The organism is Streptomyces sp. NPDC039423, from assembly GCF_055598725.1.
In genome coordinates, this window is record NZ_JBVKAH010000008.1 from 111,680 (window position 1) to 222,659 (window position 110,980).

General features: G+C 72.9%; 104 protein-coding genes, 1 tRNA gene, 3 pseudogenes and 1 riboswitch (2 of these 109 cut by a window edge). Of the genes and pseudogenes, 60 read left to right on the top strand and 48 right to left on the bottom strand.

The features are described 5' to 3' along the window. A protein-coding gene (locus ACZ7LK_RS24705) for a cobalt-precorrin-5B (C(1))-methyltransferase (RefSeq protein WP_471143381.1) crosses the window boundary here: on the bottom strand, positions 1 to 539 show its 5' end (the start). Its footprint begins 631 nt before the window's first position; only the first 539 of its 1,170 coding nucleotides appear in the window; it begins with the start codon at positions 537 to 539; its stop codon lies off the left edge, out of view. 12 nt (positions 540 to 551) lie between these two features. Between ACZ7LK_RS24705 and ACZ7LK_RS24710 the strand changes: the two genes are divergently transcribed. Further along, positions 552 to 1,364, top strand: coding sequence for a cobalt-precorrin-6A reductase (locus ACZ7LK_RS24710; RefSeq protein ID WP_469463592.1), 813 nt, complete (start codon positions 552 to 554; stop codon positions 1,362 to 1,364). On the opposite strand, the gene ACZ7LK_RS24715 is transcribed toward ACZ7LK_RS24710, so the two are convergent. From ACZ7LK_RS24715 to ACZ7LK_RS24735, 5 genes are all read right to left on the bottom strand, one after another. Continuing rightward, positions 1,321 to 2,700 (bottom strand): D-glucuronyl C5-epimerase family protein, encoded by a 1,380-nt coding sequence (locus ACZ7LK_RS24715; protein ID WP_471143384.1) that lies wholly within the window; start codon positions 2,698 to 2,700, stop codon positions 1,321 to 1,323. The genes ACZ7LK_RS24710 and ACZ7LK_RS24715 overlap by 44 nt on opposite strands. A gap of 170 nt (positions 2,701 to 2,870) precedes the next feature. Continuing rightward, positions 2,871 to 4,898: a TerD family protein gene (locus ACZ7LK_RS24720; protein ID WP_471143386.1), complete on the bottom strand. Its 2,028-nt coding sequence runs from the start codon at positions 4,896 to 4,898 to the stop codon at positions 2,871 to 2,873. 271 nt (positions 4,899 to 5,169) lie between these two features. Further along, a complete protein-coding gene (locus tag ACZ7LK_RS24725) occupies positions 5,170 to 6,657 on the bottom strand; it encodes a precorrin-2 C(20)-methyltransferase (RefSeq protein ID WP_392275583.1) in 1,488 nt (495 codons plus the stop codon). Continuing rightward, the gene (locus tag ACZ7LK_RS24730) at positions 6,654 to 7,301 is read right to left on the bottom strand and encodes a precorrin-8X methylmutase (protein WP_392275582.1); all 648 of its coding nucleotides are present in this window, start codon (positions 7,299 to 7,301) and stop codon (positions 6,654 to 6,656) included. Before ACZ7LK_RS24730 ends, ACZ7LK_RS24725 begins: the two co-directional genes overlap by 4 nt. Next, positions 7,298 to 8,488 carry a cobalamin biosynthesis protein CobG gene (locus ACZ7LK_RS24735; RefSeq protein ID WP_471143390.1) on the bottom strand — a complete coding sequence of 397 codons (1,191 nt, stop codon included), beginning with the start codon at positions 8,486 to 8,488 and terminating at the stop codon, positions 7,298 to 7,300. The genes ACZ7LK_RS24730 and ACZ7LK_RS24735 overlap by 4 nt, the downstream gene beginning before the upstream one ends. 11 nt (positions 8,489 to 8,499) lie before the next feature. Then, positions 8,500 to 8,630, top strand: a riboswitch (cobalamin riboswitch). Positions 8,631 to 8,666: 36 nt separating this feature from the next. Between ACZ7LK_RS24735 and cobN the strand changes: the two genes are divergently transcribed. Genes cobN through ACZ7LK_RS24750 form a run of 3 tightly spaced genes read left to right on the top strand, consistent with a single transcriptional unit; the run spans position 8,667 to position 13,886 of the window. Beyond that, a complete protein-coding gene (gene cobN / locus ACZ7LK_RS24740) occupies positions 8,667 to 12,311 on the top strand; it encodes a cobaltochelatase subunit CobN (RefSeq protein WP_471143393.1) in 3,645 nt (1,214 codons plus the stop codon). Then, complete coding sequence (locus tag ACZ7LK_RS24745) at positions 12,308 to 13,006, top strand: GNAT family N-acetyltransferase (protein ID WP_392275579.1); 699 nt, start codon at positions 12,308 to 12,310, stop codon at positions 13,004 to 13,006. The genes cobN and ACZ7LK_RS24745 overlap by 4 nt, the downstream gene beginning before the upstream one ends. Positions 13,007 to 13,019: 13 nt before the next feature. Continuing rightward, on the top strand, positions 13,020 to 13,886 hold the full coding sequence (locus ACZ7LK_RS24750; protein WP_392275578.1) for an SDR family oxidoreductase: 867 nt from the start codon (positions 13,020 to 13,022) through the stop codon (positions 13,884 to 13,886). A 40-nt stretch (positions 13,887 to 13,926) separates the two neighbouring features. Here ACZ7LK_RS24750 and ACZ7LK_RS24755 read toward each other — a convergent pair whose 3' ends face one another. The 4 genes from ACZ7LK_RS24755 to ACZ7LK_RS24770 form a co-directional block, all read right to left on the bottom strand. Beyond that, a complete protein-coding gene (locus ACZ7LK_RS24755) occupies positions 13,927 to 15,132 on the bottom strand; it encodes a threonine synthase (RefSeq protein WP_392275577.1) in 1,206 nt (401 codons plus the stop codon). 20 nt (positions 15,133 to 15,152) lie between these two features. Continuing rightward, the gene (locus ACZ7LK_RS24760) at positions 15,153 to 15,347 is read right to left on the bottom strand and encodes a hypothetical protein (RefSeq protein WP_471143398.1); all 195 of its coding nucleotides are present in this window, start codon (positions 15,345 to 15,347) and stop codon (positions 15,153 to 15,155) included. A gap of 80 nt (positions 15,348 to 15,427) precedes the next feature. Then, positions 15,428 to 16,411: a nucleoside hydrolase gene (locus tag ACZ7LK_RS24765; protein WP_469464736.1), complete on the bottom strand. Its 984-nt coding sequence runs from the start codon at positions 16,409 to 16,411 to the stop codon at positions 15,428 to 15,430. A gap of 40 nt (positions 16,412 to 16,451) precedes the next feature. Continuing rightward, the gene (locus ACZ7LK_RS24770) at positions 16,452 to 17,666 is read right to left on the bottom strand and encodes a D-alanyl-D-alanine carboxypeptidase family protein (protein ID WP_392275574.1); all 1,215 of its coding nucleotides are present in this window, start codon (positions 17,664 to 17,666) and stop codon (positions 16,452 to 16,454) included. 147 nt (positions 17,667 to 17,813) lie between these two features. Between ACZ7LK_RS24770 and ACZ7LK_RS24775 the strand changes: the two genes are divergently transcribed. Further along, on the top strand, positions 17,814 to 18,215 hold the full coding sequence (locus ACZ7LK_RS24775; RefSeq protein ID WP_471143402.1) for an SsgA family sporulation/cell division regulator: 402 nt from the start codon (positions 17,814 to 17,816) through the stop codon (positions 18,213 to 18,215). 25 nt (positions 18,216 to 18,240) lie between these two features. Here ACZ7LK_RS24775 and ACZ7LK_RS24780 read toward each other — a convergent pair whose 3' ends face one another. The 4 genes from ACZ7LK_RS24780 to ACZ7LK_RS24795 are packed head-to-tail and all read right to left on the bottom strand — an operon-like array spanning position 18,241 to position 21,273. Next, a complete protein-coding gene (locus ACZ7LK_RS24780; RefSeq protein ID WP_471143405.1) occupies positions 18,241 to 18,945 on the bottom strand; it encodes a hypothetical protein in 705 nt (234 codons plus the stop codon). Next, a complete protein-coding gene (locus ACZ7LK_RS24785) occupies positions 18,942 to 20,168 on the bottom strand; it encodes an MAB_1171c family putative transporter (protein ID WP_392275571.1) in 1,227 nt (408 codons plus the stop codon). The genes ACZ7LK_RS24780 and ACZ7LK_RS24785 overlap by 4 nt, the downstream gene beginning before the upstream one ends. 34 nt (positions 20,169 to 20,202) lie before the next feature. After that, positions 20,203 to 20,751 (bottom strand): toxin, encoded by a 549-nt coding sequence (locus ACZ7LK_RS24790; protein ID WP_392275570.1) that lies wholly within the window; start codon positions 20,749 to 20,751, stop codon positions 20,203 to 20,205. 33 nt (positions 20,752 to 20,784) lie between these two features. Further along, positions 20,785 to 21,273: a hypothetical protein gene (locus tag ACZ7LK_RS24795; RefSeq protein WP_392275569.1), complete on the bottom strand. Its 489-nt coding sequence runs from the start codon at positions 21,271 to 21,273 to the stop codon at positions 20,785 to 20,787. A gap of 255 nt (positions 21,274 to 21,528) precedes the next feature. Here ACZ7LK_RS24795 and ACZ7LK_RS24800 point away from each other — a divergent pair, with 255 nt between their 5' ends. Then, the gene (locus ACZ7LK_RS24800) at positions 21,529 to 22,329 is read left to right on the top strand and encodes a VOC family protein (protein ID WP_471143409.1); all 801 of its coding nucleotides are present in this window, start codon (positions 21,529 to 21,531) and stop codon (positions 22,327 to 22,329) included. A gap of 121 nt (positions 22,330 to 22,450) precedes the next feature. On the opposite strand, the gene ACZ7LK_RS24805 is transcribed toward ACZ7LK_RS24800, so the two are convergent. Then, on the bottom strand, positions 22,451 to 23,695 hold the full coding sequence (locus ACZ7LK_RS24805; protein ID WP_469464731.1) for a serine/threonine-protein kinase: 1,245 nt from the start codon (positions 23,693 to 23,695) through the stop codon (positions 22,451 to 22,453). A gap of 202 nt (positions 23,696 to 23,897) precedes the next feature. Between ACZ7LK_RS24805 and ACZ7LK_RS24810 the strand changes: the two genes are divergently transcribed. From ACZ7LK_RS24810 to ACZ7LK_RS24825, 4 genes are all read left to right on the top strand, one after another. Continuing rightward, positions 23,898 to 24,413, top strand: coding sequence for a flavoprotein (locus ACZ7LK_RS24810; RefSeq protein WP_471143413.1), 516 nt, complete (start codon positions 23,898 to 23,900; stop codon positions 24,411 to 24,413). A 45-nt stretch (positions 24,414 to 24,458) separates the two neighbouring features. Further along, the gene (locus ACZ7LK_RS24815; RefSeq protein WP_471143416.1) at positions 24,459 to 25,550 is read left to right on the top strand and encodes an effector-associated domain 2-containing protein; all 1,092 of its coding nucleotides are present in this window, start codon (positions 24,459 to 24,461) and stop codon (positions 25,548 to 25,550) included. Positions 25,551 to 25,688: 138 nt separating this feature from the next. Beyond that, positions 25,689 to 25,871: a hypothetical protein gene (locus ACZ7LK_RS24820; RefSeq protein ID WP_392275565.1), complete on the top strand. Its 183-nt coding sequence runs from the start codon at positions 25,689 to 25,691 to the stop codon at positions 25,869 to 25,871. Positions 25,872 to 25,901: 30 nt separating this feature from the next. Then, entirely contained in the window at positions 25,902 to 27,785 is a 1,884-nt protein-coding gene (locus ACZ7LK_RS24825; RefSeq protein WP_471143420.1) for an HEXXH motif domain-containing protein, read from the top strand. Here ACZ7LK_RS24825 and fxsT read toward each other — a convergent pair. The 9 genes from fxsT to ACZ7LK_RS24870 all read right to left on the bottom strand — a co-directional run bounded on the left by fxsT (position 27,782) and on the right by ACZ7LK_RS24870 (position 41,927). Next, positions 27,782 to 32,224 carry an FxSxx-COOH system tetratricopeptide repeat protein gene (gene fxsT / locus ACZ7LK_RS24830; protein WP_471143423.1) on the bottom strand — a complete coding sequence of 1,481 codons (4,443 nt, stop codon included), beginning with the start codon at positions 32,222 to 32,224 and terminating at the stop codon, positions 27,782 to 27,784. The genes ACZ7LK_RS24825 and fxsT overlap by 4 nt on opposite strands. Beyond that, positions 32,221 to 33,258, bottom strand: coding sequence for an AAA family ATPase (locus ACZ7LK_RS24835; RefSeq protein ID WP_392275562.1), 1,038 nt, complete (start codon positions 33,256 to 33,258; stop codon positions 32,221 to 32,223). The genes fxsT and ACZ7LK_RS24835 overlap by 4 nt, the downstream gene beginning before the upstream one ends. Beyond that, positions 33,255 to 34,886 (bottom strand): VMAP-C domain-containing protein, encoded by a 1,632-nt coding sequence (locus tag ACZ7LK_RS24840; RefSeq protein WP_471143425.1) that lies wholly within the window; start codon positions 34,884 to 34,886, stop codon positions 33,255 to 33,257. Before ACZ7LK_RS24840 ends, ACZ7LK_RS24835 begins: the two co-directional genes overlap by 4 nt. 72 nt (positions 34,887 to 34,958) lie before the next feature. Further along, on the bottom strand, positions 34,959 to 36,227 hold the full coding sequence (locus tag ACZ7LK_RS24845) for a hypothetical protein (RefSeq protein WP_469464724.1): 1,269 nt from the start codon (positions 36,225 to 36,227) through the stop codon (positions 34,959 to 34,961). A gap of 58 nt (positions 36,228 to 36,285) precedes the next feature. Further along, positions 36,286 to 37,050 carry a DUF72 domain-containing protein gene (locus tag ACZ7LK_RS24850; RefSeq protein WP_471143673.1) on the bottom strand — a complete coding sequence of 255 codons (765 nt, stop codon included), beginning with the start codon at positions 37,048 to 37,050 and terminating at the stop codon, positions 36,286 to 36,288. Positions 37,051 to 37,071: 21 nt separating this feature from the next. Further along, positions 37,072 to 39,018, bottom strand: coding sequence for a protein-arginine deiminase domain-containing protein (locus ACZ7LK_RS24855; protein ID WP_471143429.1), 1,947 nt, complete (start codon positions 39,016 to 39,018; stop codon positions 37,072 to 37,074). Positions 39,019 to 39,445: 427 nt separating this feature from the next. Then, positions 39,446 to 39,787 carry a hypothetical protein gene (locus tag ACZ7LK_RS24860; RefSeq protein ID WP_392275558.1) on the bottom strand — a complete coding sequence of 114 codons (342 nt, stop codon included), beginning with the start codon at positions 39,785 to 39,787 and terminating at the stop codon, positions 39,446 to 39,448. Beyond that, on the bottom strand, positions 39,787 to 40,359 hold the full coding sequence (locus ACZ7LK_RS24865; RefSeq protein ID WP_392275703.1) for a GNAT family N-acetyltransferase: 573 nt from the start codon (positions 40,357 to 40,359) through the stop codon (positions 39,787 to 39,789). Before ACZ7LK_RS24865 ends, ACZ7LK_RS24860 begins: the two co-directional genes overlap by 1 nt. Positions 40,360 to 40,415: 56 nt before the next feature. Then, positions 40,416 to 41,927 carry an alpha/beta hydrolase gene (locus ACZ7LK_RS24870; protein WP_471143431.1) on the bottom strand — a complete coding sequence of 504 codons (1,512 nt, stop codon included), beginning with the start codon at positions 41,925 to 41,927 and terminating at the stop codon, positions 40,416 to 40,418. Positions 41,928 to 42,081: 154 nt separating this feature from the next. Here ACZ7LK_RS24870 and ACZ7LK_RS24875 point away from each other — a divergent pair, with 154 nt between their 5' ends. From ACZ7LK_RS24875 to ACZ7LK_RS24920, 10 genes are read left to right on the top strand one after another with little or no spacing between them, the layout of a single operon-like run. Further along, entirely contained in the window at positions 42,082 to 43,338 is a 1,257-nt protein-coding gene (locus ACZ7LK_RS24875; RefSeq protein WP_471143434.1) for an ATP-grasp domain-containing protein, read from the top strand. Continuing rightward, on the top strand, positions 43,335 to 44,216 hold the full coding sequence (locus ACZ7LK_RS24880) for a Rossmann-like domain-containing protein (protein ID WP_471143437.1): 882 nt from the start codon (positions 43,335 to 43,337) through the stop codon (positions 44,214 to 44,216). The genes ACZ7LK_RS24875 and ACZ7LK_RS24880 overlap by 4 nt, the downstream gene beginning before the upstream one ends. Next, entirely contained in the window at positions 44,213 to 45,355 is a 1,143-nt protein-coding gene (locus ACZ7LK_RS24885; RefSeq protein ID WP_392275554.1) for a PLP-dependent cysteine synthase family protein, read from the top strand. Before ACZ7LK_RS24880 ends, ACZ7LK_RS24885 begins: the two co-directional genes overlap by 4 nt. Beyond that, the gene (locus ACZ7LK_RS24890) at positions 45,352 to 46,428 is read left to right on the top strand and encodes a mandelate racemase/muconate lactonizing enzyme family protein (RefSeq protein WP_471143439.1); all 1,077 of its coding nucleotides are present in this window, start codon (positions 45,352 to 45,354) and stop codon (positions 46,426 to 46,428) included. Before ACZ7LK_RS24885 ends, ACZ7LK_RS24890 begins: the two co-directional genes overlap by 4 nt. After that, on the top strand, positions 46,425 to 47,717 hold the full coding sequence (locus ACZ7LK_RS24895) for an MFS transporter (protein ID WP_471143441.1): 1,293 nt from the start codon (positions 46,425 to 46,427) through the stop codon (positions 47,715 to 47,717). The genes ACZ7LK_RS24890 and ACZ7LK_RS24895 overlap by 4 nt, the downstream gene beginning before the upstream one ends. Then, positions 47,714 to 48,502: a class I SAM-dependent DNA methyltransferase gene (locus ACZ7LK_RS24900; protein WP_471143444.1), complete on the top strand. Its 789-nt coding sequence runs from the start codon at positions 47,714 to 47,716 to the stop codon at positions 48,500 to 48,502. The genes ACZ7LK_RS24895 and ACZ7LK_RS24900 overlap by 4 nt, the downstream gene beginning before the upstream one ends. Before the next feature lie 59 nt (positions 48,503 to 48,561). Continuing rightward, on the top strand, positions 48,562 to 50,175 hold the full coding sequence (locus ACZ7LK_RS24905; protein WP_471143447.1) for an ABC transporter substrate-binding protein: 1,614 nt from the start codon (positions 48,562 to 48,564) through the stop codon (positions 50,173 to 50,175). Further along, entirely contained in the window at positions 50,163 to 51,116 is a 954-nt protein-coding gene (locus ACZ7LK_RS24910; protein ID WP_392275549.1) for an ABC transporter permease, read from the top strand. The genes ACZ7LK_RS24905 and ACZ7LK_RS24910 overlap by 13 nt, the downstream gene beginning before the upstream one ends. Continuing rightward, positions 51,113 to 51,898 carry an ABC transporter permease gene (locus ACZ7LK_RS24915; RefSeq protein ID WP_469464715.1) on the top strand — a complete coding sequence of 262 codons (786 nt, stop codon included), beginning with the start codon at positions 51,113 to 51,115 and terminating at the stop codon, positions 51,896 to 51,898. Before ACZ7LK_RS24910 ends, ACZ7LK_RS24915 begins: the two co-directional genes overlap by 4 nt. Continuing rightward, positions 51,895 to 53,664 carry an ABC transporter ATP-binding protein gene (locus tag ACZ7LK_RS24920; RefSeq protein ID WP_471143451.1) on the top strand — a complete coding sequence of 590 codons (1,770 nt, stop codon included), beginning with the start codon at positions 51,895 to 51,897 and terminating at the stop codon, positions 53,662 to 53,664. Before ACZ7LK_RS24915 ends, ACZ7LK_RS24920 begins: the two co-directional genes overlap by 4 nt. Here ACZ7LK_RS24920 and ACZ7LK_RS24925 read toward each other — a convergent pair. Next, the gene (locus tag ACZ7LK_RS24925; RefSeq protein WP_392275546.1) at positions 53,619 to 53,975 is read right to left on the bottom strand and encodes a PRC-barrel domain-containing protein; all 357 of its coding nucleotides are present in this window, start codon (positions 53,973 to 53,975) and stop codon (positions 53,619 to 53,621) included. The genes ACZ7LK_RS24920 and ACZ7LK_RS24925 overlap by 46 nt on opposite strands. 347 nt (positions 53,976 to 54,322) lie before the next feature. Here ACZ7LK_RS24925 and ACZ7LK_RS24930 point away from each other — a divergent pair. Both ACZ7LK_RS24930 and ACZ7LK_RS24935 read left to right on the top strand, forming a co-directional pair. Continuing rightward, positions 54,323 to 54,529: pseudogene (locus ACZ7LK_RS24930) on the top strand (hypothetical protein); the annotation flags it as partial. Positions 54,530 to 54,594: 65 nt separating this feature from the next. Continuing rightward, positions 54,595 to 54,855 (top strand): hypothetical protein, encoded by a 261-nt coding sequence (locus ACZ7LK_RS24935; RefSeq protein ID WP_471143454.1) that lies wholly within the window; start codon positions 54,595 to 54,597, stop codon positions 54,853 to 54,855. 68 nt (positions 54,856 to 54,923) lie between these two features. Here the strand turns inward: ACZ7LK_RS24935 and ACZ7LK_RS24940 are convergent, their stop codons facing one another. Next, positions 54,924 to 55,373: a lamin tail domain-containing protein gene (locus tag ACZ7LK_RS24940; protein ID WP_392275545.1), complete on the bottom strand. Its 450-nt coding sequence runs from the start codon at positions 55,371 to 55,373 to the stop codon at positions 54,924 to 54,926. A 179-nt stretch (positions 55,374 to 55,552) separates the two neighbouring features. Here ACZ7LK_RS24940 and ACZ7LK_RS24945 point away from each other — a divergent pair, with 179 nt between their 5' ends. After that, on the top strand, positions 55,553 to 56,818 hold the full coding sequence (locus tag ACZ7LK_RS24945) for a cytochrome P450 family protein (RefSeq protein WP_392275544.1): 1,266 nt from the start codon (positions 55,553 to 55,555) through the stop codon (positions 56,816 to 56,818). An 85-nt stretch (positions 56,819 to 56,903) separates the two neighbouring features. On the opposite strand, the gene ACZ7LK_RS24950 is transcribed toward ACZ7LK_RS24945, so the two are convergent. Continuing rightward, complete coding sequence (locus tag ACZ7LK_RS24950; protein WP_392275543.1) at positions 56,904 to 57,689, bottom strand: DUF2470 domain-containing protein; 786 nt, start codon at positions 57,687 to 57,689, stop codon at positions 56,904 to 56,906. Positions 57,690 to 57,814: 125 nt separating this feature from the next. On the opposite strand from ACZ7LK_RS24950, the pseudogene ACZ7LK_RS24955 reads away from it, so the two are divergent. Continuing rightward, a pseudogene (locus tag ACZ7LK_RS24955) lies at positions 57,815 to 58,705 on the top strand (DMT family transporter); the annotation flags it as partial. Between the two features lie 134 nt (positions 58,706 to 58,839). On the opposite strand, the gene ACZ7LK_RS24960 reads toward ACZ7LK_RS24955, so the two are convergent. Next, complete coding sequence (locus tag ACZ7LK_RS24960) at positions 58,840 to 59,676, bottom strand: YhjD/YihY/BrkB family envelope integrity protein (RefSeq protein WP_392275541.1); 837 nt, start codon at positions 59,674 to 59,676, stop codon at positions 58,840 to 58,842. A 106-nt stretch (positions 59,677 to 59,782) separates the two neighbouring features. Here ACZ7LK_RS24960 and ACZ7LK_RS24965 point away from each other — a divergent pair, with 106 nt between their 5' ends. Beyond that, positions 59,783 to 60,235, top strand: a complete 453-nt coding sequence (locus ACZ7LK_RS24965; protein ID WP_469464710.1) for an iron chaperone — start codon at positions 59,783 to 59,785, stop codon at positions 60,233 to 60,235. Between the two features lie 162 nt (positions 60,236 to 60,397). Here ACZ7LK_RS24965 and ACZ7LK_RS24970 read toward each other — a convergent pair whose 3' ends face one another. Together ACZ7LK_RS24970 and ACZ7LK_RS24975 are read right to left on the bottom strand one after the other, a co-directional pair. Continuing rightward, entirely contained in the window at positions 60,398 to 60,631 is a 234-nt protein-coding gene (locus ACZ7LK_RS24970; protein ID WP_392275539.1) for a hypothetical protein, read from the bottom strand. 4 nt (positions 60,632 to 60,635) lie between these two features. Then, positions 60,636 to 61,202, bottom strand: a complete 567-nt coding sequence (locus ACZ7LK_RS24975; RefSeq protein ID WP_469464709.1) for a DUF5994 family protein — start codon at positions 61,200 to 61,202, stop codon at positions 60,636 to 60,638. A gap of 347 nt (positions 61,203 to 61,549) precedes the next feature. On the opposite strand from ACZ7LK_RS24975, the gene ACZ7LK_RS24980 reads away from it, so the two are divergent. The 4 genes from ACZ7LK_RS24980 to ACZ7LK_RS24995 all read left to right on the top strand — a co-directional run bounded on the left by ACZ7LK_RS24980 (position 61,550) and on the right by ACZ7LK_RS24995 (position 66,246). Continuing rightward, positions 61,550 to 62,905, top strand: a complete 1,356-nt coding sequence (locus ACZ7LK_RS24980) for an ice-binding family protein (protein WP_471143462.1) — start codon at positions 61,550 to 61,552, stop codon at positions 62,903 to 62,905. 296 nt (positions 62,906 to 63,201) lie between these two features. Next, the gene (locus ACZ7LK_RS24985; protein ID WP_471143465.1) at positions 63,202 to 63,786 is read left to right on the top strand and encodes a DUF5819 family protein; all 585 of its coding nucleotides are present in this window, start codon (positions 63,202 to 63,204) and stop codon (positions 63,784 to 63,786) included. Further along, positions 63,773 to 64,978: an HTTM domain-containing protein gene (locus ACZ7LK_RS24990; RefSeq protein ID WP_471143468.1), complete on the top strand. Its 1,206-nt coding sequence runs from the start codon at positions 63,773 to 63,775 to the stop codon at positions 64,976 to 64,978. The genes ACZ7LK_RS24985 and ACZ7LK_RS24990 overlap by 14 nt, the downstream gene beginning before the upstream one ends. Positions 64,979 to 65,115: 137 nt before the next feature. Further along, positions 65,116 to 66,246, top strand: coding sequence for a PP2C family protein-serine/threonine phosphatase (locus ACZ7LK_RS24995; RefSeq protein ID WP_392275534.1), 1,131 nt, complete (start codon positions 65,116 to 65,118; stop codon positions 66,244 to 66,246). Between the two features lie 96 nt (positions 66,247 to 66,342). Here ACZ7LK_RS24995 and ACZ7LK_RS25000 read toward each other — a convergent pair whose 3' ends face one another. The 4 genes from ACZ7LK_RS25000 to ACZ7LK_RS25015 form a co-directional block, all read right to left on the bottom strand. After that, the gene (locus ACZ7LK_RS25000; protein WP_469465289.1) at positions 66,343 to 68,967 is read right to left on the bottom strand and encodes an RICIN domain-containing protein; all 2,625 of its coding nucleotides are present in this window, start codon (positions 68,965 to 68,967) and stop codon (positions 66,343 to 66,345) included. A 40-nt stretch (positions 68,968 to 69,007) separates the two neighbouring features. Next, the gene (locus ACZ7LK_RS25005) at positions 69,008 to 71,368 is read right to left on the bottom strand and encodes a non-reducing end alpha-L-arabinofuranosidase family hydrolase (protein ID WP_471143471.1); all 2,361 of its coding nucleotides are present in this window, start codon (positions 71,366 to 71,368) and stop codon (positions 69,008 to 69,010) included. Positions 71,369 to 71,687: 319 nt separating this feature from the next. Beyond that, positions 71,688 to 73,250, bottom strand: coding sequence for a sigma-70 family RNA polymerase sigma factor (locus ACZ7LK_RS25010; protein WP_469465288.1), 1,563 nt, complete (start codon positions 73,248 to 73,250; stop codon positions 71,688 to 71,690). A 340-nt stretch (positions 73,251 to 73,590) separates the two neighbouring features. After that, entirely contained in the window at positions 73,591 to 73,992 is a 402-nt protein-coding gene (locus ACZ7LK_RS25015) for a DNA-binding protein (protein WP_471143473.1), read from the bottom strand. A 1,218-nt stretch (positions 73,993 to 75,210) separates the two neighbouring features. Here ACZ7LK_RS25015 and ACZ7LK_RS25020 point away from each other — a divergent pair. The 3 genes and pseudogenes from ACZ7LK_RS25020 to ACZ7LK_RS25030 all read left to right on the top strand — a co-directional run bounded on the left by ACZ7LK_RS25020 (position 75,211) and on the right by ACZ7LK_RS25030 (position 76,953). After that, positions 75,211 to 75,840, top strand: a complete 630-nt coding sequence (locus tag ACZ7LK_RS25020) for a hypothetical protein (protein ID WP_471143475.1) — start codon at positions 75,211 to 75,213, stop codon at positions 75,838 to 75,840. A 24-nt stretch (positions 75,841 to 75,864) separates the two neighbouring features. Further along, positions 75,865 to 76,032: pseudogene (locus ACZ7LK_RS25025) on the top strand (helix-turn-helix domain-containing protein); the annotation flags it as partial. A gap of 123 nt (positions 76,033 to 76,155) precedes the next feature. Next, positions 76,156 to 76,953 carry an ImmA/IrrE family metallo-endopeptidase gene (locus tag ACZ7LK_RS25030; RefSeq protein ID WP_471143674.1) on the top strand — a complete coding sequence of 266 codons (798 nt, stop codon included), beginning with the start codon at positions 76,156 to 76,158 and terminating at the stop codon, positions 76,951 to 76,953. A 350-nt stretch (positions 76,954 to 77,303) separates the two neighbouring features. Here the strand turns inward: ACZ7LK_RS25030 and ACZ7LK_RS25035 are convergent, their stop codons facing one another. Genes ACZ7LK_RS25035 through ACZ7LK_RS25045 form a run of 3 tightly spaced genes read right to left on the bottom strand, consistent with a single transcriptional unit; the run spans position 77,304 to position 79,462 of the window. Next, a complete protein-coding gene (locus ACZ7LK_RS25035) occupies positions 77,304 to 77,759 on the bottom strand; it encodes an NUDIX hydrolase (protein WP_471143477.1) in 456 nt (151 codons plus the stop codon). 40 nt (positions 77,760 to 77,799) lie between these two features. Continuing rightward, entirely contained in the window at positions 77,800 to 78,684 is an 885-nt protein-coding gene (locus tag ACZ7LK_RS25040) for a protein phosphatase 2C domain-containing protein (RefSeq protein ID WP_471143479.1), read from the bottom strand. Continuing rightward, positions 78,608 to 79,462: a sigma-70 family RNA polymerase sigma factor gene (locus tag ACZ7LK_RS25045; protein ID WP_471143481.1), complete on the bottom strand. Its 855-nt coding sequence runs from the start codon at positions 79,460 to 79,462 to the stop codon at positions 78,608 to 78,610. The genes ACZ7LK_RS25040 and ACZ7LK_RS25045 overlap by 77 nt, the downstream gene beginning before the upstream one ends. A 145-nt stretch (positions 79,463 to 79,607) precedes the next feature. Between ACZ7LK_RS25045 and ACZ7LK_RS25050 the strand changes: the two genes are divergently transcribed. From ACZ7LK_RS25050 to ACZ7LK_RS25105, 12 genes are all read left to right on the top strand, one after another. Then, entirely contained in the window at positions 79,608 to 79,928 is a 321-nt protein-coding gene (locus tag ACZ7LK_RS25050) for an SCO3933 family regulatory protein (protein WP_471143483.1), read from the top strand. Positions 79,929 to 79,931: 3 nt separating this feature from the next. Then, positions 79,932 to 81,278 (top strand): FtsK/SpoIIIE domain-containing protein, encoded by a 1,347-nt coding sequence (locus ACZ7LK_RS25055; RefSeq protein ID WP_471143486.1) that lies wholly within the window; start codon positions 79,932 to 79,934, stop codon positions 81,276 to 81,278. A gap of 5 nt (positions 81,279 to 81,283) precedes the next feature. Continuing rightward, positions 81,284 to 81,922: a DUF2637 domain-containing protein gene (locus ACZ7LK_RS25060; protein WP_471143488.1), complete on the top strand. Its 639-nt coding sequence runs from the start codon at positions 81,284 to 81,286 to the stop codon at positions 81,920 to 81,922. Between the two features lie 14 nt (positions 81,923 to 81,936). Next, complete coding sequence (locus ACZ7LK_RS25065) at positions 81,937 to 82,125, top strand: mobile element transfer protein (RefSeq protein ID WP_471143491.1); 189 nt, start codon at positions 81,937 to 81,939, stop codon at positions 82,123 to 82,125. A 20-nt stretch (positions 82,126 to 82,145) separates the two neighbouring features. Then, positions 82,146 to 82,301, top strand: coding sequence for a hypothetical protein (locus ACZ7LK_RS25070; RefSeq protein WP_167536389.1), 156 nt, complete (start codon positions 82,146 to 82,148; stop codon positions 82,299 to 82,301). Between the two features lie 9 nt (positions 82,302 to 82,310). Next, a complete protein-coding gene (locus tag ACZ7LK_RS25075; protein WP_471143494.1) occupies positions 82,311 to 82,583 on the top strand; it encodes a SpdD protein in 273 nt (90 codons plus the stop codon). Between the two features lie 92 nt (positions 82,584 to 82,675). After that, on the top strand, positions 82,676 to 83,233 hold the full coding sequence (locus tag ACZ7LK_RS25080) for a GGDEF domain-containing protein (RefSeq protein WP_471143497.1): 558 nt from the start codon (positions 82,676 to 82,678) through the stop codon (positions 83,231 to 83,233). A gap of 107 nt (positions 83,234 to 83,340) precedes the next feature. Then, a complete protein-coding gene (locus tag ACZ7LK_RS25085) occupies positions 83,341 to 83,523 on the top strand; it encodes a hypothetical protein (protein ID WP_471143499.1) in 183 nt (60 codons plus the stop codon). Then, entirely contained in the window at positions 83,523 to 83,738 is a 216-nt protein-coding gene (locus ACZ7LK_RS25090) for a hypothetical protein (protein WP_471143502.1), read from the top strand. Before ACZ7LK_RS25085 ends, ACZ7LK_RS25090 begins: the two co-directional genes overlap by 1 nt. Positions 83,739 to 83,761: 23 nt before the next feature. Then, positions 83,762 to 85,135, top strand: a complete 1,374-nt coding sequence (gene repSA, locus ACZ7LK_RS25095; protein ID WP_471143675.1) for a replication initiator protein RepSA — start codon at positions 83,762 to 83,764, stop codon at positions 85,133 to 85,135. Further along, the gene (locus ACZ7LK_RS25100) at positions 85,132 to 85,344 is read left to right on the top strand and encodes an excisionase family DNA-binding protein (protein ID WP_471143504.1); all 213 of its coding nucleotides are present in this window, start codon (positions 85,132 to 85,134) and stop codon (positions 85,342 to 85,344) included. The genes repSA and ACZ7LK_RS25100 overlap by 4 nt, the downstream gene beginning before the upstream one ends. After that, entirely contained in the window at positions 85,344 to 86,504 is a 1,161-nt protein-coding gene (locus ACZ7LK_RS25105; RefSeq protein WP_471143507.1) for a tyrosine-type recombinase/integrase, read from the top strand. Before ACZ7LK_RS25100 ends, ACZ7LK_RS25105 begins: the two co-directional genes overlap by 1 nt. Before the next feature lie 51 nt (positions 86,505 to 86,555). On the opposite strand, the gene ACZ7LK_RS25110 is transcribed toward ACZ7LK_RS25105, so the two are convergent. After that, positions 86,556 to 86,629, bottom strand: a tRNA-Gly gene (locus ACZ7LK_RS25110). A 226-nt stretch (positions 86,630 to 86,855) separates the two neighbouring features. Here ACZ7LK_RS25110 and ACZ7LK_RS25115 point away from each other — a divergent pair. The 3 genes from ACZ7LK_RS25115 (at position 86,856) to ACZ7LK_RS25125 (ending at position 88,174) form a co-directional block, all read left to right on the top strand. Continuing rightward, positions 86,856 to 87,029, top strand: coding sequence for a hypothetical protein (locus ACZ7LK_RS25115; RefSeq protein ID WP_392275525.1), 174 nt, complete (start codon positions 86,856 to 86,858; stop codon positions 87,027 to 87,029). Between the two features lie 69 nt (positions 87,030 to 87,098). Continuing rightward, positions 87,099 to 87,674: a dCTP deaminase gene (gene dcd, locus ACZ7LK_RS25120; RefSeq protein ID WP_336323542.1), complete on the top strand. Its 576-nt coding sequence runs from the start codon at positions 87,099 to 87,101 to the stop codon at positions 87,672 to 87,674. Between the two features lie 2 nt (positions 87,675 to 87,676). Beyond that, positions 87,677 to 88,174: a phosphoribosyltransferase gene (locus ACZ7LK_RS25125; RefSeq protein ID WP_392275524.1), complete on the top strand. Its 498-nt coding sequence runs from the start codon at positions 87,677 to 87,679 to the stop codon at positions 88,172 to 88,174. 60 nt (positions 88,175 to 88,234) lie between these two features. Here the strand turns inward: ACZ7LK_RS25125 and ACZ7LK_RS25130 are convergent, their stop codons facing one another. From ACZ7LK_RS25130 to ACZ7LK_RS25140, 3 genes are all read right to left on the bottom strand, one after another. Then, positions 88,235 to 89,131 (bottom strand): Yip1 family protein, encoded by an 897-nt coding sequence (locus ACZ7LK_RS25130; RefSeq protein ID WP_471143511.1) that lies wholly within the window; start codon positions 89,129 to 89,131, stop codon positions 88,235 to 88,237. Positions 89,132 to 89,401: 270 nt separating this feature from the next. Then, positions 89,402 to 91,663: a heterodisulfide reductase-related iron-sulfur binding cluster gene (locus ACZ7LK_RS25135; protein ID WP_469461959.1), complete on the bottom strand. Its 2,262-nt coding sequence runs from the start codon at positions 91,661 to 91,663 to the stop codon at positions 89,402 to 89,404. An 83-nt stretch (positions 91,664 to 91,746) separates the two neighbouring features. Then, positions 91,747 to 92,379 (bottom strand): sugar transferase, encoded by a 633-nt coding sequence (locus tag ACZ7LK_RS25140; RefSeq protein WP_392275521.1) that lies wholly within the window; start codon positions 92,377 to 92,379, stop codon positions 91,747 to 91,749. Between the two features lie 256 nt (positions 92,380 to 92,635). On the opposite strand from ACZ7LK_RS25140, the gene dnaK reads away from it, so the two are divergent. From dnaK to ACZ7LK_RS25165, 5 genes are all read left to right on the top strand, one after another. After that, positions 92,636 to 94,489 (top strand): molecular chaperone DnaK, encoded by a 1,854-nt coding sequence (gene dnaK / locus ACZ7LK_RS25145; protein ID WP_392275520.1) that lies wholly within the window; start codon positions 92,636 to 92,638, stop codon positions 94,487 to 94,489. After that, positions 94,486 to 95,166, top strand: a complete 681-nt coding sequence (gene grpE / locus ACZ7LK_RS25150; protein WP_392275519.1) for a nucleotide exchange factor GrpE — start codon at positions 94,486 to 94,488, stop codon at positions 95,164 to 95,166. The genes dnaK and grpE overlap by 4 nt, the downstream gene beginning before the upstream one ends. A 51-nt stretch (positions 95,167 to 95,217) precedes the next feature. After that, a complete protein-coding gene (gene dnaJ / locus ACZ7LK_RS25155; protein WP_392275518.1) occupies positions 95,218 to 96,408 on the top strand; it encodes a molecular chaperone DnaJ in 1,191 nt (396 codons plus the stop codon). 1 nt (position 96,409) lies between these two features. Then, positions 96,410 to 96,865: a heat shock protein transcriptional repressor HspR gene (locus ACZ7LK_RS25160; protein ID WP_392275517.1), complete on the top strand. Its 456-nt coding sequence runs from the start codon at positions 96,410 to 96,412 to the stop codon at positions 96,863 to 96,865. 73 nt (positions 96,866 to 96,938) lie between these two features. After that, positions 96,939 to 97,592 carry a DUF4232 domain-containing protein gene (locus ACZ7LK_RS25165; RefSeq protein ID WP_471143517.1) on the top strand — a complete coding sequence of 218 codons (654 nt, stop codon included), beginning with the start codon at positions 96,939 to 96,941 and terminating at the stop codon, positions 97,590 to 97,592. On the opposite strand, the gene ACZ7LK_RS25170 is transcribed toward ACZ7LK_RS25165, so the two are convergent. Together ACZ7LK_RS25170 and ACZ7LK_RS25175 are read right to left on the bottom strand one after the other, a co-directional pair. Beyond that, positions 97,585 to 98,076 carry a hypothetical protein gene (locus ACZ7LK_RS25170; protein WP_469461968.1) on the bottom strand — a complete coding sequence of 164 codons (492 nt, stop codon included), beginning with the start codon at positions 98,074 to 98,076 and terminating at the stop codon, positions 97,585 to 97,587. The genes ACZ7LK_RS25165 and ACZ7LK_RS25170 overlap by 8 nt on opposite strands. A gap of 2 nt (positions 98,077 to 98,078) precedes the next feature. Then, on the bottom strand, positions 98,079 to 99,059 hold the full coding sequence (locus ACZ7LK_RS25175) for a helix-turn-helix transcriptional regulator (RefSeq protein WP_392275514.1): 981 nt from the start codon (positions 99,057 to 99,059) through the stop codon (positions 98,079 to 98,081). Positions 99,060 to 99,191: 132 nt separating this feature from the next. Here ACZ7LK_RS25175 and ACZ7LK_RS25180 point away from each other — a divergent pair, with 132 nt between their 5' ends. Next, positions 99,192 to 99,491, top strand: a complete 300-nt coding sequence (locus ACZ7LK_RS25180; RefSeq protein ID WP_392275513.1) for a hypothetical protein — start codon at positions 99,192 to 99,194, stop codon at positions 99,489 to 99,491. Next, positions 99,488 to 99,805: a Rieske (2Fe-2S) protein gene (locus tag ACZ7LK_RS25185; RefSeq protein WP_064067217.1), complete on the top strand. Its 318-nt coding sequence runs from the start codon at positions 99,488 to 99,490 to the stop codon at positions 99,803 to 99,805. Before ACZ7LK_RS25180 ends, ACZ7LK_RS25185 begins: the two co-directional genes overlap by 4 nt. Before the next feature lie 131 nt (positions 99,806 to 99,936). Here ACZ7LK_RS25185 and ACZ7LK_RS25190 read toward each other — a convergent pair whose 3' ends face one another. Continuing rightward, the gene (locus ACZ7LK_RS25190) at positions 99,937 to 100,350 is read right to left on the bottom strand and encodes a pyridoxamine 5'-phosphate oxidase family protein (RefSeq protein ID WP_392275512.1); all 414 of its coding nucleotides are present in this window, start codon (positions 100,348 to 100,350) and stop codon (positions 99,937 to 99,939) included. Positions 100,351 to 100,470: 120 nt separating this feature from the next. On the opposite strand from ACZ7LK_RS25190, the gene clpB reads away from it, so the two are divergent. After that, entirely contained in the window at positions 100,471 to 103,056 is a 2,586-nt protein-coding gene (clpB, locus tag ACZ7LK_RS25195) for an ATP-dependent chaperone ClpB (protein WP_392275511.1), read from the top strand. A 6-nt stretch (positions 103,057 to 103,062) separates the two neighbouring features. Here the strand turns inward: clpB and ACZ7LK_RS25200 are convergent, their stop codons facing one another. Next, positions 103,063 to 103,494 (bottom strand): hypothetical protein, encoded by a 432-nt coding sequence (locus ACZ7LK_RS25200; protein WP_392275510.1) that lies wholly within the window; start codon positions 103,492 to 103,494, stop codon positions 103,063 to 103,065. Positions 103,495 to 103,597: 103 nt separating this feature from the next. Between ACZ7LK_RS25200 and ACZ7LK_RS25205 the strand changes: the two genes are divergently transcribed. Next, the gene (locus tag ACZ7LK_RS25205; RefSeq protein ID WP_471143524.1) at positions 103,598 to 104,143 is read left to right on the top strand and encodes a type III secretion system chaperone family protein; all 546 of its coding nucleotides are present in this window, start codon (positions 103,598 to 103,600) and stop codon (positions 104,141 to 104,143) included. Positions 104,144 to 104,156: 13 nt separating this feature from the next. Here the strand turns inward: ACZ7LK_RS25205 and ACZ7LK_RS25210 are convergent, their stop codons facing one another. The 3 genes from ACZ7LK_RS25210 to ACZ7LK_RS25220 all read right to left on the bottom strand — a co-directional run bounded on the left by ACZ7LK_RS25210 (position 104,157) and on the right by ACZ7LK_RS25220 (position 107,136). After that, positions 104,157 to 105,290 (bottom strand): hypothetical protein, encoded by a 1,134-nt coding sequence (locus ACZ7LK_RS25210; protein ID WP_471143527.1) that lies wholly within the window; start codon positions 105,288 to 105,290, stop codon positions 104,157 to 104,159. Between the two features lie 279 nt (positions 105,291 to 105,569). Next, positions 105,570 to 106,736 (bottom strand): pyridoxal phosphate-dependent aminotransferase, encoded by a 1,167-nt coding sequence (locus ACZ7LK_RS25215; protein WP_471143529.1) that lies wholly within the window; start codon positions 106,734 to 106,736, stop codon positions 105,570 to 105,572. A gap of 91 nt (positions 106,737 to 106,827) precedes the next feature. Continuing rightward, the gene (locus ACZ7LK_RS25220) at positions 106,828 to 107,136 is read right to left on the bottom strand and encodes a hypothetical protein (protein ID WP_469461976.1); all 309 of its coding nucleotides are present in this window, start codon (positions 107,134 to 107,136) and stop codon (positions 106,828 to 106,830) included. Between the two features lie 647 nt (positions 107,137 to 107,783). Here ACZ7LK_RS25220 and ACZ7LK_RS25225 point away from each other — a divergent pair. The 4 genes from ACZ7LK_RS25225 to ACZ7LK_RS25240 all read left to right on the top strand — a co-directional run. Further along, complete coding sequence (locus tag ACZ7LK_RS25225) at positions 107,784 to 108,302, top strand: DUF2617 family protein (protein WP_392275505.1); 519 nt, start codon at positions 107,784 to 107,786, stop codon at positions 108,300 to 108,302. 57 nt (positions 108,303 to 108,359) lie between these two features. Continuing rightward, positions 108,360 to 109,940: a polyamine aminopropyltransferase gene (locus ACZ7LK_RS25230; protein WP_471143676.1), complete on the top strand. Its 1,581-nt coding sequence runs from the start codon at positions 108,360 to 108,362 to the stop codon at positions 109,938 to 109,940. Positions 109,941 to 110,001: 61 nt separating this feature from the next. Beyond that, entirely contained in the window at positions 110,002 to 110,901 is a 900-nt protein-coding gene (locus tag ACZ7LK_RS25235) for an SRPBCC domain-containing protein (RefSeq protein ID WP_469461979.1), read from the top strand. A gap of 10 nt (positions 110,902 to 110,911) precedes the next feature. After that, a protein-coding gene (locus ACZ7LK_RS25240; RefSeq protein ID WP_392275502.1) for an aldose epimerase family protein crosses the window boundary here: on the top strand, positions 110,912 to 110,980 show its 5' portion. It continues 726 nt past the right edge of the window; the window shows 69 of its 795 coding nt (coding positions 1-69); its start codon is at positions 110,912 to 110,914; its stop codon lies off the right edge, out of view.

Genomic DNA, 110,980 nt, shown 5'->3' on the forward strand with positions numbered 1-110,980 from the left:
GCGATCTCCTCCCCGTCGTCGACCGAGACGGTGACCTCGACGTCCCCGGTGCCGCCGTGCGCCGCCGCGACCTCCGCCACGTGCTCGCGCACCAGCCGCCGGGGCACCGGGTTGATCGCGGGCTCGCCCACCTCCAGCGGCAGGCCGGGCCGGGTCACCGTCCCCACCCCCGTACCCGCCCGGAACACCACCCCGGAGCCGGCCGGCAGGAGCCGGACGGTGGCACGGACCAGGGCCCCGTGGGTCACGTCCGGGTCGTCGCCGGCGTCCTTCACGATCCCGGCCATGGCGTACGCGTCCGTCAGCTCCTCCGCCGCCAGCGCGAACGCCGGGGTGTGGCCCTTCGGGAGCGTGATCGTCACCGGGTCGGGGAAGTCCCCCGTCAGCAGGGCGGTGTACGCGGCGGTCGCCGCCGCCGTCGCGCACGCCCCGGTCGTCCATCCGGACCGGAGACCGGTGTGCTTGAGTTGGGCGCTGCGCCCCCCGCTCGCGCCCTCGCTCGCGGCTCCGGCCGCGCCGGCACCCGTACTCGTATTCATGGACGGCTCCCGATGCACGTACTGATCCTCGGCGGAACGACCGAGGCCCGCCGCCTCGCGGAGATGCTCCACGACCGCCCGGCCGTCCGGGTGACCAGCTCGCTGGCCGGCCGCGTCGCCGCGCCCAGGCTGCCCCCCGGCGAGGTCCGCGTCGGGGGGTTCGGCGGGGCCGGGGGCCTGGCGCGGTGGCTGCGCGAGCACCAGGTGGACGCGGTCATCGACGCCACCCATCCTTTCGCGGACACGATGAGTTTCCATGCGGCTGAGGCGGCCGCCGACGCCCATGTTCCCCTGCTCGCCCTGCGCCGGCCCGGGTGGGCCCCCGTCGACGGGGACGACTGGCATCCGGTGGACACCCTGGCGGAGGCCGCGGACACGGCGCGCGCGCTGGGCCGCCGGGTGTTCCTCACCACCGGGCGCATGGGCGTCGCCGCCTTCGCGCACATCACCGACGCCTGGTTCCTGCTCCGCTCGGTGGACGCCCCGGAACCGCCGTACCCGCCGCACATGGAGGTCCTGCTCGACCGGGGACCGTTCAGCCTGGACGGCGAGCGGGAGGTGCTGCGGCGGTACGCCGTCGACGTCCTGGTCACCAAGGACAGCGGCGGCGCGGCGACGGCACCCAAGCTCACCGCGGCCCGCGAGGCGGGCGTCCCCGTCGTCGTGGTCCGCCGCCCACCGGTCCCGGACGGTGTCCCGCTGGCGGCGACCCCGGAGGAGGCCGCGGTGTGGGCGACGAACGGCGCGACGGCACTCCCGCCGAGCCGCCCCCGGAGCCGGGTCAGCCCGCCAGCAGCTGGGAGCCCGGCACCCACCAGCCCTTGACGTCCCCGTCGACCGCGCGCAGCATCATGCGGCCGTCGACGAGGGCGCGGCGGTCGTACCGCACCGGAGTGTCCTTCGGGTACGTCACCGTCCGCTCCTCCGTGCCCCGGCGGCACACGACGCTCACCCCGGCCCGGAACCGCGCCCGCCGTGCCGGCAGGTAGTCGGACGCGCACCACTCGCCCCGCAGGTACGCGGCCGGGTAGCGCTCGGCCACGTACCAGCCGGCGCCGGGACCCTCCGTGAGGAGGTAGTGCACGTCCCGCCCCTCGATCCGGATCCGGTGCGAGGCGGTGGCCTCGGTCGGGCCGGCCGGCTCAAGGGCTCGGGTGCCGGTGACGGTGCCGTCGTCGCCGTACCGGAACAGCGTGTGTGTCCCCTCCGCGAGGTGCACCCGCCCGCCGTCCTTCCCGAGCGACGGCGCCGGGTAGTCGTCCACCAGCAGGTCCGACTGCGCGGCGAGCAGTTCGCTGCCGGACAGCCAGGACAGCCGGCGCAGCAGCGTGACGTGCACGGGGTGGTACGACTTCGTCGGGACGGCGTGTGTACGGCAGTAGTGCGACAGCCAGCGGGGGTTGCGCATGTTCCGGAAGTTCGCGGCGAGGGTGGTCAGCGAGCCGTCGAAGAGGTCGGCGGCCAGTGGGCTGCGGGTCAGCGCGTAGTAGTCCCACAGCCCGAGCGCGGCGAACATGAAGCCGTTGTACGTGTGGTCGGACGTGCCCGGCGCGTCGATCGGGTACTCGTGGATCCACAGGTGGCCCGTCTCGTCCCGGGCCACCACCCACGGCTGTCCGCCGTCCCCGGCCAGCAGTGACCGGAACGCCCCGTCGGCCGCCCGGCGGTACCGCTCCCGCGCCTCCGCCGGAACGGCCGGGAGCCCGGCGAGCTGGGCGAACAGGCTGAGCGCCTCGCCCTGCGCCATGCCGGAGTACCAGGGCGCCTCGTAGGAGACACCGGTGTGCACGTCGTGCGTGAAGTCGAACGGGTACGGGAAGAACCACGCCCCGCGCCGCTCGTGCCGCCGCGCCATCACCCGCTCGGCCTGCGCCCGCGCCCGGTCGAGGAAGAACACGTCCCCGCTGCGCCGGTGGGCGGCCAGGTTCTCCAGTCCGTACTGGATCTGCCCGACCGGGTGGTCGTGCAGCCCCCCTTTCCACCGGAACATCCGCACCCCGTCCCCGTCGTGCGTCCCCTCGTCCTCGCGCGGGGCCACCCGGTCCCGCCACGGCCGCATCCCGTCGGGCAGGTCGAGCACGCACCGGAAACCCCGCACCGCGAACGTGAACGGCAGCCCGCCGGGCACCGCCACCTGCTCGCCGGGAGCCCGCCGTCCCACCAGAAACCCACCTCCGGCCAACGCCACCGCCGCCGCACCGCCCCCTGCGGCCTTCAGCAACCACCTACGGCTCTCCACCACGCATCCCCCCAACAGGCCACACAGTCACCTGCTGTTCCCCGAAGGGAGGATCTTGGTTCGCCCCGGCGCGCCGCCCCGGCCGGCCGACGTCAGCGGTCGGCCGCCGTCTCCTCGGCCTGAGCCCGGTGCGAGCCGCGTCGGTCCAGGTGGGTGATGACCTGGGCATGGAAGCGGTCCACGGCCTCGTCCACGCTGCGGATGAACCCGGTTTCGGCAGAGCCGCGCCCCGTACCCATGCCCTTGAAGAGGGAGAGCCGGAAGCCGACGATCTCGGCGCCGTCCTTCGGCAGGATGTCCGCGGGTTCGGGGCGCAGCCGTTCCAAGGTGCCCCTCGGCCCCACTCCCGGTCCCGCGACCAGGGTCTCGATGTGCAGGTCCGCCGGAGCGGCCGCCAACTGGCGAATCAGGCGTTTGGCCCTGGTGAGCGGGTAGCCCTGCTCTGCCGACGGCAGCTCGATCGATGTGCGCAGCTTGCCCGTGCGCAGATCCGCCGTGATGGCGAGGATCCCCTGCGTGTCCTCCATGCGCAGCTCGGCGTGCAACCGTCCCTCCAGGCAGAGCCGCTCCGCCATCTCGGCACGGCGGGTACGGGGATCCGTACCTCGTCTGGCGCGCTGGACGGGCAGCACCTTCCGCCCCAGTTCACCGCCCAGGCGCAGACACACCTGCCGGATCAGCCGCTCCCAGCTCTCGGTGACCTCCGTGGCCCGCGCGTCGCCCTGGCACAGGGTCTCGTTGTCGATCCCGTTCCGCACCGGCACCCACGCCGCTCCCATGTTCTGGAACCCGTGGCATCCCGAGTTGTCGTGCTGGAGGTAGTGCAGCAGTTCCTGGAGCAGCCAGGCGTGCGCCGCGTTCCCGACGCCCTCGTGCCGGATCAGCATCTGGGCCTGGTGGGCGGCTTCGGCCCAGGACAGGTGCCAGAGGGCCACCTTGTGCTTGCGCCGCCCGTCGATCTTGATGTCGACCAGCGGACTGCCCTCGAGGGCGACATCGTTGGACAGCGTGATCACGGCCTCGTAACCGCGTCGTGCGGCGATGTCGACGTAGGCCTGTACCTGCTCGGACTTGAGCGGGTTGCCGTTCGTCTTGGTCTCGACGAGGGCGGTCCACAGCTTTCCGGCGCGTTCGACGCGGATGACGCCGTCGGGACGCCTGGGGGAGTCGCCGTGCGGCAGCGACACCTCGGTGAACGTCTCCATTCGTCCCGCCGGTGCGCCGAAGCCGGCGGTGAGGCGCCGGCCGAACTCCGGCACCTGGGCCATCACCGACAGCAGGACCGACGTGGCCCGCGTCTCGCGCTCCCGGTCGCTCTTGAGCGCGGTCACGGGGAAGAGCCGGGCGGTCCGCCAGGACTCGTTCTCGGCGAGGGACTTCTTGACGGTCTTCGGGAGGGTCACCTTCTTCTTCGCGGCGCGTGGCCGGGCGGGCTTCCTGGGCGCGGCCGCTCCCGCCGGGGCGGCCTCGCCGGCCCTGGGCGGCGGGACGTGCGCCGCTTCCCGGACCACGGGCGGCACCGGGCCGCTCACCGTCTCCTCCTTCGGCCCGGCTTCGGGGACGTCCTCCTCCGTGTCGTCCTCGATGTCGACACCGAAGTCCGTCGCCAGGCCGACCAGCCCGGAGTGGTATCCCTGACCCACGGCGCGGAACTTCCACTCACCGGCCCGCCGGTACAGCTCCCCGAAGATGAAGGCGCTCACCACACCGGCGTCGTCGACGGGGAAGCGGACCAGTCCCTCTCCCGCACCGTCGACGAGCGACAGGCACAGGTCGTCCAGCTCACCGAAATGCGCTCCGTCGTACCGGCTGGCGGCCACGATGATCCGCTCGACGTCGGGCGGTACGGCCTCCAGGTCGAAGCTGATCCGGTCCACGCTGCCGTCGGGGGTGGGCGTCTTGCCCAGAAGCTGCACGCTTCCGTCGTCGGCGACCGGGTTGTTGTAGAAGTAGAAGTCGGCGTCGCTGCGCACCTTTCCGGTGCCGTTCAGCAGGAGCACGGACACGTCGGCGTCGCCCTCACCGGTGCTGCTGCTCCAACTCAGCCCCACCGTCACGGAACCGGTGTCCGCACTGAGCGCCGACAGACCGATGTTGGCGCCCTTGACCATCGTGTGCATGCGGCCCCCCAGATGCACAGCCGCCTCGGGACGCACCCCGGCAGCCGGTGGAAAACAGTGTGTGGTGCGTCACACATGTACCGTTCCGGAACCCTAGCGTCCAAGGCCCGGGGTCTGTGCGGAACCGCGAAAAAATGGGTGGCCGTGACATGACGCCCGGTAAGGGCGGCAGGTGGGGGCGGAGGGTACCGGCGGCGGCACCGCGCCGGCATGCCGTGGCGGCGGGAAGGGCGCGGGGGCCGGCGTCGCGGTGACGCCGGCCCCGGCGGGGTTACGCCTCCGGGTACCTGCGGGGGGTCCAGGCGATCGTGGTGCCGTCGGCGCGGCGGACCGCCTGGGTCTGGGAGGAGCCGATGAGGAGCAGGGTCCGCATGTCGACCTCCGCCGGGTCCAGGTCCGCGAGCGGGAGGACGCGGACGGACTCCTCCGGGCCGCCCACGTCGCGGGCGACGACCACCGGGGTGTCGGGGGCCCGGAGTTCCAGGAGGAGTTCGCGGGCCTTGGCGACCTGCCAGGTGCGGCTGGCGGAGCCCGGGTTGTAGAGGGCGAGCACCAGGTCGGCGGCGGCCGCCGCGCGGAGGCGCTCGGCGATGACCTCCCAGGGCTTGAGCCGGTCCGACAGGGAGAGGGTGGCGTAGTCGTGGCCCAGCGGGGCGCCCGCCTTCGCGGCGGCGGCGTTCGCGGCGGTCACGCCGGGCAGGACGCGGACCGGGACGTCCAGGTACGGGTCCTGGGAGGCGACCTCCAGGACGGCCGTGGCCATGGCGAACACGCCCGGGTCGCCGCCCGACACCACCGCCACCCGGCGCCCGCGGCGGGCCAGGTCCAGGGCGAACTCGGCGCGCTCCGACTCGACCTTGTTGTCCGAGCCGTGCCGCTCCTGGCCGGGGCGCACGGGGACCCGGTCCAGGTAGGTGGTGTAGCCCACCAGGTCGGTCGCCGAGGCGAGCGCGCCCCGGGTCTCGGGCGTCAGCCACAGGGGGCCCGCCGGGCCGGTGCCGACGACCACGACCTCGCCCGAGGCGGGCACGGCCGGGCCGGAGTCGACGCGCGACGGGAGCACCGCCACGGAGAAGTAGGGGACCGATCCGGGGTCGACGTCCGCCAGGGCGCCGGTCCGTTCGCCGGCCATCGTGGCCCGCTCCACGTAGTGGGCGTCGTCCAGCCGGCCCGCCCGCTCCAGGGCGCGCCGTACCGTCGGGAACGTCCGGCCCAGCTTCATGACGACGGCCGAGTCGGTGGCCGCCAGGCGGGCCGTCAGTTCCTCCTCCGGCAGCGTGCCGGGGATGATCGTCAGGATCTCCTCCGCCTCGCACAGCGGCTTGCCCAGCCGGGCCGCCGACGCGCTCACCGAGGTGACACCGGGGATGACCTCGGTGTCGTACCGGTCCGCCAGCCGCTTGTGCATGTGCTGGTAGGAGCCGTAGAACAGCGGGTCGCCCTCGGCGAGGACGGCGACCGTGCGGCCCGCGTCCAGGTGGGCGGCCAGCCGCGCCGACGCCTCCTCGTAGAAGTCGTTCAGCGCACCCCGGTACCCGCCCGGGTGGTCCGTCGTCTCGACGGTCAGCGGGTACATCAGGCGTTCCTCGACGTGGTCCTCGCGGATGTGCTCGGCCGCGATGGAACGGGCGATGGAACGGCCGTGGCGGGCGCAGTGGTACGCGATCACGTCGGCGGCCGCGATGGCCTTCACCGCCGCGACCGTCATCAGATTCGGGTCGCCGGGGCCGAGCCCCACGCCGTACAGCTTGCCGCTCATGCCTGGATCTCCGCCTCGTGCGCGATCGCGTTGATCGCCGCCGCCGCCATCGCGCTGCCACCCCGCCGGCCGCGCACCACCAGGTGCTCCAGGCCCGGGAAGGCGGCCAGCGCGTCCTTGGACTCGGCCGCCCCGATGAACCCGACCGGTATGCCGATGACGGCCGCCGGGCGGGGCGCGCCCGCCTCGATCATCTCCAGCAGCCGGAACAGCGCGGTCGGGGCGTTGCCCACCGCGACGACGGACCCTTCGAGCCGGTCGCGCCACAGCTCCATGGCGGCCGCGCTGCGGGTGGTGCCGAGTTCGGCGGCGAGCGCCGGGACGGACGGGTCCGAGAGCGTGCAGACCACGTCGTTGCCGGCGGGCAGCCGCTTGCGCGTGACGCCGCTGGCGACCATCTGCGCGTCGCACAGGATCGGCGCGCCGGCGCGCAGCGCCTCGCGGGCGCGGGCCACCACGTCCGGCGTGTAGGCCAGGTCGCGGACGAGGTCGACCATGCCGCACGCGTGGATCATCCGCACGGCGACCTGGCTGACGTCGGCCGGCAGGCCCGCGAGATCCGCCTCGGCACGGATCGTGGCAAAGGACTGGCGGTAGATCTCCGCCCCGTCCTTCTCGTAGTCGAACACTCTGCTCTCGCTCATTTCGTCGGTCCTTGTACGGTCGGCTGGTACGCGCCCTCGCCGGTCGCCACCATGTCGGTCCACGCGCCCTGGGGGTGGCCGCAGCGGCGTGCGCAGCCGGACCAGTGGACGGGCAGGGCGCCCTCGCGGGGCCGGGCGTCCGCCCGTACGTCGGAGAGGGACTTGGCGCAGCCGGGGCGCCCGGTGCACGCGGTGACGCCGATCCAGGGGGAGTCGGTACGGGTGATGAACCCGGCCCCGTCCAGGGCGCGCAGCCGCTCGCGGGCCGCCGCCGGGTCGGTGAAGCCGGGCAGGACGAACCCGCGCCACGGGGTGACCCGCACCTCCCCGGCGGGCAGCAGGGCGCGGAACTGGGCGGTGGTCACCCGGCCGAGGCGGGCCAGGACGGACAGCATGCCGTCGCCGGCCGTTCCGGGCGCGGGCGGGGGGCACGTGGGGAACGCCGCGTCCGGTACGGGCTCCGCCGCGACGCCGGCCCGGCGCAGGTGTCCGTCCACGTCCACGTCCTGCCCAGCCGGCAGCTCCCGCACCCGCCAGGCGCCGGTGCCGGCCGAGCGGGCCGCCGCCAGGAACGCCCCGGCCGCCGCGAGCGCGGCGCGGGGCGCGTCGGCGGAGGACACCCGGTGGGTCGTACGCCCCACCCGGACCAGGCCGGTCCCGGCGGGCTCTGCGAGCAACGTCACATCGGCGGCCAGGCCCGCCACGTCGCCCCGCCCGTCGTCCACGGCGAACAGGAAGCGGCCGGAGAGCTCCGGCGTCCAGTCCTCGGCGCACAACAGCTCGTCCAGGCGCGAGGCCCACGCCTGCACGCCGGCGCCGGCGAGCGGCGAGACCACCATGTTCCGTACCCGCTCGTGCCGTTCGGACGGCAGCAGTCCGGCGTCCCGCAGCAGGTCCGCCAGCCCGAGTCCGCAGCCTTCCCCGAGGCCCCTCAACTCCACGTTGCCGCGCGAGGTGAGGGAGAGGTGCCCGTCGCCCAGGCGGTCCGCCGCGTCGGCCAGCGCCAGGACTTGACGGGGCGTCAGAACGCCGGTGGGGAGGCGGAGCCGGGCCAGCGACCCGTCGTCGGCCCGGTGCAGCCGGAGCGCACCGGGGCACGCGTCACCGCGCTCGCGGACACGGTCCCGTATGTGCGCTTCACCCCGGTCCTGGGGATTTGGTGAGCTGGGCGGCATGGCGGCGAGCATACGCGCAGCCTCTACTATGCAGACGGCACAGGGTCCCAGGGCCCTAGGGAGGAAGCCCGGTGAGAATCCGGCGCGGTCCCGCCACTGTGAGTCCGGCCGGAAACCGGACGAGTCAGGAACTCCCGCCGTCCTACGACCACCCGGGGCGCGGACACCCCGAGGAAGGCCTGCGCACGTCATGACGCACGCGACCACGCCCGAGACGGCGCCCGCCCCGGCGCCCGCCACGACGATCCTGCTGCTGTCGCACTCCGACACCGACCTGCTCAGCGCCCGCGCGGCCGGCGGCCCCGTCGCGTACCGGTTCGCCAACCCCGCCCGGCTCCCGATGGACGACCTCCCGGGCCTCCTCGACGGGGCCGACCTCGTCGTCGTACGCCTCCTCGGCGGCATCCGCGCCTGGGAGGACGGCCTCCAGGCGCTGCGCGCGACCGGCACGCCGCTGGTCGTCCTCACCGGCGAACAGGCCCCCGACGCCCAGCTCATGGAGACCTCCACCGTCCCGATCGGCATCGCGGCCGAGGCGCACGCCTACCTCGCCCACGGCGGTCCGGACAACCTGGAGCAGCTCGCCCGCTTCCTCTCCGACACCGTCCTGCTCACCGGCCACGGCTTCGAGCCCCCGGCCGCCGCCCCCACCTGGGGCCCCCTGGAGCGCACCGCGCGCGCCACCACCGGCCCCGTGGTCGCCGTGCTCTACTACCGCGCCCACCACATGAGCGGCAACACCGCCTTCGTCTCCACCCTCTGCGACGCCATCGAGGACGCCGGCGGCCAGGCCCTCCCGCTGTACGTGGCCTCGCTGCGCGCCCCCGAGCCGGAGCTGCTGGAGAGCCTGCGCACGGCCGACGCGGTCGTCACCACCGTCCTCGCCGCCGGCGGCACCAAGCCCGCCGAGGCCCAGGCGGGCGGCGACGAGGAGGCCTGGGACGCCGGCGCCCTCGCCGCCCTGGACGTGCCGATCCTCCAGGCCCTGTGCCTGACCGGCTCGCGGGCCGCCTGGGAGGAGAACGACGAGGGCCTCTCCCCGCTCGACGCCGCCAGCCAGGTCGCCGTCCCCGAGTTCGACGGCCGCCTCATCACCGTGCCGTTCTCGTTCAAGGAGATCGACGCCGACGGCCTGCCCGCGTACGTCGCCGACGCCGAGCGCGCCGCCCGCGTCGCTGGGATCGCCGTCCGGCACGCCCGGCTGCGGCACATCCCGAACGCCGACAAGCGCCTGGCGCTGGTCCTCTCCGCGTACCCCACCAAGCACTCCCGCATCGGCAACGCCGTCGGCCTCGACACCCCCGCCTCCGCCGTGGCACTGCTGCGCCGGCTCCGCGAGGAGGGCTACGACTTCGGCGCCGAGGACGTCCCGGGCCTCGCGTCCGGCGACGGCGACGAGCTGATCTACGCCCTGATCGAGGCCGGCGGCCACGACCAGGACTGGCTCACCGAGGAGCAGCTCGCCAAGAACCCGGTCCGCATCCCGGCCGCCGACTACAAGCGCTGGTACGCCGCCCTGCCGGCGGAGCTGCGCGAGCAGGTCGAGCGGCACTGGGGCCCGCCGCCCGGCGAGATGTTCCTGGACCGCTCCCGCAACCCGGAGGGCGACATCGTCCTCGCCGCCCTGCGGCGCGGGAACCTCCTCATCCTGATCCAGCCGCCGCGCGGCTTCGGCGAGAACCCGATCGCGATCTACCACGACCCGGACCTGCCGCCGTCGCACCACTACCTGGCCGCCTACCGCTGGATCGCCGCCCGCGCCGAGGACGGCGGCTTCGGCGCCGACGCGATGGTCCACCTCGGCAAGCACGGCAACCTGGAGTGGCTGCCCGGCAAGAACGCCGGCCTGTCCGCCGCCTGCGGCCCCGACGCGGCCCTCGGCGACATCCCGCTGGTCTACCCGTTCCTGGTCAACGACCCGGGCGAGGGCACCCAGGCCAAGCGCCGCGTGCACGCCACGCTCGTCGACCACCTGGTGCCGCCGATGGCCCGCGCCGAGTCGTACGGCGACATCACCCGCCTGGAGCAGTTGCTCGACGAGTACGCGCAGATCTCCTCCATGGACCCGTCCAAGCTGCCGGCCATCCGCGCCCAGATCTGGACGCTCATCCAGGCCGCCAAGCTCGACCACGACCTCGGTCTGGAGGACCGCCCGGACGACGACGGGTTCGACGACTTCCTGCTGCACGTCGACGGCTGGCTGTGCGAGGTCAAGGACGCCCAGATCCGTGACGGGCTGCACGTCCTCGGCGGCGCCCCCACCGGCCCCGAGCGGGTCAACCTGGTCCTGTCCATCCTCCGCGCCCGCCAGATCTGGGGCGGCACCCAGTCCCTGCCCGGCCTCCGCGAGGCCCTCGGCCTGGACGAGTCCGCCGCCACCCGCACCGGCGCCGACGAGGCCGAGGCCAAGGCCCGCGCCCTGGTGGAGGCCATGGAGGCCGCCGACTGGAACCCGGCCGCCGTCGCCACGGTCGCCGAGGGCTACGACGACGCCGTCGCCGCCGTCCTCGACTTCGCCGCCCGCCAGGTCGTCCCGCGCCTCGCCGCCACCACCGACGAGCTGGACCACGCCGTGCACGCCCTGAACGGCGGGTTCGTCCCGGCCGGACCGTCCGGCTCGCCGCTGCGCGGCCTGGTCAACGTCCTGCCGACCGGCCGCAACTTCTACTCCGTCGACCCCAAGGCCGTCCCCTCCCGCCTCGCGTGGGAGACGGGCCAGGCGCTCGCCGAGTCGCTGCTGACCCGCTACCGCGACGACAACGGCGCGTGGCCCGACTCCGTCGGCCTGTCCCTGTGGGGCACCAGCGCCATGCGCACCGCCGGCGACGACGTCGCCGAGGCCCTCGCGCTCCTCGGCGTCCGCCCCGTCTGGGACGACGCCTCCCGCCGCGTCACCGGCCTGGAGGCGATCCCGCTCGCCGAGCTGGGCCGGCCCCGGATCGACGTGACGCTGCGCATCTCGGGCTTCTTCCGGGACGCCTTCCCGCACACCATCGGGCTCCTGGACGACGCCGTCCGCCTCGCCGCCTCCCTCGACGAGCCGGCCGACGACAACTTCGTCCGCGCCCACGCCCAGGCCGACCTCGCCGAGCACGGCGACGAACGCCGCGCCACCACCCGTATCTTCGGCTCCCGGCCCGGCACCTACGGCGCCGGCATCCTCCAGCTCATCGACTCGCGCGACTGGCGCACCGACGCCGACCTCGCCGAGGTGTACACGGTCTGGGGCGGCTACGCGTACGGGCGCGGCCTCGAAGGACGCCCGGCGCGCGACGAGATGGAGACGGCGTACAAGCGCATCGCGGTGGCGGCCAAGAACACCGACACCCGCGAGCACGACATCGCCGACTCCGACGACTACTTCCAGTACCACGGCGGCATGGTCGCGACCGTCCGCGCGCTCAAGGGCACCGCCCCCGAGGCGTACATCGGCGACTCCACCCGCCCCGAGTCGGTCCGCACCCGCACCCTCGTCGAGGAGACCTCCCGCGTCTTCCGCGCCCGGGTGGTCAACCCGCGCTGGATCGAGGCGATGCGCCGCCACGGCTACAAGGGCGCCTTCGAACTGGCAGCGACCGTCGACTACCTCTTCGGGTACGACGCCACGACCGGCGTCGTCGCCGACTGGATGTACGACAAGCTCACCGAGACCTACGTGCTCGACCCGGAGAACAAGGCGTTCCTCCAGGAGGCCAACCCCTGGGCCCTGCACGGCATCGCCGAGCGGCTGCTGGAGGCCGAGTCGCGCGGCATGTGGGAGAAGCCCGACCCGGCGGTCCTGGAGCGGCTGAAGCAGGTCTTCCTGGAGACCGAGGGAGACCTGGAGGACAAGTGACGACGACGCTCACGGCCGGCGGCGAGGACAAGGAACTGGCGGCCCGCCTCGACGCGGAGCTGACGGCCTTCAACCGGGCCGCCACGGGCGCCTCCGACGAGGCCGGGCTGTCGGTGCGCGCCACCGACGACGCGACGGGCGAGATCACCGGCGGGCTCACCGGCTGGACGTGGGGCGGACTCGCCGGCGTCTCCATGGTCTGGGTCCGCGAGGACCGGCGCGGCACCGGGCTCGGGACGCGGCTGCTGCGCGCGGCGGAGGAGGAGGCGCGGCGGCGCGGCTGCGACCGCGTGATCGTGTCGTCGTTCTCCTTCCAGGCGCCCGCCTTCTACCGGCGCCTCGGTTACGTCGAGACCGGCCGCTCCGAGGGCTTCCCCGGCGGGAACGTGGACGTCCACTTCTACAAGCCGCTGGACGGCCCGCCCGCCCCGTCCTTCCAACTGGCCGTGCTCCTGGACTACCCGGCCGACGCGGTGGACGAGGCCACGGCGTACGAGGAGAAGGCGCTCGCCCTCCTCCCGCGCCACGGCGGGCGGCTGGAGCGGCGGCTGCGGACCGCCGACGGGCTGTCGGAGGTCCACCTCGTGCGGTTCCCGACCGAGGACGCCTACCGCGCCTACCTGGCCGACCCGGGGCGTACGCCGGACGGGCGCATCACCGCGCGCGTGCTGGAGGTCACCGAGGTGTACGCCTGACACACTCGCCGGTATGTCATCCGTGATCGCTGTGACCGGGGCGAGTGGCCGTATCGGCGGCCGTGTCGCCCGCCGCCTCGCCGACCAGGGCGTCAAGGCCCGGCTGCTCGGCCGTGATCCCGGCCGGCTGCCGGACCTGCCGGACGCGGTGAAGGCGCCGCCCGCGCCGTACGGGGACGGCGAGGCGATGCGCCGCGCCCTGGACGGCGCCGACACGCTGTTCCTGGTGTCGGCGCACGAGAGCCCCGACCGGATCCAGGAGCACCGCACGGCGGTCGACGCGGCGCTCGCGGCGGGCGTCGGGCGGATCGTGTACGTGTCGTTCCTGGGGGCCGCCCCGCAGGCGACGTTCACCTTCGCCCGCGACCACTGGCACACCGAGCGGTACATCGAGGCGCAGGGCGTGCCGCACACGTTCCTGCGGGACAGCTGGTATCTCGCCGGGTTCGCCGCGATGACCGGCGAGGACGGCGTGCTGCGCGGCCCCGGGGGCGACGGCCGGGTCGCGGCGGTCGCCCACGAGGACATCGCGGACGTGGCGGCGGCCGTCCTGCTCGGCGGCGGCGAGCACGACGGCGCGACGTACGACGTCACCGGCGAGGAGGCGCTCACGCTCGCCGAGGCGGCAGAGGAGCTGTCCCGCGCGGCCGGCCGGCCGGTCGCCTACGTCCCCGAGACCCGCGCCGAGGCGTACGCCTCCCGCGCCGCGTACGGCGCCGAGCACTGGGAGGTCACCGGCTGGGTCACCTCCTACGAGGCGATCGCCACCGGCGAGATGGCGACCGTCGCCGACACGGTCCGCCGTCTCACCGGCCACGCCCCGATGACGCTGCGCGAGTACCTCACCGCCCACCCGCACTCCTGGGCCCACCTCCGGTGACGGCCGCCGGGCGGGTCCGCCCGGAACCGGGGAGGCCGCCCTACCGGCGCAGCCGCCGGGAGACGGCCTCCCACGTGGGCTCGACCGGCTCCATCGGGTCGCCGCCCACCGAGCGGTCCTTGAACCCGCTGGACGTCGACACGCACACCACCGGCCCGTCGAAGCCGCCCTCGCGGGCCGCCCACTGGCGGAAGCCGGCCAGCCCCGCCGCGGCCGACAACTCCGCCCACACGCCCTGCCGGGCCAGCTCGTCCCGGGCGCGGGCCATCTCCCCGTCCGTCACCAGCAGCGCGTCGCCCCCGCTGTCGAGGACCGCCCGCACGGCCCGGTGACCGCCGGCCGAGCAGGAGATGCCGTACGCGTCGGTGGGGCCCACCTCCACCACCGCGGCCGGCACCCCGGTCCGTACGGCCGCCGCGAGGGGACCGCCGGCCGCCGGCTCGCAGCCGAACACCCGGGGCACCCGGTCGGTGACCCCGAGGTCCCGCAGTTCGCGGAAGCCCTTCCAGACGCCGAACAGCAGCTCGCCGTAGCCGGTGGGCACGAACACCGCGGCGGGCACGCCCAGTTCGCCGTGGATTTCGTACGCGACGGTCTTGTAGCCCTCCGGGCCGAAGGGGTGCCCGGTGTGGGTGGGGGTCAGGTTGCTGACCGTGTGGTAGCCGAGGCGCTCCGCGATCTCGGCGAGCAGCGGCCACCGCGCCTCCCTCGGGACGGCCAGGACGTCGGCGCCGTACGCCTGGACGAAGGAGGCCATCGCCGGGGGCGCGCCGGCCGAGGCCAGGACGACGCAGCGCAGCCCGGCCCGGGCGGCGTACGCGGCTGCGGAGGCCCCGTGGTTGCCGGAGGACGCTACCGCGATGCCCTCGGCGCCCATGTGGACGGCGGCGCTGACGGCGACCCGGTTGAGCCGGTCCTTGTGGCTCCAGGTGGGGTTGCGCGACTCGTCCTTGATCCACGTGCCGTCGCCGAACGGGATGAGCGGGGTGCCGCCCTCGCCCAGCCCCGGCGCGTCGAGCGGGGGCAGCAGCGGCGCCCACCGCTCCAGCCCCCCGCCGCGCGGGGACGAGGTGAACAGGTCCGCCGGGGTGTCCTCGTAGGCGTAGTCGACCTCCAAGGGGTGGACCAGGCCGGGCGTGGCGGTACGGGGGCAGCCCCGCAGGAGCGGCGGGTGGAGGGGGTAGCGCAGGCTCGGATCCCCCAGTGAGCGCTGCGAGTTGGCCAGGGAAACGGCGTAGGCGGTCATGCGCCGAGCCTATGCGCGGCTCAGTCCTCGCCCCGCACGATGTTGCCCTCGACCGCCCCGTCCGCGGCGGTGCCGTCGGCGACGGCGGGCCGGTGCGTGCGGATCCGGCCGTGCGGCTCGCGCCGCCTCATGGTGACCGGCGGCTCGAAGGCCGCCGGGGCCGTGGTCTTCCCGTCTCTGTTCCCACCGGTGTCCGTGTGCGTGTCCGTGTCCATGGGGTACGGGTACCCACCCAACAGGGACGAAACGGGCGGGGTTTGCCGCGCGGTGTCCACCGGGGGCCGGGGAAGGCGGGTCACCCCAGGGTACGGACGGCGTCGATGACGAGGTCCCAGAAGGCGGGGGCGTTCACACCGGTGCCGACACGGGCGTTGGCGGGGCGGCCGGTCACGCCGTCGAGGTCGACCACCGTGGCGCCGCGCGTGTGGGTGCCGGTCAGCTCGACGGCGACCGGGGCGCGGACCGTGGTGATCAGGTCCGGGTCGATGAGGTGGGCGACGGTCAGCGGGTCGTGCAGCGGCGGCGCGGCGAGTCCGAACACCTCGCGGTACGTGGTGCCGAAGTACGTCAGCAGGTCGACGCACAGCCGTGACAGGGGCGTGCCGAGCGCCTCCAGCCGGGCGAGGACGTCGGGCGTGGCCGGCGCCTGGTGGCTGACGTTCAGCCCGATCATGGTGACGTCCAGGCCGCTGGAGAACACGATGTCGGCGGCCTCCGGGTCGGCGGCGATGTTGAACTCGGCCGCCGGGGTGCGGTTGCCGCGCCCCGTGGAGCCGCCCATCAGCACGATCCGCCCGATCCGGTCGGCGGCCAGGGCCGGGTGGGCGAGCAGGAACGCGGCGATGTTGCTGAGCGGTCCGGTGGGGACGAGCGTCACGGGGCCTGGGTGGGCGAGGAGCGTCTCGCGGAGGAGCGTGATGGCGTCGCGCGGGTCGAGCGGGACGGTCGGCTCGCCGAACCCGGGCCCGTCGAGGCCGGACTCGCCGTGGATGTTCCCGGCCACGATGCCGGGCCCGTGCAGCGGCCCGGCCAGTCCGGCGGCGATCGGCACGCCCTCGATGCCGGCGACCGTGCACACCCGGCGGGCGTTGAGGGTGGTCCGTTCGACGGTCGCGTTGCCGGCGACGGTGGTGATCGCGAGGAGCTCGACGGCGGGGTGGGCGGCGGCCAGCAGGATGTTGAAGGCGTCGTCGTGGCCGGGGTCGCAGTCCAGGATCACGGGGACGGGCGTCACGGGATCGGGGGTCACGGCGGTGGGCGGCACGGCGGTGGGCGTCATGGGGGCAGTGTGGCAAGGACGGAACCTTCCGGGCGGGCGTTCACCGCTCACTCCGCCGGCGGGCCAGCCACAGGGCGGCCGCGGCCAGACAGGCCGAGCCGATGAACGTGACGGTCAGCAGGAGGCCCGTCCCGCCGTCACCGCGGGCGGTCGCGGCGGCGACGGGCGCCGTGGACGCGGCCGCCGTGGGCGGTGCGGGCGGTGCGGGCGGGGTGGTGCGCGGGGACGCCGGGGCGGCGGCCGCCCGGACCGGGAGCGTGGCGCGCGGGGGCAGCAGGGAGCCCACCGGTCGGACGTGCGGCGCCGCCGCGAAGCCCCAGTCCAGCAGGTCGCGGGCCTCCTCGTACACCGCGTGGGCACCGCCCCGGCGCGGGTTCATCACCGAGACGACCAGCGTGCGCGCCCCCTTGCGGGCGGCCGCGATCAGGGTGTGGCCCGCGTGGGTGGTGTAGCCGTTCTTGATGCCGAGGAGCCCCGGGTACCGCCGCACCCCGTCGGCGCCGGTGAGCAGCCGGTTGGTGTTGCGGATGCCGTACGACCAGCGTCCCGCCGGGAACTTGGCGTACGCGGTGGCGGCGTACCGGGCGAAGTCCGGGTCGCGCAGCCCGGCCCGGCCGAAGACCGCGAGGTCGTACGCCGACGAGACCTGGCCCGGGGCGTCGTACCCGTCGGGGGACACCACCCGGGTGTCCAGGGCGCCCAGGACCCGGGCGGTGGCCTGCATCTTGTGGGTGGTGGCCTCCCAGCCGCCGCCGAGGCCCGCGAGGACGCGGACGGCGTCGTTGCCGGAGCTGAGGAAGACCCCGCGCCACAGGTCGGCCACCCGGTAGGTGACCTCCTCGCGCACGCCCACCAGGCTGCTGCCCTCCCCGATGCCCCGCAGCTCGTGCTCGCTCACCGTGTGCTGCCGCTGGGCCGGCAGGCCGGGCAGGGTCGCCAGCGCGAACAGCGTCTTCAGTGTGGAGGCGGGCGGCAGCCGCCGGTGGGCGTCGTGGGCGGCCAGCACGTCACCGGTGGCGGCGTCGGCCACCAGCCAGGACCGGGCGGACAGCCGGGGCGGCGCCGCGACGCCGGGCGGGACCCGCACCTGGGTGCCGGGGCGGTGCAGGACCGCCGGGTCGACGCGTACGGCCGCGGGCGGCGGCACCGGCTCGACGGGGCGCGGCCCGGCGGCCGGACCACCGGGCACCCCGGGCACCCCGGGCACCGCGGGGACGAACAGCAGGGCGGCGGCCAGAAACGAACTGACGATCATTCAGCCACGGTAGGGACGGGGCGCACCCCCCGCAGGGCGGGAGAGGGCCGACCGGAGTACCGCGGGTCACCCCCTCCTCCGCATTACTCGGGTTTCCCGGGGCACCTGCTAGGGGGCTCCCGTCCCCCATCCCTCAGGAGGAACGACATGAACGCGGTCCTGCGTGACAAGGTCTTCATGCGACTTCTCTCGCCGGACGGCCACGAGCTCCCCGTCCTGGCCCACCTGACCTACGACCCGCGCGACCCGTACGCGGTGACGGTCGGCTTCACCCACGCCGGGTTCGTGTACGCCGAGTGGCGCCTGGACCGCGACATGCTCCGGGACGGCATGGCCCACGCGGTCGGCGAGGGCGACGTACGGATGTGGCCGGTTCTCAACGGCACCCGGGAGGAGCTGCGAATAGAACTGCTGCACACCGCCGTCTTCACCGTGTGGGTGCCCTCGCTGCGCCGCTTCCTGGAACGGACCTACCACGAGATCCCCGAGGGCCAGGAGCGCCTGAAGGAGCTGGACGCGTTCCTCGCGGAGCTCCTGGCCGCCGGCTGACCGCCACCAGGGGTGGCCCGACGGCTCACATGAACCAGGCCGCCGCCGCGGTCGCCGCGCCCAGCGCCGCGCCCGCGACCGTCTGCGCGATCGTGTGGTAACGCAGCGCCACCCGGGACCAGCACACGGCGGTGGTCATGGTGTACGCCGCCAGCCACCAGGGCGAGTGGACCACCGACAGCAGGGCGACCACGGCCGAGGCGACGGCCGAGTCGACGGAGATCTTCCAGACGGTGTTCACCGCGAGCAGCCCCACGGTCATCACCCACAGCGCCAGCATGGCGGCCAGGATCCCCGCCGGGGCGTGCCCCAGGACCATGACGACCGAGCCGGTGCCGATGGAGCCCAGGATCACGAAGAAGATCGGCGCCCGTTTGGTGCGGTCGACGACGTGCCGGTCGCCCCATGTGCCGCGCCCCCGCTCCCACTCGATGTACCCGGCCGGGACGAGCCCCGCGCACAGCGCGCCGAGGAGGCCCCACAGCAGGCCGGACCAGTGGCCGGCCGCCGCCCAGCCGATGCCGAGCATGCCGGCCAGCAGGACGTTGCGGGGCTGGAGGACGTCGGTGACGGTACGCGCGGCCCCACCGCGGTCGTCGCCGGCGGCGGCGCCGGGGCGGACGGTGGTCTCCGGGCCGGTGGCATGCGGGCCGGTGGTGTCCGGGCCGGTGGTCCGCGTGGCGCCGGGGCGGACGGTGGTCTCCGGGCCGGTGCCCGTGGGGCGGCTCATGACGTGCGCTCCAGGGGGGCGAGCAGGGCGCGCGCCCGGTCCGCGCCGACCCTCCGGTAGGCCGCGGCGACCCGTACCAGCCACGCCACCTCGTCGTCCTGGTCGGTGGCGTGCCGCTGGCGCACGGCGGCGGCCTTCCCGGCCGGTGCCCCGTCCGCCTTGGCGGCCAGGGCCGCCTTGATCCAGTACGCGTCGGCGAGGGGTCCCGGACCGCCCGCGGCGGACGCGGCGGCGTCGAGCAGGCCGTCCGGCACGTAGTGCCGCAGCTTCTCCACCGCGTCGGCGATGTCGGCGGCCCACCGGTCGACCCGCAGGTCCGAGGGGGTGCCGAACCGGGTCAGCTCCCGCACCAGCGGGGCCGGCGGCTCGAAGGGCTGGTCGGGGAAGGCGGTCATCAGTTCCCGCCACAGCGGGTGCAGCCGCGCCTGGGCCCGCCAGAGCTTCACCCGCCGCCAGCCCTTGCTGCACGCCGGGATGGACGCGCCCACCGCGAAGAGCGCGAACAGCACGTCCTGGGCCAGCTCGGTGGCCTTGTCGAAGTTCTGGGCGAAGGCGTGACCGGGCCGGTGGAGGACGCTGGCCCACATGAACAGCGTCCGGCTCACCGTGTAGGCGACGCCGATGAACATGGCGGCGGTCATCATGCCGAGCCCGACCCGCAGGTGCCGCAGGCTCGCGTTGCCGGTCGCCAGGGCCCACTGGTACGCGCAGACGGCGGACGCGGCGCCCAGGTAGAGGTAGAACACGCTCATGTAGAGCGTGGCGCCCCACTGCCCGGCGTGGTCGGACACGAACCGGTCGGAGGGGGTGGAACGGTCGACGACCGTGAAGAACAGCACGGTCAGCAGGACGAGCGTCGCGACGGACGCCTTCGCCGCGACCTGCTGGACCGTGCGGGCGAACCGGACGTGCCGCGGGACCGTGCCGTCGGCCGGATAGTGGCCGTAGATGGCGACGATGTAGCTGAGGATGGCGAGGATCGCCACCGTCGACGTGTAGTGCTTGATGAGGACGGCGAGGTCGACGACGGGACTGTTGTTGAGCCCGGTGCGCACGGCCTCCGTCTTGGTCCACAGGGCGGCGGCGAACCCCGCGTAGCAGCCCCACAGTGCCCGTCGGCGCCGGTCCTCCTCGTCGCCCCACAGGGCGGCCGGCATGCGCCACAGGGCGACGGCGGTCATCAGGCCGGCTATGAGGTAGCCGACCAGATCGAGTGCGGTCACGGGAAGGTCCTCGGTCTCAGCGGTCGAGCGGTGTTCAGCGGTTCCGTCGGAAGAACCCCCGTCGCCGGTTCGCGACCGGCCGCGACAGGGAGTTGGCGAGCCGCCCCACCATGTCATCACTCGTCATGTCCCGCGCCATCCGGGGTATCAGCGAGGCACCGAATTCGGCCACCCGTTCGTCGTGCGTGTCGTACTGCGCCCGGGCCTGGACGGTGGCGCCCGAGTCGAGTACCCGGGAGATCAGCGAGGTGTCGAACACCGGCAGCAGCCGCCGCAGTTGGGCGGCGTCCAGGCTCGCCCCGTGGTCGAACCACTCGTGGCACAGCTCGTGCAGGATGACGTGTTGCGTCTGGTACGCGGTGGGGCGCCGGCGGTAGAGGACGAAGCTGGTGGTGCCGGAGCTGAGCCGGAGCCCGCAGGCGGCGTTGACGCGCGCCAGGCGGTCGGGCAGTTCACGCAGGACGATGGTGCGGCCCCGGGCGGCCTCCATGTTGGCCACCAGCCCCTCGATGGTGAAGGGGGCCGGAATGGGTAGGTCCGCGAGTCCGGCTTCGCACTCTTTCCTCAGCTCGCGCATGGACATGGACGCCTCTTGCCCTCGTGATGATCGGCGAGTTTACCGGCCGTCCGGCTCGTCCGGTCCGGCGTTCTGCCGCCCGGGCTGCTTGGTCTCCTCCAGCAGTGCGAGGGCGAATTCCAGCAGTTCCGCCGGGATGCCGTCCTCGTCGTTGCCGCGCGCGGCGACCCCGCTGATCTCCCCGGTGCGCCGTTTCGCCAGGAACTGGAGGCCCGCGACGACGTCGTCCACGACTTCCGACTCGTCCTTGAAGAACCGCCAGTCGACGCCGAAGCCCAGGCCGAGGGCCTTGAGGATGTCCTCGGAAGGGTGGGTGACCTTCCCGGCCAGGATGTTGGAGAAGTAGCTGTGGGAGAGGGATCCGCCGCGCTGTTTCACCAGGTCGGCGAAGACCCGCCCCGAGATCTTCTGGCCCGGGAAGGTCTTCTCGACCATGTACTCGACCTTCTGCTGCAACGTCCGGAGTTCGGGCGTGCCCCGGTGCGGCGGCGTGGGCTGTCCGCCGCCGCGCTGTTCGCCGTCGCTCATCGGGGTCCCCACGTCGCGCGAGTTCGAATCCGTCAACGGGCTCGTACTGTAATCGACGGAGACAAAGCGGAGCATCCCACTCCCGCATCAGAAGCAGACTTGCGCAACCACTCTACGTCACTGTTAACTCGAAAAAACACGGGCAGGGGGCCACGAGGGGAGTCCCTTGCCCGTGGGTCCGTGTCGGCGCGCGCCCCGTCGGAATGCTCGCTAGCGTGAAATTCCTGACCGGAACAGCGGAAAAGGGACGGAATCATGCCGGTGCAACCGGAAGGCGTGCCGTGCTGGGCGGACGCGATGTTCGCGGACGTCGAAGGCGCGAAGAGCTTCTACGGAGACGTGCTGGGCTGGACGTTCGGCGAGTCGCAGACCGAGTTCGGCAACTACACCGAGGCGTACGCGAACGGCCGCGCGGTGGCCGCCGTCGTACCGCCGATGCCCGGGGCGGAGGGCCAGTCGGCCTGGTGCCTGTACTTCGCCTCCCCGGACGCGGAGGCCACCGCCCGCAAGATCCGCGACAACGGCGGCGAGCTCCTGATGGAGCCGATGCGGGTCGGTGACTTCGGCTCCATGGTGCTGGCCCGCGACCCCGGGGGCGTGGTCTTCGGCGTGTGGCAGTCGGGCACCCACGAGGGGTTCGACGTCCGCGGCGAGCCGGGCGCGTTCTGCTGGGCGGAGGTCTTCACCCGCGAGCCGGCGAAGTCCGACGCCTTCTTCCCGGCCGTCTTCCCCTACCGGGCCAAGACCATGGAGACCCCTGACGGCATGGACTTCCGGGTCTTCCACGTCGGTGAGGACCCCGTCCTGGGCCGGATGGCGATGACCGACGAGTTCCCGCCCGAGGTCCCGCCGTACATCAACGTGTACTTCGGCGTCGACGACTGCGACGCGGCGGTGGCGAGGGCGACCGAACGCGGCGGGACCGCCGTCTGGGGCCCCATGGACACCCCCTTCGGCCGCTTCGCCAGCCTGCACGACCCGCAGGGCGCGGCCTTCTCGGTCATCGACATGAGCAGGGCGGAAGGCGAGATGCCGCCCCTGGCCGACGTCCCCTGACCCGCCCCCTCGCCTGCCCGCGCGCACCCGGCCCCCCGAAGGGACGCGCGGCCGGGAAGCCCCGGCCGGACCAGGCCGGGTCCGCCCGGTCCCTCCCGGGCCGCGGTGTCCCGCACGCTCCCTAGTGGCCGGTGGTGGTGCCCGGGTCGGTGGGGGTCACCGCGATCTCGACCTGCGGGGTGTCCGCCGACGTCGAGTCGGGCGAGAACAGGGCCATGCCCACCAGCACGGCGGCGAAGAACGCCACGCTCCCGGCGATCAGGCTCGCCACCCGCGGCCGCCGCCGGACGAACTGCCGTGCCCCGCCCACCCCGTGCTGGGCCGGCAGGGCACGCCGGCCCCGCCCGCCCTGCCGCGGGACGCTCGGCATCGCGTACGTCGTCCCCGCACCGCCACCCGCCGGCCCCGGCGGAACGGGCGCCGCCGTCGGCAGGGGGCCGCCGGGGCGGACGGGCGCCGCGACGGGTGCCGTGGCCGCGACGCGCGCGGGCCCCCGGTGCGCCGGGGCGGGCGCGGCGGCCGGAGCCGTGGCCGGGCCGGGGAGCGACTGCGCCCGCCCCTGCCAGGCGCCCGACGCGAACCAGTCGGCGACCTCCTGCGCGGTGGGCCGCTCCTCCGGCTGCTTGGCCAGCATGCCCAGCAGGTAGTTCTCGAACGCGGGCGGCACGTCCACCCCCAGCCGCAGCGGCGGTACGGGCGCGGTGTCGATGTGCTGGTAGAGGATCGCCGTCGCGGTGTCGGCGTGGAACGGCGGCCGCCCGGTGAGCAGGTGGTACAGCACGCACCCCAGCGAGTACACGTCCGACGCGGGCCCGGCCGGCTGCCCCAGCGCCCGCTCCGGCGCCAGGTACAGGCTGGTGCCGACGATCTGCCCCGCCTGGGTGAGCGCGGCGGCCGGATCGTCGACGAACCGGGCGATCCCGAAGTCCCCGAGCTTCACCGTCCCGTCCGCGTCCGCCATCAGGTTCCCCGGCTTGATGTCCCGGTGCACGATCCCCTGCCGGTGCGCCGACGCCAGCCCCGCCGCGGTCTGCGCGGCCACGGCGGCCACCCTCGCCGCCGGCAACGAGCCGGTGGCCGCCAGCTCCTGCGCCAGACTGCGGCCCTCCACCAGCTCCATGACCAGGTAGAAACGGCCCTCCCAGGCCCCGAAGTCGAACACCGCCACCACGTGCGGATGGCTCAGCCGGGCCGCCGTCTGGCCCTCCAGCCGGAACCGGGCCGCCGTCTGCGCGTCCGAGTCGTCCCCCAGCAGCAGCTTCATCGCCACCGGCCGGCCCAGCACCTCGTCCGTGGCGCGCCAGACCTCGCCCATCGCACCGCGGCCGATGGGCGACTCCAGCCGGTACCGATCCGCCACCAGCACCCTGTGCACCTGCCTGATTCCGATCGATCCGCCACCCCGGCCGACGCGCGGCGCGACAACTGCGCCGTACGGGCGAGGTGATGGGAGAGTCCGCGACGGGCTCAGGGTACCTACCGCCGGCCGCGCCCCCTGCGCCACCATCGGTGTACCGCACCGGGACCGGCCACCGTCCCGCCCCACGACACCCCACCGGAGACCGCACGTGCCGCACCAGCCGCCGAAACCCTTCCTGTACGTCGTCGTCTGCGCGGCCGGGGTCGCCGCCGACGTCGGCAAGCTCATCACCGCCGCACAGGAACGGCGGTGGGACGTCGGCGTGGTGGCCACCCCGCTCGCCCTCGGCTTCATCGACACCGACGCCGTCGAGGCACAGACCGGGTACCCCATCCGCTCCGCCTGGCGCCGCCCCGGGGACCCCCGCCCCCTGCCGGACCCGGACGCCGTCGTGGTCGCCCCCGCCACGTTCAACACCCTCAACAAGTGGGCCGCCGGGATCTCCGACACCCTCGCGCTGGGCATCCTCTGCGAGGCGTACGGCATGGGCGTCCCGATCGCCGCCCTGCCGTGCCTCAGCACCGCCCAGGCCGCCCACCCCGCCTACCGGCGGAGCCTGGAGACGCTCCGGGAGATGGGCGTCCGCCTGGGCACCCAGGACCCCGACCGCGTCAGGACCGTGGAGTTCCGCTGGGAGGAGGGCCTGGATCTCGTCAACACCTAGACGGCCTGGGTCCGTTCGGGCCTACCCTGTAACGGGGAGGTACGCATGCGGGCGCTCGTCGTCGGGGTGGAGTCCTACGAGGCCGGCTCGGCCTGGGACCTGGACGGCCCGGTGCGCGACGCACTCGGCCACCTCGGCCGGCTGCGTGAACTCGGCGTGCGGGACGGGGACATCACCCTCCTGCTGTCGCCCCTCGTCCGCAACGCGGCCCTCGCCGGCACCGCCGGCGTCCCCTACCGGCCGGCCGACCGCGACACCGTCCACCGGGTGCTCACCCGCGAACTCGCCGCCGAACGCAGCGACCGGCTGTACGTCGCGTGGTCCGGCCACGGCCTGATCGACGCCGACCGCGACCGGCGGCTGCTGTTCGCCGACGCCGTCCCGCACGACCTGCGCTGCCTGGACGTCGAGGCCGCCCTCGCCTTCTACCGCTCGGACGGCGCCCCCGGCCACCCGCGCCAGCTCTGGCTCCTCGACGCCTGCCAGACCCACGCCGACGCCGCCGCGACCGCCGGCGCCCTCCGCCCGGACCCCCTGCCCAGGGCCACCCCCCGGCAACACGCCGACCAGCACGTGCTGTTCGCCTGCGGCCCCGGCCAGACCGCCCGCAACGGGCTGCGCTCCGGGGTGTTCAGCACCGAGGCGCTCCGGCTGCTGCGCGAGCACCCCGACTGGTACGCGTCCCCCCGGCCGCTCGCCGAAGCGCTGCGCGGCAGGTTCGGCACCACCACGTCCCTGTGGTTCGAGGGCGACGGGGAGGCCGTCCGCACCCGGGGCACCCGCCCCCACGTGCCCGCCCCCGCCCGCCCGGCACCCCGCCGCGCGCTGGATCTGGCCGACAAGGGCCGCCTGCACGACGCGCTCGCCGCCCTGGAGGTCATGCGCGACCCCGCGTCGCGGGGCCAGGTCATCGGCCTCCTGCCCGCCCCGATGTCCGGCAGCGTGCCCCGCCGGGCCGAGACCCGCCTGGAGATCCTGGGGCTCATCGACACGTGCGTGAGCTTCCGGGACGGCCTCACCCGCCTGTGGGAGGCGGTGTCCCTGGTGGACCCGGGCACCACCGCGCGCGACGACCTGCGTGAGGTCCTCGGCGACTATCCGGAATGGTTCACCGCCCCTGTCTCCCATGGTGGTTGAGGCTCCGCGATTCGGCCACGGGACACCGGGAGGCGGACAGGCTGTCCGGTAGCGCATGTTTCCAGCGGTGGGTGCTTAGGACATCATGTAAGGGCGGCGGATCGAACACCGCTCGGACACCGGGGGAGGTCTACGGCAGTGGAAAAGCCGGAAACCGCCATCATGTCGGACCTGCCCGTCCTCACGGGCACCTCCCTGGAGGACCTGCGTTCCCGGCCCGACGACACCAGAGCGGTTGCCAAGGCCCGGCTGCTGGCGGACGCGGGACGCGCGGCGGGAAGCGAGTCCACCGGAAGCCAGAACGGAAGCTGGACTTCCTGATGAGCCGGTCCGGCGGCACAGAGGGACGGTATGCGCCCTGACTCTCTGCACGAAGCGGAGTCGCGGCATTCACTGACACCAGGCCACTTCCACGAACTCGCCGGCGGAGCCGGTGGGAGCGGAGCGCTCGAGGCGCTCGCCGGCGCCGAGTTCAGCCATCGCCTGCTGCTGTTCGACCTGCTGATGGACACCCTGACCCGGCTGGCCGGTGTGACGGCCCCCCTCCCCGAGCCCCAGGTCGCATGGAACCTGCTGGCGGCCGCCCAGCGGCACGCTCCCGGAACGGCCGTCGAAGACCTGCTCCTCCTGCCCGAAACGGGAATCTGGCTCAGCGGCCTGCTGACCCGGCTCCGGCGCCCCCACCGCGCGGACACCCCCCTGTGGGTGGACGCCGGCCATCTCCACACCCTGGCCGCGGTCGCCGCCATCCGCGCGGGGCTCTCCTTCTCGTTACCCGTCCCCGCGCGCCGGGGCGGTGTGTGGCTGCCCACCCTGGGCCTGGCGCGGCTCCCCACGGCACACCGGCGACCGGCGCTCTGGGACACGGCCGACGTCCGGTCGACCGGCGGGCGGCCCAGCGTCACCGGCCGCTACGGGCGGCTCCACCTGCCCGGCCCCCCGGAGCGGAACACACCGGGCTGGCTGCCGGTACGCCGTGTGTCCCTCGTCCCCGACCGGCCGCCGCGGGTCGTCCTCGACGACGTGGGACACCACCGGATCGCACCTCCGCCCCACGGGGCCGCCCGACGGCTCACACCGTCCGCGGCGGGCACCTGGAGCCGCCTGCTCCGCGAGGCGCACGCGCTGCTGGCGGACGTCGACCCCCCGTCCGCCGAAGCGGCCAGCGTGCTGATGCGCTCGCTCCAACCCATCGCCGCCCAGGAGCCGTTCCGGGTCCTCAGCGTCACCAGCGGACACGGCGTCGGCGGCATGGCGTCCTCGCTCCCCGGATCGGTGGCCCTGTGCGCGGCGACGCTCGTGCACGAACTCCAGCACAGCAAGCTCAGCGCGCTGATGCACCTGTGCCCCCTGTACGAACCGGGGGTCGCGGACCGGCTGTACTACGCGCCCTGGCGTGACGACCCCCGCCCTCTCGGTGGGATGCTCCAGGGGGCGTACGCCTTCATGGCCGTGGCCCGGTTCTGGCAGGCGTACGCCAACCGGCTCCCCGGGGGTACGCGGGAGGGCGCGGCACGCTTCGAAAGCGCCCTGTGGCTGGGACGGCTCGACCGGATCGTGGCGGAGCTGAGTCTCGATCCCGCTCTCACCGCGGCGGGCCGCAGCGCCCTGGAGACCCTCCTCGGTACCGTACGGCGACTGGGCGCGGCCCTCGGCGACGGCCCCGGGGAACGGCTCGCCCACCGCATGGCCGCCGACCACCGGGCGACCTGGCGCCTGGCCCACGTGCGGCCTCTGGACGGGGACGTCGAGGCCCTGGCGATCGCCTGGAGCGGTGACCGGAACCGCCCGCCCCGGCTGCCGACGCGCCGGGCGGCGTTACGGGATGCCGGTGCCCGGCACCTGGACGCCCGGGCCGTGCTCGTCCGGGTGGGGCTGGCCGATCCGGCGGCGCTCGACACGCTGCGCGACCGGTCCGGGGACTCCGTGCCCGGCGTCGCCGGCGCCGGCCGGGGCGATCTGCTGTGGGCGTGCGGGGACACCGCCGGTGCCCGGCGCCTCTACGCCCAGGACATCACCACCGGTGCCGCCGGGCCCCGGGCGTGGACCGGCCTTGGTCTGGCGCTCGCGGACACCGGCGCCGCGCCGGACGCGGTCGCCGCCCTGACCCGCGTACCGGAACTGGTCGCGGCCGTCCACGCCGCCGTGACGGACCGCTCCGGGCGGCCGCCCGACCCGGTCGCCCTGGCCCAGTGGCTGGGCCGGGGCACCGGCCGCGATCCGGATACGACCTAGATCGGCATCGGGTCGATGTCGCAGTTGGCCCGGCGCCAGGCCAGCATGTCCCCGCACGCCGGGTGGTTCTCGCTCAGCTTCGCCCGGATCCCGTCGATGGCCGCCCTGTGCAGCTCCTCCGCCTCCCCGGTGCGCCCCAGGGCCCGCAGGTCGGCGGCCGTGTTGCCGCGCAGGACCAGCACGGTCGGGTGGTCGTCGCCGAGCGTCGTCACCAGCGACGGCAACGTCCGCTGGTCGAGCGCGAGCGCGCCCGGGGCGTCGCCCATCGCGAACAGATCGTTGGCCAGGTTGATCGCGCAGATCAGGGTGTGCGGGTGCGCGTCCCCCAGCTTGTCCCGGAAGCGTGCCAGCGCCGCTTCGTTCAGCTTGCGGGCCTGGTCCGCCCGGTCCACCAGGCGCAGGGTGATCGCCTGGTTGGCGTCGGCGGCGGCGGTGTGCGGGTGGTCCTGGCCGAAGACGTCGGCGTACAGCGCCCGCACCCGCTCACCGAGCTTCAGGGCCTCCGGCAACGAGCCGTTCTGGCGCAGGTCGATGGAGAGGTTGAGCGACGCCTGGAGCGAGTCGGGGCTGCGCTCCCCGTACCGCTCGATCAGCGCGTCGCGCGCGTTGCGCGTGTTCGCCTCGGCGGCGGTGTGGTGGCCGGCCTTGCGCTGCGCCACACCCAGCCGGGCGATGGCGTTCAGCGTGTTGGGGTGCATGTCGCCGAAGGTGTCCCGGTGGATGTCGATGGCCTCCTCGTAGGCCTTCTCCGTCGCCGCGTACTCGCCGAGCTCCTGCTTGTCCAGGTGGAGGCAGGCCTCGGAGCTGAGGGTGGTGGGCGCGTCGGCACCGAAGAGCTGCACCTTGGTCCGCCAGCTCGCCCGGTCCAGTTCCAGCGCCCGCGCGTACAGGCCGTTGACGCGCAGGGTGACGCCCAGGTTGTGGGCGTGCAGCAGGGTCTCGGGGTCCTCGTCGCCGTAGGCCCGCACGGCCCGCTCGTAGACCTCCTCGTCGAACTCCAGCGCGCCCCGGAAGTCACCGCGCGCCCGGCGGTCGGTGGACACCTGGCCCTTGACGCGCAGGTACTCCTCCTCCAGGTCCGGACCGGCACCTTCCAGCGTGGCCAGCATGCGCTCGCCCAGTTCGGCTGCCTCCTTGTAGCGTCCGTCCCGCCACAGCACGAACCGCAGGTGGCGGCCGAGGACCAGGGTCTGCTGGTCGTCCTCGCCGAAGAGCCGGCACCACTCGCGGTAGGTCTCGCGCGCGAAGTCCAGCGCCGCCGCGTGGTCGCCCCAGTAGAAGAGGTACTCCGCCACGTTGTGCACCATCTGGCGCACGTTGCGGTGCGGCGAGAGCGCCGCCCCGGACGCGATCACGTGCGGGTAGAGCTCACCGAACCGCTGCCAGTTCTGCGGTGCGCGCGGGTCGCTCGGCGCGTTCGCCGCGAGGAGCAGGTGGGCGCCGTGGCGGAACCGGCGGCGCTGTTCCTCCGTCATGCGTGCTTCCAGCACGGCCTGCACCAGCCGGTGCATCTGGATCGAGTTCGTCCGGTGGTCGATCTTGGCCAGGGAGTACCGGCTGATCTCCCGGATGGCACGGCTGAGCCGGATGGGGTCGGTGAAGATCCGGTCCAGCTCGGGGGCGATCGGCTCGGACACGGAGTTGGAGAAGAACTGCCGGTTGACCGGCTCGGGGGCGAAGTAGGTGCACAGCTCCAGGAGCTGGATGGCACCGGCGTTCTTGCCCTCCACGTGGTCGAGGGACACGTTCCACGCGGTGGCGACGGTCTTCTCGTACTGGGTGGGCGGCGACACCGCCATCAGTTCGGCGGCCTTCTCCTCGAACACCCTCCGGTATTCGGCGGGCGGCATTCCCGTTTCGGCGCGCCACGCCGAGGCCTGCTCGACGGCGAGCGGCAGGTCGCCGAGGATTTCCGCGAGCATGTCCGCGTCCTCGTCGGACAGGTCGGGATTACGCCGCCGAAGTAGCTGAATGCTCTCTTCCCGCTCGAACACATCGACTTCCAGCGGATGGGCCAAGGTGTTCCACTGAGGGTTGCGCGATGTCACGATGACGGAGCCTACCGGGCCGCCCTCCGGAGTGCTCGGGAAGTATTCCTGCACGGCCGCCGGGCTTTCCGCGTTGTCGAACACCAGTAGCCAACTGTTGTACGGGTTGCCGGTGCGCAGTGCTTCCAGAACGGCGGGTACGGCGGTAATGGCCTCGGCGCTCACCGGGAGGTGGAGACGCCGGGCCAGTTCGACGAACGCCTGCTGGATCTGGGTGGTCCGTTCGGCGGGGATCCACCACACCACCTGGTATTCCGCCGCGTGCCGGTACACGTATTCCAGCGCGAGCTGCGACTTGCCGACCCCGCCCATTCCGTGCAGCGCGTGCGGGAGCACGGCGGTGGGGCCCCGGCGCAGGCCGTTCTCCAGTGCGACCAGCAGTTCCTCCCGGCCCGTGAACACGACGTTCCGGGGCGGCATGTTCCCCCAGACGGCGGGCATGGCGGGTCGTCCGCCCCCTCCGGCCGGAGGCTGCTGGGCCGGGGTTTGTGCCGGGGCGGGGACCGTGCTCACGAGGGGGCCTCCAGACGGGGGAACAGGATGGTCGCTGTCGACGGGGAGTCTTTCATCGGCGGGACCCGGCGAAACGCCGGTATGGCCGTTCGGAGGGGTGGTTCCGATGTGTTCGCCGAGCTTTTGCGCGCGGAGCCGGTGGGAACCGGAAATGGCCTGGAGGGCCGCGTGTTCGGCCTGCCGGAAGCGGAAGTTGTCGGCCGTCGCCTCGACCGACCGCAGGCTTTCCTCGCGGAACGCGGGCGCCGCCGGGTGCGACCCGCTCTCCAGGTATTCGAGGAGTTCCCGGGCCGCCTCGTTGTGCGGGGCGAGGAATTCGGCCGCTTTCTTCAGGGCGCTTTCCGTCGCCGATCTGCTGCCCGCCGCCAGGAGTTCTTCCCGTACGCCGTCGACGAACAGGTAGGAATTCCCGTCGCAGCCCGGCAGGGGTTCCACCAGCGGGCTGATGACGAGCTCCGCCAGATGGGCGTCCGTGGCGCGCGGCATGGTCTGCCGCCGCACCTCCCGCATGGTGGCCAGGTCGAGCTGGACGGCGGCCAGCCGGGTGGCGAGGTCGAACGCGTCGAGCGAGGCGCGGTTGCGGAAGCGGGCCACCAGTTCGGCCGCCGCCGGGCGGGGCGCGGGCGGCGCGGCGGGCGCCGGGGCGCGGTCGCCGGTGAGGAGGGCCGGCAGGTCGGCCCAGCGCGGGGTGGTGCCCGCGACGAAGCGGGCCCACGGGCCGAGCCACGCGGGGTTCAGCTCCAGCACCGGGACGGCCACGATCCGGCCCGGGGCGTCCGGCGGAGTCGAGGCCGCGAGCGGTTCGGCGGGCGTCCAGCGCACCTGTCCGGCCGCCGCCCCGGGCCCCTCGGCGCGCATCCGGACCCGCACCGGGAACAGACCGGTGCCGGACCACAGCCGCTGCGGCAGCATCTGCACCACGGCGACCGGCTGGTGCCTGCCCCACAGGGCCGCCAGCCGCTGGGCGGCACCGGACCGCCAGGCCGGCGCGGCCCCGTCCGTCAGCAGGAACACGATGCGCCGCCCGGCCGGGTCGACGAGTCCGCGCGGGGGCCGGGGGCGGCCCGCCCGGCCCGGGGCGCGCAGCACGGCCCGGTCGGCGCGGTCGGTGTCCAGGGTGAGGACGTCCACGTCGCGCAGCGCCCCGTACTCCTGGAGGGCGGAGCGGAACCGGTCGACGGCGGGGCGCCACAGGGCCATGTGCGGGGCGCTGTCGACGACCAGGACCGCGCTCCACCGCCGTTCCCGTTCGGGCGCCAGGACCGGTGGCAGGTGCGGGGCGAGGGCGATGCGCTCGGCGGTGGCCGCCTCGTCGAGGGTGTGGGCGTGGACGGAGTCGAGGTGGGCGCGCAGCGGGCGCAGCGCCCGGCCGAGTTCCCTGGGCCCGGGCGGGCGGCGGGTGAGCCCGGCGGGGACGGTGGCGGTGGCGGACGGGGGCCCGGCCGGGTCAGGGGGCGCGTCGTGCCGGGGCGCCGGCCGCCCGGGCGCGGGGCCGTCCCGTGCGGGGTCGTCAGGGGCCCGTGCGCCGGGGGCGGTCGCCCCGGTGCCGTGGGCGCCGGTGTCCCGGGCCTCGGGCGCGGGGCGGGGCGGGTCGCCGGCGGGGGGCCCGGCCGGCTCGGCGAGGGCGCCGGGGGCGGCCTCCCGGTGGGCCGCCGGGCCGTCGGCGGGTGGCCGCTCCGGGGCGTCGGTCTTCTCCTCGTCCGCGTGCTCCCGGCCGCCCGCCAGCCACGGGTGGGTGGCCGCCAGCCACACGGCGTCGGCGACCTCCCACGCGTACAGGCCGGTGACGGGCAGCACGCCGGGGCCCGGCAGGTCTGCCGGGCCGTCCCGCCGGTGCCGCCCGTCGGTGCCACGGGCGGCCGAGGTGTCGCCGGTCACGCCGTATCCGCCCCTTCACCACCCAGAGGGTGCCAAATGGCGGCGAGGACCGATTGCCACTCCCCGGCGTCGTTCCCGTCCTGCTGGTAGAGGCCCGAGGTCGCCAAATGGGCCGCGTTCAGCAATTGGTCGGCGGCCAGCCCGCCCACCCTGGTGCTGCGCCGGAGGAAATCCTGGATGAGCGCCTCCTGCGCGGGTCCGAGGCGGTCGCCGAAATGGCCCGAGACGAGTTCGCCCAGGGTCTCCGCGTCCGGGTCCGGAATGTCGAGCCGCAGACACCGGCGCATGAAGGCCTCGGGGAACTCCCGCTCGCCGTTCGAGGTCATGACGACGACGGGGAAGGTGTGTGCCCTGACCACTCCGTCCTCGATCACGGCGGTGCCGCCGGGATCAGCCGTATGGACGGTCGCCGTCGGTTCGGTCTGCTTCACCCGTACGAGTGGCGGCACGTCGAACCAGGCGTCCTCGAAGAGGGTGAGCAGGTCGTTCGGGAGGTCCGCGTCGCACTTGTCGATCTCGTCGATCAGGACCACGCGGGGCAGCCGGTACGGCAGCAGCGCGGTGCCCAGCGGGCCGAGCTGCACGTAGTTCCCGGTCCCCGGACGGGTGCCGTCGCCGGCGTCCCGGGCGGCCTGGGCGCGGCCGATCGCGTCGTACTCGTACAGCCCGGAGGCGAGGGTGGTGCGGCTGGTCACCGGCCAGTGCAGCACCCGCCCCAGCCGAAGCTCGCGCGCGATCCGGTACGCCAGGCCAGACTTGCCGACCCCGGGCCGTCCGCTGACCAGCAGCGGTCTGCGCAGCAGGAGGGCGGCGTTGACCAGCCGCACCTCCTCCGGGCGCGGGGTGCGGGGCCGGCCCGGCGGGCCGAGGCGCCGGTCGGCCTCGTCGTCCCCCGGCGGCGGGGGCATGGTGGCCGGGGCCCGGAAGTCCCGCCACGGCGGCCCCTCGGGCCAGGTCCGGTCCTCGTACGGTGTGTCCGGTAACAGCTCTCCGGTGCCCCGGTAGAGCGGCCCGCCCTGGTGCGCCGCGTTCACTCGGTCCCCCCTACAAAGGTGGCGGGAGCGCTCTGCCCGCCCTCGAGAAGAAGCTCGGGGTCGTCCCAGATCATGCTCATGGACCGGATCGCTTCGACGTCCCGGTCGGTCACGGCGCTCGCCCCGCCCGCTGCGGTGCCGGTGGCACGGACGGCGACATCGGACTTCCACTGTTGCGCACGCTCGGGGAGCCCTGCCAGTCCCTCATTGGCCAAGCTCTCTCTGATCATGCTGCGGAACACCTCCGACGCCGGGTCGTCGCGGTGATACACCACTATGGGTACCCCGAGGTCGAGGGCCAGACTCATCTCCCTCAAGCCCAGCTCCGTGTCCCGGTGGGGCGGCCGGCTGAGGACCATGCCCACCACGTCGTCGTCCCGCCCGATCTTGGCGTCCAGCAGGGCGAGGTGCTCGGTGTCGGTCAGCGTCTCCGGGTCGCACTCGTGCACCAGTCCGGGGCCCTCGCCCGTCCGCCAGTGCGCCCAGCGGGCCCGCCAGGCGTTGTGGAACGCGGGCCGCTGCACCCGCTCCAGGCTGTGCAGCAGGATCTCGCGGTAGCGGCTCAGCAGGGAGTTGGGGAACCCCAGGCCGGGGTCGCGGTCCCACCACTCCACGGGTTCGTTGAGGAGCTCCGCCGGGAGGAAGAGCTCCAGGGCGGCGTTCTCGGCGCGGGAGTGGCGTAGCTGCGTCATATGCGTGAGCAACTCTGCCACAGTGAACGGGAGTTGGGAGCGGGTCACGGACTCGCGGGGCTCGGTGTGCGGATCGCGGTGCAGGGCGTTCGAATCGGTGTACTTCACGCAGGCGGAGACGTGGTAGCGCTGGGCGCGGGCGGTGCGCCGGCGGCCGGCCCCGCCCTGGGGCGTGCGGTCGGGCTCCACCTTCACGTAGATCCTGATCAGGGGCCTGACCGGGGCGGTGGAGGCGGCCGCCGGGCTCGCGGCGGGGGCCCCGGCGGAGGCGCCGGCGGGCAGCAGGCCGGGGGGAGGGGCGGCGAGTGCGGTCCGCAGGGCCGTCAGCGGACCGGTCAGGTGCCACTGGCGTGCGAAGTGGTCGTTCCAGGCGCGTAATTCCCCGATTCCCGCCGCGACTTCCGGACACAGGGCGGCCGTGTGCTCCAGGAACGCCATCGCCGGCATCAGGGCGCCCGGCCGGCTGTTGCGGTCGGCGAGGTGGACGAACGCCTCCCACGGGGTGGTGCTGTGCTCCGGCAGCGGTACGAGCCCGTCCGTGGCCCGGTCCACCAGCAGCCCCAGCTCGGACACCGGGACCTCCAGCACCCGGCGCAGCGGCGCCCAGTCGGGGCCGGGGAAGGCGAGGCGGGCCTTCCACTCGGCCAGCAGCAGGAACAGGGCCGGCTCCAGGGCGGGGCTGACCAGGCAGGTGGCGGCGACGAGCCCGTCCATGCCGCCGTCGATGGTGGCGCAGTTGTGGACGACGCTGAGGAACTCCTGGCGCGGCACGCTGAAGCTGACGGCGGTCATCCCCGGGATGTGCTGGTGCACCATCTGGCGCCACAGGTCCCTGCTGCTGTCGTTGATCAGCCGGACGGCCGGATCCTCGAGCGCGTCGACGAACGCGCGCAGGATCCGTAGCTGTACGGCGTCGAACCCTCCCGTGGCGGCCACGCGCGTTCCCCCTCGCACCGTGCCGTGTGGTACCCCTGCGTACCGGATGGACCAGGTTAAGCGGTTTTCCGTTCACCCGGGAAGCGCTGTGGACAACACCTGGAAGAACCGTTCGTTGGCCCAGTAGGAGCTGTGGGCGGCCGACACCGGCTGGCCGTTGTCCACCTCCACGTCGGTGATCCGGGGGTCGTGGCCGAACGCCCCGGCGGCAAGGTAGGAGAGCAGGTCGCGGCGGTCGTAGACGTTGAGCCAGCGGGGGAAGGCCGTGGGCAGCCCGCTGCCGTAGGGGCGGGAGGGCAGCGCGTCCAGCTCGTACAGCAGGGGTGCCTGGGAGCCGGCCGTGACCAGCAGGTCCACCGAGACGCCGTCCGGCGGGTCGGTGAGCAGGTCCACGGCGATCACGCCGCCGAGGCTGTGACCGAGGACGACGACCGGACCGGGGCCGGGCAGCGCGCGGATCGTGTCGGCGACGTGGTCGCGCACCGCCCGGCCGCGCACGAGGTAGCTGACGATGTCGCCGAAGAAGCCCACCGAACGGCCGCTCAGGGCGGCCCGGCGGGAGACCAGCAGCCGGGAGCCGACCGACCGCTCGAAGAGCCGGGCGGAGAAGCCCAGCGCGGCCACCAGGGCGTCACCGAGGCCCTTGACGTCACCGCCCAGTTCGGCGGTGAGCGTGTCCACCAGGTCGTCCCGCGCCGCGACCGGCACCTCGCCCGCCGGGCGGCCGGCGCGGGCCAGCGCCCAGGCGGTCAGGGCGCGGGCGGTCAGCCGGGGCAGGGCGTCGCCCTCCGGCGCGGCCAGGGCGGCGGCGCGGCGCAGCGGTGGCGCGGCGAGCAGCGCGTCCACGGCCCCGGCGAGGGGTACGGACGGGACGGCGGCGTCCCAGGCGGTGCGGACCGCCGCCGAGCCGGCCAGCCGGCCGACCAGGTCCAGCAGCGCGTCGCCGGGCGCGACCGCCCCCGGCACGAAGGCGGGTGCCGGCGGGCGGGACGACCGCTCCGCCAGCGCGTAGGCCCCCAGCTCGGCGAACGGGTCGGCGTACAGCATCGCCCACCGCAGCCGGTCCTCGTCGTCCTCCCGGACGGCGACCCGCTCCGGCCCGGCGGTGCCCTCGTCGCCCTCCCGCGCCGCGCCCGCCTCCGGCCCGGCGGCGTCGGTGGCGTACCCGGGGATGGAGACGCCGCCGGCCCGCAGGTACGAGCCGAGCGCCGAGCCCCAGTCGCACGGCTCGACCCGCACGTCGGGCCGCACGCGCGCGAAGCCGGCGCGGACGGCCTCCAGGGCGGCGGTGTACGACGGCTCGCGGACCCCCGTACCGTGCACGAACAGGACCGTGACCATGTGACCCCCAAGTGGCGTGCCGGCGAACCCCGTTGGCCGAGTCTAGGGATCCGGGCGGTCAGCGGGTGGGCGTACGCGTGACCGTGCGGCCGAGGCCCGCCGCCGCCCGCGCGAACACGGCGGCGTCCAGGACGGCGGCGCCGCCCGGGTCGTTGTTGAAGTAGACGTACACGTCGTCCCCGTCCGCCCAGGCGCCGGCGATCCGGCCCGCCCAGGACGCGAGCGCCCGGCGCCCGTAGCGCGGCCAGGGCGCGGCGGCGCCCGCGTGGAACCGCACGTACCCCCAGGGCGCCGTGCGCCACAGCGGTGTCACCGGCCGGGAGTCCCGGTCGGTCCAGCACAGGGCGGCGCCGTACCGCTCCAGCACCGCCCGCAGATCCCGTTCCGCCTCCCACCAGGAGGGGTGGCGCAGCTCGACGGCCACCCGTACGCCACCGGGGAAGCGGCGCAGGCAGGCGTCGAGGGCCCCGGTGTCCTCGCGGAAGTTCGGCGGTAGCTGGACCAGGACGGGCCCCAGCCGGTCGCCGAGGCCCTCCGCCCGGTCCAGCAGCCGTGCCACCGGCTCCTCGGGGTCGCGCAGCCGCTTGATGTGGGTCAGATAGCGGCTGGCCTTGACCGCCATGACGAACCCCTCCGGGGTCCGGTCGTGCCAGGCGGTGAAGACCTCCCTGCTGGGCAGCCGGTAGAAGGCGTTGTTGTTCTCCACCGTCGCGAAGTGGCGGACGTACTCCTCCAGCCACAGCCGCTGCGGCAGCCCGGCCGGGTAGAGACCGCCGCGCCAGTCCGCGTACTGCCACCCCGAGGTTCCGACGAGCATGGGCACATCACCCATGCTCCCCTCTGGTCACCGCTTCCACCACGCGGCGGAGGCGTCCCGCAGGGTGTTCGTCCCGCAGTGCACCTCGCCCATGCCCAGGTGGTAGGTCTCCCAGTCGTCGATGTACGAGACCTTCATCCCGGCACGCGTGTAGGCGGCGGTCACGGCGGCGGTGAAGACGTCCTTGCCGCCGATGACCGGCCCCCACTGGCGCGGGGCCAGGTAGCGGTCGCCGCTCAGCAGGATGCCGTTGACGGCGCCGGGGACGTACGCGCTGGTCATGACGGTGCCGGGGCCGGCGGCCCGGCCGTCGCGGCGCTCCAGCCGCTTCTGCTGGCCGTACTCGGCGACCGCCTCGGGCACCTCGCCGGCGCCCAGCCGCGACAGGCGCGGCACGCGGTCACCGCGCTCGCCGACCTGCTCGGTGCCGCGCGTGTACAGCGCCGGCACGCGCACGACCTCGGCGTCCGTCACGCCGGTCTCGCGCTGGAGGACCGCCAGGTTGGCCTTGATCCGGGCGGCGGCCAGGGCGTTGTCGGCGACGAGCTCCTTGTTGGCGAGGGCCTGGTCGATGGTCTCCTTCGGGGCGAGGCGCTCCTCGGAGTCCGGCACCGAGAACATCCGGGTCTTGCCGTGTCCGGCCTTCTGCGCCTCGCGGAGCAGCTCCAGACCGGCCTCGGGGTCGGCGATGCCGATCTTCCAGCCGCGCGGGGTGCCCGGCGCCGGCAGGAACTGCACGAACTCGTCCACATGGCCCACGTGCAGCCAGGAGGTGTCCAGCAGCAGCGGGTTCTGGAGGCCCTGGGAGGCGAGCATGGTCCGCATCGCCAGGGCGGGCTTGGAGCCGTCGTCCTTGCGCTCGCCCATGATGATGCGCCCGGCCGGGTAGGACCGGCCCTGGTGGGTGTACGGGGGAATGGTCTCCAGGTTCCCCATCGAGTTCAGGGTCCACTCCTCCGAGTCGCGGACCCCGGAGACCTGGACGACGCCGACGCCGTTGCCGCGCACCTTCTCGAACAGCTCGCGGCCCGCCTCGCGGTCGGGCTGGGCCGAGCGCAGCATCACGCGTATGACCTGGCGGCGTCCGCCGGGGCCGGTCATGCTCACGTAGCCGGGCTCGACGAAGTCCTGCGCCCAGATGTCCTGGTACTTGTCGAGGGTGAGGAGCGGCTCGGTGATGCCGGCCGCCTTCACCTCCTTGGCCAGGCCGTTGACGAACGCCTGCTGGCGGCGGGCGTAGTAGTCCTTGCCGGGCACCTTGGTGACGAGGACCCGCTGGGCCTTCTGGAGGTGGTGGTGGGTCAGCAGCGGGGCGACGTGGAGGGTGATGTCGTCGGAGGTGGCCGCCGTGCCCGGGCCCGACACGGTGAGGCGGATGACGGCACGGCCGTCCCAGACCTTGGCGTCGCGGACGATGTCGGTGCTCTCCACGCCGAACTCGACCCCGGCGCGCAGCTCGGCCGCCGTCAGGCGCGTCTTGCCGGTGACGTGGGCCCAGCCGGTGGCGCGCTTGACGAAGACGCGCGTGTTCTTCCCGCCGGCCGGGACGCTCACCGAACCGGTGGCGGTGGCGGGCAGGTTCGTCATCGGTACGGCGCGGACGCGGGCCAGGTCGGCGAGGTCGGCGTTGCCGTTGACGATCGCGTCGGCGCCGTCGTTGCAGGCGGCGAGCGCGGCGTCGGACAGGGGCTTGCCGCCCTTGCCGGTGGTCGGGCAGCGCTTGGTGTCGTCGTCGATGTTGGGCAGGAACACCACGCCCCGCGCAGGCGTCCAGGTGTCCTCGCCGGTGGTGTCCGTCGTGCCGGTGAGGTCGACCCGCCCGTCGCGGTCGACGTCCGCGCGCAGGTCCACCGGCTTCACCGGGGGTGCCGGGGCGGCGATCGCCGGTGACACGGGTGCCAGGACGGCGCCGATCGCGATCAGGGCGAGGGCCGTTCGTCTCGGTGTGCTCGTAACCACCTTGCGTCCCTTCATGGGGGGTTGGTTGCCGAGCGGGAAGAGGGCGCGGGCGGGCGTCGCGTTGCCTGGCGGGCGGGGATTGGCGCAAAGGGCGGGCTACCGGCGGGGGTCGACGGCGACCGGCGGGACCGGGCGGGGACGGGCGGGACCGGGCGGGGACCGGCGGTGCGTGACCGACGATGCCGGTGTCACCGCCGCCCGTCCGCGCGTGCGGCGGGGCGCCCGGGAGCACCGGGGTGGCCGTGGACGGTGGCCGGCGGGATCCCGCACGGCGGTCATCATGTCCGGCGCCGCGCGGCGGCTGAGGCGGCCGAGGCGTACGGGGGCGTACGGGACGTACGGGGGCGGCGGGGCACGCGCCGGGGGCCGGGCATCGCGCGGGGCCGCCACCGGGGCCGACGCCCGGTGACGGCCCCGGCCCGTGCGTGCGGCCGCCGGGCGGTTACCGCACCGCGCTGAGCGAGGTGACCAGGCCCTGCGCGAACTGCGTGGCGCCGGAGAGGCCGAGGGCGCCCGCGCCGCTGAGGGGCGCGGTCACGGTGCCGAGGGGGCCGGACGCGCCCCCGAGCAGCCCGCCGCCCAGGTTCTCCGTGAGCCCGCCCGGCAGCCCGCCCGGCAGCCCTCCCGGCTGGGCCGCGGGCGCCCCGCCGGTGAGGCCGCCGGTGAGGCCCGCCAGCGGGTCCGCGGCCGCGGCCTGGGCGGTGGCGGCGCCCGCGAGGGCGAGGGTCGCGGTGGCGGCGGTGGTGGCGACGATACGGGCGGTGGCGCGGCGGGTCCTGGTCATCAGCTTCTCTCCGGTCGGTCGTGCGGTACTCCGACAACGCCCCGACCCGCCGGGAAGGCACGGTCCCGGTCCGTGCCGGCACCGGATGGCGGCCGCGTGCCCGGGAGCGGGATCTCGAAGTGGACCGTGGCCACGCCGGGGCCGTGCTCGCCCGTCGTGCGGGCGTCGAACACCTCCTCGGCCAGGCCGCGCCAGAAGGCCCCGGCGCCGTCCACGTCGACGTTGGTGTGCAGGTACAGGCGGTCGTAGCCGGGGGTCGAGGCGACGAAGTCGCGGGCCCGGCGCACCAGGGTCCGCGCCAGGCCCCGCCGCCGGTGCCCGGGGGCGACGTACACGCGGACGAGCTGGGCGGTGCTCCCCGGCGGGTAGCGCTCGGCCAGCCACCGGGGGTGCGGGGGGTGGGCCGGGCCCGTCGACCGTACGCCGGTGGTGGCCACCACCTCGCCGTCCCGCACGGCCACCAGCAGCAGGTGCCGGGGGTGGTCGAGGTAGGTGCCGGTGAGGTCGACGACGTCGTGGTGCCAGGCGGGGACGTAGCCGTAGCCGAAGTCCCGGTGGAAGGTGTCCAGCATCAGCCGCCGCGCGCCCGGCAGGTCCGCGGGGGTGGCGGGCCGGACGGTGTAGTCGCTCACGGGGCGTCCCCCGGGGTGGGCAGGCCGGGGCCGGCGCAGTGCACGTCGGCCGGCGGGACGGTGCCGGCGGTGAGGTAGGCGGTGACGGCGGTGTCCACGCACGCGTCGCCGCGGCTGGCGAACACGCCGTGGGAGTAGTCGTCGTGCAGGGTGACCAGGCGCGAACCGGGCAGCCGCCGCTGGAGCCGGCGGGCCCCCTCGACGGGGGTGACGGGGTCGTGCGCGGAGGCGACCAGCAGCACGGGCGGGGCGTCGGGCGAGCCGAGCGGGGTGCGGCGGGCGGGCGTGTGGTGCCAGTACGCGCAGACGGAGGCCTCCATGCCGGTGAGCACCGGCAGCGGGTCGGCCCGGCGGGCGCGGCGGAGGTCGGCGAGGATCCGGGCGGGCGCGGGGCCGGGGCCGTCGGCGCACTTGACGGCCCGGTTGGCGGCCTCGTACGTCCGGGAGGCGGGGCCGTCGAACGGCTCCTTGGGGCGCAGCGACGCGGTGTCGCCGTCCCGGAGGTACGCGCGGATGCCGTCCGCGAGCGGGGTCCAGCGCTCGGTGCGGCCGAGGGCCCGGTACACGGCGCGGTCGAACTCCGCCGGGCCGTAGCCGGTACGGGCCCGCTGGTAGGCGGCGCGGACCGCCCCGGCGGTGGTCCCCAGGCCGAAGCGCCCGGAGTGCCGGGCGGCCCAGCCGAAGAACACCTCGCGCTGGCGCAGCAGGGCCCGGCTCTGGCGGACGTCGAAGTCGTACCAGTCCCCGGGCCCGACGACGCTGTCCAGCACCATGCGCCCCACCCGGTGCGGGTACAGGGCCGTGTACGCGGCGCCGAGGTAACTGCCGTAGGAGACGCCCAGGAAGGCGATCCGCTTCTCGCCGAGCGCGGCGCGGACGGCGTCCATGTCGTGGGCGGTGCGCGTGGTCGACAGGTGGGGCAGGGCGTCGCCGGTGCCGGCCGCGCAGTCGTCCGCCATGCGCCTGAGCGCGCGCAGGTACGCCGTCTCCTCCGCGCGGCCCTCCGGCACCGGGTCGGGGCCGGGCGTGGCGAACAGGCCGCCCATCGGGCCGCAGTCGGCGGGCGCGCTGAGCCCGGTGCCGCGCGGGTCGAAGCCGATGACGTCGTACGCCCGGCGGACGGCCTGGGGGAGCTTGGCCCGCTTGGTGACCGCGTACGGCAGTCCGGAGCCGCCGGGTCCGCCCGGGTTCACCAGCAGGACGCCGCGCCGCTCGGCGGGCGTCCCGGAGGCGGGCACCCGGGAGACCGCGAGGCGGATCCGCTTCCCGTCGGGACGGCCGGGGTCCAGCGGTACGGCGAGCCACCCGCAGGTGACGCGGTCGGGCGCGGGCGGTGCCGGTACGGAGGCGGGGCAGGGCCCGAACCGCAGCGCGGGCGCGGCGGCGGGGGCGGGGGTGCGGGCGGCGGGCGGGGCGGCCGCCGCGGGGCCGGGGGCGAGCGCGGTCGCGGCCGTGGCGGCGACGAGGGCGTACAGCAGGGGCGGGTGGGGGCGGGCAGCGGCAGGCACGGGTCTCGCATTCGGAAGAGCGACGCTCCATCAGATGACAATGAAAACGATTATCGATAACGTGCTCCCCGGTCAAGCCCGCGCGCCTCCGGACACGTACCGGTCCCGTCGGGCGCGACCGCATACGTCCGCGCACGCCGAAGAAGGGGAAGCCGTGGCTCATCTGCTGGTGGTCGAGAGCTGGGTCGGATCGATGAGCAGGCTGCTGCCACGGGCGATCCGCGAGGAGGGCCACGAGTTCACCTTCCTCACCCGCGACCTGCACCACTACCTGCGCTCCGCCCCCGAGGGCACCGCGCACCCGCTGCTCGCCGCCCGGCACGTGCTGACGGCCGACACCAACGACACCGCCGCCCTGCTGCCGTTCGCCGAGCGGGCCCACGCCACCCTGGGGTTCGACGGGGTGATCACCTCGTGCGACTACTACCTCGGCACCGCCGCGCGGATCGCCGGACGCCTCGGCCTGCCCGGGCCCACCCCCGAGGCGGTGGTGAACGCCTGCCGCAAGGACGCCACCCGGCAGGTCCTGGCCCAGGCCGGTGTGCCCGGGCCCCGTTTCGCGGTCTGCGCCGACCGGGCGGAGGCGGAACGCGCCGCACGGGAGATCGGCTACCCCCTGGTCCTCAAGCCGGTGGACCTGTGCGCCGGGATGTTCGTCCGGCGCGTCGACGACGAGGCCGCCCTGGTGGCCGCGCACCGGGCGCTCGCCGCGTTCCCCGTCAACGCCCGCGGCCAGCGCCGGACGCCGGTCGTCCTGCTGGAGGAGCTCCTGGAGGGCCCCGAGGTCAGCGTGGAGACGGTGTCGTACGACGGCACGTCCCACGTCGTCGGGGTGACCGACAAGAGCGTGGGCGGGGCGCCCGCCTTCATCGAGACCGGCCACATGTTCCCGGCCGCGCTGAGCCCGGCCGACTCCGAGGCGGCCGAACGGACCGCGCTGCACGCCCTCAAGGCCCTCGGCCTCGACGCGGTGGTCGCCCACACCGAGATCAAACTGACCCCCGACGGGCCCCGCGTCGTCGAGGTGAACCCGCGCCCCGCCGGCAACCGCATCACCGAACTCATACGGCACGTCACGGGGATCGACCTGGCGGCCGCCGCCGTGGACGTCGCCCTCGGCCGCCGGCCCGACCTGCGGCGGCGGGCCACCGGGCTGCGCAGCGCCGCGATCGGGTTCCTCGTCCCGGACCGGGAGGGCGTGCTGGACGGCGTCGACGGCGCCGACGAGGTGCGCCGGGCCCCCGGCCTGCTGGAACTCCAGCTCGCCGAGCCGGGCGCGGCCGTCAGGGCGGCGGGCAGCAACAACGAGTACCTGGGGCACGTCATGGCCGGCGACGCCGACGGCCCGGGCGCCCGCGACCGTGTCGAGGCGCTCCTCGCGGCGCTCCGCCCCCGGGTGGTGACCCGATGACGCCCCCGGCCGCCGCCGGCCCGGCCACCGCCGTGGACACCGCCGGCCCGGCCCCGGCGGCCCGCCCGGCGGCAGCCTCGTACGACGAGCTCGTCGCCCGCGTCCTGCGCGGCGGCCTCGGGCCCGACCCCGGCACGCAGCGCGTCTCGGTGGCGTTCACCACCCGCCAGTCCGTACGCCACCAGGGGCGCGGGACCGGGTACCGCAACGAGGTGCTGAGCCTGCGCCTCGGGGCGGCGGTCGGCTCGTGCGCCGTCGAACCCGGCGGGCTGCCCGACGGGGCCGTCGACGACTGCGTGGGCGCGGACGTCGCCCGGCTGCTGGAACACGAGCTGCCGCCGGTACGGGTGGCCGCGCTGGACGCGTACCTGATGCACGTCCTGCCGCACACCGCCGCGAACGGCGCCCGGCCGTTCCCCCTCCCCGCGGGCGGGTCGCTCGACAAGTCCCGGGCCCGCGCCCGGGCCGTCACCGACCTGCTCGACACCGCCCCGGGCGCCACCGTGCTCGTCGTCGGCGTCGTCAACTCCCTGCTGGAGGCGCTGCGGGCGCGCGGGCTGGCGTACGTACCGTGCGACCTCAAGGGCGGCACCACCGAGTGGGGCGAGCCGGTGCGCACCGACGCCCGGGCGGAACTGGAGCGCTGCGACGCGGTCCTCGCCTCCGGCATGACCCTCGGCAACGGCACCTTCGAGCCGCTGCGCGCCCACGCGCTGCGGCACGGCAAGCCGCTGGTGATGTTCGCGCAGACCGGCAGCGCGGTGCTGCCGCGCCTGATCGGCGCCGGAGTGAGCGCGGTGTGCGCCGAGCCGTACCCCTTCTTCTGGCTGGACGGCGGTCCCGGCGTCGTCCACCGGTACGGCGGGGCCGCCTCGTGACCACGGCCGTAAGGAGCCCCACCGGCAACCCGGAGCTGCTCGCGCTGCTCGGCCGCACCCCGCTCGCCCGCGTCACCGCCGACCTGCCGTGCCCGCAGCCCGGGTTCTGGGCCAAGCTGGAAGGCCTCGGTGTCGGCGGCATGAAGGCCCGGGCGGCGGTGTCCATGCTGCTCGGCGCCCGGGAACGCGGCGAACTGCGGCCCGGCGCACCGGTCGTGGAGTCCACCTCCGGCACGCTCGGCATCGGACTGGCCTTCGCCGGCCAGGCCCTCGGGCACCCCGTCGTGCTGGTCGGCGACACCGAGCTGGAGCCGTCGATGCGGCAGTTGCTGCGCGCCCACGGCGCCCGGCTGGAGCTGGTCGACCGCCCGGCCGCCGAGGGCGGCTGGCAGGCGGCCCGGCTGGCGCGACTGCGCGAACTGCTGGCGCTGCTGCCGCACGCGTACTGGCCCGACCAGTACAACAACCCCGACAACACCGCCGGTTACGCCTCCATGGCCGCCGAACTGGCCACCCAGCTCGACCACCTCGACGTGCTGGTGTGCAGCGTCGGCACCGGCGGCCACAGCGCCGGGATCACCGGCCCGCTGCGGCGGCACTGGCCGCGGCTGCGCCTCATCGGCGTGGACGCCACCGGCTCGACCATCTTCGGCCAGCCCGCCCGGCCCCGCCTGATGCGCGGCCTGGGCAGCAGCATCCACCCGCGCAACGTCGCCTACGAGGCGTTCGACGAGGTCCACTGGATCGGCCCCGCCGAGGCCGTCGACTCCTGCCGCCGGCTCGCCCGCTCCAGCTTCGTCAGCGGCGGCTGGAGCACCGGCGCCGTCGCCCGCGTGGCCGCCTGGGCCGCCCGCGTCCACCCCGGGGCCGTGGTGGCCACCGTCTTCCCCGACGGGCCCCACCGCTACCTCGGCTCCGTCTACGACGACGACTTCACCACCGCCCACGGCATCGACCCGGCCGGCGCCGCCGCCCGCCCCGTCGAGATCCCGCACCCGCGCGCCGTGGAAGCCACCGGATGGGCCCGCTGCACCACCGTCACCGACCCGCTCGACCGCACCACCCCCGCCCCGCGCGGCGACCACCCCGCCACCACCCCCGCCCCGCGCGGCGGCCACCCCGTGAAAGAGAGCCCGTGAACGTCACCCGGCGCACCGTGCGCCTCCGCCTCAGCGAGCCGCTGCGCATATCCCGCTCCACCATGGCCGCCCGCGACGCCGTGTGGCTGACCGTCGAACACCAGGGGCTGCGCGGCCACGGCGAAGCCGTCACCAGCGCGTACTACGGCCTCGACGCCCCCACCATCGAACGGCTGCTGGACGACGCGGCCCGGGAACTGCGCCGCTTCGACGGCCCCGAGAGCGCCCTCGACGCGCTCCGCGCCGGAGCCCCGGCGCTCACCGCCGCCCCGCCCGCCGTGATCGCGGCGGTCGAGTCGGCGCTCCTCGACCTCGCCGGGAAGCGCGCGGGCGTCCCCGTCCACCAGCTCCTCGGCGACCGCCCCGGCCCCGCCGCCGCCCCGCCCCGTGCCGCGACCGCCCGCACCATCGGCATCACACCCGCCCGGCGGGCCGCGGCGCTGGCCGGGCACCTGGTCCGGCAGGGGTTCACCGTCCTCAAGCTGAAGGCGGGCGCCCCGGACCCGGACGACGACGTGGCCCGCGTACGGGCGGTCCGCGCGGCCGCCCCGCACGCCCGGCTGCTGCTCGACCCCAACGGCGCCTGGACGGCGGACCGGTGCGCGCGGCTGCTGCCCCGGTTCGTGGAACTGGGCGTCGAGGCCGTTGAGCAGCCGCTCGTCCCCGGCGACCCCGAGGCGCTGGCCCGGCTCGCGGAACGGTCGCCGCTGCCGGTGATCGCCGACGAGGACGCGGTCGGCCTCGACGACGTCCGCCGCCTCGCCGGCCGCGTCCAGGGCGTCAACGTCAAACTGGCCAAGTGCGGCGGCGCCACGGCCGCCCTGCGGATCGCCCGGCTGATCGCGGGCTCCGGCACGGAGCTGATGCTCGGCTGCCTCACCGCCAGCACCCTCGGGATCGCGCCCGCCGTCCACCTCGCCGACCGCGCCCGGTGGACCGACCTCGACGGGCACCTGCTGCTCGCGGACGACCCCTGGACGGGCATCGGCGGCGCCGACGGCACCGTACGGACCGGCCGGAAGCCCGGCCTGGGGGTCCGCCCGCGCGCCACGGCCCGGGGGGCCGGCGCATGACGGCCCTCGGCGAGATACGCGGCTTCCCGCTCGCCGTGCGGCTGCTGCTGGTCAACCAGTTCGGCGTCAACACCGGCTTCTACCTGCTCGTCCCCTACCTCGCCCTGCATCTCACCGAGGACCTCGGCATGTCGGCGGCCGTGGTCGGCGTCGTGCTGGGCGTGCGCAACCTCAGCCAGCAGGGGCTGTTCCTCATCGGCGGCTCCGCCGCGGACCGGCTGGGCGCCCGCCGCGTGATCATCACCGGCTGCGCGCTGCGCACCGCCGGGTTCGGGATGTTCGCCCTCGGCGACGGCCTCACGGTGCTGCTGGCCGCCTCCGTCCTGAGCGGACTGGCGGGCGCGCTGTTCAACCCGGCCGTCCGCGCCTACCTCGCCCAGGAGGCGGGGGAGCGCACGGCGGAGGCGTTCGCCCTGTTCAACGTGTTCGCCACCACCGGCGCCCTGGTCGGACCACTGCTGGGCAGCGCCCTGCTGCTGGCCGACTTCCGGGTCTCCGCCCTCACCGCCGCCGGGATCTTCGCCGTCCTCACCGTCGCCCAGGCGCTGGTGCTCCCGGCGCGCGAGGCCGCAGCGCCCGCCCGGGGCGGTGTGCTCGGCGACTGGCGGGAGGTCGCCGGCAACCGGCGGTTCGTGGCGTTCGCCCTGGCCATGGTCGGCATGTTCACCATGGAGAACCAGCTCTACCTGCTGCTGCCCGACGGGGCGCGCGCCGCCACCGGCTGGGACGGCGCGGCGGGGCTGGTGTTCCTGGTGGGCACCCTCGCCAACCTGGCGTTCCAACTGCCCCTCACCCGGGCGCTGAAGCGGCGCGGCCGGCGGGCGTGGTGGATCGCCGCCGGCCTCGCCCTGATGGGCCTGTCGTTCCTGCCGCCCATGCTGGTGGCGGACGGCGGGCCGGCGCCCGGCGGCGGGCCCGGCGAGACGGCGCTGCGGGTGCTGCCCGTGCTGGGCGGGGCGCTGCTGCTGTACCTGGGCGTGATGGCCGCCCAGCCGTTCGTGATGGAGCTGATCCCCCGCTTCGGCCGGCCGGAGCTCACCGGCACCTGCTTCGGTCTGTTCTACGTGGTCTCCGGCATCGCCGCCGCCGTGGGCAACGCCGTCGTCGGCCGGGCCATGGACGCGGGCGCCGACGGGGGCGCGGCCTGGCTGCCCTGGGCGTGCTGCCTCGCCCTCGGGCCCGTGTCCGCGGCGGGCGTGCTGTGGCTGCACCGCCGGGGCGCCCTGCCGGAGGCCGGCGGGGAGACGCGGCGGACGGCCGCGCCCCGCGGCGCGGGGCGGTGCGCATGACCGGCTCGGCCAACCTGCTCACCGACAACCCGGCCCTGTACGAGGCGCGCTTCCCCGACCCCGGGCGGCTCGCCGGGCGCTGGGCCGAGGACACCCTGCGCCGGTACGGGGCCGGGCCCCGGGTCCTGGACATCGGCTGCGGCACCGGCCGCGACGCCGCCCATCTGCACGCGGTCGGCCGCCGGGTCACCGCCGCCGACCTGTCCGGCGCGATGCTCGCGTACGCCCGCGAACACCACCCGGGGCCCGACCACGTCCGGGCGGACCTGCACGGCTTCGACCTCGGTACCGGGGCCTTCGACGCGGTGGTGTGCCTGGACAGCTCCCTGCTGTACTGCCACACCAACGCCCAGCTCGACGGGTTCCTGACGTCCTGCCGCCGCTCGCTGGCACCCGGCGGTCTGCTCGTCGCCGAGATGCGCAACGGCGCCTTCTTCCTGGGCCGTACGGAACTCCTCGGCACCCCCGCCGTCAACGGCTTCACCTGGCGTGGCACCGCGTACCGCTCCACCACCACCCTGCACGTCGACCGGGCGGCGCAACTGCTGCGGCGCACCCGGGTGTGGACCTCCGACGACGGAGCCCCGCCCGTCGAGCAGCGCTCCGCGTGGCGGCTGCTCTTCCCGCAGGAGCTGCGCCACCTCCTGGCCGTCCACGGCTTCGAGGTGCTGGCCCTGTACGACCGGCCGGGCCCGCGCACCGACCCGCCCTGGCGGGAGGGCGACCCGCCCGCCGCCACGGCCGACGGCGACCGGCTGCACCTGGTCGCCCGTAGCCGCGCGTGACACCCGCCGCCCCCGCCCCCGCCCCCGTGACCCACCCGCCCAGCACCAAGGAGACCGCCATGAACGACGTCCCCAGGAACGACGTCCCCGTGAACGACCCCCGCTTTCCCGGTCTGCGCCGGCGGGGCTTCCTCGCCGCCGCCGGAGGCGCGGCCGCCGCGGGCCTCGGAGGGCTCGCCCTCACCGGCTGCGCCGGGTCCGGGCCCGCCGGCACCTCCGCCGACGGCGGCGGCAGGCCCCGGCGGGGCGGGCGGCTGCGGGCCGCGTTCGCCGGCGGCGGTGCGAGCGAGACCCTCGACCCGCACCTGGCCAACCTGTTCGCGGACGTGGCCCGCGCCAAGGCGCTGTTCGACAAGCTGGCCGACTACGGGCCCGACCTGTCCGCCCGGCCGCGCCTCGCCTCCGGCTGGGAGCCGAGCGCGGGCCTGGACCGCTGGAAGGTCACCCTCCGCGAGGCCGCCTTCCACGACGGCCGGCCGGTCACCGCCGCCGACGTGCTCTACAGCTACCGCCGCGTCGCCGACCCGGCCGGGGCGTACCGGGCGAAGGCGTCCCTGGAGCCCATCGACCTCGGGGCCAGCCGGGCGATCGACGCGCGAACCGTGGAGTTCGTCCTCAAGCGCCCGACCGCCGAGTTCCCCAACGTGCTCGCCGCGTTCGGCGCCTACGTCGTCCCGGAGGGCGCCGACGACTTCGACCGGAACCCCGTCGGCAGCGGCCCGTTCCGGTTCGTGTCCTTCGCGCCCGGCCGCTCCGCCGTCTTCCGGCGGAACGACGACTACTGGGACGGCGCCCCGTACCTCGACGAGCTGGAGTTCGTCGTCGCCAACGAGGAGTCCGCGCGGGTCAACGCCCTCCTCGGCGGGCAGGTCGAGTACGCCCACGAGCTGAACCCCACCACCGCCCGCGCCCACGAGGACGGGGGCCGGGTCCGGATCGTCCGGCTCCGCAACAGCGCCATGCAGTCGTTCGCCATGAAGACCGACCGGCCGCCGTTCGACGACGCGCGGGTCCGCCAGGCGTTCTTCCTGATCGCCGACCGCAAGGAGCTGGTCGAGGGCGCCCTGTCCGGCGCGGGCGAGATCGGCAACGACCTGTTCGGCAAGGGGTACGAGTACTACGCCGGCGGCCTCCCGCAGCGCGAACAGGACCTGGACCGGGCCAGGGCGCTGCTCAAGCGGGCCGGCGCGGAGAAGCTGAAGGTCACCCTGGACACCTCGCCCGTCGCCGCCGGGTTCACCGAGGCCGCCGCCATCTTCCGCGACCAGGCGGCCCGGGCCGGCGTCACCGTCACCGTCAGGACCGGCAGCAAGGACAGCTACTGGAAGGACGTCCTCGACTCCGGCACCCTGTGCTGCTACCGCTCCGGTGCCATGCCCATCGAGGCGCACATCTCCCAGCGCCTGCTGACCGGTTCCACCACCAACGCCACCAAGTGGCACCACAAGGACTTCGACGCCCTGTACCGGCAGGCGCAGTCCACCCGGGACCGGACCGCGCGGGCCGCCGTCTACGAGCGGATGCAGCGCCGGATGCACGCCGAGGGCGGCTTCCTCGTCTGGGGGTTCGCCGACTGGATCCTCGGCACCGCGAGCAACGTCCGGGGCGTCGCGTCCGGGGCGCCCGCCAACTCCCTGGACTGGGCCCGCTTCGACAAGGTGTGGCTGGCGTGACCTCGTGGATCGTCCGGCGGCTGCTGCTCGGTGCCGCGCAGACGGCGGCCGTGGTGCTGCTCGTCTTCGCCCTCACCGAGGCGCTGCCGGGCGACGCGGCCGTGTCCCTCGCCGGCGACCAGCCCGACCCGGCGCGGATCGCCGCCGTCCGCGAGGCCCTGGAGCTGGACCGGCCCGCGCACGAGCGGCTCGCGGACTGGACGGCCGGGCTGGTACGGGGCGACTTCGGGACGTCCCTGGCGTCCGGCCGGCCCGTCTCCGCGTACCTCGTGGACGGCTTCGGGCCGACGCTGCTGCTCGCCGCCCTGACCGTGGTGCTGCTGGTGCCGGCCGGCGTGGGCCTCGGGGTGCTGGCCGCCCGGCACGCGGGGCGGTGGGTGGACCGGCTGGTCAGCGCGGTGACGCTGGGGGTGTACGCGGTGCCGGAGTTCGCGTCCGGGGTGCTGCTGGTCACGGTGTTCGCCCTGCGGCTCGGCTGGCTGCCGCCGACCGCCGTCGGTTACGGCACCGACCTGCTCGCCCACCCCGCCGCGCTGGTGCTGCCCGTGCTCGTCCTGCTGTCGCGCCCGGTGTGCTCCCTGGCCCGGCTGGTCCGGGCGGGCATGACGGAGGCGCTGGCCTCCCCGTACGCCGCCCAGGCCCGCCGGTACGGGATCGGCGGCGCACGCGTCCGGTACGGGCACGCGCTGCCCAACGCGCTCGCGCCCGCCGCCCAGCAACTGGCCCGCACCGTCGACTGGCTGCTGTGCGGGGTGATCGTCGTGGAGGCCCTGTTCGTGATTCCCGGTCTCGGCACCGTCCTGATGAACGCCGTCACCGAGCGGGACGTCCCGGTCGTCCAGGCCCTCGCGGTGGTCTTCGGCGTGGCGACCGTCGTCCTCAACCTGGGCGCCGACCTGGTCGCCCGCCGGTTCGCCCCCCGGGCGGAGGTGGCGGCGTGAGACGGCGCTTCGTCCTGGGCGGCCTCATCGTCGGCGTACCGCTCCTGATCGCCCTGCTCGGGCCGCTGTTCGCCGGCGAACCGGGCCCGCGCGCCACCTCGTTCACGACGGGCGGCGGGCACTGGCTGGGCACCGACTTCACCGGACGGGACGTGTGGCGGCAGGTGCTGCTCGGCGGGCGGCCGGTGGTGCTGGTCGCGCTGGCCGCGACGGCCCTGGCGTACGCCGTCGCCCTGCCGCTCGGGCTGGCCGGCGCGCTCACCCACCGCGCCTGGCTGGAGGAACTGCTGATGCGGCCCCTCGACGTGCTGCTGGCGGTGCCGTCGCTGCTGATGGTCCTGCTGGTCGCCGCCGTGTTCTCGCCCGGCGCGGTGGGCCTCGCGCTGCTGGTCGCGCTGGTCAACATCCCGGACGCGGCCCGTATCGTGCGCGCCGCCGCCGCGGAGGCGGCGTCCCGCCCGGCGGTGGAGGCGCTGCGCATGCAGGGCGAGACCTGGTGGCGCACGGCCGTCGGGTACGCCGGCCGGTCGGCCGTCCGCACGCTGGCCGCCGACGCGGGCGTACGGCTGACGGGCGTGCTGTACCTGGTGGCGACGGCCGCGTTCCTCGGCGTGGGCGTCGCGCCCGACGCCGCCGACTGGGCGGTGATGGTCGACCGCAACCGCACCGGGCTGTTCGTCCAGCCCTGGGCCGTCGTGGTGCCCGCCCTGCTGATCGTCGCGCTGACCACGGGGAGCAACCTGCTCCTCGACGCGGCGCTGGAGAAGGGGAGACGCGCGTGAACGCGGTGGCCGACATCAGGGGCCTGCGGGTCGAGACCGGGGGCCGGGCCGTCGTCGACGGCGTCGACCTCCGGCTGCGCCCCGGGCGGGTCACCGCCCTGGTGGGGGCGTCCGGCAGCGGCAAGACCACCACGGGCCTCGCCCTGCTCGGCGAGTACCCGCCCGGCGCCCGGGTGACCGGCCGGGTCCGGGTGCCGGAGGGGCTCGTCGGGTACGTGCCGCAGCACCCGGGGGCCGTCCTCAACCCGGCCCGGCGGGTGGACGCGCTGCTCACGGACGTCGCCCGCACCCGGGTGCGTGGGCTGCCGCGCCGGGAGCGCCGGGCGGCCGCCCGGGCCCGCGTGGCCGACGCCCTGGCCCGCGCCGGGCTCCCGGACGGCGAGGCCCTGCTGCGGCGGTACCCGCACCAGCTCTCGGGCGGCCAGCAGCAGCGGGTCGTTCTCGCGCAGGCGCTGCTGCTCGGCGCCGAGGTGATCGTCGCCGACGAGCCGACGACCGGTCTGGACCCGCTGACCAAACGGCACGTGGTGGACGGACTGGCCGCCGTCGCCCGGCAGGGCGTCGCGCTCCTGCTGCTCAGCCACGACCTGGACGTCGTCCGGGACCTGGCCGACGACGTCCTCGTGATGCGGGCCGGGCGGGTGGTGGAGTCCGGACCGCCCGGCCGGCTCTGGCACGCCCCCCGCCACCCCTGGACCCGCGCCCTCCTCGCCCCGCCCGCCGCCCCGCCGCCCCCGGCGCCCGGTGGGGGCGGGAGCGTGGTCCTGCACGTGCCGGAGGGGCTCACCGCCCGGCACGGCCGGGCCACCGTGCTGCGCACCACCGGGGCCCTCACCCTCCGCGCCGGTGAGTGCCTGGCGCTGGTGGGCCGCTCCGGCAGCGGCAAGACCACGCTCGGCCGCTGCCTGGCCGGGCTCCACCGCGACCACGACGGGGACGTCCTCCTCGACGGCTCCCCCCTGCCCCGCAGCCTGCGCGACCGCACCCGCGGGCAACTGGCGGCGGTGCAGTACGTGTTCCAGGACGCGCGGGCCGCCTTCGATGAACACCGCCCGGTGCTCGACCAGGTGGCCCGCACGGCGGTACGGCTGCGCGGCGCGGACCGCGACGCGGCGACGGCCGAGGCGCTGCGCACCCTGGCCGGCCTGGGGCTCGACGCCCGCCTCGTCCGCCGCCGTCCCGCCGGCCTGTCCGGCGGCGAACTCCAGCGCGCCGCCCTCGCCCGCGCCCTGCTCGCCGAGCCCCGGGTGCTGGTCTGCGACGAGATCACCTCCGGCCTCGACACGGTCACCCGCCGCGGCCTCCTCCGCACCCTCACCGGTCTCCTCCGCGAGCGCGGTGACCTGGCCCTGGTGCTCATCACCCATGACCTGGACACCGCCGCCCCGGCCCACCGGATCGCCGTGCTGGACGGGGGCCGGATCGTCGAGCAGGGCCCGGCCCACCGGGTCCTCGTCTCGCCCCGCCACCCGTTCACGGCCGCCCTGCTCGGCCGGACCGCGGGCCAGGCGGGACTTTCCGGACCCGACCTAGCGCAGCGGGCGGTTGCGGCCCCGGCGGAGGGCGAGGAACAGCACGTCGAGCACCAGGACCACGATGCCGATGATCAGCAGGTACATCAGGCCCTCGATCACCACGCCGATGAGCCCCAGGACGATGGCGACGATGATCAGGAACAGGAACAGCACCATGGAAGGCACCTCCTCGAATGGCGTAGGGGTCAGCGGCGGGCGAGCCGTCGCTCGCCGTGGGCACCCGGTTCGTAGGGCATGCCGTAGTGCCGGAAGATGTCGGCCTCGCCCTCGGCCGGCAGGACGTCGTCGGTGCCGATGGACGGCGCCTTGCGGACCTCCCCCTTGGAGTGCGGCACCTTGAGGTAGTCCGGCCCCACGATCGCGTCGCCGATCGGGACGAACACCAGCCGCTGCCTGGTCGGCAGCCCCGTCCGTACGGTCGCCACGGCCGGCTGGTCGGTGACGGTGTCCACGTAGACGGCCTCCAGCACGCCGATCTTGTGGCCCTTGGGATCGACGACGTCGTGGTTGCGCCACTCGCGGATGTCTGCTGACTGGATCATGCGTTCTGCCCTCTGAGCGGGTCCGTGCGGTCCGTGCGGTGGGTCTGGCCCTTCCCGGGTCCAGCGTCCGCCCGCGCGCCGACCGGCGCCACCGCACGGCACCCGGTCACCCTGCCGCGACGCCCGCCGGGCGGGGCCCCGGCACCTCCCCCGGGGTGTTCCCGCGGTGCTCCCGGGCGTCGCCCCGGGGTGTGCCCGCCGCTCGCCCATGCCTTATGTCGCGGAGGCAAAGCAAGGGGGACGGACGACGCGGCCGTCCTGTGCGCGGGCTGCGTCGGGTGGTCCTCCCGCCTCGCCGCGGACGTCTTCCACCTCTCCCAGAAGCGCCACTGAGGGGGAGCCGACCGATGAGCACCGGGCTGATACACCGCCCCGCCCGGACCACCCGGCCCCCGGCCGCCCCCGGGGCGCGCACCATCGAGGCCCCGCCCAACCTCCCTGAGGGCAAGGGCGGCAACATCGCGATGTCGCTGCTGCCCGTCGCCGGTGTGATGTCGTCCGTCGTGATGATGACGGTCGTCCGCAACAGCCAGTTCGCCGCGCTCGGCACGCTGACCTGGTCAAGGCATCGCTCTACGGCGTCGACGCATCCGGGGCGAGCTTCCGTGGGGCGCGCGTGATGGGTGCCTCACTGCTGGATGTGAACCTGTGCGGCGCGGATCTTTCGAATGCGGTGGTGCAGGAAAATTCATTTCAGGTGCGCATCGACGGTAATACCGTCGTGAATGGTCTCTCAGGTTCCGTTTTCGGCCCGGTGGAGCTGGTCGCTGAAGAGGGTGGCGTTCGCGAAATCGGCGGAGAGTCCCTTGAGGAGTGGCTGCGAGCGAGGGGCGCGAACGTCCGGGTCGTCCCGCGCGCCTCTGCTCGCCGAGCCGGCTGAAGGAGACCCGTGCGGGGGTACCCCGCCCGCTCCGCCCGCCGGTGAGGGGGCGGAGCGGGTGGCGGTCGTCAGCAGTACTTCGACGAGCCGGTGGAGCCCCAGGCGCAGGAGTCGACGAGGGTGCCCGACGCCTTGCGCAGGTACGCGGTGTCGCCGTCGTTGTTCCACACGTACGCCGCCCGGCCCCAGTACCGGTGCCCCGCGGTGTTGGTGCCCCGGCCGGTGTGGACCGTCAGGTACCGCTTGGCGCCGATCGTGCCGCTGAAGGTGTAGGTCCAGCCCGCCCGGTCCTTCAGCTTCCAGTTGGTGAGGGAGATGGCGGACGTGCCGGAGTTGTAGAGCTGCACCCACTCCGCGTTCAGCGACGTGTTGGTGCGGTTGTCCGTGCCGGGCGAGTTGTAGTACACGCGGTAGATGCTGACGCCCCCCGCGGCCTGGGCGGCCGGAGCGGCGGTCAGCAGGCTTCCGGCGACGGCGGTGGCGACGACGGCTGCCGACGCGGCGAAGCGAACCTTCAAGAGTCCTCCCCAAGGTGAACCGTGCGTTCCACGGCGGGGAAAGCACACCATATGGTCATGGAGTTACTGGTCGGTTTCGCCCATTCAGGAGCGAACCGATGCGGTCTCGTCCCGGAGCCCGTCCGCGCGTAGCGTGATGCGCCCATCGCGACGCGACGAGCAGGAAGCAGGAGGCGCTGATGCGCGACCAGGACCGCTTGGTGATCGATCCGGCCGGCCGGGACATCCACGGGGAAGCGGCCCGCTTACGCGAACGCGGGCCCCTCGCCCGCGTCGAACTCCCCGGCGGCGTCGAGGCCTGGGCGGTCAGCAGCCCCGACCTGCTGAAGCGGCTGCTCACCGACCCCCGGGTCTCCAAGGACCCGCGCCGCCACTGGCCGGCCTGGATCAACGGGGAGATCTCCCCGGAATGGCCCCTGTTCACCTGGGTCGCCGTGGAGAACATGTTCACCGCGTACGGCGGCGAGCACAAACGCCTCCGCACCCTGGTCGCCAAGGCGTTCACCGCCCGCCGCACCGCCGCGCTGCGGCCGCGCGTGGAGGAGATCACGGCCACGCTGCTGGACCGCATCGCCGAGGCCGGCCGGCACGGCGCCGTCGTGGACCTGCGGGAGATGTACGCGTACCCCCTCCCCATCCAGGTGATCAGCGAGCTGTTCGGCCTCCCCGAGGAGAAGGGCGGGGAACTGCGCTCCATCGTCGACAGCATCTTCCACACCGCCGCCGACCCCGCCGAGGTCACCGCCACCTACACCCGGCTCTACGCCGTCATGGCCGAACTCGTCGCCGCGAAACGGCTGGCCCCCGGCGACGACATGACCAGCGGTCTCATCGCGGCCCGGGACGAGGAGGGCGGCACCCGGCTGAGCGAGGAGGAACTGCTCGGCACCCTGGTGCTGATGATCGGCGCCGGCCACGAGACCACCGTCAACCTTCTCGACAACGCCATCCACGCCCTGCTCACCCACCCCGATCAGCTCGCGCTCGTACGGGCGGGCCGGGCGTCCTGGGACGACGTGATCGAGGAGACCCTGCGGTCCGACGCCCCGGTCGCCAACCTCCCGCTGCGGTACGCCGTCGACGACATCGACGTCGACGGGACGGTCGTCCGCCGGGGCGATGCGCTCCTCGTCGCGTACGCCGCCGCCGGACGCGACCCCGGGCGGTACGGCGAGGACGCCGACCGCTTCGACGTCACCCGGGCCGACAAGGAGCACCTGGCGTTCGGCCACGGCGTCCACTACTGCCTGGGCGCCCCGCTGGGCCGGATGGAGGCGCGGATCGCGCTGCCGGCGCTCTTCGAACGGTTCCCGGAGGTGGAACTGGCCGTGCCGGCGGAGGAGTTGCGGCCGGTCGAGTCGTTCATCTCGCACGGGCACCGTTCGCTTCCCGTGCGCGTCGGGGTGCCCGCCGACGGACGCGGCGGCGGGCCGGGCGGCGTGTAGAGGGCGGCGGCCGACGGGGCCGCGCGGATGATCGCCGCGACCTGGTCCCGCCCCCCGGGCCGTGGCGGTGGTGCCGGGGCCCGGGTCACGGCCGGGTGTACAGGCGGGGGCGCCGGCGCGGACACGCGTGCGCGGCGGCCAGCAGCCGCTGCACGCGGTCCCCGAAGTCGGCCGCCTCGCGCACCGGGACGGCGAACGGCAGCCGTACGTCGGCGTGGTCGCGGACGCGCTCCAGCCGCAGCGTGAGCCCGTACCGGTCGACGCCCACCGGCACCACCCGGCGGACGCCGTGCAGGTGCCGCGGCTCCACCAGCCGTGCGAGCCGGGCCACCGCGTCGGCGTGGTCGTCGGCCAGGTGCATGAGCAGTCCCGCCTCGTGGGCCGCCAGCGGATCCGCCTCGGCGAGGACCAGCTCGTCCAGGCCGACGCAGACGCCCCCGTCGCCGGTCCCGCCCCCGTCGCCCCCGTCGCCCCGGACGAGCGTGGCCCGTACGGGATCCAGGCGCAGGGCGACACCGTGCGCCGCCGTCCCGGCTCCCGCGTCGTCCTCGGTGAGCCACCCGGCGAGCGTCACCCTGGCCCGTACCCGCTCCCGTACGGCGGTCGGCGCCACGTCGGTGAAGTGCAGCACGGTCGCCAGGTCGCCCCGGGGGGCGCACACCACGGCCGCGGCGAGGTGGCAGTCGGCCGGCAGGCGCAGCGTCAGCCGGCCCCGTTCGTCGAGGGCGTGCGCGCCGGTCAGGTCGCAGCGGTATCCGTGGGTGGTCACCGTCAGGGACCGGGCGGCGACCAGCACGGACCGGACCCGTTCGGCGCGGGTCGGTTCGGTGCGGGTGGGTTCGGGCGGACGGGCGTCGGGGCGACTGCTCACCACTCCTCCTTAGGTAAGGCTTGCCTAACTTAGCGGACGGGCGGCAGCTCCCGCCACCTCCCCCCGGACCGCCGATTACGCTGTCCGGGCCCGGGGCCCCGTGCCCCCTCCGCCCGAGGAGACCCATGAGCGTCACCGCGGCCCGCCGCGCCTGGCCGACCGATCTGCCCGTCCTGCTCGTCGCGGTGGTCTGGGGCTCCAGCTATCTCGCCGCGAAGGGCGTCACCACCGGCGGGACCGTACTGGCGGTCCTGGTACTGCGGTTCACCGTCGTCCTGCCGGTACTGGTGGTGGCCGGGTGGCGACGGCTCCGCGCCCTGAGCGGCGCGCAACTGCGCGGAGCGGGCGTCCTCGGCCTGATCCTCGCCGGGATCTTCGTGATGGAGACGTACGGGGTCGTGCACACCTCGGCGACCAACGCCGGGCTCATCATCAGCCTCACCATGATCTTCACGCCGATCGCCGAGAGCCGGCTGCGCGGTACGCCCCTGTCCCGCGGGTTCGTCGCGGCGGCGGGCCTGTCGGTCGCGGGTGTGCTGCTGCTGACCCAGGGGGCGGGGTTCAGCGAGCCGTCGGCCGGCGACCTGCTGATGCTGGGCGCCGCCGTCGCCCGTACCGTGCACGTCCTGGCGATGTCGCGGATGCGGTCGGTACGGGGCGCGGACGCCCTGTCGCTGACCACCGTCCAACTGGGCGGCTCGGTACTGGTGTTCGCCCTGCTGTGCGCCGCGCCGGGCACGGGTGCCACCCCCTGGGCCGCGGCGGCGGACTTCGGACCGGCCGACTGGGCGTGGCTGCTCCACCTCTCGGTGTTCTGCACGCTGTTCGCGTTCTTCGTCCAGATGTGGGCGGTACGCCGCACCTCCCCGTCCCGGGTCAGCCTCCTGCTCGGTACGGAACCGGTGTGGGCCGCCGTGGCCGGCATCTCCCTCGGCGGTGACCGGCCGGGTTGGCTCGGCCTGCTGGGGGTCCTGCTGATCCTGGCCGGTACGGCATGGGGCCGTACGGCCGCCGACGGAGCCGAACGCCCGTCCCCCGCACCCGCACCCGCCCCGGCTACCGCACCGGCTACCGCCCCGGCTCCCGCCCCGGCTCGCGAGCCGCCCGGTAGCGCGCCGGGTCCGCGGGCCGGCCCGCACCCCCCACCCGCTCACCCCCGCCGTCCCCGGCGCAGTGAACCCGCCACCCGCGTGAGCTCCTCGTGGACCAGGCGCCCCGCCAGCGCCCCGCCGAACACGACCACGCCCGCGCCGACCAGCCAGGACTGGAGGACGAGCACGGTGCCGACGGGACCGTAGGTGACCGTGCTGGAGGCGATGAGGGGGGAGAAGACGAGCTGGGAGAACACCCGCAGGCCGAGCAGACCGATCACGGTGGCCACGGCGCCGGGCAGCAGGGCCCGCCAGGCCACCCGGCCGCCCAGCAGCAGCCGCTGGGACCACCAGAAGAACAGGACCCCGCTCAGCGCGGCGGCGAACGCGCCGGCCGGGACCTCCTGCCGCAACGTGGTGGTCCCGGAGAGGAAGACGTACGCGGTGAGCGCGACCAGCCACACCACGTGCCGCCACCGCGCCCACCAGCGGGCCTGGCCGAGCCCCCACACCTTCTCGTACCCGGTCTGCATCGCCGCCCCGAAGGTCAGCCCGAAGAGGGTGAGCGCGGCGATGCCGAACGCCGTCGTGGTGCGCAACGCCTGGCCGGGGGTCGTGAACAGCCGCTCCACCTCGTTCCGGGACGTGCCCGACACCCCGAGTCCGTCCGCCAGCCACTGCGCGAACCCCCGCCCCCGCTCCGGATCGGCCGAGGACACGATCACCAGGAGCGGTACGAGTGTCAGGAGCCCGAGAGCCGCGAACCCCAAGGCGCGCTGGCCCAGTTCGAGGGACGTGCCGCGCCGCCACGCCCGCCCCACGGGTGAGCGCCCGACCGCACGGCGCAGTCGGCCGAACGGATGGGGACGACGGGCTTCGCTGAGTGGCTTCGGCATCCCTGTCGACTACCACGCCATCGATCAGTTTCGGAGAAGCCACCCCAGGGGCCGCATGGCTAGCGTGAGACGCACCCCATCGAGCACCGCCGGAGAGGACATCGCCATGACGGACACGCAGGCCACCACGAGCTACGACGGTTTCACCGACGAGGAGCGGGCCGCGATGAAGGAGCGGGCCAAGGAGCTGAAGGCCGCCGGCCGCCGCGGCCCGCGCGCCGCCAAGGCCGACGGGGAGGCCGACGTACTCGCGAAGATCGCCGAGATGGCCGAGGCCGACCGGGTCCTCGCCGAACGCGTCCACGCCCTGGTGAAGACCGCCGCCCCCGCCCTCACCCCGAGGCTCTGGTACGGGATGCCCGCCTACGCCAAGGACGGCAAGGTCCTCTGCTTCTTCCAGAGCGCCCAGAAGTTCACGTCCCGCTACGCCACCCTCGGCTTCAGCGACCGGGCCGCCCTCGACGAGGGCCCGCTCTGGCCCACCGCCTACGCCCTGGCCGACCTCACCCCCGCCGTCGAGGACCGGATCACCGCCCTCCTCCGCCGGGCGGTGGGCTGACCCCGCCCCGCCCCGCCCCGTCCCCGTCCCGCCCGTCCCCGCCCCGCCCGTCCCCGCCCCGCCCCCGTCCGGGATCGGCAACGACAACGACCCCGGCGTGTACACACCGGGGTCGCCCTTCCGGGTCGGTCGCACGTGAGAGTGTGCCGACCCGCTTTCATCCTAAGTCCGATGACTCGTTTCCGGCATCGGTGACTTTTCGGGCCTCGTTCTGTCGGTACGGCCCGCTCGGAGGCCGCTCCGCTCCCGGCCGCCGCGCCTGCCGATCCCCGGCAGGGCGTCGCTGTAGCGGAAGGCCGCGATCCTTTCGTCGTGCTGTGTGTTGAGCAGGTGGATGACGATCACGCCCACGCCGATCATGGCGATGATCAGGGCGACGACGATGAGGGTTCCCATGTCCTCACCGCCCTCGGGAGGCGCCGAGGGGCCCGGCCGGGTCCCCGCCCGGCGAAGCGGCTCCGCCGTCGGTCTCCCAGCCTTCCTCGCGACCGCGGGCCTCCGTCCCTTCGCGGGTGGCCGAGTCCTCGTCGGCCATCAGCGCGCTGGCGGTGCTGAGGCCGCCCGGAGCCGCGGCCGCGGACATGAGCCGGGCGGCTGCGGCCGCACCCGTCTCCGGTGGGACGACCAGGAGGTCCATGCGACCCCTGGTGTAGGAGAGAAGGATCAGCTTGTTCCGGTCCTGCTCGGCGGCGAACCAGCCCACATGCACGGTGTGCCCGGTGACGGGCACCTTGCGCGGGATCACGGGCCACAGGGACGGGTTCACCGTCACCCGGGTGACCCGGCCCCAGGGGACGTCCAGTGCGTCGGTCAGAGCGGGGAGTTCACGGGCGAGGTCGCGGGAGCGGGGCCACCAGGCACCGTCCAGGAGACCGGGCGCCGATCCCGCCGGGACCATTGACAGCCGCACCGGTGGTGAGGGCGCGGGCCGCTCGGTGAGGGTCGTACGTTCGATGGTCGCGGTCATGACGCGGACCTGACTCCGGGCGCCTCAGGCGTCCCGGTGTTGTCGCTCGCCGGGAACGGCACCGGCGGGAAGCCGGTGTGCGAGGTGCTCCCGGTGCCTCCACTCTACTCCGGCCGACGCCCCGGGGACGGGCCGCCGACGAGCGCCTGGCCGGCCGTCCTCGTGGCCGTGGTCGTCGGACCCTCGTATTTTCTTTGCGGCAAATGGAGGGCTTCCGGGAAACACTCCGGCGGCGCGTAACCCCGTCTAGCAGTCTGCGTAATATGCCAGCCGAATGAAGCGGGCGATTCCGGACATTCCGGCTTTCGCTGAACGTGCCACCATCCCCCTCAGGAGCTGGCTTCTCGATGACGCTGAATACCTCTGCCGCGCCGCATTGGCGCAGAACGTCGGCCTGGATGGCCGCGGTGCTCACCCTGGTGATCTCCGCCGCCGTCGTGGCGGTGACGCCGACGCGGGCGAACGCGCTCGCCCAACCCGTACTCCTGGGCACCGCCGACAGTTTCGCCGTCCTGGCCGGTCAGTCGGTGTCCAACACCGGAGCCTCGGTCATCACCGGCGACGTCGGGGTGCACCCGGGAACGGCCATCACCGGATTCCCGCCCGGGCTGGTGGACGGGACGTTCCACTCGGCGGACGCCGTGGCCGCCGGGGCCAAGAGCGACCTGGTCGCCGCGTACAACAACGCGGCCGGGCAGTCCTCGGACATGGCGCTTCCCCCGGACGCCGGCGGTCTGACCCTGGCCCCGGGCGTGTACACGGCATCGTCCACCCTCGGTCTCACGGGCACGCTCACCCTGGACGGCGAGAACAACCCGGACGCCATCTGGGTGTTCCAGGTCGGTTCCGGCCTGACGACTGCTTCCGCGAGCAGCGTGAGCCTCATCAACGGTGCCTCGCCGTGCAACGTGTTCTGGCAGATCGGCAGCTCGGCCACCCTCGGCACCGAGACCGACTTCGTGGGCACGATCATGGCCCTGACGTCGATCACCGCCAACACGGGAGCGGACATCGTGGGCCGGGCCCTGGCCCGCAACGGTTCCGTGACGCTGGACACCAACACGATCACCCGACCCGCGTGTGCCGGCGGGACCACGGGCGGCACGACGGGCGGCACCACCGGTGGCACGACGGGCGGCACCGCTACCGGCGGCGTGATCGCCGGCACCACGGGCGGGACCGGGGGCACCACCAACGGTGGCACCACGGGCGGCGTCGGTGGCGTGCTCGGCGGTGTGACGACCGGCGGCACCACCGGTGGCGCGCCCGGCGGAGTCGTCGGCGGTGTGCTCGGCGGAGTGACCACGGGTGGCCTCATCGCGGGCACCACGGGCGGTACCACGGGCGCGACGATCGGCGGCGTCCATGGCGGCACCACAGGCGGCGGCGGTCCCAAGCCGCCGCACAAGCCGCCGCACAAGCCCGGTAAGCCCGGCAAGCCGGGGAAGCCGGGTCACGGCAAGCCCGGTAAGCCCGGACACGGCCATGGCCATGACCACGACCACGGCAAGCCCGGGCATGGCAAGCCCGGTCACGGTAAGCCCGGACACGGCAAGCCGGGCAAGCCCGGTCACGGCAAGCCCGGGCACGGCGACAACGGCAAGCCCGGCGGCTACGGCGACCGCGCGCGCCACCTCGACCTGGACCTGGACCTCAAGGGTCACGGCCGGCCCGGTACGCACGGCGACGACATGAACGGGTAGCGCCCGTGGGCGAGCCGTGCGCGACGCCGGCTCCCCACCAGCGTGAGTGGAACGCGTGGCGCGCGGTGGACCTCCGGGTCCACCCCGCGCCACGCGCGGAACCGCGAGAACCGGAAGAAGCGGACATGAACAGCGGGACGGGAAGGCCGGGTGGGGCCGTGCTGGGCGGCGTCGGGCAAGCGGAACCGGTGGGGTCGGAGCACTCCGGCGCCGGTTCGGCCGAGAGGGGCGGCGGCAGCGGTCCGCCGGCGTCACACGGTGGTGCGAGACCACCGCACCGCTCGCTGAGAGCGGCCATGGGAGCCGCCGTGGTCCTGTGTCTGGCGGCGACGCTCATCCATGTGGTGCTGGTCTTCCTGCACGTGGCACCCGCCAATGCCGTCTCGCAGCGTTACAGCCGGCAGATCGACGCCTGGATCTACCCGGTGTTCGAGCAGAACTGGCGGCTCTTCGCCCCGGATCCGGAGTCGGTCAACCGGCAGATCTCCGCGAGGACCATGCGTACCGCTCCGGACGGCACGGCGGAGGTGAGCGGATGGTTCGACCTGAGTGATGTGGACACCACCGCGATCGAGCACAACGTCTTTCCGAGTCACACGACCCAGAACATGCTCCGCCGTGCCTGGAGCTCCTACCTCGAAACGCTCGGCGGTGACGACCTGCCGCGCTCGGAGCGGGCCGTGATGATCCAGCGGTACCTCCGCAACATCGCGGCGGACCGGGTCGCCGACCGGCGTGGCGGCTCCTTCGACTCCATCCAGCTCCGGGTCGTCACGCTGCCCGTGGGCGCACCCGGGTCCGCGCGGAGCGACCGCCCCGCCACCGCCGTGGACACCCGTTACCTGCCCTGGTGGAAGGTGGCCCCCCATGGCACCGACTGAGCCGACCACGCCCATGACCGCACCCACGCCCATGACCGCACCCACGCCCGCGACCGCACCCACGCCCACGCCCACGGCCCCCGGGCCGTCGGCGGACGGCACCGGGCGAGCGGGCTCGCGCACGGTGACGCGGTGGGCACTCGACCGTCTCGCCGCGATCTTCGCCCTCCTCGTCGAGCGGCCGGTCTCCCTGTACGCGGCGGCGGTCCTGCGCATCGGGTACGGGCTGCTCTACCTCGTCTTCCTGCTGCGCGAGTTCCCGCACCGCGACGAGATCTGGGGGCCCGGCTCGCCGTGGACTCCCGTACTGGCGCGACAGCTCTTCGACCAGACGGGCTGGGCGAGCATTCTCACCCTGTCCGACAGCCGCGCCTACTTCGAGCTCTGCTACGGAGCGGCTGTCGTCACGTCCGCGCTGTTCCTGCTCGGCTGGCGGACCAGAGTGGTGTCCGTACTGTTCGCCCTCGTGGTGGCCTCGTTCCACGCCAGGGCGATCTTCATGACGGACGGCGGGGACAACCTGATCCTCCTCATGGCCGTCTACCTCGTCCTCACCGCCTGCGGCCGGCGCTGGTCCCTCGATGCCCGCCGGGCCCGTCTGCGCTCGGCCGCCGGGCCGCGGCCACGCCTCCCGTGGCCGCCGTTCGGGGGCGAGCTCCGGACCCATCTGCGCGACGCCCGGCTGAGCCTGGTCACCGTCCTGCACAACTGCGGGATGCTGGTCATCGCCGCCCAGGTCTGCTTCCTCTACGGCTCCGCCGGCCTGTACAAGGTGCAGGGCGGCACCTGGGGAAACGGGACCGCCCTGCATTACGCCCTGAACCTGCACCTGTTCCGGCCGTGGCCGGCCCTCTCCGCCATGGCGGACGACCACGAGGTGCTGATCGCCGCGGCGTGCTACCTGACGGTGCTGCTCCAGGTCGCCTTCCCCTTCGTCCTCTTCGGCAGGCTCAAGTACCCCGTCCTGGCCATGCTGCTGACCATGCACGTGGGCATCGCGGTGGTCCTCGGCCTGCCGCTCTTCTCCGCCGCGATGATCGTCGCCGACGCGGCCTTCCTGCCGGACCGCTTCTACCGCTCCCTGGGGCCGCTGTGCCGGCGCGCGGTCCGGCGTACGGGCACCGGCGGGAAGGAGACACCCCCCGGCCCGGAAGCCGGCCTCGTCCCCGCGCAGCCCGGACGGGCCGGCTGAGTGGCCGCCGCCGGACCGTACGGCGCGGCCGCTCGGTGCGCCGGTCACGCGCCGCCGGCCGACCGGCCCGCCGGGCCGCCCCGCCCCCGCCCACGCGTGACCGATCGACGCCCCTTATGTCCCGATATGATGGCTTTATGATCAAGCTTGGCCGGCTGCGGCGCCGCCCCTTCCACGGCGACAGGTGGGAAGCCACTGCTCAGCTGTCCCCCGTGGTCCTCACGGTCCTGATCGCCGCCCTGGCGTTCTCCACCCCCAGGGAGATCGCCTTCAGCCGTCTCCTGCCCGCCGCGCCGGCCCTCGCCGCCGCACTGTGGCCGGTGCTCCCCACGATCCTGCTGGGGACGTTCTGCCTGCTGGTCATGATCACGCTCAGCTTCTTCCACACCGACCTGGGCACGCCGTACACCGGGGCGGCGATCGTCGCCGTCACCCTGGCCGCCGCGTACGCGAGCCATCTCCGCCTCCAGCGGGAGGAGACGCTCTTCCACGTCCGGCTCGTCGCCGACGCGGCCCAGAAGGTGCTGCTGCGCCCCCTGCCCTCCCGTATCAACGACGTCGAGATCGAGTCCCTGTACCTGGCGGCCCAGGAGCAGGCCCGGATCGGCGGCGACTTCTACGAGGCGGCCGACACCCCCTTCGGGGTGCGGCTCATCATCGGCGACGTGCGCGGCAAGGGCCTGACCGCGGTGGGCGCGGCCTCGGCGGTGATCAGCTCCTTCCGGGAGTCCGCGTACGACGAACCCGATCTGCGGGGCATCGTCCGGCGCCTGGAAACCAGCATCACCCGCCACATCGCCATGTTCCCGGGCCCGGACGTGCCGGAGCGCTTCGCCACCGTCCTCATGGCGGAGGTCCCCCGCGGCGGCGGCATCATCAGGCTCCTCAACTGCGGCCACCCACCGCCGCTGCTGGTCCACCACCGGTCGACCCGCGTCCTGGACCCCTCCACCCCCTCCCCGCCCCTCAACCTCTCGACGCTCATCGGAGACACCTACTGCGTCGACACCGTCGCCTTCGCCCCCGGCGACCAGATCCTGCTCTACACCGACGGCGTGACGGAGACCCGGGACCGAGCGGGTGAGTTCTTCCCCCTCCCCACCTGGATGCGCGCCCAGGACCCGATGCCTCCCCGCGAGGTCCTCGACCACCTCCACCGCGAACTGCTCCGCTACAGCGGCGGCCGCCTCGACGACGACATCGCGGCCCTCGCCCTCCGCTACGACAAGCCCCACACCCCCCGCCCCCGCCCCACCGGCTCCCGCTGACCCCCCCGCGAACGCGTCCACACGCGCCGCGGAGGTCCCCCGGTCATGGCGCGGGGCCGCGGGCTGGTGTGCCCGCGGCCCCGCTCGGGCGTCGGGTCAGGACGGGTCGCCGTACTGGAGGCCACGTCCGTTGGTGCCGACGTAGACGCGCCCGTAGGTGTCGGGGTCCCCGGTGATGACGCCGACGGCTCCGATGCTGCCCCACTGGTGGGCGTCGTCGTTGACGCGGAGCCAGGTGGCGCCCCCGTCGGTGGAGCGGAAGACGCCGCTGACGTCCTTGACGGTGCCGATCAGGTACAGCGCCTGGTAGGAGGCGCCTGGTGCGGCTTTGCCGAAGCCGAGCGCGGAGGCGGACCGCACCGTGGTGAGCGTGGTGAAGGTGCGGCCGCCGTCGGTGGAGTGCAGCAGCCCCTTGGCATCGCCGGCGATCCACAGGTCCCCGGCGGTACCGGGGACGGCCGTGAGCCGGCCCGCGGGCAGGTTGGTGGCGCGGGCGGTGAAGCTCGCGCCGCCGTCGGTGCTGACGTGCAGAGTGCCGCCGGCCAGTGAGTAGAAGGTCCTGGCCGAGGAGCGGTCGGCGACGACCACGGCGTCGGTGCCCAGGCCGCTGACCTTCGACCAGCTCGCCCCCCTGTCGGTCGACCGGTAGGGGACCTGACCGGCCTGGGTCCAGACGATGGTGGAGCCGTCCGCCGAAAGCGCCGCACGGCCGCTGTCGGCGCTGCCGACCGGCTCCGACGCGAAGCCGTTCCAGGTGGTGCCGCCGTCGGTGGAGTAGGCACCGTCCTTCTCGCCGCCGCGGCCGACGCGGACCATCACCGAGGGGTTGGACTGGGCGAAATCGATGTCGGTGCTGTTGGTCATCATCGGGTTCTTCAGTCGCCCGGCGGGCACCTCGGTCAGGGAGTCGTGGCGGAACCCGCCCAGATCGCCCATGGCCGTGACGACGTGGGCGCCACCGGGCGGGGCGATCGCGTCCAGCAGCGAGGTCTCCTCCAGCCCTCGGGCCCCCACGGTCCAGTGACTGGTGCCGCCGGTGTCGGTGGCGGTGGCGTCCTTGCTGCGCCAGATGCCGCTGCCGGTGCCGTACAGCACGTGCCCGGAGTCGAAGGGGTCGATGGCCAGGGCGGTCATCCAGTGCCCGACGCCGGTACCGACGTAGGGAGCGGCGGAGGCGTTCCGTACCGATGTCCCGGCCAGTGCCTTCCAGGTCGTGCCGCCGTCGGTGGTCCGGTACACCTCGTCCTCGGGCCACCAGCGGTCGAGGGTGGTGACCATCACCGTGGAGGGCTTGCGCGGGTCGACGGCCAGACCGGAGAACCCGTAGTCGCCCCGGGAGGGGGAGACGTCCTTCCACGCCCCGTCGGCCGGCGTGTGCTTCCAGACCGAGCCCGCCGTCACGCCGTTGGGTCCGAGCGCGTCGGTGTACGTCAGGTACAGCGAGCCGTCACCGGAGAGCACGCCGTGCTGCGGCAGCCGGCCGGTGGGCTGCCCGGGGACGGCCTGCCAGGTGCTGCCGCCGTCGGTCGAGCGGTAGAGGGAGGTGGACCTGTCGGCGACGCCGACGTAGACCGTCCTGCTGCCGGCCGGGCCGTACGTCACGAAGGAGACGCCCGCGCCGCTGCTCGCCCCGTCCCTGACGGGGAACGAGGAGACCTGGCTCCAGGTCGCGCCGTGGTCGGTGCTGCGCCACAGGCCGTTCTTGCGGGTGCCCAGCAGCAGGGTGCCGTTGTTCGCGGGGTCGATCGCCAGCCGTTCGCCCGCCCCGCGGCCGTCCTCGTTGCCGCCCAGCTTGAACGGCAGATCGGTGCGCTGGAAGGTGCGGCCGCGGTCCTGGGAGCGCAGGATCGCACCGTTGCCGGCCCACCCGTTGGTGTAGGTGCCCGTGGCGAGGTAGAGCCGGCCGGGGTCGACGGGGTCGGTGGCCAGCGCGTCGATGCCCAGCAGGTTCCAGTCCTTCTCGCCGAGCCAGTCGGTCAGCGGGATCCACTGCTCGGCCGCGCTGTCCCAGCGGTAGGCGCCGCCCATGTCGGTGCGTGCGTACAGCAGCCCCTTCTCGCGCGGGTTGAACACCAGCCCGGTGACGTAACCGCCGCCCACCACCGGGGCGTTTTTCCACACGTACGGTCCGGTCCCGGCCGCCTGCGCTCCGGCCGCCCTCACCAGCTTCCACTGCTGGTTGGTGCTGCCCCTGCCGGGATACTGGATGACCGCCGCCCCCTGGGCCGTGGAGCCTCCGGAGACGTCCAGGACCTGGCCGCTCCTGCGGGAGGTGAGGGTGACGGCGCCGGATCCGCCCACCTCGTCGATCCGCCACTCCTGTGCGGAGGAGGAGGTGTCGGTCTGCTGCTCGGCGGCGGCTCCCTCGGCGGTCGAACCGCCCGCTATGCCCAGCACCTTGCCGCTGTTGCGGTTCACCAGCTCGTAGTAGCCGTCCCCGGCGGGGCGCAGCTTCCACTGCTGGTTGGCGGTGTTCTGGTCGGTCCACTGCTGGATGCGGGTGCCGTCGGCGGTGGAGAAGGCGTTCACGTCCAGCGCCTTGCCACTGCGTACGGAGACCAGCCGGTAGTAGGCGTTGCCGTCGACCGTCGCGGCCTCCGAGCCGTCCTGTACGAACAGGAGGTACGGCACGAGGAGGGCGGGCGCACCGATCAGCAGTCCGGTCCCGGTCCAGCGACGGCGGTGACGCCGCCGGCGCGCGCCGTTCGTGGGGTTCTTCATGGGGGGTCGTTCTCCTTGCGTTTACCGTGGATCGGGCGGGTCAGCGCTTCAGCGTGAGGACACCCGGCCGGTACGGCAGCCGGTCGTAGGGGCCGTCCGCGGTCGGGGACTTGCCCTGGTAGAGGAACTGCAGGTTGCAGGGGTCGATGGTCATGGTCTGGTCGGGGTTGGTGCGGACCAGGTCACCGTGGCTGATGTCGTTGGTCCAGGTGGCACCGCTGTTGGCCTTGCCCGCGAAGGGGTTGCTTTCGCTCGCGGCCTGCGGGGTCCAGGGTCCGCTCAGGCTGGAGGCCGTGAACGAGCGGAAGTAGCGGCGCTCGTTCGCTCCCCGAGCCTCGACGATCATGAGGTACTGGTTCTGGCCCTGGACCTTGTAGACCTGCGGCGCCTCGAAGAGGTTCTTCGTGGTGTCGCTCATGACCGTCGTGTACGACGAGCCGAAGTTGCCCGGGAAGTTCCCGATCGGCATGCTCGCCCGGTAGATCTTGCCGTTGTCACCGGCGAAGAACAGGTACATGTTCTGGCCGTCGGCGATCAGGGTCTGGTCGATCGGGCCGGTGGGCGAGTCGGTGCGGGGGATGGTGCCGGTGAACAGCGGCTGGGGCGCGGACCAGCCGTTGGGGTCGGTGGGGTCGCTCGACGTGCGGTAGCTGAAGGGCCACGCACCCCACTGGTACGCCAGCACCCAGATCTTCTTGGGCGCGAAGTAGAACAGGGTGGGCGCCACCGCCTTCTGGCTCATCCCGGTCTGGCCGGCCGACGCCATGTCCGACCAGTTCGTGAAGGGGCTGAACGCCATCGAGCCGTACGAGGTCCCCGACGCGCTCGACGCGTAGACCAGGTGCTTGCCCTTGTGCACCACGTGGGTGAAGTCCTTCACCGCGTCCCACCCGTTCGCCGGCTGCGCCAGCGCACCCGTCGAACTCCACTTGTACGTCGTGGGAAGAGCACACGTACTGCCGCCCGTCCCGGACGGGGCGGTCCACTTCTGGTTGTCGACGGACGCGCAGGTGTAGAGCTGGATCCTGGTGCCGTTCGCGGTGGCCGCGCCGACGGCGTCGAGGCACAGCCCGGATTGGACACCGGTGATCGTGCCGTTGGTGTTGACGTTCCACTGCTGGTTGGCGCCGCCGTTGCAGTCCCAGATGACGACCGGGGTGCCGTTGGTGGTGCCCTTGCCCTTGGCGTCCAGGCACTTGTCGCCGTGGATCTTGAGCTGCTTGGCGGCGGTGAGGGTCCAGCGCTGATCGGCCCGTCCGCCGCAGTCCCCCAGTTGCGCCTGGGTGCCGTTGGCGGTGGCCGGGTCGGGGAGGCCGATACAGCGGCCGGAGGGCACGCCCCTGATCTCTCCGGTGCCCTCGGCCGGCGTGGCCGGGGAGGTACCGGAGCCGGAACGGAGGGCGTCCATGACGGCGCCGTACGCGGGTTTGGGCTTGCCGTGGCCGTCGAACAGCAGGGGGCTTTCGTCGCTGCGCCAGGAGTCGCTGTCACGGACGCCCCACACCGTGATGCCGGTGCACCGGGCCACGGACAGGCAGGCCTTCACCGTGTCGGCGTAGTGGGCGGGTGACGCCCCGGCGATGTCCAGCTCGGTGATCTGGACGTCGACACCCAGGGCGGCGAAGCTGGACAAGGTGGTCCGGAAGCTGGACGGCGGGCCGCCGGTGCCGAAGTGGCTCTGGAACCCGACGCAGTCGATCGGCACGCCGCGGGAGCGGAAGTCCTTCACCATCCTGTAGACGCCCTGGGTCTTGGCGTCCGACCAGTTCTCGATGTTGTAGTCGTTGTAACAGAGCTTGGCCGAGGAGTCGGCCGCCCGGGCGGTGCGGAACGCCTCCTCGACGAAGCCGTCGCCCAGCACGTCCTGGAAGACCGAGCTGCGGTGCCGGCCGGAGCCGTCGGCGAACGCCTCGTTGACCACGTCCCAGGCGTAGACCTTGCCCCGGTAGCGGGCCATCAAGGTGGTGATGTGGTCCTTCATCACGCCGCGCAGCGTCTGCGCGTCGCGGATGGACCCGACCCAGGCCGGGAGCTGCCGGTGCCAGACCGGGGTGTGGCCGCGCACGCGCTGGCCGTGCGCCAGGGCACGGTCGACGATCTTGTCAGCGGCGCCGAAGGTGTACCGGCCGCGGGACGGTTGGACGGCGTCCCACTTCATCTCGTTCTCCGGGGTGATCATGTTGAACTCCCGGTCCGCGATCGCGGTGTACGCCGGGTCGCCGAGCCGGCCTGCGGCCACCGCCGTGCCGAAGTACCGGCCCGAGGGGGCCGCCTGGGTACCCAGGGCCGCGGCTCCGGCGGAGCTGGGGAGGAGCGTCACCACACCGGCCACCACCGCCGCGGCCGACAGTCCCGCCGTCAGTGTTCGGCGACCCCGGCGAAACCGGTGCAGGCCCTTCATGTCTCCTCGGGCGCCGCGGGCCACCCGGGGTGCCGTCATCTGCGTATCGGACGCCCGGTGTTCGTGGGTGTGTCGTCTCATGGGAGGCGCTTTCTTCAGGGGATGCGTCAGCGGGGGAACCCGCCACGCCGGCACGGATCGTGTCGGCGGGAAGGGCACCCCTGAAGTGGAGGCTTCCGGACCGGCGGGCTCGTAACAGAAAAGTCGCGCCGTCCGGACGATCGCCCGGTGATGCATCTCGCGGGCGGAAAGTGTTACGCCGGGCCCCGCGGCCCGCTCGCCCTGCCGAGCGACCCGGTCCCGCGTGCCGGGGGGCGTCTCAGGTCCGCGCGCCGCGCACGACGAAGGAAGCCTGGCCGGCGAAGGCCCGGGTGCCGTCGGAGCCGTCGAGCCGGATGCCGCCGTCGCGGTGGCGGAGGACCGATCCGGGATAGTTGTGCGCGTGCAGGGTCACCGACCCGGCGACCGCCCCGGGACGCGGACAGAAGGTGGCGTCTTCGCGGAACAGTTCGCTGCCGTCGTCGGTGCTCAGCCGCAGCCGCAGGTAATGGTGGCGAAGATACCGGCCGTCCGCGGCGAGGAAGGTGACACACCGTGCGTCGGCCAGTCCCTCGACGACCGTGAAGGTGACCCGTTGCCGTGCGCCGTCGCTGCTGGACGCGGAGACCCGGCCGAGCGTCGCGAAGTCGCCGGCGTACGTGACGAACAGGCCGGGCTGGTCGACGGACTCCAGCGACCGTGCGCCCAGCGGAACAACGCCCGTGACGGCGGACGGACTCACCGGGGACGGTTCGGCCGACGGGGTCCGGGTGCTGCGCGACGGGATCGGCGTGGGAGTGCCGGCCGTGGGAGCGGCGACGACGCCGGGCGCCCGAGGCGCCGGTTCGGGCCAGGTCGCGTAGGTGGCGGCCCCGGCGACGATCACCGCGCCGGTGGCGAGGCTCACCATCGGATGAGCGGTCACCGCGTGCAGTTTGCCGATCAGCGAGCCGTGCAGCCCGCCTCCGCCCACCGCCGTGCCGACGGTGGTGTGTGCCGCGGCCAGCCCGGCGGCGCCCGCCGCCGTACCCGACAGCAGGCCCTTGGCGGCCAGCGCGGCGATGAGCGTCGCCGGGACGGCCAGCGGCGCGATATCGAGGAGCAGCAGTTCGGCCGGAACCCGTTGTGTCGCCGTCGCCGTGCAGACCGGGCAGGCGCGGGTGTGCCGCGCGATCCGCTTGCGCCACACAGGTGTACGGAGACCGTCCCAGCCGACGACGGTCTCGTTGAGCTGCGGACAGCGCGGGTTCGCCTCCAGCGCGGCGACGATGGTCCGGCTCAGATCCAGTTGCTCGCGCATGCGCTGGAGGCGTACTCCGGCGTGGGCCGCACTGAGCCCTGTCGCGTCGGCGATGTCGTGACGGCTCAGCAGGCCGGCGCATTCCTGCCACCACAGCGACAGCAGCACCCGATGGTCCGGGTCGAGCCACCGGGCGGCCTCGACCACCTGGCGGCGCTCGTCCGAGAGGTGCAGACGCAGCATCGTCCTGTCCTCGAGCGCGGCGCCGACGGCCGGTACCCGGAGCGCCTCGTCCATGACCGTGGTCCGGTCGGCGAGGGTGCGTTGCCGGTGCCAGTGGGAATTGATCTGACGGAGCGTGATCGACACCAGCCAGGACCGGAAGCTTTCCGGGGCACGCAGGGCGGGCAGGTCGCGCACCACGCGCAGCAGGGTTTCCTGGACGACGTCGTCGACGTCGGCATGTCCGCTCAGCGCTCGCCCGACGATGTTGTAGAGCAGCGGCAGGTATGCGGCGAGCAGCTCCTCGCGCGCCCGTTCGTCACCGGCCTGCGCCGCGACGACCAGCCTCGCGTGGTCCGCGTCCATGAGCCCCATTCCCATCCCCCACCTCCCCCGAAGAAGCGATCCGCCGATCACGGCGCCACACCTTAACGTCGGCGAGGTACACGGCCAAAGCGCGCGCTTCGGACCGATGAACCGGCCCCGCCCGGGCCACCCCCAGGCCCCCCTGAGGCACCACCCACGGCCCCCCTGACCCGGTCCGGACAAGAAAAGGGCCCGGGTCGATGACCTGGGCCTTCTGCGTGGAGCGGGTGACGGGAATCGAACCCGCGTTCTGAGCTGGGGAATCACCGGTGGTTCGGGCTGTTGGACGGGCTCCGACCTGTGCACGGATGGGGCACGGGTGGCGGCAGTGCAACAGAGCCTGAGGGCCGGCGGGTCAAAGAGGAATGATGCGGATGTGGCTGCCGCAGAGTTTGGCCATGTCGTCGCTGTCGGACGTCAGCAGAGCGACGGGTTTCGGCTGGCGAAGCGCGACTTCGGCGACCGTGGCGCCGATGGCGTATTCGTGCCCGTGCAGTCCGGCGTCTTTCAGGAGTTCCGCTGCCGCTTTCGCCGCTTGTTCGGTGACCGGCTCCACTTTGACGCGGGACAGAGCCCAGTTCAGGCGAGGCATGTTGGTTCGGGAGTGGCTGACTTCCACGATGGTGTTCGCTCCGATGACGAGGTCGGCTCCCATGTCGTGGAACACCTGCAGCATGGCGAGGAGCTTGCGGTCCTGCGCGATCCAGGCGGACAACCCTTCCGCGTCCAGGACGACGGTCTCGATGCGCTCGCTCACGCGGCGTCCGCGCCCTTGGAGGAGCCGGCGGAGCCGAAGATCTTCGCGCGGGCCTCGGCAAGCTCCTCGTCGCTGAAGGATCCGTGCTCCTCCTCGTGGCGGCGGAGGTCGTTGCCCAGGAGCTGGTGGTCGTCCGTGATGGGCGCCCTGAGCTCCGCCTTACTGGATCAGGGCGTGCAGGGCCGATGCCGATGCCCCGGCGCCGGCCAACCCGGCCAGCACAAGAGAAGCCTTCTGGGCAAGGTCCCTGAACCGTCCAGACAACAAACAAGGCCCTGGTCTCCGACCAGGGCCTTCGTCATGGAGCGGGTGACGGGAATCGAACCCGCGCTCTGAGCTTGGGAATCACCGCAGATCCGCAGCGGCTCCTGCCTCGGAGCTGGGCAAACGGTCGGGTGCCGCCGATACAGGGCTTACCCCTAAGTCCGTTGGGGACCGTGGTTCGCCGCACGATCTGGCACGCGTCTGGCATGGCTTGGGGACGAAGAAGCGCCATGTCCGCTCTACCCCGCATCGCTGCGAACTTTCCCGATCCCCTGCCGCCAGTCAATCAGATGGGCTGACTTGGAACCGTGGGCGCGGGAGCATGGAGCATGGCCATCTCGCTCCGGTCCCTCGGCGCCGTTGCCGCCGCTCTTTCGCTTACTGGTGGTGCGTTCTTGGCAGGCCGCTTTACCGCGCCTGTCTCAAACGCCGGACCTGCCTCGGCCTCGGCCGACCTGTGCGCAGACGCCTGGAAGGTCGTTCGCCAAGCCAATGATGACGCCCTGGCCACGGAGGGAGACGTGCGCACAGGCCACCTCCGGACCGGGGCCAACGCCATACTGCAGAACCCCGACTGCTTCGGGGCCCGTGAGCGAGCCATTGCTCAGTCAGCCCTGGACGCGATCAACATGCCCCGCGATAGAGGACTAGACCCCATCGACACATTCCTCCTCGATGACTAAGTAAGCGGTCCATACGTAGGACGTGAGTCCTCGGTTCGTGCTGCTCCTGCCCGCGCTCGGCCTGGCCTGCTTGGCCTGTGCCGGGGACCTGGCTCGCAGGGGTTTCGTGGCCTCACCTGCTCGCGCTAGAGAGGTTGACGCCCTGAATGTATCGAACTAATGTTCGACATCGCTAGGTTCCAAAAAATGGCCCTCACGTGAGGTACTATTTTTGGAACCTAGCCATGCTGGAGGTCACGTGGAACCCGTGTGTCACGTCGGTGTCGCAGCGGTGCAGCGTCTGCGCGAGTTGGGGCTCACCCCCGAGGATCTGCACAAGGCCATCGCCGGCGGCTCCGCCGAGGCGCGGCTGTGCACAGAGATGGATGCACCAGGCATGGCGGGTTATGCCTTCTGGTCGCGGAGCAATCGCACGTTTCGGGAACGAATGGCTCGTATGGGCTGGACGTACAGCAACGCTCAGTCGATTCTTCGGACTATCAATCCTTCCGGAGCCTTCGCGATCACCGCTGTTAGCGGCTCGGGTATGGTTGGCGAAGAGGCTGCGAGCTTCTCCGGGGATGTTCGGACGAAAAATCCGAAGGGCTCCGCAGTGGCGAAGCTCGTAGAGCGGAACTTCGTGCAGCTTCCCCTCTTCCCTGTGTCCTTTGACGCGCGAGAGGAAGTGGAGGCGAATGACCTGCCCACGTGGTTCCTCCTCTACAAGTCGAGCAAGGAGGGCCTGAGCTTCGAGTTGTCACTTCCCGTCGAGATGCATGGGAAGCATGTGGATACGTGGCGAGAGCGCATCATTCTCGATGACAACCCGTTCCTGGGTGCCGAGTTCGACATCAAGCGTCTGGATGAAGTGCCGTCCGTGGCGCCGGTAGAAGTTTCGGTGCAATTCAAGGGAGCTCTGTAATCCCTTTGAGCTCGGGAGAGAGTCATGCTTACTGCTTCGCGGTTGGTGCTTGCGCGAAAGAGGAGGCGATTGACCCTTTCCAGTCTGGCCAAGAGGTCCGGTATCTCAGTGCGGAGCCTTACAGCCTTCGAGAACGGGCATAAGGTTCCGGCGCCAGAAACCCTGGAAGCCCTAGCTGAAGCTCTGGGGCTTCCAGTCTCATTCTTTCAGGCCGCTGATGTCGAAGAGGTAGCCCTCGACTCGGTTAGTTTCCGAGCATTGTCCAAGATGAGTGCTCTCGATAGAGATTCTGCGAGAGGTGCCGGCCGTATTGTCGTGGAAATCAATGATTGGGTAGAGCAGCGCTTCAGCCTGCCTGAGCCAGACGTTCCCACGCTGCCGCATCTCTCACCTGAAGACGCCGCTGAGAGGGTGCGCGCGCTGTGGGGCCTTGGTGAGGCCCCGATCCCTAATATGGTCCACTTGTTGGAATCGCACGGCGTTCGTGTGTTTTCTCTAGCGGCCGACTGTTCAGCGGTTGACGCTTTTTCGTTCCGGTGGAAGCGAACTCGGCCGTTTGTTGTGTTGAACCTGGATAAGACTGGTGAGCGAGGGCGATTTGATGCCGCTCACGAGCTTGGGCATCTAGTTATGCATTCGGAGCATCGAATCCCTCACGGCTCCGATGCCGAACAGGAAGCTCAGCAGTTTGCGTCGGCCTTCCTCATGCCAAGATCAGGACTGCTGGCTCAGCAGCTATATTCGGCGGATGCTCGGCGGATCTTGAGTGCCAAAGTGAAATGGCGGGTTGCCGCTGTAGCCCTGGCCTACCGGTTGAAGGACTTGGATCTTCTTTCGGAATGGAATTATAGGACGGCCGTTAAGCAGCTTTCCCAGATGGGGTATCGGAGTGGTGAGCCGGGCGGGATTGTAAGGGAGAGTTCCCAATTGCTTGGCAAAGTCTTCTCGGTATTGCGTTCGGAGGGGATCTCCGCTGCTCGTATGGCTGAGGATCTAAACTTGACCGTTGATGAGCTAAATCTGCATGTATTTGGTCTAGTTCCTATGGCGCTGGACGGCGGCGAGCACACCAGTGCTCCTATTCGCCCCAATCTGACGGTCGTTGGCCGCTGACGTCCAAGGTCGGTGGAGCGGGTTTGGCCGGTGGCCTGCCCGGTTTGGGGCCGAGCATGATCAGGGGGCCGTACGCTGGTTGGCAACTCGGGCAGGCTTTGGACCTGCCCGTAATGAGCACGAGTGGCCCCCTGGTCTTGCTCGGCGCGGGACCCGGACCGGGGAGGTGGCTAAAGCCGTGGAGCCGACCGCCCCAGCTACAGCGGGTTTCTCCCACCATCAACCCGAGCTGCTAGGCGTGCGGCCGGCGGCCGGGCCGGAGCGGGGCGGAGACAGGAGCGTCGGCCCGGACGACGGGCCGCGCGCGCCGCGCTGTGCGCGGCGGGTGCCTTGATGAAGTAGGGAAAGTTCTACCGCGCTGGAAGCAGGTGGCGTCCGTCGTGGCTCCGGACGTGCGGGCCTTCCCCGTCTAGGGCGTCCAGCAGCCGGACTGCGTAGACCTCGGACATCCGCTCGGTGATCTCTTCGGGCGTGAGCCAGTCGACTGCCAGCGATTCTGCCGACGTGCGTTCGGTGCCCCCGGAGGGCTTGCAGCGGAACACCAGGGCGACGATGCCCCGAGCCGTGTTCTTGTAGACGCCGGTCAGCTCGTCGACCTCGACGCGGATGCCGGTCTCTTCCCAGACCTCGCGGGCTACGCCTTCTTCCGGCGACTCCGCCAGTTCCAGCACTCCGCCCGGCAGCTCCCAAGTCCCGTTGTCCGCGCGCCGGATTGCCAGGAGCCGCCCGTCCTCCCGCACCACCGCCCCCGCCACGGACACGGAGTGCAGCGGCGTCGCCTTGCGTTGCTGAAGAGCCTTGCTCATGGCATGAGCATAGGAGCAGGAGGGCGTCTGAACTGCCAAGTCAGATACGGGCGAATGCTGCTGTGGCATCGTCGTGTTGCTTGCTGCGAGGCCACCGCTCAAGGTTGGCGTCACTCAACTCGGCGTGCCGAACCTGAGAGATGAGGTCGGCAGGGCCGCGCCGTTCGAGTAGGTCCAGGCAGTTGCGCCAGTCGCCCAAAGCGAAGGTGTCCACGAAGCGTGCCGCTCCGTCAGTCATCAACGCCATTCGTACTACGTCAGTCGCCGTTCCGGTAAGCGCCTGTCCGGCTGCCTCTGGGTCCGCTGCGGCTACCCAGTACCCGCCTGGGGTGTTACGCATCGAGCGTTCGGCTTGGACCAGTGCGGAGTGGCCATGGTGCCTCGCGGCTGACCCTGTCCGGGCGGCCTGCATGGCTGCGCGCTTCTCGTGGGCTACCGCGGCTAGACGTCGATCGGACACGACCTCTGTCTCCCGCCCGTGGTCCAGGACGAGGGACGAGTCCCCGAGGACCAGCCATTCCAGGGCTTCTCCCCGTGCCCGCACTGCGCTGACCGTGGCAGAAGGCGAGAACGGATTATCGACGGCACAGGTCGTCCTGTGGAGATCCGCTGTGTGCCTGATCGCCTCGGCTAGGCACTGGGGCAGCCCCAGATGACTGCGGCTCGCCTCCCTGTGCAGAGCCGTTCCCAGCTCCCGCGCGAACCAGGCGACACCGTGAGTGCACCCGGTGTCCATACCTTCTGGGGTGCCGGCACCGTCCAGGACCACCAAGCAATCGGCGCTGGCGATCACGAAGTCTTCGTTCTCGCGGTTCGGTCGGGCCACGCTGGCCAGGGAGACGATCACGTCAGTCCACCTTGTGTAGAAGCACCTCACTGAGGGCTCGGCTACCCGTGACGGCTTTCGTTCCACGTTCGTAGTCACAAGCGATGACCATGGAGAATTCCGCCGTAGTGGCCTGCTCGTAGACGCTAGCCAGGTTCTCAGTGAGGAAGTGGGCGACGCCGAGCGATCCCACAGCATGCACCCCCGCGACCAGCAGGAAGGAGCCTCGGCCGTCGGGCCGGGGCAACCTGCCGAGGTAGGCGATATCGCTAGGAGTCGGCTCGTCGGGATCGTCGGTGGGGGAGGTGTAGGTCTTGCCGCTGGCCCGCTCGATCAGTGCCCATCGACCATCGGCCAGGGTCTCGAAGGAGAGTCGTGGGTCCGCAGCGAGGGCAGCCGCTGTTACGGGCGACGTCTTCGGTCCGCACACGACGATCAGGTCGTCCCGGTTGAGATCGATCTCGCCAGTCGTGGGGATGTACTCCAGATCGCCGTCGAGCTGGAGCTTGTGGGCCAGCCCGAGAAGCTTCTGCCCGGTGGCGCTGTCCTCCAAGGCCACGTACTCGCGTTCACCAGGCCGCTGCGGTACGGCCACGCGAACGTGCTGGGTCCCGATGAAGACGCGCTCGGGTGGTGGTCCGGCATCGCGCAACTGGGCAACCCGGGCCCGGCTGACGCCCATGAGCTTGGCGACGTCCGCCATGGAATGACCGTGGTCGCGGAGCCAGGCAATGCTTTCCTTGCGCATGCGTGAGGTCTCGACCACGGCTGCCTGGAGCTCGGTCATCAGGTCGACCGCTGCTTTGACCCGCAGTCGGTGATCTTGCATGGCTGCGACGCGTCGGACTTCCTCAATCACTTGCGATGCCTCGCGCATCTCCCTCGGGGCGTGTCTTCATACCTCGATGCTAAGGGGGGCTTGACGCCTACGGCTAGCCGGTGCACTCTACTGGTAACCCCCCCTTAGCAAGAGGGGGCTCGCGACGGGTGTGGTGGTAACCCACCCTTATCAGGAGATGTGAATGCCTTCCTTCAAGATCGACCTCTCGACCGCTGTCGTCTTCGTTGCGACCCCGCCGACGCCGAAGTTGGTCAACAAGCAGACCGGGGAAATCGCCGTGGACCGGGAAACCGGTGCCCAGCTCGCCACGGTCGGCCTGCTGATCTCCGACGACGGTGAGGGCAACCTGTACCAGGTGACCGTCCCGCAGACGGGTGTCCCGGAAGGGCTCGCCCCGGGGACGCCGGTCTCGGTCATCGGGCTCAAGGCCCGCGACTGGGAGCGTGACAACCGGCACGGCATCGCCTTCCGCGCCGTGGCCGTCACCTCGCTGGCGGGCTGACCGATGACCGGCGGACAGATCACTGCGCTGATCGGCTTAGCGCTCGTTGCGGCCGGGCTGGTGCTGCTGCGTTGGAAGCGTCCCGCCTGGTACTGGGTCGGCTTCGCCGCCCCCGCCAAGCTGGTCCGGATCGTGGTTACCTACCGCTCCGTGATGGAGGCGTGCGGGCTGACCGAACCTCCGTCCCGCATCCGCCTGGCGGTGGCTGCGGCTACCAACCGGAACGCGACCCGCATGGTCCCCCGCCTCACCCGCTGCCGGATCACCGCGAACGGCATGGTGCTGCGGATCAGGCTGAGGCCGGGCCAGGAGGTACGCGACTTCCAGACAGCCACCGAACGACTGCGCCACTCTTGGCGGGCCCACGGGGTCCACATCAAGGCGCTCAAGCCGGGATGGCTGCAAATCCGGATCATTGGCTACGACGTACTGAGGCGAGTCGTCATGCCCCGCACCGCGATACCCGACCTGCTCTCGGTGCCGCTCGCGCTCCGCGCTGACGGGGGCGTCCACGTGCGGGACTTCCGCACCATCGCTCACGAGCTGGTGATCGGCGCGACCGAGTCGGGCAAGTCCGTTTACCTGCGCGGGCTGTTCAAGGGCCTCGCTCCACAACCGGTCGCCCTGGTGGGGATCGACTGCAAGTGGGGTGTGGAACTGGCCCCGTTCGCACGCCGCCTGTCGGCGCTCGCCTGTACGCCGGAGGAAGCAGCGGAACTGCTCGACGCCCTGGTCGTCGAGATGACCAGCCGCTACGAGCTGATCCGCTCGGTGCAGCGGCTGGCGCGTGATACGCCGCTGGAGTCGTTCACCTCCGACATCTGGGGGCTCGATGAGGACATGCGGCCGGTGCCGGTCGTGGTGTTCATCGATGAGGTGGCCGAGCTGTTCCTGACGGCCACGGCTGCAGACGAGAAGCGGCGGGATCAGATGGTGTCCCAGCTCGTACGTCTCGCTCAGCTCGGCCGGGCCGCCGGCATCTATCTGGAGGTCTGCGGCCAGCGCTTCGGCGCGGAACTCGGCAAGGGAGCGACCGCGCTGCGTGCCCAGCTCAGCGGCCGGGTCTCGCACCGGGTGAATGAGGAAGCCACGGCCAAGATGGCACTGGGCGACATCGGCCCGCTCGCGATGAACGCGGCCACCGCGATACGGCCTGACAAGCCGGGGACCGCTGTTGTCGGCGTCTCCTCCGGTAGCTGGTCGCTGATCCGGAGCCCGTTCACGAGCCTCGATGACGCCGTGGCGGCCTGCAACGAACACGCGGCCATGACGCCGTACCTCCTGTCGCTCGACGCGTTCCACCCGGACACCACCCTGTCCACGATGGCGCTCGTCGCCGACAAGGCGTGATCCGGATGCGGTCGTCCCTGCGGCTCGACGCCGTACTCGTACAAGCCGTCATCGCCGGTGCCCTGTCCTTCTCCCACTTGCACGACCTGGCGGCAGCCGCCGGGCAGGACGGTTGGAAGGCATGGGCCTACCCGATCTCGGTGGATCTGCTGCTCGTCGCCGCCTGGCGCCAGCTCCGGGCGTTGCGTGGAACCGATGCTCCAAGGCGGTCGGCATGGACCTGGTTCGCGGTAGCGCTCGCCGCCTCTCTCGGGGCGAACGTCGCCACGGCTGGGCTGCTCGACCTGAACGACGTCCCGGACTGGTTGCGCATCCTCGTCGCCGGGTGGCCGGCACTCGCCTTCCTCGGCGGCACCCTCCTGGTCCACACCCCGACTCCCGAGCAGGCCCCCGCACAGCCGGAAGAGGTCGAAGCCGCCGAACCGGAGCCGGTACGCGAGGAGATCAACGAGCCGGAACCGGCCCCGGCCCTGCCGCCTGCCCCGCCCGGTCCCACCGTCCCGCCTGCGCTCATCGCCCATGCCCGCAAGCTCGCCGACGCCCACCAGGCGTCGACCGGCCAGCCCATCGACGCCGACACCCTGCGCGCCCGCCTCGGAGTCCCCGCCCCGATGGCCGACGCCATCGCCGCCCAACTCGCCTGAGAGGAGGTGAACCCGTGGCCCGCAACCGCTTCTGGGACGTCGACCGCATCGGCCCCGTCCAGATCGGCACCCACCACGACCGCAACGGCCGTGAAGCGCACGCCGCCGCCTGCACCGCGCCCGGCTGCGACTGGTCGGCCGACTACCTGAGCCGCGCCGCCGCCGAGCTCGCCGCCCGTACGCACCGCTGCAACCCCCGCTGACAGCAAGGGAGATCACCGCCATGGACGTCCCGCTCTGGCTCGGCCTGATCGTCGTCGGCTGGCTCGGCATCAAGCTCGTCCGTCCGCCCCTCTGGCTCGTCGTCGTCCTGATCCTGGGCGGCTACCTGCTCGCCGACAGCTTCCTGAGCCCCGCCATCGACCCGCTCGCCAAGTAGGAGCCCACCGTGTTCAAGCCCAAGTACCCGCCGTCCGACACTCACCAGGCGATCGCGACCCACACCACCCCGGCTCCCGTCGTCCCGACGCACCAGGCCCCGTCCGGCCTCGTCCAGAAGGCAGGCGCCAACCCCACGGCTGCCGTGGTCGGCGTCGTCGCGGTCGGAGCCGTGCTCGTCTCCACGCTCCTGGCCGTGGCCATCACCGGTATCGCGCTCTCGATCAGCGGCGTGGTGCTCCTGCTCCTGGTCCGCCTGCTCCGCCAGGAACTCAACCGCTGACCGGCCTCCGGGCGGTGCCACAAGCCGCCAAGCATCGCCACCGCCCCGGACGGCCCGCACAACGCCCCTTCCAACCGCAACAAGGGAGAACCGTGGACTCGCAAGCGCTCGCCTTATCCCTGCCTCTGCTCGGCTGGGCCGCCCACTCCGGGTACCTCGCCCACCGGCTGGCCACCGCTCGCCGCGACCCGCTCACCGGCCTCCGCACCCGCGCCGGTTGGACCGCTCGGGCCGAACGCCTCATCCGCCGGCACCCTGACGCCTTGGTCCTGCTCCTGGACGTCGATGACTTCAAGACCCTCAACGACACCTACGGCCACGCCGCCGGGGACGCCGTGCTCACGGCCACTGCCCAGCGCCTCGCGACCTGGTGCGGACGCTATGGCATCGCGGGTCGCCTCGGCGGAGACGAGTTCGTCGCCGTCATCCGCTCCGCCGACGCCGACGACATCGACCGGCTCGTCGACCTGCTGCACGAACCGCTCGCCTACGCCGGTAAGCGCGTCCCGGTGTACGTCTCCGTCGGCGCCTGCCGCGTCGCCGACCTGCCGGTCGCCAGCCTGTCCGACGCGCTCTCCGCTGCCGACGCCCACATGTACGAGATCAAGGGCACGCCCGGCCGCCGAGGTGCCCGCACCCTCGCGCGCTGAGAACGACCACGCATCGACCGGCCTCCGGGCGGCGCACAAGCCGCCAAGCATCGCCGCCGCCCGGACGGTCCGGCCCCTTCCAACCGCAATCGAAAGGAAGCTCCATCATGTCCCAGCACAGCCCTGCCCGGACACGGGTCTGCCCCGACTGCGACGGCTTCCCCGTCGTCGCCATCGACACCGGCACTCGCCGCCCCGACGGCACCCGCGCCACGCTCCACGTCACCTGCCGCCGCTGCCTGGGCACCGGCACCACCCGCGTGCTGCGCCAGCAGGAGGTGAACGTCTGATGCCCCGCCGCTGGAGCCTCGGCCTCGACCGCCTTCACTACGAGGGCATCGACGGCGAGTACGAGCACCTGAAGAAGACCGCGCAGGCCCACAGGAAGCATGACGAGCCCAGGGGCCAGAAGTGGCCCAGCCGGGACCGTCGCAGTGACGACGTGTCGGGTCCGTCCAGCAGCGACGCCAGCACGCCGCAGAAGCGTCGGTGCTGGGGCCGGTGATCGCTTTGACCCACACCGCCACCATGGCGGGCCTGGACCCGGTCACCTTCAGCGACCTGCTGCGGGTGGCCGGGTCCCCCGGCTTCGACCGTTGGCAGGACCAGATCCGCCGCACCGGAGGCTGCGCCAACCCGATCCACCTGACCGGCTGGACCATCACCAAGGACAAGGCCACCGGCGAGACGCTCCACAGCTACTCCACCAAGGACGAGCCCGGCGGACGGCTCCGCCTCGCGTGCGGCAACCGCCGCGCCTCCCGCTGCCCGGCCTGCGCCTGGATGTACGCAGCCGACACCTACCACCTGATCCGCGCCGGACTCGCGGGCGACCAGGACAAGGAAGTCCCTGCCACCGTCCGCGAACACCCCCGCGTCTTCGCCACCCTCACCGCACCCAGCTTCGGCCCGGTCCACAACCGCCCCGACACCAGCCGCTGCCGCTGCGGCACCCAGCACCAGGCCGACGACGACGCACTCGGCACCCCGCTCAACCCGGACACATACGACTACGCCACTGCCGTCTTGTTCAACAACTACGCCGGGCACCTTTGGCAGCGCTTCACCAACCGCCTGCGCCGCGAGATCGCCGCCCGCGCCGGGCTCACCCAACGCGAGCTGAAGGAAGCCGCCCGCGTCTCCTACGGCAAGGTCGCCGAGTTTCAGAAGCGCGGTGCCGTGCACTTCCACGCCGTCATCCGCCTCGACGGACCGGAGGGCCCCGAGGACCCGCCGCCCGCCTGGGCCACCGTGCAGCTGCTCACCGACGCCATCCGCGCCGCCGTCGCCCACTCGTACACGACCGTCACCGTCCCGGCTGCCGCCCACCAACCCGCCCGCACCCTGCGCTGGGGCACCCAGCTCGACATCCGACCCATCCGCGCCTTCGAGGCCGGCACCGACATCACCGAACAGGCCGTCGCCTCCTACGTCGCCAAGTACGCCACCAAAGCCGCCGAAACGACCGGCACCCTGGACCGCCGCATCGGCGAGCTCGCCGAACTCGACCGTCACCAGGTCCCCGAGCATGCCCAGCGCCTCATCCGGGCCTGCAAGGAACTCGACCCGATCTATCCGGAGCGGCGGCTGTGGGCCTGGGCGCACATGCTCGGCTTCCGCGGCCACTTCTCCACCAAGTCCCGCCGCTACTCCACCACCCTCGGCGCCCTCCGCCAGATCCGGGCCGACTACCGCGCTGCCCAGCAGCGCGAATCCCTCGGCCTGCCCGGCCCCGACCACGACCAGGACGACACCGTCCTCGTCCTCGCCGACTGGCAGTACGCCGGACACGGCCACAGCCCCGGCGAATCGGTGCTGGCGGCCTCCATCGCCCGAGACCTCCAGCTCAACCGTGAAACGGCCCGCCAAGAACTTGCAGCTCTGGAAGGAGATCGGACGTGAGTGACGTCCTGCTGACCGTTGCCCAGGCCGCCCAACGCCTCGGCACCACCGACCGCTTCCCCCGGCGGCTGATCGCCGAACGCCGGATCGCCTTCGTCAAGGTCGGCCGCCACGTCCGCATCCCGGAGCGAGTCCTGGACGCGTACATCGAAAGGAACACAGTCCAGCCGGTCCAGCGTCGGCGCTCGCGCTACGGGAGGGCTGCCTAATGGGCAACCAGAAGGGAAGAAAGCGTAGTTTCGGGTCCATCAGGAAACTGCGCTCTGGGCGCTTCCAGGCCCGCTATCCGGGGCCGGACGGCATCGTCCGCCCTGCCCCCGACACCTTCGCGACCGCCCGCGACGCTGATGACTGGCTCGCCGAGAAGCAGACGGAGATCCGGCGAGGGGACTGGCAGGACCCGGACGCGGGTGCCGTGAACTTCAGCGAGTACGCGCTCCAGTGGGTAGACGAGCGGGGTCTCGCGGCCACGACGGACGAGCTGTACCGGCGCCTGCTGCGGCTGCACATCCTGCCCACCTTCGAGGACCTGGACCTCGACCAGATCACCGCCCCGCGCGTCCGTACCTGGCGGACCGAACGGCTTCGCACCACCGGCGCGTCCACGACCGTCGCCAAGTCCTACCGGCTCCTCAAGGCCATCATGGAAACCGCCGTCGACGACGAGCTGATCCGCCGCAACCCCTGCCGCATCCGGGGAGCGGGCAAGGAGTCGGCCGCCGAACGGCAGATCGCCACCGTCGACCAGGTCGACGAGCTCGCCGGGGCCATTGGGCTGCGCTGGCGGCTGATGGTCTACCTGGCCGCGTACGGCCCACTCCGTCCGGAGGAGCAGGCCGAGCTGCGTCGGAAGGACGTCGACCTCGACAACATGGTCCTTCGCGTGCGCCAGGCCGCGCCCGAGCTGAACACCGGCAAGCGTGCGGAGGGGCCGACCAAGTCCGTGGCGGGCAAGCGACTCGTTGTCCTGCCGGCCTTTCTCCGAACTGAGCTTCAGCGGCATCTCGACTGGTACGCCGAGGAAGGTCCGGATGGACTGCTGTTCGTGGGGGAGAAGGGGGCGCCGTTCCGTCGTTCCACCTTCGGGCGGAAGTGGCGACGGGCTCGGTCCCTCGTCGGGCTGCCGGACGACTTCCGCTTTTACGATCTTCGTCACACCGGGCACACCCTCACGACCCGCTCGGGTGCGACGCTCAAGGACACGATGGTCCGGGCCGGGCAGTCCACTGAGCGTGCCGCACTGATCTACCAGCACTCGGACCTGGAGCGTCAGAGGGAGGTGGCTGCGGGACTCGACCGGATGGTCCAGGCGCGGCGTGATGCAGTGGATGCCACAGCATCTGGCACGGATCTGGCACAGGAGCCCTGAGCCGGTCCGAACAACAAGAAAGGCCCGGGTCGATGACCTGGGCCTTCTGCGTGGAGCGGGTGACGGGAATCGAACCCGCGCTCTGAGCTTGGGAAGCTCATGTTCTACCATTAAACTACACCCGCGTAACACGCACCGGAGATCCGGTGCCGTACCGTCGCTCACTGTACCCCATCGGCAGGCCCCCGGTGTATCGCGCCGCGGGGTCTTTGTGCTGTGTGGGGGACGGATCCAGGTGCGCGGGGCGGGAGTTGGGGCATACGGTGGGGGGACGGGGTGCCGCCTGGAGTGGTGTCCTGTTGATCCCCTAATGTGGCTTTCTCGTCCACGCATTGTTGGGGAAGGGACTTGATGGACTCCATGGAGCGCACCGTCGTCCGCTGTGCCGAGGGGCACGTGTTCAGTACCGCTTCGTTCCCGATGCAGCAGCTCGGTGCCGGCCGGATCGGGCCGGGGAGGCTGCTGCGGTGTCCGCGCTGTGCCCGGCTGCGGCAGGCCGTGCCCGTGGTGCTCGAGCGGCGGTAGTACGTGGTGGGAGGCGCGCGGGGGTCGTCCGATTGGGGCGGGCCCGCGCGCTCTGCGTATCCTCGGGGCGTGCTTCTCTCAGACAAGGACATCCGGGCCGAGATCGACGCCGGGCGGGTACGCATCGACCCGTACGACGACTCCATGGTGCAGCCCTCGAGCATCGACGTGCGGCTGGACCGCTACTTCCGGGTGTTCGAGAACCACCGCTACCCGCACATCGACCCCGCGGTCGAGCAGGCGGACCTGACGCGGCTGGTCGAGCCGGAGGGGGACGAGGCCTTCATCCTGCACCCGGGTGAGTTCGTGCTGGCGTCGACGTACGAGGTGATCAGCCTCCCCGACGACCTGGCCTCGCGGCTGGAGGGCAAGAGCTCGCTCGGGCGGCTCGGCCTGGTGACGCACTCGACCGCCGGGTTCATCGACCCGGGGTTCTCCGGGCACGTGACGCTGGAGCTGTCGAACCTCGCCACGCTGCCGATCAAGCTCTGGCCGGGCATGAAGATCGGGCAGCTCTGCATGTTCCGGCTCAGCTCGCCGGCGGAGTACCCGTACGGGTCTGAGAAGTACGGATCGCGGTACCAGGGACAGCGGGGGCCGACCGCCTCGCGGTCCTTCCAGAACTTCCATCGGACGCAGGTGTGAGCATGAGTGACGTACGGGAGAACCTGACCTACGAGAAGTTCGGGACGGCGATCCGCGAGCTGGCGCAGACCATCGCGGACGACGGCTACGAGCCCGACATCGTGCTCAGCATCGCCCGCGGCGGCGTGTTCGTGGCGGGCGGGCTGGCGTACGCGCTGGACTGCAAGAACATCCACCTGGTGAACGTGGAGTTCTACACCGGCGTCGGGACCACGCTGGAGATGCCGGTCATGCTCGCGCCGGTGCCGAACGTGATCGACTTCAGCGACAAGAAGGTGCTCATCGCCGACGACGTCGCCGACACCGGCAAGACGCTGAAGCTGGTGCACGACTTCTGCCTCGGCGCGGTCGCCGAGGTCCGCAGCGCGGTCATCTACGAGAAGTCCCACTCGCTCGTGAAGTGCGAGTACGTGTGGAAGAAGACCGACGAGTGGATCAACTTCCCGTGGAGCGTGCAGCCGCCCGTCGTGAAGCGCGAGGGCCAGGTCCTCGACGCCTGAGCCGCACCGGCACGCGGAAGGCCCCCGCCTCGGCGGGGGCCTTCGCGTGACGTACGGGCGTCAGATCGTGCCGAGCTTCAGCAGGGACAGCAGCGCCACGAGCTGGATCGCCGAGGCGCCCAGGGCCTTCGGCCAGTGCAGGTCGTGCGACTTGCTGACCATCGACGTGAAGAGCGCGCCGGCCGCCAGCCAGGACAGCCAGCCGACGATCTGGACGAGGGTGTTCTCGCCGCCCAGGAACAGCGCGAAGAGCAGGCGCGGCGCGTCGGTCATGGCCATGATGATCATGGACAGGCCGACGGTCGGCTGCCAGGCGCCGTCGCCGCCGAGCTGGCGGGCCAGGGTGTGCGTGACGGCGCCCAGGATCAGGCCGCCGACGACGAACATGACGCCGGTGACGAGGACGTACGGGATCGCCGTGGAGAGCGTGGCGTTGATGGCCTCCTCGCGGGCCTGGTCGAACCCGAAGAGGGCGAGCAGGCCGTAGAGGAAGGTGACCACCAGGGCGGGGCCCCAGACGGCGTGGTCGCGCATCTGCCAGAACGTCGGGCCCGGGCGCATGACGATGCCGCTGAGGAGCTGCTTCCAGTGCAGGCGCGGTCCCGACGGGGCGGGGCCGGCGCCGGCCTGGTAGGTGGCGCCGTCCTGGTACGCGGAGCCGTCGTCGTACGCCTCGTCGTGGATGCTGAACGCCCGGGTGTGGCCCGGGTTGTTCGCGGCGTACGGGTCGTGCACGGGAGCGGCGGGCGCCTGCGCGTAGGGGTCGCCGAAGTACTCCGGCTCGCCGTACGGCTGCTGCTGCTGCCCGTGCGGGTACGGCTGCTGCCCCTGGGGCCACTGCTGCTGCTGTGGTTGCCCGTACGGGGGTGGTGCCGCCGCGCCGCCGTAGGGCGCCCGCTGCGGTCGTTGTTGCGGGGTGCGGTTGTCCCGGCCGCGTCCGATCCTGAATCCAGCCACGTCACCGAACGTACCCGGTCCCGCCGTGTTCGGTGGACGGGCCATGGAGGGGCGGGTCCTTTGCTGCGGACCTGTGACATCCCCTAGGGGCCGGCATGGGGGCGGAATCAGGGCTTTGTGGGCCGGTTCCTGTGCTTTTGGGGGCGAGCGGGGGAAGAGCGGGACGGGGCGGGCGATTACTGTGCAGTAGGTCACAGGGCCCCCTGGCGACACGAAGCGGGCGGACCCGCCCCCAGGGCAGGTCCGGCCGCTTCCGGCGTCGTACGGGAACTACTTCACCGGCTCCGGCTCGGTGTCCGCGTCCTCCGCCGGCGTCTCCTGCGCGGGCGTCTTGACGGAGTCCAGCAGGAGCTGGGCCACGTCGACGACCTGGAGGCTCTCCTTGGCCTTGCCGTCGTTCTTCTTGCCGTTCACGGAGTCCGTGAGCATCACGAGGCAGAAGGGGCAGGCGGTGGAGACGATGTCCGGGTTGAGGGACAGGGCCTCGTCCACGCGCTCGTTGTTGATGCGCTTGCCGATCCGCTCCTCCATCCACATCCGCGCGCCACCGGCGCCGCAGCAGAAGCCCCGCTCCTTGTGGCGGTGCATCTCCTGCTGACGCAGGCCCGGGACGGCCGACATGATCTCGCGCGGCGGCGTGTAGACCTTGTTGTGGCGGCCCAGGTAGCACGGGTCGTGGTAGGTGATCAGACCGTCGACCGGCGTGACCGGGAGCAGCTTGCCCTCGTCGATGAGGTGCTGGAGAAGCTGCGTGTGGTGGATGACCTCGAACTCGCCGCCGAGCTGCGGGTACTCGTTCGCGATCGTGTTGAAGCAGTGCGGGCAGGTCGCGACGATCTTCTTGGCCGACTTCGGCTTCTTGGTCGACTCGTCCTCGTCGTCCTCGCCGAACGCCATGTTCAGCATGGCCACGTTCTCCTGGCCGAGCTGCTGGAACAGCGGCTCGTTGCCCAGGCGGCGCGGCGAGTCACCGGTGCACTTCTCCTCGCCGCCCATGATCGCGAACTTCACGCCCGCGATGTGGAGCAGCTCGGCGAAGGCCTTCGTCGTCTTCTTGGCCCGGTCCTCCAGGGCCCCCGCGCAGCCGACCCAGTACAGGTAGTCGACCTCGGTGAGGTCCTCGACGTCCTTGCCGACGATCGGGACCTCGAAGTCGACCTCCTTGGTCCACTCGACGCGCTGCTTCTTCGCCAGGCCCCAGGGGTTGCCCTTCTTCTCCAGGTTCTTGAGCATCGTGCCCGCCTCGGACGGGAACGCGGACTCGATCATCACCTGGTAGCGGCGCATGTCGACGATGTGGTCGATGTGCTCGATGTCGACCGGGCACTGCTCCACGCACGCGCCGCAGGTGGTGCAGGACCACAGCACGTCCGGGTCGATGACGCCGTTCTCCTCCAGCGTGCCGATCAGCGGGCGCTCGGCCTCGGCCAGCGCGGCCGCCGGGACGTCCTTGAGCTGCTCCTCGGAGGCCTTCTCGTCGCCCTCCATCGTCTTGCCGCCGCCGGCGAGCAGGTACGGCGCCTTGGCGTGCGCGTGGTCGCGCAGCGACATGATCAGCAGCTTCGGCGACAGCGGCTTGCCGGTGTTCCAGGCGGGGCACTGCGACTGGCAGCGGCCGCACTCGGTGCAGGTGGAGAAGTCGAGGATGCCCTTCCAGGAGAAGTGCTCGACCTGGGAGACGCCGTACACGTCGTCGTCGCCCGGGTCCTCGAAGTCGATCGCCTTGCCGCCGGACGTCATCGGCTGGAGCGCGCCGAGCGCGGTCGAGCCGTCGGCGTTGCGCTTGAACCAGATGTTCGGGAATCCGAGGAAGCGGTGCCAGGCCACACCCATGTTGGTGTTGAGCGAGATCGTGATCATCCAGATGAACGACGTCGCGATCTTGATCATGGCGACGAGGTAGACCAGGTTCTGCAGCGCCGGGACGCTCAGCCCCTTGAAGGCCAGGACCAGGGGGTACGAGGCCCAGTACCCGGCCTCGTAGTGCTCCACGCCGTGCAGTGCGCCCTCGAGGCCGCGCAGCGTCATGATCGAGACGCCGACGATGAGGATGACGGCCTCGACGAAGTACGCCTGCCAGGTGATGGAGCCGGCGAAGCGGGACTTGCGGCCCGGCCTGGTCGCCTTGCTGAACTGGCGGATGGCGATGAGCACCACGATGCCCACGACCGTGAAGGTGCCGAGGGTCTCGACCCACAGCTCCCAGGGCAGCCAGTCGCCGATCAGCGGAATCAGCCAGTCCGCCTGGAACAGCTGTCCGACGGCGTTGGCCAGGGTCAGGAGCAGGCCGAAGAAGCCCACCGCCACACCCCAGTGCGCGACGCCGACGATGCCCCAGCGGTTCATCCGGGTGTGGCCGAGGAACTCCCGGACCAGCGTGATGGTGCGCAGCACGGGGTCGTTGGTCCGGACCCCGGCGGGTACGGGCTGGCCGAGCATCACGAAGCGGAAGATCTGCAGGATGGCACGGCCGAACAGGGCGACGCCGACCGCGATTAGGACCAGCGACACGATGATCGCGGCGAGTTGCATGGAGGCTCCTCGGGCCTGCGAGGGTGGGAGGGCTTAGGTACTACTAAGCGGTAACTTATTCAGTCCGTGCTGAGCGTACCCAGTTATTCCGCCGCACTGTAGCCGCGCAGGCGGTGATCTGCGTCGCTCAGGTGAGCCTGACCGGGCACGGTCCGCAACGAGCGCAGCAGCAGGGCGATGTCCAGCCCGATCCACTGGTTCTCGACGTAGTGCTGGTCGAGCAGCAGCGGCTCGTCCCACGGCAGCGCGGAGCCGCGCCGCACCTGGGCCAGGCCGGTCAGTCCCGGTCTGACGCTCCGGCGCCAGGGGGCGCGGGCGGCGGGGGCGCCGGGCGGGAGGGGGGCCGGGCCCACCAGGGACATCTCGCCCCGGACGACATGGGGCAGGCGCGACAGCACGTCCAGGCGGAACCGGCGGACGGGTAGATACCGGAGGGTGAACGGGCGGCCGTCGAGGCCGGTCCTCGTCTCGCGTACGAGCACCCCGCCGGCCGGCCGGCCCAGCGCGGCGGCGACGGCCCCCGCCAGGAGCAGTGGGGCCGCCAGGGCGAGCAGGGCTGTAGCCAGCACCAGGTCGAGGACCCGCTTGGGGTCGCCGAGCCGCGCCGGTGTCCCGGCGCGCGGCGGGTCGCAGGGCCCGGGGGAGGCGCAACCGGGCGGCCCGGCGGGCTCCTCGGGGAGGCGGGGGACGCGCGGTGAGGGGTGCATGGAGCGCATGGGACACACACCTGACGACTTTGCGGCTAATCGCCGTGAATGCGGCTTTTAATTCGTTGTTTGAACGATCGCACGGTTGTGTGTGAGGTGGTAGTGGTTCGGGGTAGGCGGCGGGTCGTGGCCGCAGGGCCGGACGACCGCCCTGCCGCAAGCGCCGCCAAGAAGTTGAGCCCCCACGGCTCAAGTCTGTTGACTCCGATCCGGCTGTCGTGCATCCTTGAGCCTGTTCCACTCAAGTCAGCTGGAGGAATCGAAAATGGCACGTGCGGTCGGCATCGACCTGGGCACGACTAACTCCGTCGTCAGCGTTCTGGAAGGCGGCGAGCCCACCGTCATCACCAACGCCGAGGGCGCCAGGACCACGCCGTCCGTCGTCGCCTTCGCGAAGAACGGCGAGGTGCTCGTCGGCGAGGTGGCCAAGCGCCAGGCGGTCACGAACGTCGACAGGACCATCCGGTCGGTCAAGCGCCACATGGGCACCGACTGGAAGATCGAGCTGGACGGGAAGAACTTCAACCCGCAGCAGATCAGCGCCTTCATCCTGCAGAAGCTGAAGCGTGACGCCGAGGCGTACCTGGGCGAGAAGGTCACCGACGCGGTGATCACCGTCCCGGCGTACTTCAACGACTCCGAGCGCCAGGCCACCAAGGAGGCCGGTGAGATCGCGGGCCTCAACGTCCTGCGCATCGTCAACGAGCCGACGGCCGCCGCCCTCGCGTACGGCCTGGACAAGGACGACCAGACCATCCTGGTCTTCGACCTCGGTGGCGGCACCTTCGACGTCTCGCTGCTGGAGATCGGCGACGGCGTCGTCGAGGTGAAGGCCACCAACGGTGACAACCACCTCGGTGGTGACGACTGGGACCAGCGCGTCGTCGACTACCTGGTCAAGCAGTTCCAGTCCGGTCACGGTGTGGACCTGTCCAAGGACAAGATGGCCCTCCAGCGCCTCCGCGAGGCCGCCGAGAAGGCCAAGATCGAGCTGTCCTCGTCCACCGAGACCTCGATCAACCTGCCCTACATCACGGCGTCCGCCGAGGGCCCGCTGCACCTGGACGAGAAGCTCACGCGCGCCCAGTTCCAGCAGCTCACCGCCGACCTGCTGGAGCGCTGCAAGACGCCGTTCCACAACGTCATCAAGGACGCGGGCATCCAGCTCTCCGAGATCGACCACGTCGTCCTCGTCGGTGGTTCCACCCGCATGCCGGCCGTCGCCGAGCTCGTCAAGGAGCTGACCGGTGGCCGCGAGGCCAACAAGGGCGTCAACCCGGACGAGGTCGTCGCCATCGGCGCCGTGCTCCAGGCCGGTGTCCTCAAGGGTGAGGTCAAGGACGTCCTGCTCCTCGACGTGACCCCGCTGTCCCTCGGTATCGAGACCAAGGGCGGCATCATGACCAAGCTGATCGAGCGCAACACCACGATCCCGACCAAGCGGTCCGAGATCTTCACGACGGCCGAGGACAACCAGCCGTCGGTGCAGATCCAGGTCTACCAGGGCGAGCGCGAGATCGCGGCGTACAACAAGAAGCTCGGCATGTTCGAGCTGACCGGCCTCCCGCCGGCCCCGCGCGGCGTCCCGCAGATCGAGGTCGCATTCGACATCGACGCCAACGGCATCATGCACGTGACCGCGAAGGACCTCGGCACGGGCAAGGAGCAGAAGATGACCGTCACCGGCGGCTCCTCGCTGCCGAAGGACGAGGTCGACCGGATGCGTGAGGAGGCCGAGCGGTACGCGGAGGAGGACCACAAGCGCCGCGAGGCCGCCGAGAGCCGCAACCAGGGCGAGCAGCTCGTCTACCAGACGGAGAAGTTCCTCAAGGACAACGAGGACAAGGTCCCGGGCGACGTCAAGACCGAGGTCGAGACGGCGGTGAACGAGCTCAAGGAGAAGCTGAAGGGCGAGGACACCGCGGAGATCCGCACCGCCACCGAGAAGGTCGCGGCCGTCTCCCAGAAGCTCGGCCAGGCCATGTACGCGGACGCCCAGGCCGCGGGCGGCGCCGCCGGTGCCGGTGAGGCCCCGGGTGCCGCCCAGGGTGCCGCCGCCGACGACGACGTCGTCGACGCCGAGATCGTCGACGACGAGAAGCCGAAGGGGGCCGCATGACGGAGGAGACCCCGGGCTTCGAGGAGAAGCCCGACGTCCCCTCCGGCGCCGCGCCTGACGACGCCGCCGAGACCGCCGGTGCCACTCCTTCCGCGAACGCGGAGGAGGGCCCGGCGGCCCCGGCAGGGGACGCGACCGCAACCGTCGCCGGCCTGACGGCCCAGCTGGACCAGGCCCGCACCGCGCTCGGCGAGCGCACCGCGGACCTCCAGCGGCTCCAGGCCGAGTACCAGAACTACCGCCGCCGGGTCGAGCGCGACCGGGTCACCGTCAAGGAGATCGCCGTCGCGAGCCTCCTGACCGAGCTCCTGCCGGTGCTCGACGACATCGGCCGCGCCCGCGAGCACGGCGAGCTGGTGGGCGGCTTCAAGTCGGTGGCCGAATCGCTGGAGACGGTCGCCGCCAAGATGGGCCTCCAGCAGTTCGGCAAGGAGGGCGAGCCCTTCGACCCGACGATCCACGAGGCGCTGATGCACTCGTACGCGCCGGACGTCACCGAGACGACCTGCGTGGCGATCCTTCAGCCCGGGTACCGCATCGGCGAGCGGACCATCCGGCCCGCCCGTGTCGCGGTGGCCGAGCCCCAGCCGGGGGCCGCGCCGGCCCCGTCGGCGCAGGCGCCGAAGGAGGAGCAGAAGGCGGCCGACGAGGAGAGCGGTGGCCCCGAGGAGGGCTGACGCGTCGACCGTCGACCGGGAAGTGACCGGTGACCGGAAGGAGGGACGTCGATGAGCACGAAGGACTTCGTGGAGAAGGACTACTACAAGGTTCTCGGCGTCCCCAAGGACGCCACCGAGGCCGAGATCAAGAAGGCGTACCGGAAGCTCGCCCGCGAGTTCCACCCGGACGCCAACAAGGGTGACGCGGGCGCGGAGGCGCGCTTCAAGGAGATCTCCGAGGCGAACGACATCCTCGGTGACCCCAAGAAGCGCAAGGAGTACGACGACGCCCGCGCCCTGTTCGGCAACGGTGGCTTCCGTGCCGGCCCGGGCGGCGGAGCAGGCGGAACGTTCAACTTCGACCTGGGCGACCTCTTCGGGGGCGCCCAGGGCGGGGCGGGCGGTGCCGGCGGCTTCGGCGGCGGCGGCCTCGGGGACGTCTTCGGCGGCCTGTTCAACCGGGGCGCGGGCGGCGGCGCGGGCACGCGCACCCAGCCGCGCCGGGGACAGGACGTCGAGTCCGAGGTGACGCTCAGCTTCACCGAGGCGGTCGACGGGGCGACGGTCCCGCTGCGGATGTCCAGCCAGCAGCCCTGCAAGGCGTGTTCGGGAACCGGCGACAAGAACGGCACACCGCGCGTGTGCCCCACCTGCGTCGGCACCGGGCAGGTCTCGCGGGGCGGCAGCGGCTCCTTCTCGCTGACCGACCCGTGCGTGGACTGCAAGGGCCGCGGGCTCATCGCCCAGGACCCGTGCGACGTCTGCCACGGCAGCGGCCGCGCCAAGTCCTCCCGCACCATGCAGGTCCGCATCCCCGCGGGCGTGTCCGACGGGCAGCGCATCCGGCTGCGCGGCAAGGGCGCGCCCGGCGAGCGGGGCGGCCCGGCCGGTGACCTGTACGTGGTGGTGCACGTGGCCACCCACCCGGTCTTCGGCCGCAAGGGCGACAACCTGACCGTCACGGTGCCCGTCTCGTTCGACGAGGCGGCCCTCGGTGGCGAGATCAGGGTGCCCACCCTCGGCGGGCCCGCGGTCACGCTGAAGATCCCGGCGGGGACGCCCAACGGCCGGACCATGCGCGCCCGTGGCAAGGGAGCGGTCCGCAAGGACGGCACCCGCGGGGACCTGCTCGTCACCGTCGAGGTGGCCGTGCCGAAGGACCTGGGCGACAAGGCGCGCGAGGCACTCGAAACGTACCGGGAGGCCACGGCGGGTGAGGACCCGCGGGCCGAGCTGTTCCAGGCCGCGAAGGGGGCTTGAGATGGACGGACGCCGTCGCAATCCGTACGAGCTGACCGACGAGACACCGGTGTACGTCATCTCGGTGGCGGCCCAGCTCAGCGGACTGCACCCGCAGACCCTGCGCCAGTACGACCGGCTGGGTCTGGTCTCGCCGGACCGTACGGCCGGGCGGGGCCGGCGGTACTCGGCCCGGGACATCGAACTGCTGCGGCAGGTACAGCAGTTGTCGCAGGACGAGGGCATCAACCTGGCCGGCATCAAGCGGATCATCGAGCTGGAGAACCAGGTCGCCGCGCTCCAGTCCCGGGTGGCCGAGCTGTCGGCGGCCGTCGAGGGCGCGGCGGCGGCGATGCGCCAGCGCGAGGCCCAGGTCCACGCCTCGTACCGGCGCGACCTGGTGCCGTACCAGGACGTGCAGCAGGCGAGCGCGCTGGTGGTGTGGCGCCCGCCCAAGAAGCGCGGCGAGCGCGCCTGACACCCTTGCCAGGCCCCTTCCGTTCCGGCGGAGGGGGCCTTTCGCCGTCGTGGGCGCGTGCGATGATCCCGGGATGCGTACGACGTGGGGGGCCTCGCGCGGCCGGCTGCGCGCCGGTGCGGTGCTGGTGGTGGCCGTGGCCGCGCTCGCGGCGGGCTGCGACGACGGGACCGGTGACGCGCCGCTGCCGGAGCGGATCACCGCGCGCCCGGATCCCGGGACGGCGGCTCCCGTACCGCCGCGGGGGGCGCCGGACGGGCCCGGGGCGCCGGACGCGGACTGTCCCGCTTCGGGAGTGCGGGTCGGGACGGGCATGACGGAGGCCGCGTCGGGGCTGCGGGCGATGGGCCTGCTGCTGGTCAACTGCGGTACGCGGCCGTTCGAGGTGAGCGGGTACCCGGCCCTCGACGTCCTCGGGGAGGACCGCCGGGCGTTGGACGTCACCGTCCGGCGCGGGTCGCACGTCGACGCCGGCGCGAAGCCCTCGGCGTTCGTCCTCGCGCCCGGCGCCCGGGCGAGCGCCTCGGTGGTCTGGCGCAACACGGTCACCCGTACGGACGTGGTGGCGACGAACGGGGCGTACGTCCGCGTGACCCCCGCCCCCGGCGTACCGGCCCAGACGGTGGCCCCGGCCGACGGCGGCCCGCTGGACCTGGGCAACACCGGCGCCGTCGAGGTCACGCCCTGGAAGCCGTACGACGACCCGGCCGGGACGCGCCCTAGGTGATCAGCTCGGCCACCACGTCCAGCGTGGTCTGCCACAGCGGCTGCGCGCCCGTCCCGAAGGCGGCCGCCAGGGCCGTGCCCACGGCGACGTCCTGGGCCAGGGGCTTGGCGTCGTCGTTCCACGCGGCGGTGACCGTGCCGTCGCCGGAGGACTCCAGCTCGCCCAGCCGGCGGCCGCCGCGCAGCAGCCGGCTCTCCCCGTACGAGCAGGGCACGAGCCGGTAGCGGACGTCGCCGACGGTGGCGTCGACGCGGTAGGAGTGGCGGGACAGCCGTCCCTTGGCGGGCGCGATCCGGGCGGGCCGGCCGTCGACGGTGAGCGTCAGCAGGGCCGGGTCGCGGGTGCCGAGGGGGACGTGCGGGTCGGGTTCCGTGCCGGGGGCGCGGACCAGGCGTACGTGGGGGAGGCCCGGGCCGGTGACGTCCAGGGTCCCGGCGGCGGGCCGGAGGTCCACGTCCGGCGTGGCGGGGGAATGGTCGAGCATGGTCAGTGGTCCTGCTCCAGGATGCCGGACTGGGCGATCAGGTAGCCCAGTTGGGCGCGGCTGCCGCTGCCGAGGACGGCGGCGAGCTTGGCGATGTGGGCACGGCAGGTCCGTACGTTCATGCCGAGGCGGCGGGCGATGGCCTCGTCGACGTGGCCCTCGACGAGGAGCTTGGCGATGGAGCGCTGGACGCCGCTGATGCCGTCGGACTTCAGGTCGTACGGGATCTCCTCGTTGATCGGCACGGCGAGCTGCCAGAACTGGTCGAAGACACCGGCGAGGTAGGCGACCAGGCCGGGGTGGCGCAGCTCCAGGGCGACCTGGCGGTCGCTGCGCGCGGGGACGAAGGCGACCTCCCGGTCGACGATGATGAGCCGGTCGATGATCTGTTCCAGGGTGCGCACCTGCACCTCGGGGCCCACGTGTTCCAGGTACGTCAGGGTGAGTTCGGTGTGCCGGGCCGTGTGCTGGTAGAGCGTGCGCATCCGGATGCCCCGGCCGAGCAGGGGCCGCACCCGGCGCAGGGCCTCGCTCAGTCCGTGGGCGGGGCGGCCGCCGCCGGGCTGGACGGTCAGCAGTTCCTTCTCGCAGCCGGCCACCACCCGGTCCAGTGTCGCGTTGATCCGGCTCAGGCCCTCCAGCACGGTGATCGCGTGCGTGGTGGGGGCGTTCTGGGCGCTGATCGCCATGAATGGCTCGAACGCGTCGGACAGTTCGACCGTCAGACGTCTACGCTCCAGGATCTCGCGCTCGATGGGCTGGAGCAGTTGGGCCAGCGCGGAGGAGGGCGGGACGGGGCGGAGCCACTGGGCGTCGTCCGGGTCCGGGTGGAGGAGCGCGAGGTCGAGGAGACACGGCACCTCATCCGCCTCTGACCGGGGTATTCGTCCGCTGCGCAAGGCGTTGGCGTAGAGCTCGGACCCCTCCTCGCACAGCTCCGTGTGGGAATGGGGGTGGCCAGGCTTGTCCGGTTTTACGCTCATCTGTACACCCCCAGGCTCCTGCATCTCAGGAACATGATGCCTGTCGTAGGTGGTGGAAGCGTGGAGAGTGAGCAATCGTCGTAGCCGCGGGGGTTGGAAAGAGACGTTGCCTTCAAGTGAGGTTGCTCGGTGATGACGAAGAGACTCATACGCGCAGTGGTTGCCAGTGCGTTCATCGCTGCCGGCGCGGTAGGGGTTCTGGGGGCGGCCGAGGGTCAGGACTCGCTGGCGGCTCCCGGCACCGGTATCACGACGCAGGACCCCGGCTGGACCGCGGCGCCCGCCGCGTCGGGCCGGACCGTGCACGACCCCTCGTGGACCGCCGTACCCGTCAGGTCGGGCCCGGCGACGACCGACCCCGGATGGACCGCCGCGCCCGCGTCGGCGGGCCGTTCGGCGACCGACCCCGGCTGGACCCTCGTCCGCGCATGAACGTTCCCGACGACTCGCGTTTCCGGCGCGAGATGGCATCCGCCTACCGGTCCGGGTGGCATTTCATCGACCTCGTCACGGCTGTGCCGCACAGTGGCGATTCGTTGATGGTCACCCTCTTCGGAGAGCCGATCGTCATCACGCGCGGAGAGGACGAGGACATCCGAGCGTACCGATGCCTCCGACGGCCCCGCGGAGCACCGCAGCCCGTCCGGTGCGCCATCAGGTACGGAATGATTTTCGTCAACCTCGACCAGCGTGACCACCAGCTCGTCGAGCCGGAGACCACCACCGCCACCCCCCGCAGCGCCTGAGCGGTTCCCCCGTCGTTGTAAATCGCTCAGGTGCTTCCCCCACACAGCGGCGCCATCGTGGACCTGAACACGATGGCGCCGCTGTGCTGTCCGCGTACGCACGCGTACGGTCAGGACCCCCCGCGCGGGCGTCAGGCCCGCCCCATCGCCCGCGTCAGGGCGATCTCGATGACGACCCGGTCAGGGTTCGGCGTGGGCGTGCGGCCGTAGCGGGCCGCGTACCGCTCCACCGCGTCGGCCACCGCCTCCGGTTCCGTACGGATCCTCGCGACGCCCTCCAGGGTCGCCCAGCGCCCCTTGTCGACCTGGCACACCGCCACCCGCGCGCCGTCCGGGCCCGCGGCCAGCACGTTGGCGACCTTGCGGCTGTGCTTGTTGGTGATCACCCGGGCGATGCCCTTCTCGCCGCCCTCGGGGTCGTACGTCACGCCCACCGCGACGACGTGCGGCGTGCCGTCCGGCCGGGGCGTGGTCAAGGTGCACATGTGGTACTCGCGCCAGAAGTCCAGATACGAAGCGCCGGGATGACGGGGGTCGATGGCCATGCCCGCGAACCTACCGGGGGCGGCTGTCCCTCACCATCTTGAGTGGAATAGACTCAACTTTACGTACGTTGGACGAGTCATGGTCGACGGAACCGCAGCACCGAGGAGGAGAGACCGCCCGTGGACGCCGAGCTGACCAACAAGAGCCGGGATGCGCTCAACGCCGCCACCAGCCGCGCCGTGTCCGAGGGACACCCGGACCTGACCCCCGCGCACCTGCTGCTGGCGCTGCTCGAGGGCCAGGACAACGAGAACATCACCGACCTGCTCGCCGCGGTCGAGGCCGACCAGGCCGCCGTGCGCTCCGGGGCCGAGCGCGTGCTCGCCGCCCAGCCCAGCGTCACCGGCTCCACCGTCGCCCCGCCGCAGCCCAACCGTGACATGCTCGCCGTCATCGCCGACGCCTCGCAGCGCGCCCGCGAGCTGGGCGACGAATACCTGTCGACCGAACACCTGCTCATCGGCATCGCCGCCAAGGGCGGCCAGGCCGGCGAGGTGCTGGAGCGTCAGGGCGCCGGTGCGAGGAAACTGCTCGACGCCTTCGAGAAGGCCAGGGGAGGCCGCCGCGTGACCACACCCGACCCCGAGGGGCAGTACAAGGCCCTGGAGAAGTTCGGCACCGACTTCACGGCCGCCGCCCGGGACGGCAAGCTCGACCCGGTCATCGGCCGGGACCAGGAGATCCGCCGCGTCGTCCAGGTGCTGTCGCGGCGCACCAAGAACAACCCGGTGCTCATCGGCGAGCCCGGCGTCGGCAAGACCGCCGTCGTCGAGGGCCTCGCCCAGCGCATCGTCAAGGGCGACGTCCCCGAGAGCCTGAAGAACAAGCGCCTCGTCGCGCTCGACCTCGGCGCCATGGTCGCGGGCGCCAAGTACCGGGGCGAGTTCGAGGAGCGCCTGAAGACCGTCCTGTCCGAGATCAAGGACAGCGACGGCCAGATCATCACCTTCATCGACGAGCTGCACACCGTCGTCGGCGCGGGCGCCGGCGGCGACTCCGCCATGGACGCGGGCAACATGCTCAAGCCCATGCTGGCCCGCGGCGAGCTGCGCATGGTCGGCGCCACCACCCTCGACGAGTACCGCGAGCGCATCGAGAAGGACCCCGCCCTGGAGCGCCGCTTCCAGCAGGTCCTGGTCGCCGAGCCCACCGTCGAGGACACCATCGCGATCCTCCGCGGCCTCAAGGGCCGGTACGAGGCCCACCACAAGGTCCAGATCGCCGACTCCGCCCTGGTCGCCGCCGCCACCCTCTCCGACCGGTACATCACCTCCCGGTTCCTGCCCGACAAGGCCATCGACCTCGTCGACGAGGCCGCGTCCCGGCTGCGGATGGAGATCGACTCCTCGCCCGTGGAGATCGACGAGCTCCAGCGCGCCGTCGACCGCCTCCGCATGGAGGAACTGGCGCTGAAAAACGAGTCCGACCCCGCCTCCGTGCAGCGCCTGGAGAAGCTGCGCCGCGACCTCGCCGACAAGGAGGAGGAGCTGCGCGGCCTGACCGCCCGCTGGGAGAAGGAGAAGCAGGGCCTCAACCGCGTCGGTGAGCTGAAGGAACGGCTGGACGACCTGCGCGGCCAGGCCGAGCGGGCCCAGCGCGACGGGGACTTCGACACCGCCTCCAAGCTGCTGTACGGCGAGATCCCGGCGCTGGAGCGGGAGCTGGAGGCCGCCAGCGAGGCGGAGCAGGAGGCCTCGAAGGACACCATGGTCAAGGACGAGGTCGGCCCCGACGACATCGCCGACGTGGTGGGCTCCTGGACCGGCATCCCGGCCGGCCGCCTGCTGGAGGGCGAGACGCAGAAGCTGCTGCGCATGGAGGACGAGATCGGCCGGCGTCTGATCGGCCAGACCGAGGCCGTGCGGGCCGTGTCGGACGCCGTCCGCCGCACCCGCGCCGGGATCTCCGACCCCGACCGGCCCACCGGATCGTTCCTCTTCCTCGGCCCCACCGGTGTCGGCAAGACCGAGCTGGCCAAGGCGCTCGCCGATTTCCTCTTCGACGACGAGCGGGCCATGGTCCGCATCGACATGAGCGAGTACGGCGAGAAGCACAGCGTCGCCCGGCTCGTCGGCGCCCCTCCCGGCTACGTCGGCTACGAGGAGGGCGGCCAGCTCACCGAGGCCGTGCGCCGCCGCCCGTACAGCGTCGTCCTGCTCGACGAGGTGGAGAAGGCCCACCCGGAGGTCTTCGACATCCTGCTCCAGGTGCTGGACGACGGCCGGCTCACCGACGGCCAGGGCCGTACGGTCGACTTCCGCAACACCATCCTCATCCTCACCTCCAACCTGGGCAGCCACTTCCTCATGGACCCGCTGAGCCCGGAGGAGCAGAAGAAGGAACAGGTGCTGGAGGTGGTCCGGGCCTCCTTCAAGCCCGAGTTCCTCAACCGCCTCGACGACATCGTCGTCTTCTCCGCCCTCGACCGCGACCAGCTCGCCCACATCGCGGGCCTCCAGATCGAGCGGCTGGCCAAGCGCCTCGCCGAGCGCCGCCTCACCCTGGACGTCACGCCCGAGGCCCTGGAGTGGCTCGCCGTGGAGGGCTTCGACCCGGCCTACGGCGCCCGCCCGCTGCGCCGCCTGGTCCAGACGGCCATCGGCGACCGCCTGGCCAAGGAGATCCTCGGCGGCGAGGTCCAGGACGGCGACACCGTCCGCGTGGACCGCTTCGAGGACGGCCTGATCGTGGGCCCGGCGCGGTAGGCGGCCCTACTGGTCGAAGGCCCGCAGACGTACGAGGGCGGTGTCCCCGTCCTCGTACGTCAGCCGCACGTCCACGGCCGCGAGGTCGGCGTCCCCGAACTCCACGTGCACGCACCGGTCCGTCGCGCAGGACGGCGACGGCCGCGCCGCCGGGTAGGCCGCCGACAGCCAGCCGTCCGCCTCCGCCCGGGGCACCCGGAAGTCGGCCGTCACATACGTGTCCTGCCAGTGGGCCGCGGTGCAGCGGGCGTCCCGGGCGCCCTCCGGCACCGTGGCGCGCGCGAAGGCCAGCGCCTCGGAACAGGCCACCTCCTGCGTCCTGCCCGCCTCGCTCCACGCGTACGCGCCCCACACGACGCACCCGCCCGGCAGACCGAGCAGGACCACCGCCAGGCCGATCCACGTCCACCGCCGGGCCCGCGCCGATCTCCTCGCCATGGGCGGATCCTGTCAGCCCGCAGCGGATCGCCCGTGTCCGGGGTTGCCAGTCACGGCCGGGGATGGGGGAGGATGGCAGGAATCGTACGAAGGGAAATTCACGGTGAGCATCGACCCGGCCTCCATTCCGAATTTCGGTGGGCAGCCCGAGCCCCAGCAGGCCGCAGGACCGGCGGGCCCCGTCGTCCCGGACCAGGACCTCGTCAAGCAGCTCCTGGAGCAGATGGAGCTGAAGTACGTCATCGACGACGAGGGCGACCTCGCGGCTCCGTGGGAGGAGTTCCGCACGTACTTCATGTTCCGCGGCGAGGACGAGCAGCAGGTCTTCTCGGTGCGGACCTTCTACGACCGTCCCCACCCGGTCGAGAACCGCGCCCAGATCCTGGAGACGATCGACGACTGGAACCGCCGCACCCTGTGGCCCAAGGTCTACACGCACCTCCACGAGGACGAGCAGGGCGGCGCCACCGTCCGGCTCATCGGCGAGGCGCAGATGATGATCGGCACCGGCGTCAGCCTGGAGCACTTCGTCCAGTCCACGGTGAGCTGGGTGCGCGCGTCGATCGAGTTCGACAAGTGGCTCGTCGAGCAGTTCGGCCTGGAGACCGAGGGCTCCGAGGGCGACGGAGAGCCCGGCGACGAGGCCTGAGCCGCGGCGCGGCTCACAGCGCCATCGGGGCGAGCGTCAGCAGGTACGCCCCGTAGCCGAACGACAGCCCGGCCAGGGCGGCGACCACCACGGCCGCCGGCCCGGGCCGGGCTCCGCGCAGCGCGAGGGCCACCGGCACCAGCAGCGGGAACGCCGGCAGCAGGAACCGCGGCTTGGACTCGAAGAACCCGGCCCCGCCCACCGCGATCACCACCAGCACCGCCGTGTACACCAGCAGCGGCAGCGGCGGGCGCTCCAGCACGAACAGCGCGAACAGCAGCACGCCCACGCCGGTGAGGAGCAGCGCGCCGGTGAAGCCGAGGTCCATGGGCCGGGTCAGCACCGTGCGGGCGAAACCGTAGGTGCCCACCCCGAAGTCGAACCGGGACGTCCACCCGGCCTGCACCGCGAAGTACCCGCCCAGCGGGTCGCCCCTGCGCACGCCCACCCACAGCAGGTACCCCAGCCACCCGGCCGGCGCCATCACCGCCCCGGCCCACATCCGCCAGTCGGCCCGGCGCTCGCACCGGAAGAGGCGGTAGGCCGCGTACAGCGCCGCCGCGCCCACCGCCGCCGCCACCGCGATCCCGTTGGGCCGGGCCGCCCCGGCCAGCGCGGCCAGCGCGCCCGCCCACAGCCAGCGCCCGGTGAGCACCGCGTACAGCGACCAGGCGGCGAACGCCGTCAGCAGCGGCTCGGTGTACGCCATCGACAGCACGATCGAGTGCGGCAGCAGGCCCCACAGCAGCACCAGCACGGTCGCCACGCCCCGCCCGTACAGCCGCTCGCCGACCAGGTACACGCCCCACGCGGCCGCCCCGGCCGCCGCCCAGGACACCAGCAGTCCGGCCGTCCCGCCGGCCACCGGCAGCACCGTGCCCACCGCCCGGACCAGCACCGGGTAGAGGGGGAAGAACGCCAGGTCCGACTGGATGGTGCCGTCCGGCCAGTACAGGGTCGTGCCGTAGCCCTGCGCGGCGATCGCCAGGTACCAGTCCGAGTCCCAGGACGTGGCCAGCAGGGCCCGTGGCGAGCGGCCGATGTGCCACGCCCACAGCGCCAGCACCAGCATCCCGGTGAGCCGCGCGACGGCGAACAGGCCCAGTGCCGGTGCCGCCCGGTACAGCGCCGCGCGCCACCGGGGCACCGGGCGGGCGGTCGAGGCGGCTCTCGCGTGGGCGAAGGTCTCGGCGAACAGGGTGCACCTCCGTGCGCGCGGGGACGGTCACCCCGACACTGGGCGCCGCCCGTGCCCGCCGCGACCTCTGGCAGCCCGCCCGGGTGGTCCCCGCCGCCGGGCCGCCGCCCCCGCGCGTGTCGCCGTGACAGCACGCCCGCCGGGCGCTAGGGAATGTCTCGCCGATCAGGCCGGGCTCACGACGCCCGGCACCGCTCCCTAGAGGGCCGCGAGTCGCTGCACCGCTCCCTAGAGGGCCGCGAGTCGCTGCACCGCGTCCTGGAGCACCTCGGTCCGCTTGCAGAAGGGGAACCGCACGAACGGCGCGCCCTGCTCGCGGTGGTCGTAGAAGACGGCGTGGGGGATCGCCACCACACCGCAGCGGCCGGGCAGGGAGCGGCAGAACGCGATGCCGTCGTGCTCGCCCAGCGGCCGGATGTCGGTGGTGAGGAAGTACGTCCCCTGCGGCCGGAACACCGAGAAGCCGGCTCGCTCCAGCCCGCCGGCGAGCAGGTCCCGCTTGGCGGTCAGGTCCTCCCGGAGCGCGGTGAAGTAGTCGTCCGGCAGCCGCAGCGCCTCGGCGATCGCGTACTGGAACGGCCCGGCGGAGACGTAGGTCAGGTACTGCTTCGCCGAGCGCACGGCGGTGGTCAGCTCGGGCGGGGCGGTGAGCCAGCCGACCTTCCAGCCGGTGAACGAGAACGTCTTGCCGGCGCTCGAAATCGTGACCGTGCGCTCGCGCATGCCGGGGAAGGTGGCGATGGGCAGGTGGACGGCGCCGTCGAAGACGAGGTGCTCGTACACCTCGTCGGTGACCACGAGCAGGTCGCGTTCGACGGCGAGCTCCGCGATGGCGGCCAGCTCCTCGCGGGTGAGGACGGTGCCGGTGGGGTTGTGCGGGGTGTTGAGCAGCAGGAGCCGGGTGCGGTCGGTGACGGCGGCCCGGAGCTCGTCCAGGTCGAGGACGAACCGGCCCTCCCGGGGGCGCAGGGTCACCGGCACGCGGGTGCCGCCCGCCATGGCGATGCAGGCGGCGTACGAGTCGTAGTACGGCTCCAGTGCGATCACCTCGTCGCCCGGCTCGACCAGCGCGAGCAGGGCGGCGGCGATCGCCTCGGTGGCACCGGCCGTGACCAGGACCTCGGTGTCGGGATCGTAGGCCAGTCCGTACCGCTCGCGCTGGTGGTCCGCGACGGCGGTGCGCAGTTCGGGCACGCCCGGGCCGGGCGGGTACTGGTTGCCCCGGCCGTCCCGGATGGCGCGGACGGCCGCCTCGGCGATCCGGTCGGGGCCGTCGGTGTCGGGGAATCCCTGGCCGAGGTTGACCGAGCCGGTGGCCACGGCGAGCGCGGACATCTCCGCGAAGATCGTCGTTCCGAACTCGGCGAGGCGGCGGTTGAGCGGCGGTCGTTTCATGGCGGCCATCCTGGGGCGAAGCTCTGGAGTTCCTCAAGTGTGCTTTGGGGCGTGATCACCGGGGGGATCTCCCCGCCACACGGACGGACCATCAGAAGACAAGGCAGGTGGGGGACATGGTCGAGGCAGGGATCTTCGAGGCGTTCTTCTTCATCGTGTTCATCGCGATCGTGGTGGGGGTGACCCGGGTGGCGATGGGCGGTGGCGGGGACCGGAAGCGGGGCGGCAGTTGGTGGGCGGAGGGCTCGTCGTCCTCTTCCTCCTCGTCCTCGTCTTCCTCGTCGTCGTCGTGTTCCGGCGGGTGGTCGTGCGGCGGCGGTTCGAGCTCGTCGTGCGGAGGCGGATCGTCCTCCTCCTGTAGCTGAGCGCCCGGGCGCGCCGAACCTCTGGACTTCCTCAATTCGGATTGGGAGGGGTGGCCGCGGGGGCATCCCCCTCTCACGTACGACACGGGGGGATGGTGGATCGAATGGAGATGGGCCTGATCGCCGCCGGACTGATCTTCCTGGTGGGGTTCCTCATCGCGATCTGTTCGGCGGGCGGTGGCGGCGGGAAGCGGAGCCGTCCGCGCTCCCGCCCCCGCTCCGGGAGCTCCGCCGGCGGCAGTTGGTGGGCCGGAGGCGGGGGCGGGGCGTCCTGCGGGGGAGGGTCGTCCTCGTGCGGGGGAGGGTCGTCCTGCGGGGGCGGCGGTGGATGTGGTGGCGGAGGCAGCTGACACGGGGCAGCCGGTCCGCGACCACGGAGGGTGCCCGGCGGTGAACTTCCGCCGGGCACCCTCGCGTTGACGATGCGCCGGGCATATCGCAAGGCCGTACCCCCGGTTCTTCTTGAACTGGTGAACCGGCAGGCCCCCCAGGGGATGGAAACCACGTCAAGTTGGGTAAAACGGCTGTGAGTCATCCGCGGTTCATGATTCCCTCGCTGTCGAGAACATCCCAGCCCTCGGACCTCGCGTGTGGATTTCGCGACGGAGATCCCCCAGTCCCCCTGAACGTCTTCCGGGACGCCTCTGGTCCACCCGTCAAACCATGTTTGCGGAGCTGACCCATGCTCACGACGCTCAAAACCTCCTACACCGATACGCGCGCCGCCGACCTGGCCTGGGCGCTGGGTCGGGAGGCGTTGCCCGCTCTCGCCGTGCTCGATCTCGAACTGGCCGGCGCCACCCTCCAGCTCAGACTCCTCGGCGCCTCCCACCAGGTCCTGCTGGAGGAGGAACGAGGCAGATGCTCCGAGACCGTCGCCTGCATGCCCGGCAGCAGCACCCCGCTGCCGCTCGGCGTGGCGAAGAGCATCGGCCCGTGGGAGTACGAGTTCGCCGCTCGTGTCGAGACCCTGTCGAAGGGGTCGTTCGCCGGCCGGGCCCAGGAACTTCTGGCGCTCGTCGCCGACCATCCCCACGGCCTCGCCGGCACGTTCCCCGGCTCGCCCCACGCCTTCACCGCCATGCTCGCCCAGCGGCACGAGGGCCAGGTGCGGTGGCGCACATGGCACGCGTACCCGCAAGAAGGACAGCTCGTGGTCACCAGGACCAGTGTGGGCGTCCGTATGCCGGCACCCCTCTAGTTACACCCGTGTGGGTGACAAATGGTCATGGAGGTGTGACGTAGCGTTATTGGGGTGATCGAAGCGCCGCACGTCTCCGTCGCCGTGCCGCCCGCACAGGGCGGGCCGGCACCGCCGCCCGTGCGGCAGCGGGCGGGGCGGTTCCTCGTGCTGGCCACGGTGTTCATCTGCGCGGCGTGCGGGCTGGTGTACGAGCTGGAGCTGGTCGCGCTCGCCTCGTACCTGATCGGGGACTCGGTCACCCAGGCGTCCGTCGTGCTGTCCGTGATGGTCTTCGCGATGGGGGTGGGCTCGCTCCTCGCCAAGCGGCTGCGCTGGCGCGCGGCCGTGGGCTTCGGGCTGCTGGAGGCCGCGCTGGCCCTGGTCGGCGGCTGCTCCGCCCTCGTCCTGTACGCCACGTTCGCCTGGGTGGGCGAGTCGCGGTACGCGCTGGTGGGGTTCTCCCTCGCCATCGGGGTGCTGATCGGGGCGGAGATACCGCTGCTGATGACGCTGATCCAGCGCATCTCTCGGCGGGCCGAGCAGGACGCGGGCGGGACGGTCGCGGACCTGTTCGCCGCCGACTACGTGGGGGCGCTGGTCGGGGGGCTCGCCTTCCCGTTCCTCCTGCTGCCGTGGCTGGGCCAGTTGACAAGTGCGTTGCTGACCGGGGCGGTCAACGCGGTGGCGGGCGGGGCGCTGGTGCTCTGGCTGTTCGGGCGGGACCTGACCGTGCGGGCGCGCTGGCTGCTGGTGGTGGCCAATGTGACGGTGCTGGGCGTGCTGGCGACCGCGACGGTGCTGGCGGACGACTTCGAGCGGTCGGTGCGCCGGGCGGTGTACGGGGAGCGGCTGCGGGTCGCCGTGCAGACGGACGTCCAGGAGGTGGTCCTGACGGGCGGGGCGGGGGAGCCGCCGGAGCTTTTCCTGGACGGGAGGCTGCGGGTCAGCGGGCGGGACGAGCACCGGTACCACCGGGCGCTGGTGCACCCCGCGATGCGCGGACCGCACGGGCGGGTGCTGGTGCTGGGAGGGGGCGACGGGCTGGCGGTGCGGGAGGTCCTCCGCGCCGGGGTGGAGTCGGTGACGGTGGTGGAGCTGGACCCCGGGGTGGTGCGGCTGGCCCGGCAGGACCCCGCCCTCGCCCGGCTGAACGGGCACGCCTACGGGGACCCGAGGGTGCGGGTGGTGTACGGCGACGCCTTCGCGTGGCTCCGGGAGACGGCGGCGTCGGGCGCGCCGTACGACGTGGTGGTCTGCGACCTGCCGGACCCGGGCATCACGGCCAGCACCAAGCTGTACTCGGCGGAGTTCTACGGCCTGGCGGGCCGGGTCCTCGGTGCCGGCGGCCGGCTCGCGGTCCACGCGGGCCCCATGGCGTCCCGGCCCCGCACCTTCTGGACGGTGGACGCCACCCTGCGGTCGGCCGGCTTCACCACCCGGCCCTACCGCGCCACCGGGCGGCTCTCCGGGTTCGCCGCCGGGCCCGACCGGTCCACGGACGGCGGCTCGGTGCCGGACGACTGGGGCTTCCTGCTGGCCGCCCGGGGCCAGCCGCCCCCGGACCCGGCCGCCGTGGCGGGGGTGCGCCCCGTGGTGGGGACACGGCCGGCGGACCTGCCGCCCTCGACGCTGGTGCACCCGAGGTACGGCGAGTGACCTCGTTTGGCCTCGCGCACATGGGAGACGTGGGCGCCGGGCGTGGGTAGGCTCGGGCTCCATGGAGCATGAGGTGTTCGTTCCGGTTGACGTCGAGACCCTCCGCGCGGTGCTGGCGGACCCCACCCGGGTCGCCCCGTGCGTGCCGGGGCTCCAGCAGGACGCGGACGCGTCGGCGGGCCCGCTCTCGGGCCGCCTGAAGGTGCGGGCCGGCGGGCACTCGATCACCTACCGGGGCGCCCTGCACATCGCCGCCCAGGAGGACGGCAGCTATGTCGTCGAGGGCGACGGCACGGAGGTGCGCGGAACGGGCTCGGCGAAGGTGGCCCTCACGGTCCGTATGACCCCGGTGGACGGCGGCACGACGCTGCGCTTCACGGGGACGACGCGTGCGGAGGGCCGGCTGACGGAGCTGCCGGACGACACCGCGCTGTCGGCGGCCCACCGGCTGCTCGACCGCTTCGCCGAGTCCCTGGCGGCGACGGCCACCACCACCGCGTCGGGGGTGCGTGGCGCCTCCATCGGTGATCAGGACGGGGACGACCTCGCCCAGGAGGCGGGCCTGGCGGAGGAGGCGGGCCTGGCCGGCCGGGACCTCACCGACGAGCTGGACGTCGACGACGACGGAGTGGACCAGGGTGCCGAGAGCGCCGGGTCGGTGTTCGACGCCCCCGTGCCGCCGCCGTCCCTGGACCCGCTCGCCGACGCCGAGTTCGAGGTGCCCGACATCCCCGACGGAGTGCTGTCCGGTGCGGGCGCCGAGGCGGCACACGCCCGGCGCACCATGATCGGCCGCAGTGCCGAGGAGGTCGACCACGCCCCGCCGCGCGGCCGGTACGCGCCGACGCCCGGTCCGGAGACCGCGTCGACGGCCGCGACGCTGCGGTGGCTCGCCCCGGCCGCCGCGCTCGCCCTGGCTTCCGCGGTGGTGGTCGGACGCGCGCTGCGCCGCCGCAAGTAGTGTCAGGGGCGTGACCAGTAGCGAACAGAGCGTCCGGCTCATGGCCGGAGACGTCGAGTTGACGGTGCGTCCGGACAAC

What these genes read in the sequence shown, in the direction of transcription:
- grpE (WP_392275519.1), top strand. Translation starts at nt 94,486, where the DNA reads ATGACGGAGGAGACCCCGGGCTTCGAGGAGAAGCCCGACGTCCCCTCC.
- ACZ7LK_RS25200 (WP_392275510.1), bottom strand. Translation starts at nt 103,494, where the DNA reads ATGGCGAGGAGATCGGCGCGGGCCCGGCGGTGGACGTGGATCGGCCTG.
- ACZ7LK_RS24980 (WP_471143462.1), top strand. Translation starts at nt 61,550, where the DNA reads ATGACGCTGAATACCTCTGCCGCGCCGCATTGGCGCAGAACGTCGGCC.
- ACZ7LK_RS25055 (WP_471143486.1), top strand. Translation starts at nt 79,932, where the DNA reads ATGACCGGCGGACAGATCACTGCGCTGATCGGCTTAGCGCTCGTTGCG.
- ACZ7LK_RS24780 (WP_471143405.1), bottom strand. Translation starts at nt 18,945, where the DNA reads ATGAGCCGCCCCACGGGCACCGGCCCGGAGACCACCGTCCGCCCCGGC.
- ACZ7LK_RS24825 (WP_471143420.1), top strand. Translation starts at nt 25,902, where the DNA reads ATGCGCCCTGACTCTCTGCACGAAGCGGAGTCGCGGCATTCACTGACA.
- ACZ7LK_RS25105 (WP_471143507.1), top strand. Translation starts at nt 85,344, where the DNA reads ATGGGCAACCAGAAGGGAAGAAAGCGTAGTTTCGGGTCCATCAGGAAA.
- ACZ7LK_RS25190 (WP_392275512.1), bottom strand. Translation starts at nt 100,350, where the DNA reads ATGGCCATCGACCCCCGTCATCCCGGCGCTTCGTATCTGGACTTCTGG.
- ACZ7LK_RS25215 (WP_471143529.1), bottom strand. Translation starts at nt 106,736, where the DNA reads ATGAAACGACCGCCGCTCAACCGCCGCCTCGCCGAGTTCGGAACGACG.
- ACZ7LK_RS24845 (WP_469464724.1), bottom strand. Translation starts at nt 36,227, where the DNA reads ATGGTCACGGTCCTGTTCGTGCACGGTACGGGGGTCCGCGAGCCGTCG.
- ACZ7LK_RS24755 (WP_392275577.1), bottom strand. Translation starts at nt 15,132, where the DNA reads ATGACCGCCTACGCCGTTTCCCTGGCCAACTCGCAGCGCTCACTGGGG.
- ACZ7LK_RS24720 (WP_471143386.1), bottom strand. Translation starts at nt 4,898, where the DNA reads ATGCACACGATGGTCAAGGGCGCCAACATCGGTCTGTCGGCGCTCAGT.
- ACZ7LK_RS25160 (WP_392275517.1), top strand. Translation starts at nt 96,410, where the DNA reads ATGGACGGACGCCGTCGCAATCCGTACGAGCTGACCGACGAGACACCG.
- ACZ7LK_RS25185 (WP_064067217.1), top strand. Translation starts at nt 99,488, where the DNA reads ATGAACGTTCCCGACGACTCGCGTTTCCGGCGCGAGATGGCATCCGCC.
- ACZ7LK_RS25225 (WP_392275505.1), top strand. Translation starts at nt 107,784, where the DNA reads ATGCTCACGACGCTCAAAACCTCCTACACCGATACGCGCGCCGCCGAC.
- ACZ7LK_RS25010 (WP_469465288.1), bottom strand. Translation starts at nt 73,250, where the DNA reads ATGGGAATGGGGCTCATGGACGCGGACCACGCGAGGCTGGTCGTCGCG.
- ACZ7LK_RS25115 (WP_392275525.1), top strand. Translation starts at nt 86,856, where the DNA reads ATGGACTCCATGGAGCGCACCGTCGTCCGCTGTGCCGAGGGGCACGTG.
- ACZ7LK_RS25005 (WP_471143471.1), bottom strand. Translation starts at nt 71,368, where the DNA reads ATGAAGGGCCTGCACCGGTTTCGCCGGGGTCGCCGAACACTGACGGCG.
- ACZ7LK_RS24750 (WP_392275578.1), top strand. Translation starts at nt 13,020, where the DNA reads ATGTCATCCGTGATCGCTGTGACCGGGGCGAGTGGCCGTATCGGCGGC.
- ACZ7LK_RS24905 (WP_471143447.1), top strand. Translation starts at nt 48,562, where the DNA reads ATGAACGACGTCCCCAGGAACGACGTCCCCGTGAACGACCCCCGCTTT.
- ACZ7LK_RS25090 (WP_471143502.1), top strand. Translation starts at nt 83,523, where the DNA reads ATGCCCCGCCGCTGGAGCCTCGGCCTCGACCGCCTTCACTACGAGGGC.
- ACZ7LK_RS25180 (WP_392275513.1), top strand. Translation starts at nt 99,192, where the DNA reads ATGACGAAGAGACTCATACGCGCAGTGGTTGCCAGTGCGTTCATCGCT.
- ACZ7LK_RS24710 (WP_469463592.1), top strand. Translation starts at nt 552, where the DNA reads ATGCACGTACTGATCCTCGGCGGAACGACCGAGGCCCGCCGCCTCGCG.
- ACZ7LK_RS25000 (WP_469465289.1), bottom strand. Translation starts at nt 68,967, where the DNA reads ATGAAGAACCCCACGAACGGCGCGCGCCGGCGGCGTCACCGCCGTCGC.
- ACZ7LK_RS24985 (WP_471143465.1), top strand. Translation starts at nt 63,202, where the DNA reads ATGGGAGCCGCCGTGGTCCTGTGTCTGGCGGCGACGCTCATCCATGTG.
- ACZ7LK_RS24990 (WP_471143468.1), top strand. Translation starts at nt 63,773, where the DNA reads ATGGCACCGACTGAGCCGACCACGCCCATGACCGCACCCACGCCCATG.
- ACZ7LK_RS24725 (WP_392275583.1), bottom strand. Translation starts at nt 6,657, where the DNA reads ATGAGCGGCAAGCTGTACGGCGTGGGGCTCGGCCCCGGCGACCCGAAT.
- ACZ7LK_RS24815 (WP_471143416.1), top strand. Translation starts at nt 24,459, where the DNA reads ATGCGGGCGCTCGTCGTCGGGGTGGAGTCCTACGAGGCCGGCTCGGCC.
- ACZ7LK_RS24790 (WP_392275570.1), bottom strand. Translation starts at nt 20,751, where the DNA reads ATGTCCATGCGCGAGCTGAGGAAAGAGTGCGAAGCCGGACTCGCGGAC.
- ACZ7LK_RS24800 (WP_471143409.1), top strand. Translation starts at nt 21,529, where the DNA reads ATGCCGGTGCAACCGGAAGGCGTGCCGTGCTGGGCGGACGCGATGTTC.
- dnaJ (WP_392275518.1), top strand. Translation starts at nt 95,218, where the DNA reads ATGAGCACGAAGGACTTCGTGGAGAAGGACTACTACAAGGTTCTCGGC.
- ACZ7LK_RS24775 (WP_471143402.1), top strand. Translation starts at nt 17,814, where the DNA reads ATGAACGCGGTCCTGCGTGACAAGGTCTTCATGCGACTTCTCTCGCCG.
- repSA (WP_471143675.1), top strand. Translation starts at nt 83,762, where the DNA reads ATGGCGGGCCTGGACCCGGTCACCTTCAGCGACCTGCTGCGGGTGGCC.
- ACZ7LK_RS24880 (WP_471143437.1), top strand. Translation starts at nt 43,335, where the DNA reads ATGACGCCCCCGGCCGCCGCCGGCCCGGCCACCGCCGTGGACACCGCC.
- ACZ7LK_RS24855 (WP_471143429.1), bottom strand. Translation starts at nt 39,018, where the DNA reads ATGAAGGGACGCAAGGTGGTTACGAGCACACCGAGACGAACGGCCCTC.
- ACZ7LK_RS25070 (WP_167536389.1), top strand. Translation starts at nt 82,146, where the DNA reads ATGGACGTCCCGCTCTGGCTCGGCCTGATCGTCGTCGGCTGGCTCGGC.
- ACZ7LK_RS24970 (WP_392275539.1), bottom strand. Translation starts at nt 60,631, where the DNA reads ATGGGAACCCTCATCGTCGTCGCCCTGATCATCGCCATGATCGGCGTG.
- ACZ7LK_RS24795 (WP_392275569.1), bottom strand. Translation starts at nt 21,273, where the DNA reads ATGAGCGACGGCGAACAGCGCGGCGGCGGACAGCCCACGCCGCCGCAC.
- ACZ7LK_RS25135 (WP_469461959.1), bottom strand. Translation starts at nt 91,663, where the DNA reads ATGCAACTCGCCGCGATCATCGTGTCGCTGGTCCTAATCGCGGTCGGC.
- ACZ7LK_RS24945 (WP_392275544.1), top strand. Translation starts at nt 55,553, where the DNA reads ATGCGCGACCAGGACCGCTTGGTGATCGATCCGGCCGGCCGGGACATC.
- ACZ7LK_RS24925 (WP_392275546.1), bottom strand. Translation starts at nt 53,975, where the DNA reads ATGATCCAGTCAGCAGACATCCGCGAGTGGCGCAACCACGACGTCGTC.
- ACZ7LK_RS25085 (WP_471143499.1), top strand. Translation starts at nt 83,341, where the DNA reads ATGTCCCAGCACAGCCCTGCCCGGACACGGGTCTGCCCCGACTGCGAC.
- ACZ7LK_RS24975 (WP_469464709.1), bottom strand. Translation starts at nt 61,202, where the DNA reads ATGACCGCGACCATCGAACGTACGACCCTCACCGAGCGGCCCGCGCCC.
- ACZ7LK_RS24770 (WP_392275574.1), bottom strand. Translation starts at nt 17,666, where the DNA reads ATGATCGTCAGTTCGTTTCTGGCCGCCGCCCTGCTGTTCGTCCCCGCG.
- ACZ7LK_RS24730 (WP_392275582.1), bottom strand. Translation starts at nt 7,301, where the DNA reads ATGAGCGAGAGCAGAGTGTTCGACTACGAGAAGGACGGGGCGGAGATC.
- ACZ7LK_RS25235 (WP_469461979.1), top strand. Translation starts at nt 110,002, where the DNA reads ATGGAGCATGAGGTGTTCGTTCCGGTTGACGTCGAGACCCTCCGCGCG.
- ACZ7LK_RS24900 (WP_471143444.1), top strand. Translation starts at nt 47,714, where the DNA reads ATGACCGGCTCGGCCAACCTGCTCACCGACAACCCGGCCCTGTACGAG.
- cobN (WP_471143393.1), top strand. Translation starts at nt 8,667, where the DNA reads ATGACGCACGCGACCACGCCCGAGACGGCGCCCGCCCCGGCGCCCGCC.
- ACZ7LK_RS24760 (WP_471143398.1), bottom strand. Translation starts at nt 15,347, where the DNA reads ATGGACACGGACACGCACACGGACACCGGTGGGAACAGAGACGGGAAG.
- ACZ7LK_RS25050 (WP_471143483.1), top strand. Translation starts at nt 79,608, where the DNA reads ATGCCTTCCTTCAAGATCGACCTCTCGACCGCTGTCGTCTTCGTTGCG.
- ACZ7LK_RS24765 (WP_469464736.1), bottom strand. Translation starts at nt 16,411, where the DNA reads ATGACGCCCACCGCCGTGCCGCCCACCGCCGTGACCCCCGATCCCGTG.
- ACZ7LK_RS25170 (WP_469461968.1), bottom strand. Translation starts at nt 98,076, where the DNA reads ATGCTCGACCATTCCCCCGCCACGCCGGACGTGGACCTCCGGCCCGCC.
- ACZ7LK_RS25035 (WP_471143477.1), bottom strand. Translation starts at nt 77,759, where the DNA reads ATGAGCAAGGCTCTTCAGCAACGCAAGGCGACGCCGCTGCACTCCGTG.
- ACZ7LK_RS24895 (WP_471143441.1), top strand. Translation starts at nt 46,425, where the DNA reads ATGACGGCCCTCGGCGAGATACGCGGCTTCCCGCTCGCCGTGCGGCTG.
- ACZ7LK_RS25140 (WP_392275521.1), bottom strand. Translation starts at nt 92,379, where the DNA reads ATGCGCTCCATGCACCCCTCACCGCGCGTCCCCCGCCTCCCCGAGGAG.
- ACZ7LK_RS25175 (WP_392275514.1), bottom strand. Translation starts at nt 99,059, where the DNA reads ATGAGCGTAAAACCGGACAAGCCTGGCCACCCCCATTCCCACACGGAG.
- ACZ7LK_RS24965 (WP_469464710.1), top strand. Translation starts at nt 59,783, where the DNA reads ATGACGGACACGCAGGCCACCACGAGCTACGACGGTTTCACCGACGAG.
- ACZ7LK_RS24995 (WP_392275534.1), top strand. Translation starts at nt 65,116, where the DNA reads ATGATCAAGCTTGGCCGGCTGCGGCGCCGCCCCTTCCACGGCGACAGG.
- dnaK (WP_392275520.1), top strand. Translation starts at nt 92,636, where the DNA reads ATGGCACGTGCGGTCGGCATCGACCTGGGCACGACTAACTCCGTCGTC.
- ACZ7LK_RS24935 (WP_471143454.1), top strand. Translation starts at nt 54,595, where the DNA reads ATGGGTGCCTCACTGCTGGATGTGAACCTGTGCGGCGCGGATCTTTCG.
- ACZ7LK_RS24865 (WP_392275703.1), bottom strand. Translation starts at nt 40,359, where the DNA reads ATGCTGGACACCTTCCACCGGGACTTCGGCTACGGCTACGTCCCCGCC.
- ACZ7LK_RS25125 (WP_392275524.1), top strand. Translation starts at nt 87,677, where the DNA reads ATGAGTGACGTACGGGAGAACCTGACCTACGAGAAGTTCGGGACGGCG.
- ACZ7LK_RS25060 (WP_471143488.1), top strand. Translation starts at nt 81,284, where the DNA reads ATGCGGTCGTCCCTGCGGCTCGACGCCGTACTCGTACAAGCCGTCATC.
- ACZ7LK_RS25045 (WP_471143481.1), bottom strand. Translation starts at nt 79,462, where the DNA reads ATGCGCGAGGCATCGCAAGTGATTGAGGAAGTCCGACGCGTCGCAGCC.
- ACZ7LK_RS24960 (WP_392275541.1), bottom strand. Translation starts at nt 59,676, where the DNA reads ATGCCGAAGCCACTCAGCGAAGCCCGTCGTCCCCATCCGTTCGGCCGA.
- ACZ7LK_RS24735 (WP_471143390.1), bottom strand. Translation starts at nt 8,488, where the DNA reads ATGCTCGCCGCCATGCCGCCCAGCTCACCAAATCCCCAGGACCGGGGT.
- ACZ7LK_RS24860 (WP_392275558.1), bottom strand. Translation starts at nt 39,787, where the DNA reads ATGACCAGGACCCGCCGCGCCACCGCCCGTATCGTCGCCACCACCGCC.
- ACZ7LK_RS25165 (WP_471143517.1), top strand. Translation starts at nt 96,939, where the DNA reads ATGCGTACGACGTGGGGGGCCTCGCGCGGCCGGCTGCGCGCCGGTGCG.